At 60.2% G+C, this 113,620-nt stretch carries 107 protein-coding genes and 1 pseudogene (2 of these 108 running past the window's edge); 41 read left to right on the top strand and 67 right to left on the bottom strand.

What is annotated here, in order from left to right; genetic code table 11:
• The 3 genes in view from HV782_RS23315 to HV782_RS23305 are tightly spaced (each overlapping or abutting the next) and all read right to left on the bottom strand, a layout consistent with a single transcriptional unit that may run on beyond the window.
• Positions 1-665 carry the 5' portion of an alpha/beta hydrolase gene (locus HV782_RS23315; protein WP_123466176.1) on the bottom strand. The gene continues 214 nt to the left of window position 1, outside the view, so only the first 665 of its 879 coding nucleotides appear in the window; the start codon lies at positions 663-665; its stop codon lies beyond the left edge, outside the window.
• Positions 662-2,056, bottom strand: a complete 1,395-nt coding sequence (locus HV782_RS23310; RefSeq protein WP_186748552.1) for an aspartate aminotransferase family protein — start codon at positions 2,054-2,056, stop codon at positions 662-664. The genes HV782_RS23315 and HV782_RS23310 overlap by 4 nt, the downstream gene beginning before the upstream one ends.
• Positions 2,049-2,759, bottom strand: a complete 711-nt coding sequence (locus HV782_RS23305) for an HAD-IB family phosphatase (protein WP_128615904.1) — start codon at positions 2,757-2,759, stop codon at positions 2,049-2,051. The genes HV782_RS23310 and HV782_RS23305 overlap by 8 nt, the downstream gene beginning before the upstream one ends.
• Before the next feature lie 230 nt (positions 2,760-2,989).
• Here HV782_RS23305 and HV782_RS23300 point away from each other — a divergent pair, with 230 nt between their 5' ends.
• Together HV782_RS23300 and HV782_RS23295 are read left to right on the top strand one after the other, a co-directional pair.
• Entirely contained in the window at positions 2,990-3,751 is a 762-nt protein-coding gene (locus tag HV782_RS23300; RefSeq protein WP_186748551.1) for a MipA/OmpV family protein, read from the top strand.
• Positions 3,752-3,823: 72 nt separating this feature from the next.
• A complete protein-coding gene (locus HV782_RS23295) occupies positions 3,824-4,696 on the top strand; it encodes a fatty acid desaturase family protein (RefSeq protein WP_186748550.1) in 873 nt (290 codons plus the stop codon).
• A gap of 64 nt (positions 4,697-4,760) precedes the next feature.
• On the opposite strand, the gene HV782_RS23290 is transcribed toward HV782_RS23295, so the two are convergent.
• The 18 genes from HV782_RS23290 to HV782_RS23205 all read right to left on the bottom strand — a co-directional run bounded on the left by HV782_RS23290 (position 4,761) and on the right by HV782_RS23205 (position 22,869).
• Positions 4,761-5,144 carry a DMT family transporter gene (locus HV782_RS23290; protein WP_128614624.1) on the bottom strand — a complete coding sequence of 128 codons (384 nt, stop codon included), beginning with the start codon at positions 5,142-5,144 and terminating at the stop codon, positions 4,761-4,763.
• A 31-nt stretch (positions 5,145-5,175) separates the two neighbouring features.
• The gene (locus HV782_RS23285; RefSeq protein WP_186748549.1) at positions 5,176-5,550 is read right to left on the bottom strand and encodes a DMT family transporter; all 375 of its coding nucleotides are present in this window, start codon (positions 5,548-5,550) and stop codon (positions 5,176-5,178) included.
• Complete coding sequence (locus HV782_RS23280) at positions 5,547-6,467, bottom strand: arginase family protein (protein ID WP_128614623.1); 921 nt, start codon at positions 6,465-6,467, stop codon at positions 5,547-5,549. Before HV782_RS23280 ends, HV782_RS23285 begins: the two co-directional genes overlap by 4 nt.
• A gap of 109 nt (positions 6,468-6,576) precedes the next feature.
• Complete coding sequence (locus HV782_RS23275) at positions 6,577-6,906, bottom strand: GlpM family protein (RefSeq protein ID WP_185015804.1); 330 nt, start codon at positions 6,904-6,906, stop codon at positions 6,577-6,579.
• Positions 6,907-6,914: 8 nt separating this feature from the next.
• Positions 6,915-8,243, bottom strand: a complete 1,329-nt coding sequence (gene aauR / locus HV782_RS23270) for a two-component response regulator AauR (protein WP_123466194.1) — start codon at positions 8,241-8,243, stop codon at positions 6,915-6,917.
• Entirely contained in the window at positions 8,240-10,141 is a 1,902-nt protein-coding gene (gene aauS / locus HV782_RS23265) for a two-component sensor histidine kinase AauS (RefSeq protein WP_123466196.1), read from the bottom strand. The genes aauR and aauS overlap by 4 nt, the downstream gene beginning before the upstream one ends.
• A 217-nt stretch (positions 10,142-10,358) precedes the next feature.
• Complete coding sequence (locus tag HV782_RS23260) at positions 10,359-11,093, bottom strand: amino acid ABC transporter ATP-binding protein (RefSeq protein ID WP_042560754.1); 735 nt, start codon at positions 11,091-11,093, stop codon at positions 10,359-10,361.
• A complete protein-coding gene (locus HV782_RS23255) occupies positions 11,090-11,761 on the bottom strand; it encodes an amino acid ABC transporter permease (protein ID WP_003227756.1) in 672 nt (223 codons plus the stop codon). Before HV782_RS23255 ends, HV782_RS23260 begins: the two co-directional genes overlap by 4 nt.
• Positions 11,761-12,507, bottom strand: coding sequence for an amino acid ABC transporter permease (locus HV782_RS23250; protein ID WP_016986630.1), 747 nt, complete (start codon positions 12,505-12,507; stop codon positions 11,761-11,763). Before HV782_RS23250 ends, HV782_RS23255 begins: the two co-directional genes overlap by 1 nt.
• 193 nt (positions 12,508-12,700) lie before the next feature.
• Positions 12,701-13,627: a glutamate/aspartate ABC transporter substrate-binding protein gene (locus HV782_RS23245; RefSeq protein WP_122606850.1), complete on the bottom strand. Its 927-nt coding sequence runs from the start codon at positions 13,625-13,627 to the stop codon at positions 12,701-12,703.
• A 261-nt stretch (positions 13,628-13,888) separates the two neighbouring features.
• Entirely contained in the window at positions 13,889-15,148 is a 1,260-nt protein-coding gene (gene mtr, locus HV782_RS23240; RefSeq protein WP_123466200.1) for a tryptophan permease, read from the bottom strand.
• A gap of 162 nt (positions 15,149-15,310) precedes the next feature.
• A complete protein-coding gene (locus tag HV782_RS23235; RefSeq protein ID WP_186746700.1) occupies positions 15,311-16,639 on the bottom strand; it encodes an amidase family protein in 1,329 nt (442 codons plus the stop codon).
• A gap of 29 nt (positions 16,640-16,668) precedes the next feature.
• Positions 16,669-18,378 (bottom strand): NAD(P)/FAD-dependent oxidoreductase, encoded by a 1,710-nt coding sequence (locus HV782_RS23230; RefSeq protein WP_186746702.1) that lies wholly within the window; start codon positions 18,376-18,378, stop codon positions 16,669-16,671.
• Positions 18,379-18,397: 19 nt separating this feature from the next.
• Positions 18,398-18,883 carry an aromatic-ring-hydroxylating dioxygenase subunit beta gene (locus tag HV782_RS23225; protein ID WP_123466355.1) on the bottom strand — a complete coding sequence of 162 codons (486 nt, stop codon included), beginning with the start codon at positions 18,881-18,883 and terminating at the stop codon, positions 18,398-18,400.
• Positions 18,864-20,162, bottom strand: a complete 1,299-nt coding sequence (locus tag HV782_RS23220; RefSeq protein ID WP_186746712.1) for a Rieske 2Fe-2S domain-containing protein — start codon at positions 20,160-20,162, stop codon at positions 18,864-18,866. Before HV782_RS23220 ends, HV782_RS23225 begins: the two co-directional genes overlap by 20 nt.
• Before the next feature lie 13 nt (positions 20,163-20,175).
• On the bottom strand, positions 20,176-21,108 hold the full coding sequence (locus HV782_RS23215; protein ID WP_123466208.1) for a flavin reductase family protein: 933 nt from the start codon (positions 21,106-21,108) through the stop codon (positions 20,176-20,178).
• Positions 21,105-21,521, bottom strand: coding sequence for a DUF4440 domain-containing protein (locus tag HV782_RS23210; RefSeq protein ID WP_123466210.1), 417 nt, complete (start codon positions 21,519-21,521; stop codon positions 21,105-21,107). Before HV782_RS23210 ends, HV782_RS23215 begins: the two co-directional genes overlap by 4 nt.
• Positions 21,502-22,869, bottom strand: coding sequence for an MFS transporter (locus tag HV782_RS23205; protein WP_186746714.1), 1,368 nt, complete (start codon positions 22,867-22,869; stop codon positions 21,502-21,504). Before HV782_RS23205 ends, HV782_RS23210 begins: the two co-directional genes overlap by 20 nt.
• A 105-nt stretch (positions 22,870-22,974) precedes the next feature.
• On the opposite strand from HV782_RS23205, the gene HV782_RS23200 reads away from it, so the two are divergent.
• Positions 22,975-23,862: a LysR family transcriptional regulator gene (locus HV782_RS23200; protein WP_123466214.1), complete on the top strand. Its 888-nt coding sequence runs from the start codon at positions 22,975-22,977 to the stop codon at positions 23,860-23,862.
• A 114-nt stretch (positions 23,863-23,976) separates the two neighbouring features.
• On the opposite strand, the gene glpD is transcribed toward HV782_RS23200, so the two are convergent.
• The 4 genes from glpD to HV782_RS23180 form a co-directional block, all read right to left on the bottom strand.
• Entirely contained in the window at positions 23,977-25,512 is a 1,536-nt protein-coding gene (gene glpD / locus HV782_RS23195; protein WP_186746716.1) for a glycerol-3-phosphate dehydrogenase, read from the bottom strand.
• 313 nt (positions 25,513-25,825) lie between these two features.
• Positions 25,826-26,581, bottom strand: a complete 756-nt coding sequence (locus HV782_RS23190) for a DeoR/GlpR family transcriptional regulator (protein ID WP_007916700.1) — start codon at positions 26,579-26,581, stop codon at positions 25,826-25,828.
• A gap of 95 nt (positions 26,582-26,676) precedes the next feature.
• Positions 26,677-28,179: a glycerol kinase GlpK gene (glpK, locus tag HV782_RS23185; RefSeq protein WP_016986644.1), complete on the bottom strand. Its 1,503-nt coding sequence runs from the start codon at positions 28,177-28,179 to the stop codon at positions 26,677-26,679.
• Between the two features lie 78 nt (positions 28,180-28,257).
• Entirely contained in the window at positions 28,258-29,109 is an 852-nt protein-coding gene (locus tag HV782_RS23180; RefSeq protein ID WP_128616320.1) for an MIP/aquaporin family protein, read from the bottom strand.
• 362 nt (positions 29,110-29,471) lie between these two features.
• Between HV782_RS23180 and ybaK the strand changes: the two genes are divergently transcribed.
• Together ybaK and HV782_RS23170 are read left to right on the top strand one after the other, a co-directional pair.
• Positions 29,472-29,942, top strand: a complete 471-nt coding sequence (ybaK, locus tag HV782_RS23175; RefSeq protein ID WP_186746726.1) for a Cys-tRNA(Pro) deacylase — start codon at positions 29,472-29,474, stop codon at positions 29,940-29,942.
• 96 nt (positions 29,943-30,038) lie between these two features.
• On the top strand, positions 30,039-30,821 hold the full coding sequence (locus HV782_RS23170) for a PhzF family phenazine biosynthesis protein (protein WP_123466224.1): 783 nt from the start codon (positions 30,039-30,041) through the stop codon (positions 30,819-30,821).
• A gap of 85 nt (positions 30,822-30,906) precedes the next feature.
• Here HV782_RS23170 and HV782_RS23165 read toward each other — a convergent pair whose 3' ends face one another.
• Together HV782_RS23165 and argF are read right to left on the bottom strand one after the other, a co-directional pair.
• Positions 30,907-32,016 carry an ABC transporter ATP-binding protein gene (locus HV782_RS23165; protein WP_123466226.1) on the bottom strand — a complete coding sequence of 370 codons (1,110 nt, stop codon included), beginning with the start codon at positions 32,014-32,016 and terminating at the stop codon, positions 30,907-30,909.
• Complete coding sequence (gene argF / locus HV782_RS23160) at positions 32,013-32,933, bottom strand: ornithine carbamoyltransferase (protein WP_042704963.1); 921 nt, start codon at positions 32,931-32,933, stop codon at positions 32,013-32,015. The genes HV782_RS23165 and argF overlap by 4 nt, the downstream gene beginning before the upstream one ends.
• 404 nt (positions 32,934-33,337) lie before the next feature.
• Between argF and plzR the strand changes: the two genes are divergently transcribed.
• From plzR to grxD, 3 genes are all read left to right on the top strand, one after another.
• A complete protein-coding gene (gene plzR / locus HV782_RS23155) occupies positions 33,338-33,628 on the top strand; it encodes a PlzR type 4 pili assembly inhibitor (RefSeq protein ID WP_042607370.1) in 291 nt (96 codons plus the stop codon).
• Between the two features lie 132 nt (positions 33,629-33,760).
• The gene (locus tag HV782_RS23150; protein ID WP_186746728.1) at positions 33,761-35,866 is read left to right on the top strand and encodes a molybdopterin oxidoreductase family protein; all 2,106 of its coding nucleotides are present in this window, start codon (positions 33,761-33,763) and stop codon (positions 35,864-35,866) included.
• A 97-nt stretch (positions 35,867-35,963) separates the two neighbouring features.
• Positions 35,964-36,305 (top strand): Grx4 family monothiol glutaredoxin, encoded by a 342-nt coding sequence (gene grxD, locus HV782_RS23145; RefSeq protein ID WP_016773402.1) that lies wholly within the window; start codon positions 35,964-35,966, stop codon positions 36,303-36,305.
• A gap of 200 nt (positions 36,306-36,505) precedes the next feature.
• Here grxD and bfr read toward each other — a convergent pair whose 3' ends face one another.
• Together bfr and HV782_RS23135 are read right to left on the bottom strand one after the other, a co-directional pair.
• Positions 36,506-36,979 (bottom strand): bacterioferritin, encoded by a 474-nt coding sequence (gene bfr / locus HV782_RS23140; RefSeq protein WP_123466230.1) that lies wholly within the window; start codon positions 36,977-36,979, stop codon positions 36,506-36,508.
• 202 nt (positions 36,980-37,181) lie between these two features.
• Positions 37,182-37,400, bottom strand: coding sequence for a bacterioferritin-associated ferredoxin (locus HV782_RS23135; RefSeq protein WP_093430580.1), 219 nt, complete (start codon positions 37,398-37,400; stop codon positions 37,182-37,184).
• A gap of 313 nt (positions 37,401-37,713) precedes the next feature.
• On the opposite strand from HV782_RS23135, the gene HV782_RS23130 reads away from it, so the two are divergent.
• Complete coding sequence (locus HV782_RS23130; protein WP_007953195.1) at positions 37,714-38,316, top strand: peroxiredoxin; 603 nt, start codon at positions 37,714-37,716, stop codon at positions 38,314-38,316.
• 74 nt (positions 38,317-38,390) lie between these two features.
• Here the strand turns inward: HV782_RS23130 and rnt are convergent, their stop codons facing one another.
• Positions 38,391-39,065 (bottom strand): ribonuclease T, encoded by a 675-nt coding sequence (rnt, locus tag HV782_RS23125; protein WP_095136951.1) that lies wholly within the window; start codon positions 39,063-39,065, stop codon positions 38,391-38,393.
• A complete protein-coding gene (pyrC, locus tag HV782_RS23120) occupies positions 39,062-40,108 on the bottom strand; it encodes a dihydroorotase (RefSeq protein ID WP_123466234.1) in 1,047 nt (348 codons plus the stop codon). Before pyrC ends, rnt begins: the two co-directional genes overlap by 4 nt.
• A gap of 160 nt (positions 40,109-40,268) precedes the next feature.
• On the opposite strand from pyrC, the gene HV782_RS23115 reads away from it, so the two are divergent.
• Together HV782_RS23115 and HV782_RS23110 are read left to right on the top strand one after the other, a co-directional pair.
• Complete coding sequence (locus HV782_RS23115) at positions 40,269-41,177, top strand: flagellar protein MotY (RefSeq protein ID WP_186746730.1); 909 nt, start codon at positions 40,269-40,271, stop codon at positions 41,175-41,177.
• Between the two features lie 129 nt (positions 41,178-41,306).
• Positions 41,307-42,524, top strand: coding sequence for an argininosuccinate synthase (locus HV782_RS23110; RefSeq protein WP_027612065.1), 1,218 nt, complete (start codon positions 41,307-41,309; stop codon positions 42,522-42,524).
• A 131-nt stretch (positions 42,525-42,655) separates the two neighbouring features.
• Here the strand turns inward: HV782_RS23110 and HV782_RS23105 are convergent, their stop codons facing one another.
• Entirely contained in the window at positions 42,656-43,372 is a 717-nt protein-coding gene (locus HV782_RS23105) for a hypothetical protein (protein WP_186746733.1), read from the bottom strand.
• Positions 43,373-43,841: 469 nt separating this feature from the next.
• Between HV782_RS23105 and HV782_RS23100 the strand changes: the two genes are divergently transcribed.
• The gene (locus tag HV782_RS23100) at positions 43,842-44,468 is read left to right on the top strand and encodes a response regulator transcription factor (RefSeq protein WP_123466240.1); all 627 of its coding nucleotides are present in this window, start codon (positions 43,842-43,844) and stop codon (positions 44,466-44,468) included.
• Between the two features lie 86 nt (positions 44,469-44,554).
• Here the strand turns inward: HV782_RS23100 and HV782_RS23095 are convergent, their stop codons facing one another.
• From HV782_RS23095 to metG, 8 genes are all read right to left on the bottom strand, one after another.
• On the bottom strand, positions 44,555-44,734 hold the full coding sequence (locus HV782_RS23095) for a PA3496 family putative envelope integrity protein (RefSeq protein WP_123466242.1): 180 nt from the start codon (positions 44,732-44,734) through the stop codon (positions 44,555-44,557).
• A 107-nt stretch (positions 44,735-44,841) separates the two neighbouring features.
• A complete protein-coding gene (gene nth / locus HV782_RS23090; RefSeq protein WP_123466244.1) occupies positions 44,842-45,480 on the bottom strand; it encodes an endonuclease III in 639 nt (212 codons plus the stop codon).
• On the bottom strand, positions 45,477-46,058 hold the full coding sequence (locus tag HV782_RS23085) for an Rnf-Nqr domain containing protein (protein WP_186746735.1): 582 nt from the start codon (positions 46,056-46,058) through the stop codon (positions 45,477-45,479). Before HV782_RS23085 ends, nth begins: the two co-directional genes overlap by 4 nt.
• Positions 46,055-46,660: an RnfABCDGE type electron transport complex subunit G gene (locus tag HV782_RS23080; RefSeq protein WP_128616324.1), complete on the bottom strand. Its 606-nt coding sequence runs from the start codon at positions 46,658-46,660 to the stop codon at positions 46,055-46,057. Before HV782_RS23080 ends, HV782_RS23085 begins: the two co-directional genes overlap by 4 nt.
• On the bottom strand, positions 46,657-47,640 hold the full coding sequence (locus HV782_RS23075) for an RnfABCDGE type electron transport complex subunit D (RefSeq protein WP_186746737.1): 984 nt from the start codon (positions 47,638-47,640) through the stop codon (positions 46,657-46,659). Before HV782_RS23075 ends, HV782_RS23080 begins: the two co-directional genes overlap by 4 nt.
• On the bottom strand, positions 47,627-48,841 hold the full coding sequence (gene rsxB / locus HV782_RS23070) for an electron transport complex subunit RsxB (protein WP_186746740.1): 1,215 nt from the start codon (positions 48,839-48,841) through the stop codon (positions 47,627-47,629). The genes HV782_RS23075 and rsxB overlap by 14 nt, the downstream gene beginning before the upstream one ends.
• Positions 48,838-49,407, bottom strand: a complete 570-nt coding sequence (locus HV782_RS23065; protein ID WP_123466254.1) for an Rnf-Nqr domain containing protein — start codon at positions 49,405-49,407, stop codon at positions 48,838-48,840. The genes rsxB and HV782_RS23065 overlap by 4 nt, the downstream gene beginning before the upstream one ends.
• A gap of 132 nt (positions 49,408-49,539) precedes the next feature.
• Positions 49,540-51,591, bottom strand: a complete 2,052-nt coding sequence (gene metG / locus HV782_RS23060; protein ID WP_123466256.1) for a methionine--tRNA ligase — start codon at positions 51,589-51,591, stop codon at positions 49,540-49,542.
• Positions 51,592-51,971: 380 nt separating this feature from the next.
• Here metG and apbC point away from each other — a divergent pair, with 380 nt between their 5' ends.
• Positions 51,972-53,066, top strand: a complete 1,095-nt coding sequence (gene apbC / locus HV782_RS23055) for an iron-sulfur cluster carrier protein ApbC (protein ID WP_123466258.1) — start codon at positions 51,972-51,974, stop codon at positions 53,064-53,066.
• A 130-nt stretch (positions 53,067-53,196) separates the two neighbouring features.
• On the opposite strand, the gene HV782_RS23050 is transcribed toward apbC, so the two are convergent.
• Positions 53,197-53,955, bottom strand: a complete 759-nt coding sequence (locus HV782_RS23050) for an SDR family oxidoreductase (RefSeq protein ID WP_123466357.1) — start codon at positions 53,953-53,955, stop codon at positions 53,197-53,199.
• 162 nt (positions 53,956-54,117) lie between these two features.
• Between HV782_RS23050 and HV782_RS23045 the strand changes: the two genes are divergently transcribed.
• The 4 genes from HV782_RS23045 (at position 54,118) to groL (ending at position 57,629) form a co-directional block, all read left to right on the top strand.
• A complete protein-coding gene (locus HV782_RS23045; RefSeq protein ID WP_123466260.1) occupies positions 54,118-54,849 on the top strand; it encodes a HugZ family pyridoxamine 5'-phosphate oxidase in 732 nt (243 codons plus the stop codon).
• Between the two features lie 65 nt (positions 54,850-54,914).
• Positions 54,915-55,391 (top strand): FxsA family protein, encoded by a 477-nt coding sequence (locus tag HV782_RS23040; protein ID WP_186746742.1) that lies wholly within the window; start codon positions 54,915-54,917, stop codon positions 55,389-55,391.
• Positions 55,392-55,638: 247 nt separating this feature from the next.
• Complete coding sequence (locus tag HV782_RS23035; RefSeq protein ID WP_003227685.1) at positions 55,639-55,932, top strand: co-chaperone GroES; 294 nt, start codon at positions 55,639-55,641, stop codon at positions 55,930-55,932.
• A gap of 50 nt (positions 55,933-55,982) precedes the next feature.
• On the top strand, positions 55,983-57,629 hold the full coding sequence (gene groL, locus HV782_RS23030) for a chaperonin GroEL (protein WP_123453761.1): 1,647 nt from the start codon (positions 55,983-55,985) through the stop codon (positions 57,627-57,629).
• 198 nt (positions 57,630-57,827) lie between these two features.
• Here the strand turns inward: groL and HV782_RS23025 are convergent, their stop codons facing one another.
• Positions 57,828-58,571 (bottom strand): phosphatase PAP2 family protein, encoded by a 744-nt coding sequence (locus HV782_RS23025; RefSeq protein WP_128616211.1) that lies wholly within the window; start codon positions 58,569-58,571, stop codon positions 57,828-57,830.
• 52 nt (positions 58,572-58,623) lie between these two features.
• Complete coding sequence (locus tag HV782_RS23020; protein WP_128616210.1) at positions 58,624-60,573, bottom strand: LTA synthase family protein; 1,950 nt, start codon at positions 60,571-60,573, stop codon at positions 58,624-58,626.
• A 200-nt stretch (positions 60,574-60,773) separates the two neighbouring features.
• Between HV782_RS23020 and colR the strand changes: the two genes are divergently transcribed.
• From colR to HV782_RS22995, 5 genes are all read left to right on the top strand, one after another.
• The gene (gene colR / locus HV782_RS23015) at positions 60,774-61,457 is read left to right on the top strand and encodes a two-component system response regulator ColR (RefSeq protein WP_186746745.1); all 684 of its coding nucleotides are present in this window, start codon (positions 60,774-60,776) and stop codon (positions 61,455-61,457) included.
• Positions 61,447-62,730 (top strand): sensor histidine kinase, encoded by a 1,284-nt coding sequence (locus HV782_RS23010; protein ID WP_186746747.1) that lies wholly within the window; start codon positions 61,447-61,449, stop codon positions 62,728-62,730. Before colR ends, HV782_RS23010 begins: the two co-directional genes overlap by 11 nt.
• Before the next feature lie 152 nt (positions 62,731-62,882).
• The gene (locus HV782_RS23005) at positions 62,883-63,551 is read left to right on the top strand and encodes a class I SAM-dependent methyltransferase (protein ID WP_123466270.1); all 669 of its coding nucleotides are present in this window, start codon (positions 62,883-62,885) and stop codon (positions 63,549-63,551) included.
• A 4-nt stretch (positions 63,552-63,555) separates the two neighbouring features.
• Entirely contained in the window at positions 63,556-64,272 is a 717-nt protein-coding gene (locus HV782_RS23000) for a lipopolysaccharide kinase InaA family protein (protein WP_128616209.1), read from the top strand.
• A 2-nt stretch (positions 64,273-64,274) separates the two neighbouring features.
• Complete coding sequence (locus HV782_RS22995; RefSeq protein WP_128616208.1) at positions 64,275-64,502, top strand: hypothetical protein; 228 nt, start codon at positions 64,275-64,277, stop codon at positions 64,500-64,502.
• 166 nt (positions 64,503-64,668) lie between these two features.
• On the opposite strand, the gene HV782_RS22990 is transcribed toward HV782_RS22995, so the two are convergent.
• The 7 genes from HV782_RS22990 to HV782_RS22960 all read right to left on the bottom strand — a co-directional run bounded on the left by HV782_RS22990 (position 64,669) and on the right by HV782_RS22960 (position 76,620).
• The gene (locus HV782_RS22990) at positions 64,669-67,704 is read right to left on the bottom strand and encodes a multidrug efflux RND transporter permease subunit (RefSeq protein ID WP_123466276.1); all 3,036 of its coding nucleotides are present in this window, start codon (positions 67,702-67,704) and stop codon (positions 64,669-64,671) included.
• Between the two features lie 13 nt (positions 67,705-67,717).
• Positions 67,718-68,866 (bottom strand): efflux RND transporter periplasmic adaptor subunit, encoded by a 1,149-nt coding sequence (locus HV782_RS22985; RefSeq protein ID WP_186746749.1) that lies wholly within the window; start codon positions 68,864-68,866, stop codon positions 67,718-67,720.
• A gap of 248 nt (positions 68,867-69,114) precedes the next feature.
• Entirely contained in the window at positions 69,115-70,215 is a 1,101-nt protein-coding gene (locus HV782_RS22980; RefSeq protein WP_186746752.1) for a DUF1513 domain-containing protein, read from the bottom strand.
• A 14-nt stretch (positions 70,216-70,229) separates the two neighbouring features.
• Positions 70,230-71,294: an imelysin family protein gene (locus HV782_RS22975; RefSeq protein WP_186746754.1), complete on the bottom strand. Its 1,065-nt coding sequence runs from the start codon at positions 71,292-71,294 to the stop codon at positions 70,230-70,232.
• Positions 71,295-71,320: 26 nt separating this feature from the next.
• Positions 71,321-72,748, bottom strand: a complete 1,428-nt coding sequence (locus HV782_RS22970) for a di-heme oxidoreductase family protein (RefSeq protein ID WP_186746756.1) — start codon at positions 72,746-72,748, stop codon at positions 71,321-71,323.
• Between the two features lie 294 nt (positions 72,749-73,042).
• The gene (locus HV782_RS22965; RefSeq protein ID WP_186746758.1) at positions 73,043-74,380 is read right to left on the bottom strand and encodes an imelysin family protein; all 1,338 of its coding nucleotides are present in this window, start codon (positions 74,378-74,380) and stop codon (positions 73,043-73,045) included.
• A 188-nt stretch (positions 74,381-74,568) separates the two neighbouring features.
• Positions 74,569-76,620: a putative bifunctional diguanylate cyclase/phosphodiesterase gene (locus HV782_RS22960; protein WP_123466288.1), complete on the bottom strand. Its 2,052-nt coding sequence runs from the start codon at positions 76,618-76,620 to the stop codon at positions 74,569-74,571.
• Positions 76,621-76,970: 350 nt separating this feature from the next.
• Between HV782_RS22960 and HV782_RS22955 the strand changes: the two genes are divergently transcribed.
• The 3 genes from HV782_RS22955 to HV782_RS22945 all read left to right on the top strand — a co-directional run bounded on the left by HV782_RS22955 (position 76,971) and on the right by HV782_RS22945 (position 78,674).
• On the top strand, positions 76,971-77,417 hold the full coding sequence (locus HV782_RS22955; RefSeq protein WP_186746760.1) for a hypothetical protein: 447 nt from the start codon (positions 76,971-76,973) through the stop codon (positions 77,415-77,417).
• Between the two features lie 88 nt (positions 77,418-77,505).
• A complete protein-coding gene (locus HV782_RS22950; RefSeq protein WP_186746762.1) occupies positions 77,506-78,297 on the top strand; it encodes a hypothetical protein in 792 nt (263 codons plus the stop codon).
• Positions 78,297-78,674 carry a hypothetical protein gene (locus HV782_RS22945; protein WP_123466292.1) on the top strand — a complete coding sequence of 126 codons (378 nt, stop codon included), beginning with the start codon at positions 78,297-78,299 and terminating at the stop codon, positions 78,672-78,674. Before HV782_RS22950 ends, HV782_RS22945 begins: the two co-directional genes overlap by 1 nt.
• 140 nt (positions 78,675-78,814) lie before the next feature.
• Here HV782_RS22945 and HV782_RS29070 read toward each other — a convergent pair.
• The 4 genes and pseudogenes from HV782_RS29070 to HV782_RS22930 all read right to left on the bottom strand — a co-directional run.
• Positions 78,815-78,979: pseudogene (locus HV782_RS29070) on the bottom strand (DUF6124 family protein); the annotation flags it as partial.
• Positions 78,980-79,124: 145 nt separating this feature from the next.
• Positions 79,125-79,721 carry a superoxide dismutase gene (locus HV782_RS22940; protein WP_003227660.1) on the bottom strand — a complete coding sequence of 199 codons (597 nt, stop codon included), beginning with the start codon at positions 79,719-79,721 and terminating at the stop codon, positions 79,125-79,127.
• 176 nt (positions 79,722-79,897) lie between these two features.
• On the bottom strand, positions 79,898-80,500 hold the full coding sequence (locus tag HV782_RS22935; protein WP_186746764.1) for a LysE/ArgO family amino acid transporter: 603 nt from the start codon (positions 80,498-80,500) through the stop codon (positions 79,898-79,900).
• Between the two features lie 5 nt (positions 80,501-80,505).
• Positions 80,506-80,907, bottom strand: coding sequence for an ACT domain-containing protein (locus HV782_RS22930; protein ID WP_186746767.1), 402 nt, complete (start codon positions 80,905-80,907; stop codon positions 80,506-80,508).
• Positions 80,908-81,003: 96 nt separating this feature from the next.
• On the opposite strand from HV782_RS22930, the gene HV782_RS22925 reads away from it, so the two are divergent.
• The 4 genes from HV782_RS22925 to HV782_RS22910 all read left to right on the top strand — a co-directional run bounded on the left by HV782_RS22925 (position 81,004) and on the right by HV782_RS22910 (position 84,930).
• Positions 81,004-81,891, top strand: coding sequence for a LysR family transcriptional regulator ArgP (locus HV782_RS22925; RefSeq protein WP_186746769.1), 888 nt, complete (start codon positions 81,004-81,006; stop codon positions 81,889-81,891).
• A 107-nt stretch (positions 81,892-81,998) separates the two neighbouring features.
• On the top strand, positions 81,999-82,991 hold the full coding sequence (locus HV782_RS22920) for an NAD-dependent epimerase/dehydratase family protein (RefSeq protein WP_186746771.1): 993 nt from the start codon (positions 81,999-82,001) through the stop codon (positions 82,989-82,991).
• Between the two features lie 126 nt (positions 82,992-83,117).
• The gene (locus tag HV782_RS22915) at positions 83,118-83,972 is read left to right on the top strand and encodes an ATPase (RefSeq protein ID WP_128616301.1); all 855 of its coding nucleotides are present in this window, start codon (positions 83,118-83,120) and stop codon (positions 83,970-83,972) included.
• 109 nt (positions 83,973-84,081) lie between these two features.
• Positions 84,082-84,930 carry a cache domain-containing protein gene (locus tag HV782_RS22910; protein ID WP_128616300.1) on the top strand — a complete coding sequence of 283 codons (849 nt, stop codon included), beginning with the start codon at positions 84,082-84,084 and terminating at the stop codon, positions 84,928-84,930.
• A gap of 122 nt (positions 84,931-85,052) precedes the next feature.
• On the opposite strand, the gene HV782_RS22905 is transcribed toward HV782_RS22910, so the two are convergent.
• Together HV782_RS22905 and pobA are read right to left on the bottom strand one after the other, a co-directional pair.
• Positions 85,053-86,570 carry an MDR family MFS transporter gene (locus tag HV782_RS22905; RefSeq protein ID WP_123466306.1) on the bottom strand — a complete coding sequence of 506 codons (1,518 nt, stop codon included), beginning with the start codon at positions 86,568-86,570 and terminating at the stop codon, positions 85,053-85,055.
• A gap of 80 nt (positions 86,571-86,650) precedes the next feature.
• Positions 86,651-87,844: a 4-hydroxybenzoate 3-monooxygenase gene (gene pobA / locus HV782_RS22900; protein ID WP_186746773.1), complete on the bottom strand. Its 1,194-nt coding sequence runs from the start codon at positions 87,842-87,844 to the stop codon at positions 86,651-86,653.
• A gap of 177 nt (positions 87,845-88,021) precedes the next feature.
• Between pobA and HV782_RS22895 the strand changes: the two genes are divergently transcribed.
• Entirely contained in the window at positions 88,022-88,906 is an 885-nt protein-coding gene (locus HV782_RS22895; protein ID WP_186746776.1) for a helix-turn-helix domain-containing protein, read from the top strand.
• A gap of 133 nt (positions 88,907-89,039) precedes the next feature.
• Here the strand turns inward: HV782_RS22895 and HV782_RS22890 are convergent, their stop codons facing one another.
• Together HV782_RS22890 and HV782_RS22885 are read right to left on the bottom strand one after the other, a co-directional pair.
• Positions 89,040-89,216 (bottom strand): hypothetical protein, encoded by a 177-nt coding sequence (locus HV782_RS22890; protein WP_177490692.1) that lies wholly within the window; start codon positions 89,214-89,216, stop codon positions 89,040-89,042.
• A gap of 106 nt (positions 89,217-89,322) precedes the next feature.
• A complete protein-coding gene (locus HV782_RS22885) occupies positions 89,323-90,255 on the bottom strand; it encodes a LysR family transcriptional regulator (RefSeq protein WP_123466312.1) in 933 nt (310 codons plus the stop codon).
• 114 nt (positions 90,256-90,369) lie between these two features.
• Here HV782_RS22885 and HV782_RS22880 point away from each other — a divergent pair, with 114 nt between their 5' ends.
• Together HV782_RS22880 and HV782_RS22875 are read left to right on the top strand one after the other, a co-directional pair.
• Complete coding sequence (locus HV782_RS22880) at positions 90,370-91,248, top strand: MBL fold metallo-hydrolase (RefSeq protein WP_186746781.1); 879 nt, start codon at positions 90,370-90,372, stop codon at positions 91,246-91,248.
• A gap of 45 nt (positions 91,249-91,293) precedes the next feature.
• Positions 91,294-91,908, top strand: a complete 615-nt coding sequence (locus HV782_RS22875; RefSeq protein WP_128616297.1) for an NAD(P)-dependent oxidoreductase — start codon at positions 91,294-91,296, stop codon at positions 91,906-91,908.
• Between the two features lie 122 nt (positions 91,909-92,030).
• Here the strand turns inward: HV782_RS22875 and HV782_RS22870 are convergent, their stop codons facing one another.
• Entirely contained in the window at positions 92,031-92,912 is an 882-nt protein-coding gene (locus tag HV782_RS22870) for a LysR substrate-binding domain-containing protein (protein WP_186746783.1), read from the bottom strand.
• Between the two features lie 229 nt (positions 92,913-93,141).
• Here HV782_RS22870 and HV782_RS22865 point away from each other — a divergent pair, with 229 nt between their 5' ends.
• The 6 genes from HV782_RS22865 (at position 93,142) to HV782_RS22840 (ending at position 100,557) form a co-directional block, all read left to right on the top strand.
• Positions 93,142-94,779 carry a 5-guanidino-2-oxopentanoate decarboxylase gene (locus HV782_RS22865; protein WP_186746785.1) on the top strand — a complete coding sequence of 546 codons (1,638 nt, stop codon included), beginning with the start codon at positions 93,142-93,144 and terminating at the stop codon, positions 94,777-94,779.
• Entirely contained in the window at positions 94,776-96,227 is a 1,452-nt protein-coding gene (locus HV782_RS22860; protein WP_186746787.1) for an aldehyde dehydrogenase family protein, read from the top strand. Before HV782_RS22865 ends, HV782_RS22860 begins: the two co-directional genes overlap by 4 nt.
• Before the next feature lie 217 nt (positions 96,228-96,444).
• The gene (locus HV782_RS22855) at positions 96,445-97,548 is read left to right on the top strand and encodes an ABC transporter substrate-binding protein (protein WP_186746789.1); all 1,104 of its coding nucleotides are present in this window, start codon (positions 96,445-96,447) and stop codon (positions 97,546-97,548) included.
• 186 nt (positions 97,549-97,734) lie between these two features.
• Positions 97,735-98,643, top strand: coding sequence for an ABC transporter permease (locus HV782_RS22850; RefSeq protein WP_123466326.1), 909 nt, complete (start codon positions 97,735-97,737; stop codon positions 98,641-98,643).
• Positions 98,640-99,488 (top strand): ABC transporter permease, encoded by an 849-nt coding sequence (locus tag HV782_RS22845; RefSeq protein ID WP_123466328.1) that lies wholly within the window; start codon positions 98,640-98,642, stop codon positions 99,486-99,488. Before HV782_RS22850 ends, HV782_RS22845 begins: the two co-directional genes overlap by 4 nt.
• 13 nt (positions 99,489-99,501) lie before the next feature.
• Entirely contained in the window at positions 99,502-100,557 is a 1,056-nt protein-coding gene (locus HV782_RS22840; protein WP_128614825.1) for an ABC transporter ATP-binding protein, read from the top strand.
• An 860-nt stretch (positions 100,558-101,417) separates the two neighbouring features.
• Here HV782_RS22840 and HV782_RS22835 read toward each other — a convergent pair.
• Positions 101,418-102,347, bottom strand: a complete 930-nt coding sequence (locus HV782_RS22835; protein WP_123466332.1) for an AraC family transcriptional regulator — start codon at positions 102,345-102,347, stop codon at positions 101,418-101,420.
• A 338-nt stretch (positions 102,348-102,685) separates the two neighbouring features.
• Between HV782_RS22835 and HV782_RS22830 the strand changes: the two genes are divergently transcribed.
• The gene (locus HV782_RS22830) at positions 102,686-103,039 is read left to right on the top strand and encodes a putative quinol monooxygenase (RefSeq protein ID WP_123466335.1); all 354 of its coding nucleotides are present in this window, start codon (positions 102,686-102,688) and stop codon (positions 103,037-103,039) included.
• 43 nt (positions 103,040-103,082) lie between these two features.
• Positions 103,083-103,325 carry a hypothetical protein gene (locus HV782_RS22825; RefSeq protein ID WP_123466359.1) on the top strand — a complete coding sequence of 81 codons (243 nt, stop codon included), beginning with the start codon at positions 103,083-103,085 and terminating at the stop codon, positions 103,323-103,325.
• Positions 103,326-103,329: 4 nt separating this feature from the next.
• On the opposite strand, the gene HV782_RS22820 is transcribed toward HV782_RS22825, so the two are convergent.
• Both HV782_RS22820 and HV782_RS22815 read right to left on the bottom strand, forming a co-directional pair.
• Positions 103,330-103,959, bottom strand: a complete 630-nt coding sequence (locus tag HV782_RS22820) for a flavin reductase family protein (RefSeq protein WP_186746791.1) — start codon at positions 103,957-103,959, stop codon at positions 103,330-103,332.
• Between the two features lie 171 nt (positions 103,960-104,130).
• Positions 104,131-104,532 (bottom strand): hypothetical protein, encoded by a 402-nt coding sequence (locus HV782_RS22815; RefSeq protein WP_217890331.1) that lies wholly within the window; start codon positions 104,530-104,532, stop codon positions 104,131-104,133.
• 342 nt (positions 104,533-104,874) lie between these two features.
• Between HV782_RS22815 and HV782_RS22810 the strand changes: the two genes are divergently transcribed.
• Entirely contained in the window at positions 104,875-105,630 is a 756-nt protein-coding gene (locus HV782_RS22810; protein WP_186746795.1) for a COG4705 family protein, read from the top strand.
• 150 nt (positions 105,631-105,780) lie between these two features.
• Here HV782_RS22810 and HV782_RS22805 read toward each other — a convergent pair whose 3' ends face one another.
• From HV782_RS22805 to HV782_RS22785, 5 genes are all read right to left on the bottom strand, one after another.
• Positions 105,781-107,100, bottom strand: a complete 1,320-nt coding sequence (locus HV782_RS22805) for an MFS transporter (RefSeq protein ID WP_123466343.1) — start codon at positions 107,098-107,100, stop codon at positions 105,781-105,783.
• A 383-nt stretch (positions 107,101-107,483) separates the two neighbouring features.
• Entirely contained in the window at positions 107,484-108,812 is a 1,329-nt protein-coding gene (locus tag HV782_RS22800; protein WP_186746797.1) for a sigma-54-dependent transcriptional regulator, read from the bottom strand.
• The gene (locus HV782_RS22795; protein WP_186746799.1) at positions 108,812-110,572 is read right to left on the bottom strand and encodes a sensor histidine kinase; all 1,761 of its coding nucleotides are present in this window, start codon (positions 110,570-110,572) and stop codon (positions 108,812-108,814) included. Before HV782_RS22795 ends, HV782_RS22800 begins: the two co-directional genes overlap by 1 nt.
• An 84-nt stretch (positions 110,573-110,656) precedes the next feature.
• Positions 110,657-113,305 (bottom strand): RHS repeat domain-containing protein, encoded by a 2,649-nt coding sequence (locus HV782_RS22790; protein WP_217890330.1) that lies wholly within the window; start codon positions 113,303-113,305, stop codon positions 110,657-110,659.
• Positions 113,306-113,374: 69 nt separating this feature from the next.
• On the bottom strand, positions 113,375-113,620 hold the end of the coding sequence (locus HV782_RS22785) for an RHS repeat-associated core domain-containing protein (RefSeq protein WP_217890329.1). It continues 2,475 nt past the right edge of the window; the window shows 246 of its 2,721 coding nt (coding positions 2,476-2,721); its start codon lies beyond the right edge, outside the window; it ends in the stop codon at positions 113,375-113,377.

Genomic DNA, 113,620 nt, shown 5'->3' with positions numbered 1-113,620 from the left:
TCCTCGATGGAGTGCAGCACCAGTGCCGGCGTGGTGATCGACGGCATGCTTTTCTTCACCACGGCATTGAGCCGGTGCAGTTCCCGCACGGTGATGCCTTCCATGGTCAGCAACCCGGCCTGACTGCTCTGGCCCTCTTTCATCTGCCGTTCGACGATGGCCCGCAGGCGCTCGTTCTTGATGCCGTAGGGCGGCTTTTCTTCGAAACTGCACAGGTGCACGCCGAACGGGATTTTCATCAGCAGCGGGGTGAGGAACGCCAGTTTGTTGATGCTCCAGCCGTCGTAGCGCAGCGTGGTCGAATACAGCAGCAAGCCTTCGATCTGTCCCGGGTGTTCGGCGGCCAGGTACATCGACAGCACCGCGCCCATGGACAAGCCACCGACGTACACCTTGCGGTGCTTGCGGCGCACGCCGACGAAGGTGTTGCGCGCGCTTTCGTACCAGTCACGCCAGCCGGTGGCCTGCAGGTCGGCATTACCGCCGCAGTGCCCGGCCAGGGTCGGCACATAGACCGTGTGCCCGGCTTTCGCCAGGCCCACGGCCACCCGACGCAGTTCCGTCGGGGTGCCGGTGAGGCCGTGGATCAACACCACCGCGACCTCGCCGTTGCCGAGAACGAAACCGGCGTTGCCTTCGCCCATGTCGATCTCTGGTTCGATCATCGTTTCATTGCCCGATGCAGGAGGCGGTCGAGCAGGGCCAGGCCCAGATCGATTTCCGCATAGCTGATTTCCAGCGACGGTGCCAGGGTGATGACGTTCTTGTAGTAGCCGCCCACGTCAAGGATCAGGCCCAGACGACGGCCGTCGATTTCAATGTCGCCCTTCATGCCTTCTTCGACCATGAAGTCGAGGGTGGCCTTGTCCGGGGTGAAACCGTCAGCGGTGCAGATCTCGCAGCGCAGCGCCAGACCGAGGCCGTCGACATCGCCGATGATCGGGTAGCGCTTTTGCAGATCCTGCAGGCCTTCGAGGAAGTATTTGCCCTTGGCCATGACCCTTGCGCCGTAATCGACTTCGCTGGTCATCTTGAACATTTCCAGACCCACCGCAGTGCCCAGCGGGTTGGAGGCGAAGGTGGAGTGGGTCGAGCCTGGCGGGAAGACTTTCGGGTTGATCAGCTCTTCGCGGGCCCAGATGCCGCCCAGCGGGTTGAGGCCATTGGTCAGCGCCTTGCCGAAGACGATCACGTCGGGTTTGACGTCAAAGTGTTCGATCGACCACAGCTTGCCGGTGCGGTAGAAACCCATCTGGATTTCGTCAACGACCATCAGGATGCCGTGCTGATCCAGCACGTGCTTGAGTTCGCTGTAGAAGTTCATCGGCGGGATCACGTAGCCGCCGGTGCCCTGGATCGGCTCGACGTAGAACGCAGCATATTCGCTCTGGCCGACTTTCGGGTCCCAGACGCCGTTGTATTCAGTCTCGAACAACCGCGCGAATTGCTGCACGCAGTGGCTGCCGTACTCTTCCTTGGTCATGCCTTTCGGGCCACGGAAGTGGTACGGAAACGGGATGAACTGCGCACGCTCACCGAAGTGACCGTAGCGGCGGCGATAACGGTAGCTGGAGGTGATCGACGATGCACCGAGGGTGCGGCCGTGATAACCGCCCTCGAAGGCGAACATCAGGCTCTTGCCGTTGGTGGCGTTGCGCACCACTTTCAGCGAGTCCTCGATCGACTGCGAACCGCCGACGTTGAAATGCACACGGCCGTCGAGGCCGAATTTTTTCTTGGCGTCGACCGCGATCATTTCCGACAGCTCGATCTTGCCCTTGTGCAGGTACTGGCTGGCGATTTGCGGCAGGGTGTCGATCTGTTGTTTCAGTGCATTGTTCAGACGCGGGTTGGCGTAACCGAAGTTGACCGCCGAGTACCACATCTGCAGGTCGAGATAGGCCTGATCTTCGGTGTCCCAGACGTAGGAGCCTTCGCAGCGGCTGAAGATGCGCGGCGGTTCGATGTAGTGAACGGTGTCGCCGTAGGAGCAGTATTTGGCTTCTTTTTCCAGAAGGACCTGGTCTTCGGCTGTCGCGATGCGGATATCAGACATGGTGCAGGGTTTCCTGTGCTTCAGAAGGGGTTTCGGTGCTGAAAGTGACGGCGTTGGCGGCCGGGGCCAGAGGCAGGCGGGCCAGCAGGTGTGGCAGTTCGGCGAAGCTGTCGAAGCGCGCGTAGGCGATGCCGTTGCGCTCGCAGTGCTCGGCCAGGCGATCCCTGGCGAAAACGAAGTCGGCGGTGGACGCCACGCACATGTCGGACTGGCCGTCGCCGATCACCAGCACGCGTTTGCTGTTCGGCGTGGACTTGCATTTGCAGTTGCCGGACGCGGCGCGGCAGGCATCGCTGGCGTAAGGGAAATCAATGCGCCACTTGTCGTGGTCGATCTGGCGCAGGCGATTGGCGAGGATCGGCAGGAGCGTCACGTAGTTGCGCGCAAGAATTCGCGCGATGCCTTGTTCGATACCGTCGCTGACCACTTCCAGCGAAGCGCCGAGGCCGATCACGTGGTCGACGAAGTCGGGGAAGTCGGGATCAATGTCGATGCTGTCGAAGAACTCGAGCAGTTGCGCAGGCGTGGCCTTGATCAGCGCCAGCTGACGGCTGAGGCATTCGCGGGAACCGATCTTGCCCTCCAGCCATTCGTTTTCGATGGCTTCCCAGCTCGGGTCGGCGAAGCGTTCAAGGATGCTGTCGATCACGTCGGTACGGGTGATGGTCCCGTCGAAATCACACACGATGTGCCAGTCAATCATCTGCAGTACCTGTTGGGTCGAGGCAGTTGTCAGGGTGCGCGGTCTGCGCCTGGCAAGGGAGAGAGCAGGGACTGTGCCAAATGGCCCAGGCCCCGTAGTGGCGGGGGTGATACGGTTTTGTCGCCATGCGCGGCTACAATTTTTGTAGCTTGCTACAAACAACATGAGTGCTTGCGCCGGGGACGGTATCCGGGGATTGATGCGCGCAAGTTCAGAAAAGGAATGACCTCATGCAGAGGAAGACACTGGCGTTATTGGCCGCACTGGCCAGCTTTTCCGGGGCCGCGCTGGCGGATGGCATTACAGGCGAAGCAGGACTCGGGGCGGGGTATCAACCGCATGATCCGACCGGCAGCCGTTACGAAACCCGACCGATCCCGTATCTGGATCTGGACTGGGGCGATGTCAGCCTCGGTACCGACGACGGCCTGACCTGGAGCGCCTTGAAAACCAACGGTTTCAGCGCCGGGCCGTACATCAACTACCTCTCCGGGCGCACCGCCAATGGTGAGTTGCGTGGCCTGCGTGATGTGCCCGACATGGCCGAGGCTGGCGGCTTCGTGCAATACGCTCCGGCCGATTTCTGGCGCGTGTTCGCCTTCGTTGGCCAGGCCGCCGGCGGTGGCAGCGGGCAGGGCGGCGTGTTTGGCAAAGTGGGCGGTGAAATCGGCTATCCACTGGGCGGCGGGGTGATTGGCAGCAGCAACCTGACCGCGCATTTTACCGATGCGCAGGGCACCCAGACCTTCTTCGGTGTCAGTGATCGCGAAGCGCAGGCCTCGGGCATCCGCGCGTACAACGCCGGCGGTGGTTTACAGAACGTGGCGCTGACCCAGAGCTTCGAGTTTGCGCTGGCGCCGCACTGGTCGCTGGTCACCAGCGCGAGCTGGATTCACCTGACCCGCTCGGCGGCCGACAGCAGCATCGTCAAAGCGGTAGGGGATACCAATCAGGGTGAAGTGCAGGCGGCCATCGCCTACAAGTTCGACTGATTGCGCACGCGGGCGAATTGGTCTGCGGTTTGCAGACAGCCATGTCGAATCCATTCCTTCAGGATGTTCTTCATGGCTCGCCCTGCTTATCGTCTGTTGGCCCATTCGTTGTGGGACTTGATCCCCATTGCATTGGGCATTGCCCACTTCGCCTGTGTCCTGTGGCTGGTCTCAGCCTTTCCTCAGCTGTCCTGGTGGGCCTTTGTGCCGCTGGCGCTGGGCTATGCGATCAGCCTGTCGTGGAGCATCAACAGCATTTCCCACAACCAGATCCACAACGCCTACTTCACCCCGGCGTGGCTGAACCGGGCGTTCGATCTGCTGTTGTCGGTGACCATCGGTTTTTCACAAACTCTCTATCGTGATATCCACAACCGGCATCACCGTGGCAACTCGGACCGGCCGGGAGCGGACGGCAAGACGATTGATCCGCTGTCGATTTATCTGCGCGGCAAAAACGGTCAGCCAGAAAATCCCTGGGCCTATACGTTTCTGAGTTTTTTCCGCGACGATCCCACGCCGATCTACGAAGAAATGCGCCGCAAACGGCCGAAGGACGCGCGTTGGGTCAAGGTGGAAATCTATGTGACGCTGGCGTTCTATCTGCTGCTGGCGGTGTACGACTGGCAAGCGGTGCTGGTGCTGCTGCCGTTCTGGTACCTGGGGCAGGCGTTGTCGTCGCTCAACGGTTATTACGAGCATTTTGGCGGCAACCCGGACTTGCCCATCGCGTGGGGCGTGAGCGCCTACAGCCCGCTGTACAACCTGTTGTGGATGAACAACGGCTATCACGCCGAGCACCACTATCGGCCGAAAATGCACTGGACTCAGGTCAAGGCCTATCACCGGCAGATCGCCCGGCAGCAGCAGGAAGCGGGGGTGAAGGAGATTGCATTGGCGCATGGTCTGGGGTTCTTGCTGAACCACCAGAAGCCCGACGCCTGAGCGCTTTGTGCAGGCTGCGATCTTGGTTTTTCAAGATCAAAAAACGCAGCCTGCACGGTCGATTTCAGTGTTCTTCGCCCTCGGCAAGCAGGGCAATCCCGCCCATGATCACCGCCACGCCGACCCAGTGCAGCAGGCTGATCTGCTCGCCCAGCCCCAGCCACGATCCCAGCAGCACGCCGACAAACACCAGCGAACTCAGGGGAAACGCCAGTGACAGGCTGCTGCGGCGCAGAATCAGCATCCAGACAAAAAACGCGCCGATGTAGCAGGCAATCGCCACCCACACGCCGGGCGTCATGACGATGCCTTGCAGCCATTGCAGGCTGAAGTCCATCTGCCCCAACTGATCGCCGCCGACCTTGCTCGCGATCTGTCCGCCACTTTCCAGAATGATCAACAGCGCCCACAGCACGATGGTGCCCAGGCGCCCGTGGAGCCAATGCATTGCGTCGTTCCTTTGCAGTTCCAGGCGCGCTTCAGACATGGCCGGCACACACGAGCATCACGCCCGCCGTAATCACCAGCGTACCCAGCCAGCGGCGCCGGCTGACGGTTTCACCGAGCACCACTTTGCCCGTCAGTACCACGCCGCAATAAGCCAGCGCGGCCGCCGGAAACAGCAGGCTCAGCGGCGCCCGCGACAGGGCTCCGAGCCAGACGAAGAACTCGATCGCATAAGCCCCGATCCCGGCCCACAGCAGCGGCGCGTTGAACACCTGGCCCCAGAACACCTGCAGGCGAAAACCACCCTCCAGCGCCGGCAGGCGGTCCAGGCCCAGTTTGAAACAGAGCTGGCCGATCACATCCAGAACAATCGACAAGGCCACCAGCACAATCACGGTAAACGTCATGGAAACAACTCCTCGAACAGCTCGATCAAGGCTTGATTGGTCGCCGAATTGCGCAGGATATCGGCGTCGCTCCAGCGCTCGGCCGGGGGCTGGTCGGTCTTCGCTTCCCAGCGTTTGAGCAGGTTACTGAAGGCCGGGCGTGCGTATTCGCCGCAGATGTCGATGCCGAGGACCCGCTTGCTCGCCGCCAGAGCGCGCAGGGCCTGGAGCATGTGGCTCAGGCGCATGCCGCCCTGATCCCAGTTGGTGGCGGCGTCTTCGCTGGCAAGCACGTCCTTGTCGATGGTGATCCACACTGCCTCGGTCGGCAGACTGGCGATCATCTTGTCGAGGAACTGGCGCCAGTCGAGTTCCGACAAGTTGTGCCAGTGCAGCATGTTTTCCTGTTGTGCATGCCCGGCGCCGTCGCCGACCCGTCCCCAGACTCTGGAGGGCGCGTGCTGCCACGGAAACAGCTGCAGCACCCCGCGTCTGAGGGCCGCGAGATTGCCGCCCTTCAACTGCGGGTTTTGCAGGTCATCGCTGCACGGGCCGAGCGTGACGATGCGGTGGATGTTCGGCAGTTTCAGCGCCTGATTGACCCACGAGCCGCAGTGCCGACGCGGCGCGAAACGCACCCAGTCGGGGTGATTGTCGAAGTGGATCAGGCTGACCGGCTCGGGCAGGTCGGTGAGAAACGCCGGGGTCAGGTGGTGATAATCACCGGAACCGACGAAGAAGATTTCCGGCGCCGGGCCGCTGTGGCGCGGCCGTTGCTGCAAGCGTTCGGCGAAGCGCCGCCAGGTGCGTTCGCTGGACCAGAGCCGGAGTTTCGGGCCGAGGTCGAGCAGGTCCAGGCGTCTGGCGCGGCCACTGTCGAGCAGTCGCGCAATCGGTGCCTGGGCCGTCAGGCTGTGGTCGAGATCTAAAATGTTCAAGGTTGCTATTCACCCTTGGCAGACCCTGCCAGACACCGGCCTCATCCATCATGAGCACCAGCCGGGCGGGGCTTTGGGGGTAAATGCAAGGGGCGGGCCAGCGTTTGGCTCAGGCGTGCAGGCGCACCCAGACTGTGACCAGCACCGTCGCCGCGATCAGCCACGCCACAACCGCCACCGCGAGCGACGCTTCCAGGCGCATGCGGTCAACCATCACGTACAGCGTCGCCAGATAAATGAAGTACGGAATGATCGACCACATGCCGAACACGATGGTCGCCTTCAGATCGTCGATTGAACGGCCTTTGCCGACGATGTAGTGGGCGATCAGGGCAAAGGTCGGAAACAGCGGTACCAGCCCGGCGATGTAGTAGTTTCTGGTTTTCGACAGGGCGGCGAGGATCACCACCACTGCCGCACCGAGCGCTGCTTTGAGAATCAGATCCATCAGTGGCTCAACCCGTACTTTTTCACTTTGTCGAACAGCGTGGTCTTGGCCATGCCCAGTTCCAGGCTGGCCTGGGTCAGGTTGCCGCCGCTGCGTTGCAAGGCATCGCTGAGCAGGTTGCGCTCGAACGCTTCCACCGCTTCGGCAAACGCCAGGCCCTGGCCCGCGCTGCCGGCGCCGGACTTCTTGAACGCCGGCAGGCCGAGGGCGAAGCGTTCGGCGACGTTGCGCAGCTCCCGCACGTTGCCCGGCCAGTCGTGGCTCATCAGGTTCGACAGGGTCTGGTTGTCCAGCTCCGGCAGGGCGCGGTCAAAGCGCAGCGCCGATTGCTGGGTGAAGTGTTCGAACAGTTGCAGGATGTCTTCGCGACGCTCGCGCAGGGGCGGCAATTCAAGGGTCACGACGTTGAGGCGGTAGTACAGGTCGCTACGGAATTCGCCAGCCTTGCTCGCTTCATCGAGGTCGGACTTGGTCGCGGCAATCACCCGGCAATCCACCGCCACGCTCTGGTTTGAACCGAGGCGTTCGAGGGTGCGTTCCTGCAAGACGCGCAGCAGTTTGATCTGCAACGGCAGCGGCATGCTTTCCACTTCGTCGAGGAACAGCGTGCCGCCGTCGGCGTGTTCGATCTTGCCGATGCGCCGTTTGCCGGCGCCGGTAAAGGCGTTGGCCTCGTGGCCGAATATCTCGCTTTCGAAGAGGTTCTCCGGCAGGCCGCCGCAGTTCAGTGCGACGAACTGCTTGCTGTGGCGGCGGCTGAAGTCGTGCAGGCAGCGGGCGACCAGTTCCTTGCCGGTACCGGTTTCGCCTTCGATCAAGACGTTGGCCGATGTGTCGGCGACGTTGGCGATCAGTTCGCGCAGGTTCTGCATCGCCGGCGAGCGGCCGATGATCCGGCCTTCGAGCGAATCGCGTTCGGCCAGTTGCCGACGCAGCGACGACACTTCCCGCGCCAGGCTGCGTTGCTCCAGGGCGCGCCGCGCCACATCGACCAGGCGCTCCGGCGAGAACGGCTTCTCCATGAAGTCATAGGCGCCTTTCTGCATCGCACCGACCGCCATGGAGATGTCGCCGTGACCGGTGATCAGCACCACTGGCAGGCTGCGATCACGTTGTTTCAGGCGGGTCAGCAACTCCAGGCCGTCGATACCCGGCAAGCGGATATCGCTGATGACGATGCCGGCAAAATTGTCGCCGACCTGCTCCAGTGCTTCTTCGGCGCTGCCCACACCAATGCAGGGAATGTCTTCGAGGGTCAGCGCCTGTTGGCAACCGAGCAGGACATGGGGGTCGTCTTCGACGATCAGCACACTAAGGTCGTGGTTCATATTGGCTCGGCAGGAGTAGGGCTTACCAACGGTAAACTGAGGACGAAGGTGGTGCCACCGCTGGCCGGGTGTTCGACACCCAGATGCCCGCCGGTGGCGGCCGCGAGGCTGGCGGACAGGGTCAGGCCGAGGCCCAGGCCTTGTTCACCGGGTTTGGTGGTGAAGAACGGTTCGAACAGATGCTTGCGTGCTTCGGCGTCGATGCCATGACCGTTGTCGCGCACGCGCAGGCGATATTTACCGTTGAACTCTTCACCTTCCAGCCACAGCTGCGGCAGCGGTTGCGCCTGCATGGCATCGAGGGCGTTGCCGATCAGATTGACCAGAATCTGTTCGAGGCGAGTCTGGTCGATCAGCAATTGCACGTCGGCGAATTGCCGGTGCAGCACCAGCGCCGAGTGTTCCACCCGCGCGCCGAGCAATTGCAACGCCGCCTCCACCGCTTTGCCGAGGCTGGCCTGACCGTGGCTGTCGCCGCGACGGGCGAACGAGCGCAGGCTTGCGGTGATGCGGCCCATGCGGTCGATCAGGTCGTTGATGGTCTTGAGGTTGGTGCTGGCGACATCGAGCTGACCGCGCTCGAGAAACCGTACGGTATTGCCCGAGAGGGTGCGCATCGCCGCCAGCGGCTGATTCAGTTCGTGGGCGATGCTGGTGGACATCTGGCCGATGGCCGCAAGTTTGCCTGCCTGCACCAGTTCATCCTGGGCACGGCGCAAGGTTTCTTCTGCCTGACGGCGTTCGCGGATCTGGCTCTTGAGGCGCTCGTTGCTGGCGCGCAGGTCCGAGGTGCGTTCGGTAATCCGACGCTCCAGCTGATTGTTGGCTTCCTGCAAGGCTTCGCGGGCGGCGAGCCGGGTGGCGATGACTTTGCGCCGCTCGTTCCAGGCGATCAGCAGGAACGCCACCAAGGCAAAGGCGACCGCGACCAGAATGCCTTGGTTGATCGCTTCGCGACGCAAATCCTGCAAAGGCGTGAGCAAGGTGAAATTCCAGGGCGTGTCACTCAGCGGGCGGGTCTGCGCCAGATAGCTGATGTCATCCTCGCCAGACGGCACTTCGCTGTTGGCGGGGAAGGTGAGTTTTTCCACGCCTTCGGACAGGGTTTCGCGAGCCAAAGGTTGCAGTTCGTTGAGCGGGTACCAGTAGTACTGCAGGCTTCGGGCAAGTTTTTCCTTGGTGTCTTCACTCAAGGGAATGACAGCTTTCAGACGTCGGGCCGGATCACTGGAAAGAATGATGATGCCGTTTTCATCGCTGACGAAGGCTTCCAGACGCGCGCGCTGCCAACGTTCTTCCATGGCTTCCAGCCGCACTTTGACCACGGCGACGCCGATGATCTTGCCATGCTCTTCGAGACCGTGAGCGAGGTAATAACCGGGCTCGCCATTGGTGCTGCCGATGCCGTAGAAGCGGCCAGGTTCGCCGCGTACGGCTTTCTGGAAATAGGCGCGGAAGGACAGGTCTTCACCCAGATAGCTGTCGACATCGCGCCAGTTGCTGGTGGCCATCACGCGGCCGGTGGTGTCCATGACGTAGATGGCCCGACTGCGGCTGCGCCGGTTCAGACCTTCAAGGTAAGCATTGACCGTTTGCCGGTGTTCCGGGGTCGGGTCGGCCAGCAGTTGCGGGACACTGGTTTCCAGTTCCAGCAGGCTGGGCAGGTATGTGTATTTGCTGATCTCGCTTTCGACTGCGCGGGCGTGCAGTTCCAGCTGACGCTGGCCGTTCTCGCCAAGGCTGCGGATGCCGAAATGTTCGCTGGTCCAGAAGCCGGCAAAACCCAATCCGATCATCAGGGCGATGATCAGCGGCGGCAGGAACAAATGACGGATCAGGCGAGGTTTCACGGCAAGTGATGGCGGCGCGGCGCGATAGAGAGTGGGGTCGCATTTCATCACAGATGCCTTGGGTCAACCAGCATGGCTAACAGCATGCTGGTTTGTTCGAGCGCGGAACCTGTGGCGAGGGGATTTATCCCCGATCGGCTGCGAAGCAGTCGTCAAACCGGCAGATGCGGTTTGATTTTGAAATGCTGGGGGTCGCTTCGCGGCCCATCGGGGATAAATCCCCTCGCCACAAAGCTCCCTCGCCACAGAGTTCGGTGTGTCGCTTTTAGTGCTGCAGGATTTTCTCGAGGAAATGCTGCGCGCGTTCGGAGCGGGCGCTGATGTCGCCGAAGAACTCTTCTTTCGGGCAGTCTTCGATGATCTTGCCGGCATCCATGAAAATCACCCGGTCGGCGACTTTACGGGCGAAGCCCATTTCGTGGGTCACGCACATCATGGTCATGCCTTCCTGGGCCAGTTGCACCATCACGTCGAGTACTTCGTTGACCATTTCCGGGTCGAGCGCCGAGGTCGGTTCGTCGAACAGCATGACGATCGGGTCCATCGCCAGCGCACGGGCAATCGCCACGCGCTGTTGCTGACCGCCGGACAGTTGCCCCGGATGCTTGTGGGCGTGGGCCGACAGACCGACGCGCTCGAGCAGTTGCAGACCTTTCTTGGTCGCCTCTTCCTTGCTGCGGCCCAACACCTTGATCTGCGCGATGGTCAGGTTTTCGGTGATGGTCAGGTGCGGGAACAGTTCGAAATGCTGGAACACCATGCCCACGCGTGAGCGCAGTTTTGGCAGGTTGGTCTTCGGGTCGGCAATCGAGGTGCCGTCGACGACGATGTCGCCTTTCTGGAACGGCTCCAGGGCGTTGACGCATTTGATCAGGGTCGATTTGCCGGAACCCGACGGGCCGCAGACCACGATCACTTCGCCTTTTTTGACCTCGGTGCTGCAATCAGTCAGCACCTGGAAGTCGCCATACCACTTGTTGATGTTTTTGATAGAGATCATACGGCGAACCTTTTTTGCAGACGCTTGACCAGCAGCGAGGCGGAAAAGCTGATGATGAAGTAGACGACACCGGCGAAGATCAGGAACTCGTTGGAACGACCGATGATGTCGCCGCTGGAGCGGGCGGAGTTGAGGAAGTCCACCAGGCCCACGGTGTACACCAGCGAGGTGTCCTGGAACAGGATGATCGACTGTTGCAGCAGCAACGGGGTCATCTTGCGGAACGCCTGGGGCAGGATGATCAGACGCATGGTCTGGCCATAGGTCATGCCCATCGCCTGGGCGGCGGCCATCTGGCCTTTGGGGATCGACTGCACGCCGGCCCGGACGATTTCGCAGAAGTACGCGGCTTCGAACATCATGAAGGCCACGACGCAGGAGGTGAACGCGCCGATCGGCGTGTCTTCACCGGTGATCCAGCGCAGCACGAACGGCACCGCCAGGTAGAACCAGGTGATCACCAGCAGCAGCGGGATCGAACGGAAGTAGTTCACATAAGCGCCGGCCACGCGCGACAGCAGTTTGCTGGACGACAGGCGCATCAGGGCGAGGATGGTCCCCAGCACGATGCCGCCGACCACGCCCATGACCATCAACTGCAAGGTCATGACCATGCCGTTCCACAGGCCCGGGATCGCGGGGATGATGCCGCTGAAATCGAAGTCCATTATTTACCCCCCACGGAGATCAGGCCAGGCACCGCGACTTTCTTCTCGACCATGCGCATCAGCAACATCAGGCTCATGTTCAGGGTGAAGTAGATCAGCGTGGCCAGGGTGAAGGCTTCAAACAGGTTGGCCGAGAATTCGGCGGTCTGTTTGGTTTGCGCCAGCAATTCCATCAGGCCGATCAAGGACGCCACGGAGGAGTTCTTGAACACGTTGAGGAATTCCGAGGTGAGCGGCGGAATGATGATCCGGTAGGCCTGGGGCAGCAGCACGTTCCAGTAGATCTGCGGCAGCTTGAAACCCATGGCGCGGGCGGCGGATTCCTGGCCGCGTGGCAGCGCCTGGATGCCGGTACGCACTTGCTCGCAGACACGGGCTGCAGTGAACAGGCCCAGGCACACGACAACGCTCAGGTAGGCCGAGGTGGTCGGGTTCAAGTCCTGTTTGTACCAGTCCTGCAGGTTCTGCGGCAGCAGGTCAGGTACCAGGAAGTACCAGATGAACAGCTGAACCAGCAGCGGCACGTTGCGAAACAGTTCGACGTAGCAGGTCGCGATGCCCGATACGATGCGGTTCGGCACCGTGCGCATGACCCCCAGAATGGAGCCCAGCAGCAAGGCGATGATCCATGCCACGATGGCGATGGCAATGGTCCAGCCCAAACCGGTGACGTACCAGTCGAGATACGTCTCGCTGCCAACGCCGGTGGACTTGAAGAACACGCCCCAGTCCCAGTTGTAATTCATTAGGGTCTCCCCTCGAGATCGATCGATGTACAAGCACCCGCTTGGGGAAGGTCCTTTCCCGTCCGACGGTGAACGTCGGACACACGCGATCGGCTCGGAAACCGCCAGGTCGAGTGTTCCACAGTAAAGCCAGCAGGTAGTAACAGACGCCTGAGGGAAGGTGGCTCCCTCAGGCGATAAGGTTAGTCAGGTATCAGATTTTTACGTCAGGCGCCGGCTTGTCGCTCGGGTTGGCGATCAGATCTTTTACCTTGTCGCTCATCGGGAAGTTCAGGTTCAGGCCTTTTGGCGGGATCGGGCTTTCAAACCACTTGCTGTAGATCTTGTTGATCTCGCCGGATTTGTACAGGCCAACGATGGCGGCATCGACAGCCTTCTTGAAGGCCGGGTCGTCTTTACGAACCATGCACGCGTAGGCTTCGAAGGACTGTGGCGTACCGGTGATGATCCAGTCGGCCGGCTTCTTGGCCTTGGCTTCTTCGCCGGCCAGCAGGGCATCGTCCATCATGAAGGCTACGGCGCGGCCGCTTTCCAGCATGTTGAAGGACTCGCCGTGGTCTTTGGCGGAGATGATGTTCATGCCCATCTGCTTGTCGGCGTTCATCGCTTTGATGATGCGCTCGGACGTGGTGCCGGCGGTGGTCACGACGTTTTTGCCTTTCAGGTCGGCAAAGTCAGCGTAGGACGGCTTGCCATCCTTGTCTTTCTTGACCAGCAGACGGGTGCCGATTTCGAAGATGTTGACGGTGAAGTCGACTTGCTGGGCGCGTTCGGCGTTGTTGGTGGTGGAGCCGCACTCGATATCCGCGGTGCCGTTCTGGATCAGCGGGATACGGGTTTGCGAGGTCACCAGGTTGTACTTGACCTGCAGGTCTGGCTTGTTCAGGTCTTTTTTCAGGGCTTCAACGATGGCCACTTGAATGTCGTGGGAGTAGCCCACGGGTTTGCCGGAAGCGTCCGCGATGTAGGAAAACGGAATGGAGCTGTCACGGTGAGCGAGCGTGATGGTGCCCGAATCGTTGATTTTCTTCAGGGTGCCGGTGAGTTCGGCGGCGAAAACTGGTGTGCTGATCAGAGCGGCAGCAATGGCTGCGCCCAGGATATGGGGAACGATGCGCATCAAATTTTCCTCGAATTGTTTTTTTTATGGAGCCAGTTCGTCGGCCCTTTTGTGCTTCGAATGCCTGACGGCTCCTGAAGTGTTGGCACTGCAGGCATTCGTCGAGAGAGTGTAGAGCATGAGTCGTGCCAGACCAGTCGTCGATGGTTAACTGGTTGTTTTATAACGTTATTAAACTTTTGTGGCGGTGTTTTTCAGCGTATCTGATCCGGTTTACCGAATCGACCGCAAAGTCGCGTTCGGAAAACCGAACGCTTTGCCTCAGCGCCAGACCGGGAGCCAGCCAAACACGAACAACAGGTGCGAGACCGCGCAGAGGGCCCCGAACAACAGCACCAGGCCAATCATCGGTGTACCGCCCCACACCCGATAGCGCGGGCTGCCGAAGCGTTTGCGCGAAGCCCGCGCCAACAGGGCAGGGGTGATCACCGCCCATAACGTCGCCGCCAGCCCGGCGAAACCGATGGCATGGATAAAACCTTCCGGCCAGAGCACTCCGCAGAGCATTGGCGGAGCAAAGGTCACGGTGGCGGTCTTGAAGCGCCCGGCGGGGCTGTCGTCGAAGCCGAGGACATCGGCCAGGTAATCGAACAACCCCAGGGTCACCCCGAGAAACGAACAGGCCACGGCGAAGTTGGAGAAAAACGTCAGCAACAGGTCGATGTTGGCGCTGTTGAGCCGCGAACCCAAGGCGCCAATCAATACATCAATGTTGCCGCCGCGCTGGGCGATGTCCTTGAACGCGTCCCGGGGAATATTGCCCATGCTGCACAACATCCACACCAGATACAGACCGAGTGCGAGCAAGGTGCCGCTGACCAGACAGGCGCGGATCCGCTGTGGGTCCTTGCCGTAATGCTTCATCAGGCTGGGCACGTTGCCGTGAAAGCCGAACGAGGTCAGGCAGAAGGGCAGGGTCACTAGCAAGTAGGGCCAATAGTGGTTGTCGCCGTGGTCGAGGTTGAGCAGCGTGGCGCTTTGCACATGCCCGAGCAAACCACCGAACGTCAGGAAGAACGCGAGGATTTTGGCGCCGAACACCAGCGTGGTCATCCGGCTCACCGCCGTGGTACTGAGCCAGACGATAAACGCCACCAGCAGGGTGAACCCCAGGCCGCCGGCCCGTGACGACAGCGTCCAGCCCAGCGATTGCGCGGTGTGATGAATCACCGAACCGCTGGCGGAAATATAGGCGTAGGTCAGGGTGTAGAGCACAAACACGATGCTCAAGCCGTTCAAACGGCTCCAGCCACGCCCGAGCAGATCGCGGGTGATGGTGGAAAAGCTCGCGCCTTCGCGGTAGTTGAGATTGGCCTCGAGGATCATCAGGCCCGAGTGCAAGGTGCAGAACCAGGCCAGCAACAGCACGGCGACCGAGCCGTAGAACCACAGCCCGGACATGACCACCGGCAAGGAGAACATGCCCGCACCGACGATGGTGCCGCCAATGATCATGGCGCCGCCGATGATCGACGGCGAGCGTTCGACAGCAGGAACGGAAGAGATTGAGGTGACGCGCATGGCAAGGCCCGCAATTTGAATTGTTATATGGCAGTGGTTGACACGGTTGCTGTGGGAGCGGGCTTGCCCGCGATGGCGCTCGGTCTGTCAACAGTGATGTTGAAGCCGCTGGCCTCTTCGCGGGCAAGCCCGCTCCCACAGGGTTCTGTGCAGGATGGTTATTCAGCGGATGTCGAGCAGGTACGTCAGATGCCGCACATTCGCCAACAAAAAGCTGTCCTGCCCCGGCAACGCATCGAACGACAACCCCACCGGCAACCCGCCCGCAGCCGCGACCGGAATGCTGATGCTCGGTGCCGCCAGGTTGCTCGCCGGATCGGTATTGCGCACGAAGGCTTCGAAGTTGCTTTCGTCCGAGCAATCGCTGAGCAGCGGCGCGCTGCACGTGACGGTCGGGTAAGCGATCAGATCCAGTCGGTGATTGCCCAGCAGCGCACGGTATTCCTGCTCCAGACGCAGTTTGCTCATCAACGCCTGCACGTAATCGGTGTAGGAAATCGCCGGACTTTCCAGTTGGGCGTTGAGGATTTTCTTGATCGCCGGATCGCGGATCTGCGCAAGGATATCGAGGAACTGCGCACCACGTCCTTGCCCCATCAGGAACCGCGGGAAGTCGATGAAAAACTCGTAGATCGGCAACGGAAACTGGATGCTTTCGTTGATCTCGCCGATCACGGCGTCGTCGACCGGCACGATGATCGCCCCGCGATCGGCCAGGGTGTCGATCGCCGCACGGCAATCGCGCTGCACATTGTCGGCGAGGTCGGCCCAGAGAAAGCGCTCGGGGATGCCGATGCGCAAGGGTCGGTCTGCGGCCTGTTGCGCGCTGCCGGTCAGGTGCCCGTGAACGAACTGGCAGTCTTCCACGGTGCGGGTCAGCAGGCCCGGAGTGTCCTTGGTCTGCGACACCGGAACGATGCCATCGGCGGGGTAGAGGCCCGTGGTCGGACGCATGCCGACGATGCCGCAGAACGCCGCCGGAATCCGTACCGAACCGCCGGTGTCCGTGCCGACTGCGCACGGTACCAGGCCGGCGGCGACGGCGGCGGCACAACCGCCGCTGCTGCCGCCGGCACTGTGCCGTTGATTGGCCGGGTTGAGCACGGCGCCATAGGTGTGATTGGCCGACGTCACGCCGAACGACAGTTCGTGCATGTTGTTCTTGCCCACCACCCGCGCGCCGAGGTGTTTGAAGCGCTGGACAATACCGGCGTCCGCCTGCGGTACATAGTCGGCCAGGCCGGGTGTGCCGGCGGTGGTCGGCATGCCGCTGACGTTGATGTTGTCTTTGAACGACACGGGCAAACCGTACAGCGCGCTGTCGCGTGCGATACCGTCGGCCTTGAGCGCTGCCGGGTCGTACGTGATGAAACTGTTGAGGTGCTGCACCTGGGCATGACGCTCGCGCAGGGCCTGCTGCCAGGTGTCCGGGCAGTGCTGGCCGCTGCGAAATCCGTTGACGAGCTGTTCAATGGAAAGCTGGCTGTACATGGAAAATTCTCGGGTTGAAAGGGCCGGGATCAGCAGTAGCGGTACTGCGAGTGCAAGTCGTCGAGCGGGTTACCGGCAATCAGGTCGCCGCCCAGACTGCTGATCACCGCACAGGCGCCGTTGAGTGCGGTTTGAATCGCGCCTTCGGCCCAGCCACCGGTGAACGAGGCGCCGCAACCGGCCAGGTACAGGCCGGTGTCCTGGTTCGGATCGAGCGCAGTGCGGAACTGATAGAACAGGCGCTCGGAGTAAATGTCGTCGCCAGGGAAATTCAGTTTGAAGGCGCCCAGCGCGTGTTTGTCGGTCAGCCAGTCGTATTCCAGAACGTAGCGCTGGTAGTCGCCGTCCAGCGGCAGCAGGTGGCTGGCAAACTCCGGCGCGCTCATCGCCAGTTCGTCGACCAGACGCAGGCAGCGCTGCACCTTGTCGGTCATCGACACCATCTTGTGCGAGTCGTCTTCCCAGGTGTAACTGATCAGCACCACGCCCCACGAGTCTGGATCGTGCGGCGCGTAGTCGAGGCAATAGACGCCCTTGACCAGGGTGTCGGTCTGGATGTTTTGCGCCAGGCCGTGTTTGAGCCAGAACTTGTCCTTGGTCAGGATGAACAGTTTGGACGAGCCGACCATGTGGGTTTCGTTGATCGCCCGCGCCACGTCGCGATTGACGAAGGCCTGGTTCTGCGTGAGCTTGAGGTTCACTTGCAGGGCACGGGTCGTGGTGGTGGTGATCACCCGGTCGCAGGCGTAGGTTTCGCCGTTGCTGCCGGCCAGCAGGATTTCGCCGTTGGCGCCCTTGTTGATCGACTCGATGCGCGTGCGGCAGATCATGTCGCGCAGCTCAATGCCATTGAACGCGGTGTCGGCAATCCGCTCGGCCAGCGAGGAAATGCCGTTGGGCACCAGCCGCTGATTGACCTCCAGGGCATTGACCACCAGCCGCAGGATCTCGGTGAACGAGGCGCGGTACACCGACTGGAAACCGCCGGAGCCAATCCCCAGCGAACCGAACAGGTGGAAGTCCTCGGGCTTGCGCCATGCCTTGCCACCCGGAGGGTTGTTGCCGGTGAAGATGCGCACCATCGCCGAGTAAAACGAGCTGTCGCCGAAGCAGTCCAGGTAGCGTTGCCACTCGGGCTGCACTTCGCAGTAGTTGTGCTGTTTGAGCAGTTCGGTCAGCAGCAGTGGCGGTGCCAGGCACGTGCCGTCATCGAGGGTCACGCCTTCGCGAAGAAACGCCACCCAGCCCTGGTGCACGGTGCTGAACAGCGCCGGCGGTGGCTGCATCGCCGCCCAGTGATGGGCCTCGCCACGGTAGTGGATTTCGGTGTCGACGACGCCCGGGTCGGGAAACGCTTCGGTGGTCTGGATACCGAAACGATTGAGGTAATGAAACAACCCGACTTCACTGGGCGGAAAGCGCATCGCGCCCATTTCGGCGATGAATTGTGGCTGTTCTTCGTCAAAGCACTGGGTCAGCAAGCGCCCGCCGACGTGTTCCGGCTCGGCTTCGAACAGGGTGACGCGGCGCGCACCGGCGCGCAGCAATTCGTAGGCCGCGACCAGCCCGCTGAGGCCGGCACCGACGATGCCGATGTGCTTCTCGGCGGATTCGGCCGGCAGGTAGCCGATCGCTTCATCGGCATTGCGCAGGAACTGGCCATAGTCATAGAGCAGATCGACGTAGGGAAAAGACAGGCACGCGGACGCCTGGTTGGAGCCGTTGGGAATAGGGTTCACAGGGGGAATTCTCGGTCGATCAGATAATGAGTTGCAGGCTTTCAAGGGCGCGTGCGGGGTTGAGCAAGAGAATCTTCTTGCCATGGATTTTCCACGTGCCGTCGATATTGATCAGTCGGTGCTCGACGGTGACCGGGTAGTGCCATTCACTGTCGCTGCGGGCCTCGCAATAGAGCATGTTGGAACTGGCGAAGGCGCTGAACGAGGCCTCGTCAACCGTGATCCGCGGACGCTGCGCGATGTGCAGGCAGCGGCTCTTGGGCTGCTGGGAAAAGTTGCGCGCATTGGCCAGCCGGTTGATGCGCAGCGTGGTCAGGAAGCGGTCCTCATACACCAGCGAGGACTCGTGCAACGGGCTGCGCTGTTCGCGGGTCATCGGAATCCAGTAGGTGTAATCGTCGCTGAGCAGTTGTTGCCAGGCGTCGAAATCCTGTTGGTCGAGCAAGTGCAGTTCGGTGTCGATCAGTTGCTCGATGGCGTGCTGATTAGATTGATCGTGTTGCATGGTCATCCCGCATCAAGTGCTGCCAGCTGTTATAGAAATTGCGCATCGCCACTTCGCTGGTGCCGGACACCACCTGGGTCTGCGCATAGGCTTCGTGCGGGGTGAACAGCCGGGCGACGTTGACCCATTCGTTGGCGTCGCTGCCCAGCCCTTCCATTGCCCGCTCGTACATTTCCACGTCATCGTGGGCAACCATCGAACACGGTGAGTTGATCAGGTTGTTGTACTGCACGGTTCTTTCCAGCAACTGCACCGGGGCGCCTTGCAGCTCGAAGATCCACGACTCGACGATGGTTTCCCGGGCACTGACCGGTTTGATCACGCGCAGCGTCTGGATCGGCCCCTTGACCATCAGGTTGGGGAAATACACGGTGTTGTGGCGGGTGTCGTCGAGGATCGCCCGGGCCTGGTCTTCGCCGTAGCTTTCCACCATCAGTTCCCAGTACCCCGGGATGTCGGTGTAGGCCTTGTGGATCGAGTTGCTGACCCCGGTGTGCCCGTGGCCGTTGGGCCAGACCCGAATGCCCATACCGGCGAAAAACTCGTAGGACGCCATGAACGGCGAGAACAGTTCGACCGCCATCGGCGGCTTGCCCTGGTCGCCGGTGTCTTTCCACAAGCGAATCGCTTCGCCGGCCGAGGACTCGTGGGCGATCATCGGGTGGCAGGTGTCGGTCTGGTTGTCGACGACCATCTTCCAGTTGCAGCGATGGCGGTGCAGCAACGGCTGGCCGATGACCTTCAACTGGCCCTGGGGCGAGCGCATGACCATGTTGTCCAGGGTCGACAGCGACTCACCGAAGAACTCGTCGAAGCCGACGCCTTCTTCCGTCAGGCGCACGAACACGAAGCCGCGATAGTTGCGCACCGCCGTCACCGCCCGCATGCCTTTGTGCGCCGAACAACTGCTCAGGTCGCAGTCGTCGTATTCCTTTTTCACCGGGATGCTCAGCAATTCGCCGTCGGTCTTGAACGTCCAGGCGTGGTACGGGCAACGCATGAAGCGCCCGACATTGCCGCGTGCTTCGGCCAGCACCTTCACGCCTTTGTGCGGGCAGCGATTGTGCAGGACTTTGATCTCACCACTCTTCTGTCGAATCATCGCCAGCGGCTGTTGGGCCAGGGTGGTGGTGAAGTAGTCACCGGTCTCGGGGATCAGGCTGTCGTGGCCCAGGTAACACCAGCTCGCGGCGAAAACCCGCTGCTGTTCCTGTTCGAATAGAGACTGATCAAGGAACAGAGATTTATGCACTTCTCTGCCATTGAAATAGTTGTCCAACGGGGTGTCCTCTTCAGATCGCCAGCTTCAGGCGGGGGCTTTTCGCGCGAGACACGCAGGGATAGATCCGCGCACTGCAGGCCGCTTCCTGTTCGCTCATGATGAAGTCGCGGTGATCGACTTCGCCTTCCAGTACATCCAGTGCACAGACGCCGCATTCGCCGCGACGGCAGTCGTAAAGCGGATCGAGCCCGGCAGCTTCCAGGGCTTCGAGCAACGACTGCTGCGGGCCGACCTCGACGCTGACGCCGGAGTCCGCCGCGTCGATGACGCAACCTTGCGCGGCGCTGTCGCGGGCGACGTTGAACACCTCCAGATGGATCTGGTCGCGGGCCAGACCCGCACGTTCGGCATGGCTGAGCACCTCGCCGAGCATTGCCGCCGGGCCGCAGACATACAGACGGTCGTCGGCGCGCAGGTCGGCGAGCACGTCAGCGATCGCCGGACGATGGCCCGACAGGTGCAGTTGCATGCGTTCCTGAAGGTGTTCTTGCAGGTGGCTGGCGTAGACCGCGTCGTCAACGCTCTTGGCGAAGTAATGCAGGTGCGCTGGACGCTGCAGCGCAGCCAGGTGACGCAGGATGCCGGTCAACGGCGTGATGCCGATGCCGCCGGCAATCGCGATGTCGCGACCGCTGGTGACGCTCAGCGGGTAGTTGAAGGTGTTTAACGGGCCTTCCAGTTCCACGCTGTCATCGACGGCCAGGGCGCGGATGTACTGGCTGCTGACGGAGTCCGGCGAGAGGCGGATGGCGAAGGTGAACCGGCCGTCCCCGGCCTCGTCCAGATGCACGGTCGAGTAATGCCGAGGATCATTCAGCCCCGGGATCAGCCATTTGAAATGCGCACCGGCGTGGCTCATCGCGATCAGCGAAGCCGGGCCGCTGACGGTGACTTCCTTGATTGACGCCGAGAGCATCCGGCAATGTGTGACGGTGAACTTCATGCAGGCGTTTCCTGGCTCAGCGGTGTTTCGTGCAGGTACAGCCACTGAACGTCGTGGTGCTGGACCCGCAGGATCGCCACCGAAATGCGCGAGGTTTCGCGCTGGTTCAGGCGATGGGTTTCCTTGTAGCGCAGCGCCACGGTCGCGCCTTCGTGCCAGACCGTGTGCAGATCGCTGATCAGGATTTCCAGACCTTTGCGGGCACCGACCGCGCCGGTGAACAGTTGCTCGACCTGCGCGCGGCCGACGATGGCGGCCGCGGTGGTGACCATGCTGAAGTGCTCGGCGAACACCGCCATCAGCGGCGCGACGGTGGCGGCTCCGGTGCCGTCGGCATCGGTGAAGACGCGGTGAATCAGGTCATGCACGTGGTGAATACTGTGTTGCGCTCGTTCAACCAGGTTGTTGTTCATGGCATTCCTTTGGAGGGTTCAATTGACTCATCTGAAACAGCGGGAACAGTCCGACCAGCGCCGCAATCGCGAACGTCGCGTGGTAGGCCGCCGTGGTATCGAACTGCTTGAGCAGCACATTGAAGATCATCAGAAACAGCGCGGCACCGAGGCTGAAGGACATCTGTCGGTTGATGTTCCAGATCACGCTGGCCTTGTGCGTGTCGCCGCCGGCAAAGTCCATCAGCGAGGTGGTCTGCGCGGTGTTGGCGCCGATGCCGCCGCCGATGCCCATCAGGCTGTAGGCGATCACGATCACCCACAGGTCCGTCGGCGCATTGACCAGCATCAGCGTGGCGATGCCGGCGCTGTGCAACAGCATGCCGAGGGTGAACAGGCGTTTGGCGCCGACCCGGTTGTAGACCCGACCGCAAATCGTCATCGCGATGAAGGCGCCGATGGCGTAGAGGATCATGAACATCCCCGTCAGCCGGGCGCTGAAGTGCAGGGTGTTCTGCAGAAAGAAAATGCTCATCAGATTGACCCCGGTGAACACGCCGGGAATCGCGTAATAGATGAAGATCGAGGTGCTGAGCTTTTTGCTTTTGAGCAGATTCAGTTCGATGATCGCGTTGTTGCAGCGCCGGTAGTGCAGCAGGTACAGAGCGATGAACAGCAGGCCCGCCGCCACGCAGATCAGCGCGGCCATTGCCGGGTAATCGCCGCCATACAGCGACATGCCCATCAATAGACTGGCAAGCGCGGCGCTGACCAGCAACAACCCTCGGATGTCCGGACGCGGCAGGCTGGCGGGCTTGGCTTCCTTGATCCAGAACCACGACAGCCCGGCGGCGATCAGCGAGAACGGGATGTTGCTGTAGAACACCCAGCGCCACGAACTGCTGTCGACGATGATGCCGCCGACCGTCGGCGAAATGGCCGGTGCAATCAGCGCGACGGCCATCACCAGCGTGGAAATCTTCGCCCGTTGCTCACCCTGGAACAGGTTGAAGGTCAGCGCCTGGCCCACCGGAATCAGCAGACCACCACCGATGCCCTGGAGGAAACGCCAGATCACCAGTTCATGGAAACTGTCGGCCATCCCGCACATCCACACTGCACCGCTGAAGACCAGCATCGACAGCGTGAGAATTTCGCGGCTGCCAAAGCGCCCCGCCAGCCAGGTGCTCACCGGAATAATCAGGGTCAGGCCGAGAATATAAGCATTGGCGACCCACGCCACCGACGAAGTACTGACTTGCAAAGTTGCCGATATACTCGGCAATGCCACAGCCGACATAAAGATGTTTATACAGTCAATAAAAAAGCCGATCAGAAAGATCAGCGAGATCTTATAGCGATAGTTCATGTTGTATCCCCTTTGCCGCGCAGCATAGGGGCGATGGACTTGAAGTGTCGATACGACTATGCTTAAAACAATGTTTGACGGGATTTAACAGTGAGCCATAGCGCGATGCACTCTCATCTTAATCGGGTCCAGACGTTTCTTGCGGTGGTGGATTTTGGTTCTTACACCAAAGCCGCGAATTACCTGAGTATCAGCAAAGCCATGGCCAGCCTGCATGTCAAGGCGCTGGAAGAAGTCTTGTCGGCCACGCTATTGATCCGCAATACCCGCAATATATCGCTGACCGAAATAGGGCAGGAGTTTTATGAGGAGTTCAAGGGTATTGTCGCGGATATTGATAATGCCTTTGATAATGTCCTGAAAGGTAATAACCGGGTCTCCGGAAAGTTGCGGATAAGTTCAACCAGCGAGTACGGTGAAAAATATATCCTGCCGTTGATTCCGCTGTTCTCCGAGCGTTATCCGGAAATTCGCCTGTGCTATAACTTCAACTCTTCGTTGAACGATCTGGTCGCGGAAAAGCTCGATCTGGTGATTCGCCTGGGCAACTTGGCGGACTCCGCGTTCAAAAGCCGCAAGCTCGCGGATTATGAAATCGTGCTGGTGGCCACTGAGGCATTTCTCGCCCGCCATCCGGTAAACGAACCGCAGGACCTGAATAACGTGTCGTGGATTGCCAACAGCAATTTGCAGGCGCCGACCCAATGGACGTTGCGCGATAGCCAGGGGCAGGGGGTCGAGGTCAGCGGCACCAGCCACTTCGAATCGAACTCCTCGACGGCGATTCGTTCGATGACCCTGTCGTCACTCGGCGTTTCAGTGCTGCCGGCCTGGGTGGTCGCCGACGACATTGCCAGCGGGCGTTTGCGGCGCTTGCTGCCTTCGTATTCGCTGCCGTCGCAATCGATCAACGTGGTGTTCCCCAACAGCCCGCATCTGCCGCACAAGTCGCGGGCGTTCATTGATTTTCTGCTGTTGCATCTGGCCCAGTGACTCAGTGATGCATGGTGGCGAGGGGATAAATCCCCACGCCACGGCTCTGCAGATGTGAAAAAGCCCCTGAATCTCACGATTAAGGGGCTTGTCATGCAAGCGATGTCTTGGGAATCAGGCCGCTTCGATCTTGCGATTCAGCTCGACCTTGCCCAGATACGCCGCCAGTTTTTCCTGTTCGGCCGGGGTGGTGAACAGCCCCAGCTTGCTGCGACGCCACAGGATGTCATGGGCCGTGGTCGCCCACTCTTCGCTGCACAGATAATCGACTTCACGGGTGTAGAGCCCGCCGCCCAGGTGTTCGCCCATGTCGGCGAGGCTGTCCACGCCTTCAAGCATGCGCCAGGTGCGGCTGCCGTAGGTGGTGGACCAGCGGCGGGCGATCTCGGTCGGAACGAAGTCGAACTTGTCGCGAATCTGCGCGCACAAGGCCTGCGGGGTGCTCATGTCTTCGCCGCCGGGCAGGGTCGCCGTGGCGGTCCAGCTCGGGCGCATCTGGGTGAAGAACGGCAGCAGTTGCGCCATCGCCGATTCAGCCAGTTTGCGGTAAGTGGTCAGCTTGCCGCCGAACACCGACAGCAGCGGCGCCTCTTCGCCGCCACCGGACAACGCCAGGGTGTAATCGCGGGTCACGGCCGACGGGTTGTCGGATTCGTCGTTGCACAGCGGACGGACGCCCGAGTAGCTGTGCTGGATGTCGTCGCGGCTGAGCTGCTTTTTGAAGTGGGCGTTGACCACTTGCAGCAGGTAGTCGGTTTCACCGTCGGTGATCGCCACTTTCGCCGGGTCGCCGGTGTATTCGCGGTCGGTGGTGCCGATCAGGGTGAAGTGGTTCAGGTACGGAATGGTGAAGACGATGCGCTGATCTTCGTTTTGCAGAATGTGCGCGTGCTCACCTTCGTACAGTTTCGGCACGATGATGTGGCTGCCCTGAATCAGACGGATGCCGTACGGCGATTCCATTTTCAGGTCGTCACGGATGAACTTGGCAACCCACGGACCGGCCGCGTTCACCAGCGCTTTGGCGGTGATCGAAAACAGGCTGCCGTCGGCACGTTCCAGGTTCAGGTGCCACAGGCCCTTGGCGCGACGGGCGCTGACGCAACGAGTCTGGGTATGAACGTGGGCGCCTTTTTCCCGCGCGGCCATCGCATTGAGTACGACGAGGCGGGCGTCATCGACCCAGCAGTCGGAGTATTCGAAGCCTTTTTTGATTTCGCTTTTCAGCGCACTGTCGGCGCCGAACTTCAGGCTTTTCGAGCCTGGCAGTTTTTCGCGCTTGCCGAGGTTGTCATACAGGAACAGGCCCGCGCGAATCATCCACGCCGGACGCAGGTGCGGACGGTGCGGCAGTACAAAGCGCATCGGCTTGACGATGTGCGGCGCCTTGGCCAGCAGCACTTCGCGCTCGGCCAGTGCTTCACGCACCAGACGGAATTCGTAATGTTCGAGGTAACGCAAGCCACCGTGGATCAGCTTGCTGCTGGCCGACGAGGTGTGGCTGGCGAGGTCGTCCTTTTCGCAAAGGAACACCGAGAGACCGCGACCGGCGGCATCCGCTGCGATCCCCACGCCATTGATCCCGCCGCCGATCACGGCAATGTCGTAGATCTCGGAGAGAGGGGGCGTACGCAAGGTAGATGTGGACATCGGCTGGCCTCGGGCTCTTTTGATTTTCTGTTTGGAAATCGAACATTAATGTTCATTTGCGAAAATGGTAGCCGATAAACACGCGCACAGCCAGTCGACTTCGATTGAAAAAACTCATCGAAGGGCGGTTAAAAGAAAATTTTCGAACATTAACAGGCGGAGAAAAACCGTTGTGGCGAGGGGATTTATCCCCGAAGGACTGCGAAGCAGTCCCAGAACCATGCAATGAGGTTCGACTTTGACAGGGTGAGGGGGGCCGCTTCGCAGCCCAACGGGGATAAATCCCCTCACCACAGGGGAATGCTGAGGGGGGTTAAACCACTTCCAGACGAATCTTGTGCTGACTCAACAACTGCGCCAGAGCCGGCACCGGCTGCTGATCAGTGACCAGGCAATCGATCAGGCTGATCGGCCCGAGACGAATCATCGCGTTGCGTCCGAACTTGCTCGAGTCCGCCGCGAGAATCACCTGCCGTGCATTGGCGATGATCGCCTGGGAAACTCGCACTTCCTGATAGTCGAAGTCGAGCAGGCTGCCGTCTTCGTCGATCCCGCTGATGCCGACCAGGGCGAAATCGACCTTGAACTGATTGATGAAATCGACGCTCGCCTGACCCACCACACCGCCGTCACGGCGCACGTTGCCGCCGGTCAGCAGCACATCAAAATCATCCTTGGCACTGAGCATCGACGCTACGTGCAGATTGTTGGTGATGATTTTCAGATGGTTGTGATTGAGCAGGGCACGGGCAATCGACTCGGTCGTTGTGCCGATATTGATGAACAGCGAGGCGTGATCGGGAATCTGTGCGGCGATGGCTTCACCGATGCGTTGTTTTTCATCGCGCATCTGATCGGCGCGCATCGCGTAAGCGGTGTTTTCGACGCTGGAATCATAGGCCGCGCCGCCATGGTAGCGACGCAACAGATTGGCTTCCGCGAGCTGATTGATGTCGCGGCGGATGGTTTGCGGGGTAACAACGAACAGCGTGGCCATTTCCTCGATGCTCACATAGCCGCGTTCGCGGACCAGCTCGAGGATTTGCTGCTGACGGGGAGGCAGATTCATGGGGCTTCCTTTGGGCTGCCGTGCAAAATTTGCCCATGATGCCGCAGGAATCTCCTCCCGACCAGTTACATACAGATACGAGTACTCAGGTTGGCTTATTCAGCGTCCTCACGCGCCCAGTCACGGGTACGGCTGACGGCTTTTTTCCAGCCTTTGTAGAGTTTCTCTTTCTCGACTTCGTCCAGGCTTGGTTCGAACTCGCGCTCGATCACCGCTTTGCCACGCAGTTCGTCCAGGCTGCCCCAGAAACCGCACGCCAGACCGGCCAGATACGCGGCGCCGAGTGCCGTGGTTTCGCGCATTTGCGGGCGCTCGACCTGGGTGCCGAGGATGTCGGCCTGGAACTGCATGAGGAAGTTGTTCGCCACCGCGCCGCCGTCCACACGCAGGGCCTTGAGGCGTTCGCCGGAGTCCTGTTGCATGGCGTCAAGCACGTCGCGGGTCTGGTAGGCGATCGACTCCAGCGCGGCGCGGATGATGTGATCCACACGTACGCCACGGGTCAGGCCGAACAATGCGCCACGGGCATACGGGTCCCAGTACGGCGCGCCCAGACCGGTAAAGGCCGGCACCAGGTACACGCCGTTGCTGTCCTTGACCTTGTTGGCGAAGTATTCGGTGTCGTGGGCGTCGTTGATGATCTTCAGTTCATCGCGCAGCCACTGCACGGTCGAACCGCCGTTGAACACCGCGCCTTCCAGTGCGTAAGCAACTTCGCCACGCGGGCCGCAAGCGATGGTGGTGAGCATGCCGTGCTGGGATTTCACCGCTTTGTCGCCGGTGTTCATCAGCAGGAAGCAACCGGTGCCGTAGGTGTTTTTCGCCTGGCCCGGTTCTACGCACATCTGGCCGAACAGTGCCGCTTGCTGGTCACCGGCGATACCGCCGATGGCGATGCCGCTCTTGGTGCGACCGTAGATTTCCGAAGACGCCTTCACTTCCGGAAGCATCTCGCGCGGGATGTCGAGAATCTCCAGCATCTTCGAATCCCACTCCAGCGAGTGAATGTTGAAGAGCATGGTGCGCGAGGCGTTGGTGTAGTCGGTGACGTGTACCTTGCCGCCAGTGAATTTCCAGATCAGCCAGCTATCGACGGTGCCGAACAGCAGTTCGCCGTTGCGCGCACGCTCGCGGCTGCCTTCGACGTTGTCGAGGATCCACTTCAATTTGGTGCCGGAGAAGTACGGGTCGGTGACCAGGCCAGTGTTGTCACGGATGTAGTCTTCGTGACCGTCGCGTTTGAGCTGCTGGCAGATCTCGGTGCTGCGGCGGCATTGCCAGACGATGGCGTTGTACACCGGGCGGCCGGTGGTCTTGTCCCAGACCACGGTGGTTTCACGCTGGTTGGTGATGCCGATGGCGGCGACCTGGTCGTGATGCAGACCGGCCTGGGCCAGCGCTTCAACCATCACCGCACTCTGGGTGGCGAAGATTTCCATCGGGTCGTGTTCGACCCAGCCGGCTTGCGGGTAATGCTGGGCAAATTCGCGCTGCGCGGTGCAGACCACGTTCGCGTCGCGGTCGAAAATGATCGCGCGGGAGCTGGTCGTACCCTGATCGAGGGCAATGATGTAGTTCTTATTCTGAATGTCGGTCATGTCGATTGCCTTGGACGAAATAAGGGAGAGTGGGCCGGGGCGCGGGCTCTAAATGGGCAGGAACCCGCGCCGACTGTTTCAAGAAGTTCTTGGTTTGCCGTCAATGGCCGGTTCTGCATCCTTTGTAGCAGGTGTGGCGCCGGTCAGGTGACGGGCAATGAGCCCGCGGTACCCGGCAGCGCCGAGGCAGGCACCGACAATCGGTGCAAAAATCGGAATCAGGAAGTACGGAATATCGCGGCCGCCCGTGAAGGAAATTTCACCCCAGCCAGCGAAGAAAGTCATCAGTTTAGGACCGAAGTCACGGGCCGGGTTCATCGCGAAGCCGGTCAGCGGGCCCATCGAGCTGCCGATCACCGCGATCAGCAAACCGATCAGCAGCGGCGCCAGCGGGCCTTTCGGCAGGCCGTTGTTGTCATCAGTCAGGGACATGATCACGCCCATCAGGATCGCGGTGATGATCACCTCGACCAGAAATGCCTGGGCGGTGGACAGCACAGGATTAGGGAAAGTCGAGAATACCGAAGCCAGCTCCAGGCTCGCCGCCGAGCCGCGAACCATGTGGTGGGTTTGTTCGTAATCGAAAAACAGGTTGCTGTACAGCGTGTAGACCAGCAGCGCGCCGCAGAAGGCGCCGGCAATTTGCGCGAGGATATAGAACGGCAGTTTGCGCTTTTCGAAGTCAGCGAAAATGCTCAGGGCGATGCTCACGGCGGGGTTCAGGTGCGCGCCGGAAACGCCGGCGGTCAAGTAGATCGCCATGCTCACGCCGACGCCCCAGATGATGCTGATTTCCCACAGACCGAAGCTGGCACCTGCGACTTTGAGCGCGGCGACACAACCGGTGCCGAAAAAGATCAGCAGTGCAGTCCCCAGAAACTCGGCCATGCATTGGCTTGAAAGCGATGGTTGCTGTAAAGCAGTTGTCATTGAAAACCTCGTTTTTTGTTGTTGTCTGGCGCGTTTGCCGTCAGGGCAGAGCGCGATTTTCCCCGGGGCAGGATCCCCATCCTGTTCCCGGTTTACTGCTGGATGCTGCGGAGATGATAATTCTTACATTATTCAGATTCGAAAAAATATAGACAAGAAACAAACCTGTCAAAGGTCGAAAGTGAACCGTCGGTCACAATTAAACTATTGGCCGTGTGAATGATCCTTCGCCGACATCTCTCAACCCGCCCCCAGAAAAGCTGGAGGCCACGGGAAACGTGGCTTGGAATAGAGCCTTTTGTGAGCCGATCGCCTAGAATCCGGCGCAGGATTTTTCTCTGTCTGCCAAGCCTGGAGCTGCCATGACCCCTGCGTTGGACTTGTTGAAAAAAGTTCGTGCCGAACATCGCGTGCACAGTTACGAACATGACCCGAAGGCCGCGTCCTATGGGCTGGAGGCCGCGGAAAAACTGGCGCTGGCGCCGGCGCAGGTGTTCAAGACGCTGCTGGCGGCCAGTGAAAAGGGGGAATTGCTGGTGGCGGTGGTGCCGGTCGTCGGAAGCCTCGACCTCAAGGGCCTGGCCCACGCTGCCGGGGTAAAAAAAGTCGAGATGGCTGACCCGGCTGCCGCACAGCGTTCCACCGGTTATCTGTTGGGCGGTATCAGTCCGCTGGGGCAGAAGAAACGCCTGCGCACCTTTATCGATAACTCGGCTCAAGGCTTTTCGACTATCTATGTCAGCGCCGGCCGGCGTGGGTTGGAAGTCGAACTGGCACCTGCCGTTCTCGCTGAGCACACCCGGGCCACCTTCGCCGATATCGGCCGCGCCTAGTCTTGACCGCTGTATGAAGAAAATTCGCCGGTTCTGTGACTGGCGCTGATCCGGCCGGGACTGCATGCTCTGCCGACGAACTTCAGGGAGTAGGTTATGCAGCTCGAGTTTCATCAGGTCGACGCATTCAGCGATCGGCCATTCAGTGGCAACCCGGCCATGGTTTATCGGCTCGATACCTGGCTGGCGGACGAGTTGATGCAAAAAATCGCCGCGGAGCACAACCTGGCGGAAACGGCATTCGTTGTGCGCGAAGGCGCTGCGTGGCACATCCGCTGGTTTACCCCGACCACCGAAGTACCCTTGTGCGGGCATGCGACGCTGGCCAGCGCTTATGTGTTGTTCGAGATCTACCAGGAAAACGCCGAACGTCTGGACTTCATCTGCAAGTCCGGACCGTTGAGTGTGACCCGCGAAGGCGATCGCCTGTGGCTGGATTTCCCCTCCATCGTGCCGTCAGAGATTGGCGTGACACTGGATGTCGAACGCGCGCTGGGCGTCGAGGCGGTGGACGTGCTCGGTTCCAACGAGCTGTTCGTGGTGCTGGAGTCGGAGCAAGCGGTGCTCGACTGCACACCGGACATGGTTGCACTGGCCAAACTGCCGTGGCTCGGCGCGATCGTCACCGCGCGGGGCAATCAGCATGATTTCGTCTCGCGCTACTTCGCCCCGGCGATCGGCATCAATGAAGACCCGGTGACCGGTTCGACCCATTGCAGCCTGATTCCCTACTGGTCTGCACGTCTGGGCAAGTCGAGCCTGACCGCGTGCCAGCGCTCGGCGCGGGGCGGGGAACTGTTCTGTCGGCTGGAAGGGGAGCGGGTGAAGATTGGCGGCAATGCGACGCTCGTTGCGAGCGGCACCTTGATGCTGGGCTAACCCAAAACAACTGTAGGAGTGAGCCTGCTCGCGATAGCGGTCGCTATCGCGAGCAGGCTCACTCCTACAGGGGGATGGTGCTGGATCAGAGGGCGGTGCTGTAGCGGCGCACGCCGTTTTCCACGGCTGGAATTTGTGCGGCAGTGCTGCCCGAAGCCTGGAACAACACCAGATGTTCGGCGGATACGCGAATCCCCACCTCAGCACCCACCTGATGGTCGGCATGGCTCGGGAAGATCGACTCCAGCTGCGCGCCGGTCGGCAGTTGCAGGCGATACAGGGTCGACGCGCCGAGGAACGTCTTGCCGACGATGCGCGCTTTCAGCGCACTGTCCGGCGCATAAACGATGTCATCCGGACGCAACAGCACATCCACCGCGCCGCCCACCGGCCAGGTGTAGGCCCGGTTGCCACGCAGTTCGCCGAGCTCGGTGTGCACCGACTCCGGGCTGCCGAGCTGGCCGCGAATGAAGTAACCCTGGCCAATGAAACTGGCCACAAACGGCGTCGCCGGTTCGTGATACAGATTGTAGGGCGTGTCCCACTGTTCCAGCCGACCTTCCTTGAAGACGCCGACGTGATCGCTCACGGCGAAGGCTTCTTCCTGGTCGTGGGTCACCAGAATCGCACTGGTGCCACGGGCCTTGAGGATGTCGCGGACTTCGTGGCTGAGCTTGCGCCGCAGCTCGCCGTCGAGGTTGGAGAACGGCTCGTCGAGCAACAGCAGTTGCGGCTCCGGCGCGAGGGCGCGGGCCAGGGCGACGCGCTGCTGCTGACCACCGGACAACTCGTGGGGGAAGCGTTTGCCGAGGTTCTTCAGGTTGACCAGTTCCAGCAACTCTTCGGTGACACGCTCCTTGTTCGGGTGCTTGCGAATGCCGAAGGCGATGTTGTCGGCGACACTCAGGTGCGGGAACAGCGCGTAATCCTGGAACACCATGCCGATCCGGCGTTTCTCCGGAGCCAGGGTGTACCCAGCACTGGAGATGGTTTCGCCACCGAGGGTGATTTCCCCTTCGTGCACCGGTTCGAATCCGGCGATGGCGCGCAGGGTGGTGGTCTTGCCGCAGCCGGACGAGCCGAGCAGGCAGCCGATATCACCGGCGTTGAGGTGCAGATTGAGGTTCTGCACCACACGTTGATCTTGATAGCCGCAAGCGAGGTTGCGCAGGTTCAGCAGTAATTCATGGCTCATGCGTGGTGGTATGCCGGTTCGACGAGGAACTCGAGCAGGGCCTTCTGTGCGTGGAGACGGTTTTCTGCCTGATCCCAGGCGACGGAGCGCGGGTCATCAAGCAGGTCGAGGCTGATTTCTTCGCCACGGTGCGCAGGCAAGCAGTGCATGAACAGCACGTCCTCGGCAGCGAGGTCGAGCAGGGCACGGTTGACCTGGAACGGCGCGAACAGCTTGAGGCGCTTGGCAGTTTCCTCTTCCTGACCCATCGAAGTCCAGACGTCGGTGCTCACCAGATGCGCACCGCGCACGGCGTCGGCTGGATCGCGCACGATGGTCACGCGATCGCCGGCCTTGGCCACGAATTCAGGGTTCGGCTCATAACCTTCCGGGCAGGCAACGCGCAACTGGAAGTCGAACTGGATCGCCGCTTCTATATAGCTGTTGCACATGTTGTTGCCGTCGCCGATCCAGGCCACGGTCTTGCCCTGGATCGAGCCACGGTGTTCGAGGAAGGTCTGCATGTCGGCCAGCAACTGGCACGGGTGCAGGTCATCGGACAGGCCGTTGATCACCGGCACGCGCGAGTTGGCGGCGAATTCGGTCAGGGTGCTGTGGGCAAAGGTACGGATCATCACGGCATCGAGCATGCTCGACATGACGATGGCGCAGTCGCCGATTGGCTCGCCGCGGCCCAGTTGGGTGTCACGCGGGGACAGGAAGATCGCCTGGCCGCCGAGCTGGATCATGCCGGCCTCGAACGAGATGCGGGTGCGGGTCGAGGATTTCTCGAAGATCATCCCCAGTACGCGGTTTTTCAGAGGCTCGAACAGTACGCCGCGGTTACGCAGGTCCTTGAGCTCAACGCCTCGACGGATCACGCTGACCAGCTCTTCGGGCGTGCAATCCATCAGGGAGAGAAAGTGCCTTGCGCTCATCATTGACTACCTTTTGCTACTAACCGCAGATGCTCAAAGCCTTGTTTAACGGAACAACGGGCGAGACCTGCGGCGTAAGCCGCACGGGGGCGACGAAATAGGGGAAGGCGCGATATTGACACTAAATGTCGCGTTATGCCAATAGGCTACGGTTTTTGCGGGATTCGGAGAACGGGCCGCCGTGGGCGGTCGCGCATTTGAAGCCGGGTTCAGTACTGCAGCGAACCACTTTGTACACTGGCCTCGCGGGGCTTGGCAATGCGCCGTGGCGGGGAGAGTGCCGTTCGGGTCGGTTCGGGACCGGGTGGTTGCGGATCCGCTTGGTCGGATGATCGGGCTGAAACATTTGCTAAAGCAAAGTGCTGGGTTATAAATAAGTTTCGAGCGACGCAGGAAGCCTCCGCATGGAATCGAAAGAACAACTGTTAATGGAATTGCTGGGCCACACGGCTCGCTCACTGACCCATCTCACCGCCTCTGTCACTTCAATGTCCTTCGAACTGCTGCGCAGCGAAGACGAAGTGGTCAAGTCTGCGGGGCGCCACATGATTGATCGCATGGCGACCATCAGCGCCGGGCTCGATGAACACTGGCGCCTGATCGGCGAACTCACCGGCGTGCACGTCGCCCACGAGCAGATCGAAACCATTCAGGAAATCCAGCTCGCCGCACCGCCCCAATTGCCGTCGAACTGACGCGACGGGCTATCGGCGCCCCTGATAAGCGTCAATTCACAAGACGAACGTCGCTGGCGCGGGGGCTGCGCACGGGCCATAGTTTTGTTCCCGCAGGCCTGTTGCCCGCCCAGAACAAGACAGAGACTGGCCATGACCAAGACTCTCCATCACCGTGCCTGCCACCTGTGCGAAGCCATTTGCGGCCTGACCATCGAAACCACCGAAACCGATGGCAGCGTCGCGATCACCTCGATCAAGGGCGATGCCCTTGACACGTTCAGCCGCGGCCATATCTGCCCCAAGGCTGTGGCCCTGCAAGATATTCAGAATGACCCCGACCGTTTGCGCCAGCCGATGCGCCGGGTCGGCAGCGAATGGCTGCCGATCGAGTGGGACGAGGCTTTTGCGCTGGTGGCCGAGCGCCTGGCGGCAATTCAGGCGCGTCACGGGCAAAACGCCGTGGCGGTTTATCAGGGCAACCCGAGCGTGCACAACTACGGGCTGATGACCCACAGCAACTACTTTCTCGGCCTGCTGAAGACGCGCAATCGCTTCTCCGCGACCTCGGTCGATCAGTTGCCCCATCACCTGAGCAGTTACCTGATGTACGGCCACGGCTTGTTGCTGCCGATTCCGGACATCGACCACACCGATTTCATGCTGATCCTGGGCGGCAATCCGCTGGCGTCCAATGGCAGCATCATGACCGTGCCGGATGTCGAGAAGCGCCTGAAAGCGATTCAGGCGCGTGGCGGCAAGGTGGTGGTGGTCGATCCACGGCGCAGCGAGACGGCGGCGATCGCGGATCAGCATTTGTTCGTGCGCCCGGGGGGCGATGCGGCGTTGTTGTTCGGGGTGCTCAACACGCTGTTCAGCGAAGGCCTGACTCGCGACAGCCATTTGCCGGTTGACGGGCTGGACGACGTGCGCGCGGCAGTGGCGACCTTCACGGCTGAGGCCATGAGCCCGTTGTGCGCGGTGCCTGCTGAACAGATCCGCCAACTGGCCCGCGACTTTGCCGCTGCACCGAGTGCGGTGTGCTACGGGCGGATGGGCGTCTCGACCCAGGCCTTTGGCACCTTGTGTCACTGGGTGGTGCAATTGATCAATCTGGTCACCGGCAACCTCGATCGTGTTGGCGGCGCGCTGTGCACCGAACCGGCAGTGGATCTGGTGGCGTCGACTTCGGGTGGGCATTTCAACAAATGGCAAAGTCGTGTGTCCGGGCGCCCGGAATACGGCGGCGAATTGCCGGTGTCGGCGCTGGCCGAAGAGATGCTCACCGAAGGCGACGGGCAAATTCGCGCATTGATCACCGTGGCGGGCAATCCGGTGCTGTCGACGCCCAACGGCCGACAACTGGAACAGGCACTCGACGGCCTGGAGTTCATGGTCAGTATCGACCTGTACATCAACGAAACCACGCGTTACGCCGACCTGATCCTGCCGTCGACCTCGGCGCTGGAGAACGATCACTACGACACCACGTTCAACCTGTTCGCGGTGCGCAACGTCACCCGCTTCAATCGGGCGATTCTCGCCAAGCCCGAGGGCGCACTGCATGACTGGGAAATCTTTGTCGGCCTGGCCAAGGCCTTTGCCGAGAAGACCGGCAAGGAGCTCAAACCAACGATGCCGCCGGCGAAGATGATCGACATGGGCTTGCGCATGGGCCTGTACGGTGATGCGTCCGAGCAAAAACTCTCGTTGGCGACGCTGTTCGATCATCCGCATGGCATTGATCTGGGCGCGTTGAAACCGAATCTGGCATCGCGCCTGAAAACGCCGAATCAGCGGGTGCAGGCTGCTCCGCCGGAGATCCTCGCCGACCTCGTGCGCTTCGCTGCGTTGCGAGCACCGGCCGCTGATGAGTTGCTGATGATTGGCCGTCGGCATGTGCGCAGCAACAATTCGTGGATGCACAACTACCATCGGCTGGTGAAGGGCAAGCCGCGTCATCAGTTGCTGATGCACCCGGAGGATCTGGCCAGTCGCGGGCTCTGCGATGGGCAGCGAGTACGTGTCAGTTCGCGGGTCGGGCAGATCGAGGTCGAAGTGCTCGGCAGCCTCGACATGATGAAGGGCGTGGTGAGCCTGCCGCATGGCTGGGGTCATGCGCGTCCGGGCGTGCAGATGACGATTGCCAGCGGTCAGCCGGGGTCGAGTGCCAACGACCTGACCGATGAGTGCCAACTGGATGAGCTGTCGGGCAATGCGGCGCTCAATGGTGTGCCGGTGACGGTGGCAGCAGCCTGAGCATGTCTGTCGGGGAGACCGAGCATGGCGCTCGGGATTCCGTTACAATGCGCCACCGTGCCGACCCATGAGTCGGAAAGTTCAGCCGAGGTGCTCCATGGATATCATCGAAACGATTAAAGAGCAGATTGCCAACAACACCATTCTGCTTTACATGAAAGGCTCGCCGAATGCCCCGCAGTGCGGCTTCTCCGCAAAAGCTGCGCAGGCTGTGATGGCGTGTGGCGAAAAGTTTGCGTACGTGGACATCCTGCAGAACCCGGAAATCCGCGCCAATCTGCCGAAGTACGCCAACTGGCCGACTTTCCCGCAACTGTGGGTCGGCGGTGAACTGGTCGGCGGTAGCGACATCATGACCGAGATGGCTGCAGACGGTTCGCTGCAAAGCACCATCAAGGCAGCTGTTGAAGCAGCCGCTGCGAACAAGTCCGAAGCCTGATTCGCTTTTGTGTAGGAGTGAGCCTGTTCGCGATAGTGTTCTGTCAGTTATTGAAGTATCGGCTGACACACCGCCATCGCGAGCAGGCTCACTCCTCCATGTGATTCGTGGTGTTGCCTGCATCGCATCAGGCATAAAAAAGCCCCGCGCCTCGAAAGAGGGCGGGGCTTTTTAGTGTCGCGAGTTCAGCGGACGCTGACTTACTCTTCGCCCATCTGCGATTGCAGATAGTTCTCAAGACCGACTTTATCGATCAGGCCCAGTTGGGTTTCCAGCCAGTCGATATGTTCTTCTTCGGACTCAAGAATGTCTTCGAGCAGTTCACGGCTGCCGAAGTCGCCAACGGTTTCGCAATGCGCGATGGCGGCTTTCAGATCGGCGTGGCCGGTCTTTTCGATACGCAGATCGCATTCCAGCATTTCCTTGGTGTGCTCGCCGATATGCAGCTTGCCCAGGTCCTGCACGTTCGGCAGGCCTTCCAGGAACAGAATGCGCTTGATCAGCTTGTCCGCGTGTTTCATCTCGTCGATGGACTCGTGGTACTCGTGTTTGCCCAGCTTGTTCAGGCCCCAATCTTCATACATGCGCGCATGCAGGAAGTACTGATTGATCGCGACCAGTTCATTGGCAAGGATCTTGTTGAGATGCTGGATGACTGTAATGTCGCCTTTCATGATGGGAGTCCTGCCCTGTAATAGCTGTATATAAGGCGGAGTTTGAGCTTGGTATTTATAAGTGTCAAACCTAAGTTATTGAATAATAAATGAAATTAAATCTGAATAAGAATGTTTGTGTTCCGCGTCTAGCGCCTAACCGATTGATTTGCAGGCATAAAAAAACCGGACATATGTCCGGTTTTTCGAAATAGGGGAGTAATCACGCCGCTGTAAATTCAACAGGGTAGGGGATCGCAGCCTGGGCTGTTTGCAGCTTGGTCAGGGTTTCGCGAACGACTTCCTTGGCAAGGCACGCACATTTGCCGCATTGGCTGGCGACGCCAGTGGCCTGGCGGACTTCTTTGTAGCTGCAGCAACCTTCATAGATCGCATCGCGGATCTGTCCGTCGGTGACGCCAGTGCAGAGGCAAACATACATAAGTGAGAACCGTCGCTGGTTGTGACTCAATTGCGATGGATCTTAATGTTAACGAGAATGATTGTCAAAGTGCTTTCTGAATGGTTTTCACTGGAAATGCGGATGACTGACGAACGGTGATTAATGGCGATTTGCCTGGCCCCGGAAATGCAGCGCCATTATCCGCTTTCGCTAAAAACCGTTGAGGACAGGCCAAAAACGCAGTGTATGATGGTCGGCCCTTGCGAAGGGGGTTCGTGTCACAGGGCTGTCGCCTGAGGGTGGCAGGCTGGCCCGGACCCTGAACTTCAAGTCTTTACACCAGGAGATATCAATGAGCGTACTCGTAGGCAAACAAGCCCCTGACTTTACCGTCCCGGCCGTACTCGGCAATGGCGAGATCGTTGACAGCTTCACCCTGTCCTCGGCCATCAAAGGCAAATACGGCCTGGTGTTCTTCTACCCACTGGACTTCACCTTCGTCTGCCCGTCCGAGCTGATCGCTCTGGACAACCGCATGGCTGACTTCAAGGCACGCAACGTTGAAGTGATCGCTGTGTCGATCGACTCGCACTTCACCCACAACGCCTGGCGTAACACCCCGGTTAACAATGGCGGCATCGGCCAGGTGAAATACACCATGGCTGCCGACATGAAGCACGACATCGCTAAAGCCTACGACGTTGAATCCGAAGGCGGCGTGGCTTTCCGTGGCGCGTTCCTGATCGACGACAAGGGCGTTGTCCGCTCGCAGATCGTCAACGACCTGCCGCTGGGCCGTAACATGGAAGAGCTGATCCGTCTGGTTGACGCTCTGCAATTCCACGAAGAGCACGGCGAAGTCTGCCCTGCCAACTGGAAGAAAGGCGACAAAGGCATGAACGCTTCGCCAGAAGGCGTTGCGGCTTACCTGACCGAGAACGCTGCTGCCCTGTAAGGCGCAACGTTCAGGTACAAAAAAACCGGCCTGCGTGGCCGGTTTTTTTATGTGCGGGATTTGCCCGACGAGGATCAGTCGTCGAAGTCCTCCCAGCCGCCCATCTGTTTCCAGCGGTTGACGATCCCGCAGAACAGTTCAGCGGTTTTCTCGGTGTCGTAACGCGCCGAGTGCGCTTCACGACCGTCGAAGTCGATATCGGCCGCCTGACAGGCCTTGGCCAATACGGTTTGACCGTAAGCCAGACCGGCCAGTGTTGCCGTGTCGAAACTGGAGAACGGATGAAACGGGTTGCGCTTCATGTCCAGGCGCGCAACGGCCGCATTCAGGAAGCCAAGGTCGAAGCTGCTGTTGTGGCCGACCAGGATCGCCCGCTTGCAGCCATTGGCCTTCAATGCCTTGCGAATGCCACGGAAGATGTCGGTCAGCGCGGTTTCTTCGCTGACGGCCATGCGCAACGGGTGATCGAGCTTGATCCCGGTGAACTCCAGCGCCGCCGCTTCGATGTTGGCGCCTTCGAATGGCTCGACACGAAAGAAGTAGGTGTGATCCGGATAAACGAAACCCTTTTCATCCATGGCGATGGTGGTCGCGGCAATCTCCAGCAACGCATCGGTGGCCGAGTTGAAGCCACCGGTTTCTACGTCGACGACAACCGGCAGGTAACCGCGAAAGCGTGCTGCCATCGGGTGACGGGAACCGCCGCCACCTTGACCGTCCAGTTCATCGTCGAAATGGTCTTCACTCACGCGTGTTCCTCCAGCAGGCGCCAGCGCAGTTTTTCACCGGCGCGCAGCGGGATAACGTTCAGCTCGCCAAACGGCAGGCTGGTCGGGGCGGTCCATTCTTCGCGAACCAGGGTGATGCGGTCGGTGTTCGCCGGCAGGCCGTAGAAGCGCGGGCCGTTGAGGCTGGCGAAGGCTTCGAGCTTGTCCAGCGCATTGCGCTGTTCGAAGGCTTCAGCATACAACTCGATGGCGGCGTACGCGGTGTAGCAGCCAGCGCAGCCGCAGGCGGCTTCCTTGGCGTGCTGGGCGTGCGGCGCCGAGTCGGTGCCGAGGAAGAACTTTGCGCTGCCGCTGGTGGCGGCGTCGAGCAGGGCTTCCTGGTGCGTATTGCGCTTGAGGATCGGCAGGCAATAGAAGTGCGGCCGAATTCCGCCCACCAGCATGTGGTTGCGGTTGTACAGCAGGTGATGCGCGGTGATGGTCGCGCCGACGTTGGCCGAAGCCTCGTTGACGAACTGCACGGCGTCGCCGGTGGTGATGTGTTCGAACACCACTTTGAGCGTCGGGAAACGCTCGACCACACGGCGCATGTGCTCATCAATGAAAATCTTTTCGCGGTCGAAGACGTCGACATCGCCACGCGTGACTTCACCGTGGATCAGCAACGGCATGCCGACTTCAGCCATCGCTTCCAGCACTGGGAAGATCTTGTCGATGCTGGTTACGCCGGAATCGGAGTTGGTGGTCGCGCCGGCCGGGTACAGTTTGGCGGCATGCACGAAACCGCTGGCCTTGGCTTCACGAATTTCTTCGGGCTGGGTGCGGTCGGTGAGGTACAGCACCATCAGCGGTTCGAAGCGACTGCCGGCCGGGCGGGCGGCGAGAATCCGCTGGCGATAGCCGTCGGCTTCAGCGGCGTTGCGCACCGGTGGTACCAGGTTGGGCATGATGATTGCGCGGCCAAAGGTGCGCGCAACATCGGCAACGGTATTGGTCAACACGGCACCATCGCGAAGATGAATGTGCCAGTCGTCGGGACGCAGCAGGGTCAGGCGGTCGGACATGAGGGAATTCCAGGCGGGTCAAACTGAGGGGAATGCTACCGGAAAAGACTCTTGCAGGCACTCGCTATCAAGTTTTGCCGGAACCTTCCGATATCCCGAAGGTATGCCGTAAACATAGTGTGAATCGGTCTTTGTGTTACAGAAGCCAATGGAGCCTCCCGTGCGCCAGCGATATTTAGCCTTGCTCAGTGTGTTTGCCAGCCTCCCCGCGATGGCGCTCACCTACCAGACGCGTCTGGAGAACATTGAGTGGACGGTCGAGGGTGACAAGTTCGAGTGCCGTCTGACCCAGCCGATCACCGATTTCGGCTCGGGCCAGTTCGTGCGCAAGGCCGGCGAGCAGGCGATTTTTCGTCTGAATGCCTACAACGCCATGCTCGGCGGCGGTTCGGCGACCTTGCTCGCGGCGGCCGCGCCGTGGCAGCCGGGGCGTAACGACATCTATCTGGGCAGCGTCCGGATCGGAACTGGCAACGTGCTGTTCAACAGTTCGCAGTCTCAGGCCGGCGGGCTGATCAACGGTTTGCTCGACGGTCGCAGCCCGGTGGTGCGCCGTGCGTCCGGCGATGGCCGGGTGTCTGAAGTGCGCCTGCTGCCCGTCAAGTTCAGCAAGGCGTTCAACGACTACCAGACCTGTGTGGCGAAGTTGCTGCCGCAGAATTTCGATCAGATCAAGCAGTCGCAGATCGGCTTCCCCGGCGAAGGCACGGATCTGGACGCTGCTGCCAAGGCCAAGCTGCAAGTGATGCTGGAGTACATGAAGGCTGATCCGACGGTCAATCACATCGAACTCGATGGCCATTCGGACAACAGCGGCAACCGCCTGACCAATCGCGAGTTGTCGCGTCGACGCGCATTGGCGGTGGTCGATTTCTTCAAGGCCAACGGCATCGCCGAATCGCAGATCACTGTGCGGTTCCACGGTGAGCAATACCCGCTGGTGCCCAACACCAATGCGGCCAACCGGGCGAAGAATCGTCGGGTAGCGGTGAAACTGGCCCGGGTGGCAACGCCCCCCGTACCGGCGCCCCAGGCCAGTACGCCAGCCAGCACTGCAGCAACTTCCTGACCCGCCGGTCATCGTCGCGCTCTCGACAGAATCTGTCGCTTTGTCGTCTTAAGCTGTCGCGCCTCTGTAAATTATCGCGTTTGAGCGGTAGACTCCTCGGCTTTCCGTAGAACCCCGTGGAGTGATGGCATGGCGGACGTAAACAAGGTCGTTCTGGCGTATTCCGGCGGCCTGGACACTTCGGTGATCCTCAAGTGGCTGCAGGATACTTATAACTGTGAAGTGGTGACGTTCACCGCTGATCTCGGTCAAGGCGAAGAGGTCGAGCCGGCCCGCGCCAAGGCTCAGGCCATGGGCGTCAAAGAAATCTACATCGACGATCTGCGCGAAGAATTCGTGCGTGATTTCGTGTTCCCGATGTTCCGCGCCAATACCGTTTACGAAGGCGAGTACCTGCTGGGTACTTCCATCGCACGCCCGCTGATCGCCAAACGTCTGATCGAAATCGCCAACGAAACCGGCGCCGACGCCATTTCCCATGGCGCTACCGGCAAGGGTAACGACCAGGTGCGTTTCGAACTGGGTGCCTACGCACTCAAGCCAGGCGTGAAAGTGATTGCTCCTTGGCGTGAGTGGGACCTGTTGTCCCGCGAGAAACTGATGGACTACGCCGAGAAGCACGCGATCCCGATCGAGCGTCACGGCAAGAAAAAATCCCCGTACTCGATGGATGCCAACCTGCTGCACATCTCCTATGAAGGCGGCGTGCTGGAAGACACCTGGACCGAGCACGAAGAAGACATGTGGCGCTGGACCGTCTCCCCGGAGAAGGCTCCCGACACCCCGCAATACCTGGAACTGACCTACCGTAACGGCGACATCGTTGCGCTGGACGGCGTCGAAATGACCCCGGCCACCGTATTGGCAACGCTGAACAAGATCGGTGGCGCTCACGGTATCGGTCGTCTCGACATCGTCGAGAACCGCTACGTCGGCATGAAGTCCCGTGGTTGCTACGAAACCCCGGGCGGCACCATCATGCTGCGCGCTCACCGCGCCATCGAGTCGATCACCCTGGACCGCGAAGTCGCTCACCTCAAAGACGAGCTGATGCCGAAATACGCCAGTCTGATCTACACCGGCTACTGGTGGAGCCCTGAGCGTCTGATGCTGCAACAGATGATCGACGCTTCGCAGGTCAACGTGAACGGTGTGGTTCGTCTGAAGCTGTACAAGGGCAACGTCATCGTGACTGGCCGCAAGTCCGACGATTCGCTGTTCGATGCCAACATCGCGACCTTCGAAGAAGACGGCGGTGCTTACAACCAGGCCGACGCGGCGGGCTTCATCAAGCTCAACGCGCTGCGCATGCGCATTGCGGCCAACAAGGGTCGCAAGTTGTTCTGATTCTTTCAGAACGCTGTGCAATGAAAAGGCGGGCTTGTCGTTAAGACAGGCCCGCCTTTTTTATTGAATGCTGTGTCTTGCGCGTATCGGGCGATCTCTGGCGCACTCTCGCAATGGACGTGCTCCATCCTTCAAACCCGCCCCAACAGCGTGATCGCTTGTGAGCACACGTTGTAAACAATATAGGGCGTCGCGCCCGTGTCCTTCTTCGCCGGTTTGATCGGCAGTAACGCGTTTTGTGTCAGGAAAACATCCGACACATGATTGCTGATAAGGACGATGACCCGGTCGGTTTTTTTGTCGGTGTGGTGGATTTTTTCCAGAATCGCCGTGATTTCTTTCGTCGTGTCGAGATTCCGTATGTCGATCATGTGCAGGCTGCGCAGGGCCGTGGTCAGCTGAATGATGTGCTGAACAACAGGTCCCGAGGATACGCTGTCACCTGACGGCGGATCGGCCACGTTGTGGGCCCTGCACTTGTCCTTGCATGGGCTGGTTTGAGGGGGGCCGGACAGTATGCAACTTGAAAACCCTGAAATACCTTGGGCACGCAGTTCTCGCGAAGATGGATTTCGTCTGGAGTTGCGCTCGCTGTTTTCTATGGCTTTTAAAAAGCTTTCATCTTTATTGAAGTCGGATGGGGAATACAGTGAGCGGTGGTTGAAGTTTAAAGTCAGAAAGAAAAGAAATAACAAGTAGAACGGGAATATGACGAGAAACCACACGTAAAACTCACGATCTTCATTGCCAAGAAATGGCAGGGACACGGCGGCCGATGTTTCCGAAATGGCTGCGAATATAGCGATGACTGTCATCGGGTTGGTAATTCTGCTCTTGATTTTTAACATGATCGTGCTCTTGTGGTTGTAGGTTTTCATTGTTTTGTGAGTTGTTGGCGGCTTTTTTGTTGCAAGGGCTTGCTCTTGGTTATAACAAAATTATTTTCCGAAGTATAAATACCCGCGCTCCGAATGTTTGTAAGTTATTGACGATGCGCGGCTGTTTTAAGTGGCGAGCGCCATAACTTTTTATTTCTATATGCTGCGATACGGCGTGTGATGCCTGCCACGACAGACGCTCGCGTTGCCAGCGCAGCGCTGGCTGGCAAACAGCGCACGCCGTTACAGATTCAAGCCGAGAGTGTCCGTTGAGGCGTCGGATTTTTAGATGAGGAAAGGATTTTTGTGGGATTTATCCTCATTGGCTGTAGGGAATGTCTCTGGATGCAAGTGCGTGTGAAACTTGGCATGCCACGGGACAAGTGGCTGGGATATTGTGCGTGTTCAAAAAATTCGAACAGCGAAACTGGACTTGCCCATGAATAAAGTGCTGATCGTGGATGATCACCCCGTCATTCGTCTTGCGGTACGTATGCTGATGGAACGTCATGGCTATGAAGTCATCGCGGAAACTGATAACGGTGTGGATGCATTGCAACTTGCTCGCGACCAGATGCCGGATATTGTCATTCTGGATATTGGTATTCCGAAACTTGATGGCCTGGAAGTTATCGCGCGCCTGACTTCAACGGCCATGCCTGTCAAGGTTCTCGTATTGACGTCACAGGCACCCGGACACTTTTCAATGCGCTGCATGCAATCGGGGGCGGCGGGTTATGTGTGTAAACAGCAGGACCTCACCGAGTTGCTCAGTGCAATCAAGGCGGTGTTGTCGGGCTACAGTTATTTCCCCAATCAGGCGCTGCACACCGTGCGTACCAGTCTGGGCAACGCCAGTGAAGCCGATATGGTGGATCGCCTGTCCGGTCGGGAAATGATGGTCTTGCAACAGTTGGCGCGGGGAAAGACCAACAAGGAAATTGCCGATGGCATGTTTTTAAGCAACAAGACGGTGAGCACTTACAAGACCCGCCTGTTGCTCAAGCTCAATGCCCGCTCACTGGTCGATCTGATCGAGTTGGCGCAGCGTAACGGACTTGTCTGAGTGGCGTCACTGACGTGATCATGGGCCGATCGAATTCAGCGAGTCGCAGAAAATGAAAAGCCTCCGTATCGGGAGGCTCTCAAATGTCAGAGATCAAAATCGTAATCAGCCAATTGCTTTTGCAGTCGGCGCTCCTCAAGCAGGTTGTCGATAGTGCGGCGTTTGCTCAGATTGGTTTTGGCGACCTCGACCACCGGTTCGGTGTCGTCGGTTTCCGCAGCAGTAAATTCGTCATCTACATCCAGTTGTTCTTTACTGTCAGTCATAAGGTTAACTCCAGGCTAAGACTGCCTTTGGCGCTCCTTATATCGACATTCCTGCTGTGGGTAAAAAAGATTTTTTCAATCGGTGAATCAGTAAAACCAATAGCCACTCAATCGTCCGAGGTTTTGTGTTTGTACTCGCACAGATCTTCGATCCGGCAACTGCCACAGCGCGGCTTGCGGGCGAGACACACGTAGCGACCGTGCAAAATCAGCCAGTGGTGAGAATCCAGCAGGTAGTCTTTGGGTACAAACTTCATCAGCTTCTTTTCCACCTCAACCACATTTTTCCCCGGAGCGATGCCGGTGCGATTGCTGACACGAAAAATGTGCGTGTCGACCGCCATGGTCAATTGTCGAAAAGCGGTATTGAGCACCACGTTGGCGGTCTTGCGGCCCACGCCGGGCAGGGCTTCCAGCTCTTCACGGGTTTGCGGGACTTCACCATTGTGCAGTTCGACCAGCATGCGGCAGGTCTCGATCACGTTCTTGGCTTTGCTGTTGTAGAGGCCGATGGTCTTGATGTATTCGGACAGCCCTTCGACACCCAGGGCGTGGATCGCTGCCGGGGTATTGGCAACGGGGAAGAGCCTGGCCGTGGCCTTGTTCACGCCAACGTCCGTCGACTGCGCCGACAGAATCACCGCAATCAGCAATTCGAAGGGCGAGGAGTAGGCCAGTTCGGTTTTCGGCTCGGGATTGTCTTCATGCAGTCGACGAAAAATCTCAAGGCGTTTTGCGGCATTCATGGGTGATGTGTTTCCTTGGAGAGAGCGTTCGAGCGAGTCAAAGCCTGGCGGGCAGCCAACAGCAGCCCCAGCAATATGAAAGCGCCGGGAACCAGGGTGAACAGGTGCAGCCCTTCGTTGAACAGAACCAGGCCTTGCCAGCGTTCTGAGAGACCACGACCGAGATGGCCCTGACCGAGCAGCTCACGCAGTACCGCCAGCGTCAGTAGCAGCCCGCTCGACAGGCCAAAAAACGTCAGGCGTTCGGTGCGCGCCTGACGAAAGAAACCATCGTATTCCAGCACTACGCATTGCAAGGCGATCAGCCCGCTATAGAACCCGAGTGCCTGGTGCCACTGCAACGCCCAGCGCTGCCCAAGGATATTGGCGCAACTGGTCAGGGTGGCGGCCAGCAGCAGGCTGGCCAGCAACAGGCCGCTGTCAGACAGTCGAGCGCGCAATGGAGCAATGCACACTGCGTAAGCCGTCGTGACAACGCTCGACATCAACAACATGCCCAGCGCGCCGGCCAGTGTAGCGCTGGTACCCAGCAGCAGCGCCAGCAGCAAGGCGTTGCTCAGCTTCGTCGGCCGGTTCATGGTGCGCCCCCCAGCAAGGTTGCCCGGTGCTCATCAAAGTAGCGCAGGGCGTCATGGATGGCATGGACGGTGGCGCGGGAGGTGATAGTCGCGCCCGCCAGTTGATCGAACTGCCCCTGATCCTTTTTCAAGGCCCAGCCTGTGTCATCGGGGGCGCTGCGTGATTTCCCGGAAAACCCTGCCAGCCAGTTGTTCGGCCAGTCGCCGACATGCCCGCCCAACGCCGGCGTTTCATGTTGCCGCAGGGTTTTAACACCCAGCAGTCTGCCATTGGCATCAATCGCGATGAGCAATTCGATGGCGCCGGCATAGCCCTCGGTTTGCGTGCGCAACAGCACCGCCACCGGCTGCCCGGCTTTGCTTGCCCGGTAACCCGTCAACAGCGTGCTGTGGCTCAACGTCGTATCCGCCAACGCCAGTGGCTGTTCCAGAGGCTGATTGTCGTAGGCATCCGCGGCGAGCACATCCAACAGTTTGCGACTGTCGAGCAGACGTTGTTCGATGGCAATCTGCGGTGCACTGCTGCGTTGCACCTCATAAGTCAGGCCGAGACCAACACTGGCGATCAGCACCAGTGTGATGACAGAGGCCGCGCGGTTCATGAATGCACCTGCGCCTGGCGAGTGGCGGCAAAACGCTCTAGCGCCGGCACACAGAGATTCATCAGCAACACCGCAAACGCGACGCCATCCGGGTAGCCGCCCCAAGTGCGGATCAGGTAGGTCAGCAGTCCGACACCGACGCCGAACAACAGCCGGGCCAGCGGACTTTTTGGCCCGGACACCGGTTCGGTGATGATGAAAAATGCACCGAGCATGGTCGCGCCGCTCAGCAGATGAAACAGCGGCGAGCCGTGGGAGTCGGAGCCCGAACCGTTCCAGCACAGCAGGCTGATGACAAACAGGCTGACCAGCATGCCGGCCGGTGCTTGCCAGCCGATCACCCTACGTTGCAATAGCAGCAGCCCCCCGGCAAGAAACGCCAGATTGACCCACTCCACGCCGCGCCCGCCGAAATGGCCGAACGCCGGGTTGGCGGCGAATAGCTCATCCATGGTCAGGCTTTTGTTGATACGCAGACTGTCCAGCGCGGTGGCCTGAACCCAGGCGTCCGGCGCCTGACCCGTATTGAAGACCTGTTCAAACGTTGCCAGCAGATTCATCCCGTGCGCCGGCCAGTGGGTCATCGGCTGCGGGAACAGCACCATCGCCAGCGCAAAGCCGAGCATGGCCGGATTGAACGGATTCTTGCCGATGCCACCGTACAGGTGCTTGCCGAACAGCAAGCCGCCAGCAATCGCCGTCACGGTCAGCCACCACGGGCAATAAGGCGGCAGGGCCAGCGCCAGCAATGTCGCGCTGACCCATGCGCTACCGTCGCTCAGCGTCGGGTGCAGCGGTTGTCGGCGCAGGCGGCTGACGCTTGCCTCGACCAGTGATGCGGTGGCTACCGCCAGCAGCAGATTGATCAGCACGCCCCAGCCGTACAGCCAGAACAATGCCAGCAGCCCCGGCAGCGTGGCGAGCAGCACCAGCTTCATCGCCTGTTGCAGGCGATCATCCGGTGCTTCACGGGGCGACATGATCGTGTACCTGACGCTCGGCGTCCTGCAGACGGGCGCGGGCCTTGTCGAGGGCGTCGCTGGGCGTGTCGGCGCGGCGTTCGAGCTTGCTCAAGTCGGCGCGGGCGTAGGCCAGTTCGGTTTTCAACTGGCGCAACTGGCTGTCGATCGGACGTTTTTCCACGCGCACGAGATCAGGCAGCGGTTGCTCGCTGGCGGCTTCGGCAGCGTGAAGCGCTAGCTCTGCGTCACGCAAGGCCTGTTCCAGCGTGGCGAGTCGCTCCGGCGGCGCTTCGGCAGTCTGGGCCTTTTTCAGTTCGGCGCGGTGCATGGCCAACTGGATTTTCGCCCGTTTCAGGTCTGCGTCTTTCGCCGGGGCCGGGGCCACCGCTGTTGGCGCGCCGGGAGCGTTGCTTTCGAGTTTCGCCAGCGCCTGCTCGGCGGCTTCGAACTGCTGTTGCAACACGATCAGTTGTGACTGCTGCTCGAACGTCGGTGGATGGCCGAAGGCTTTCAGCGATTTGTGCAATTGCGCGCGGCTCATGGCGACGTCGATCTTGGCTTTTTTCAGCGCGGCGTCGGCGGTCGCGGCTTTCTGCGCGCGCACCCGTTCCAGAGCCGCCTGCACCGGATCGAGGGTAGCCACCGCCGGTTGCGTCGCCCGTTGCGCACGGGCCTCGCGCTCAGCCTGTTTCTGTTGTTCTTCGCGTTGCAGGCGGGCGTTGCGTCGTTCGAAACGCTGGCGCGCATGATCGCGTTTGGCCGCGCGTGCGCGTTGTTCTTCCAGGCTGAGGGCCAGGCCGCCCACCACCGGCAGCGTGCCTGGCGGCAGCGGATGCATTTCGATGCAATCCACCGGGCACGGCGCCACGCACAGGTCGCAACCGGTGCATTCGTCGATCAGCACGGTGTGCATCAGTTTCGCGGCGCCGACGATGGCGTCGATCGGGCAGGCCTGAATGCACTTGGTGCAGCCGATGCACTCGGCTTCGCGGATGAACGCCACTTGGGGCGGTGCCGAACCACGGCTGACGTCCAGCTCCAGCGCCGGCACCTTCAGCAGTTCGGCCAGCGCCGCGATGGTTTCGTCGCCGCCCGGTGGACACTTGTTGATCGGTTCGCCCTCGACGATGCCTTGCGCATAGGGCTTGCAGCCGGGGTGGCCGCATTTGCCGCACTGGGTCTGCGGCAGGAGGGCATCAATGAGTTGAATCAGACTCATGTTTTAATCAGTCCACTGAATCCGAGAAAAATCACTGCGATCAATCCGGCGCCGATCAGGTCGATCGGCAGGCCGCGAAAGGGCAGGGGAATGTCGTTGTCGGCGGTGCGTTCACGCAAGTCGCTGAACAGACTCAGCACCAGCCAGAAACCCAACCCGGCGCCAAGGCTCAGCGCCGTTGCCTGCAGCAGGCCGCGATCCTGTTGCGCATTGAGCAAGGCCAGCCCGAGCACGCCGGCATTGCCCAGCAACAACGGCCAGAGTCCGTCGAACGGCCAGTCGGGCAGCGCACGCGCCAACAGTTTCAGCAGCGGTGCGATCAGCAGCACGCTGAGCGGCAAGCACACGAACAGGTGCAGGGCCTGCAGTTGCAGCGGCACCAGCAGCCAGTGCCAGATCCCGTAACCGATGACGCCGACGCTCAGCATCAGGCAGAACGTCGCCAGCCCTAGCGCATGCAGCTGGCGCCGACTGCCCGCCAGCAACGGATCGACGCCCAGCGGCCAGTGCAACACGAAGTTGTTGAGCAGGGCGGCACTGATCAGCGTAAGCGCAAGTTCGGTCATGGTTCTGCCGGTAGCAACGGGCGGGTGTCACTTAAGGTTAGGCATTATCCGGCACCCGCGAAGGGTGGGCCAGATATGAAAAATCCCACAGGCTTGCAGAACATGCCTGTGGGATCGTTTTACCGCTGGGCCTTACTTGATGCGTTGACCCGGCTTGGCGCCGCTGTCCGGGCTCAGCAGGTAGATTTCTTCACCGCCGGGACCTGCCGCCATCACCATGCCTTCGGAGATGCCGAACTTCATTTTCCGTGGCTTGAGGTTGGCGATCATCATGGTCAGGCGACCGTCGAGTTTCGACGGGTCCGGGTAGGCGCTCTTGATTCCGGAGAACACGTTGCGCTGCTCGTCGCCGATGTCCAGCGTCAGGCGCAGCAGCTTGTCCGCGCCTTCGACGTGTTCAGCCTTGACGATCAGGGCGACGCGCAGGTCTACGGCGGCAAAAGTGTCGAAGTCGATTTCCGGCGACAGCGGATCCTTGGCCAGCTCGCCGTTGCCCGCCGATGCGGCGGCACCGGTGTCGGTCTGGCTGGCGGTCAGGTCTTCTTTCGAGGCGTCGGTCATGGCTTGTACTTTTACCGGGTCGATGCGGGTCATCAACGGTTTGAATTCGTTCAGCTGATGATTGGCCAGCAGGGTGGTGTGGTCGTTCCAGGTCAGCGGGGCGACGTTGAGGAACGCCTCGGCATCGGCGGCCAGCAGCGGCAGCACCGGTTTGAGGAAGATCACCAGTTGGCGGAACAGGTTGATGCCGGTGGCGCAGATCGCCTGGACTTCATCCTGCTTGCCTTCCTGCTTGTTCAGCGACCACGGGGCCTTGTCGGCGATCCACGCATTGGCGCGGTCGGCCAGGGCCATGGTTTCACGCATGGCGCGGGCGAAGTCGCGGGCTTCATAGGCGTCGGCAATGCTTGGCGCAGCAGCGAGGAACGCCTCGGTCAGCTCTGGCGCGGCATTGTTGTCGACCAGCAGGCCGCCGTTGCCTTTATGAATGAAACCGGCGCAACGGCTGGCGATGTTGACCACTTTGCCGACCAGGTCGGAGTTGACCTTCTGCACGAAGTCTTCGAGGTTCAGGTCGAGGTCATCGACGCCACGGCCCAGTTTGGCCGCGTAGTAGTAGCGCAGGTATTCCGGCGACAGGTGATCCAGGTAGGTCCGGGCCTTGATGAAGGTGCCGCGGGACTTGGACATCTTCTGGCCGTTGACGGTCAGGTAGCCGTGCACGTTGATTCCGGTCGGTTTACGGAAACCGGCGCCTTCGAGCATGGCGGGCCAGAACAGCGCGTGGAAGTTGACGATGTCCTTGCCGATGAAGTGGTAGAGCTCGGCGGTGGAGTCCTTGCCCCAGAACGCGTCGAAGTCCAGCTCAGGCGTACGGTTGCAGAGGTTCTTGAAGCTCGCCATGTAGCCGATCGGCGCGTCCAGCCACACGTAGAAGTACTTGCCCGGCTCGTCGGGGATCTCGAAACCGAAATACGGCGCATCGCGGGAGATGTCCCACTGTTGCAGGCCGGCGTCCAGCCATTCGGCGATCTTGTTGGCGACGGCGTCCTGCAGGGTGCCGCTGCGCGTCCAGGTCTGCAGCATCTGCTGGAAGTCTGGCAGTTTGAAGAAGAAGTGCTGGGAATCCTTGAGCACCGGGGTGGCGCCGGAGATCGCCGACTTCGGATCCTTCAGGTCAGTCGGGGCGTAGGTCGCACCGCATTTTTCGCAGTTGTCGCCGTACTGGTCTTCAGTGCCGCATTTCGGGCAGGTGCCCTTGATGAAGCGGTCGGCCAGGAACATTTTCTTTTCCGGGTCGAAATACTGGGTGATCGAACGTTGGGCGATGTGCCCGGCGTCACGCAGTTTCAGGTAGATCTGGCTCGACAGCTCACGGTTTTCTTCGGCGTGAGTGGAGTGGAAGTTGTCGAAGTCGACCAGGAACTCGGCAAAGTCGGCGCTGTGTTCAGCCTGCACGTTGGCGATCAGTTGTTCCGGGGTGATGCCTTCCTTTTCCGCGCGCAGCATGATCGCCGAACCGTGGGCGTCGTCGGCGCAGACATAAATGCATTGATTGCCGCGATGCTTCTGGAAGCGCACCCACATATCGGTCTGGATATATTCCAGCATGTGGCCAAGGTGGATCGAACCGTTGGCGTAGGGCAGGGCGCTGGTGACGAGGATCTTGCGTGGTTCGGACATGTGGGGCTTCGCTACTTGATGAAACGGAGGTCGGCCACTATAAAGCGCTGGCGCATATTTTTCACCCTGTGCGCCTGTTTCCGGATACACCAATCACTTAATCCCAGCCTATGAAACCTTTTGATGGGAGTGGGGCGCTGTGGCGAGGGGATTTATCCCCGATGGGTGGCGAAGCCACCCCAAAACCAGACAACTCGGTCAATCAGGTAAACCGCGTTCAATGGTTTCACGACTGCTGCGTAACCGGTCGGGGATAAATCCCCTCACCACAGTGCTTTCCGGCTCAAGTAATGCGTCTGGCTATAAATCGCCTGACCAGAAACGAACCCGCAGGGTAGGATACCCGCCATCTATTCCCAGTCTTGTTATCGGAGTTGCCCATGAGTGCCGTCACTCGCGCAGCGGTGGAAGCCGTCCTCAGCCAATACACCGACCCTTACCTGAACCAGGACCCGGTCAGCGCCGGTTGCGTGAAGCACATCGAGATTGATGGCGAGCGCGTCAGGGTTGAGCTGGAAATCGGCTATGCCGCCGGTCTGTTCAAAAGTGGCTGGGCGCAAATGCTGCAACTGGCCATCGAAAACCTCGACGGCGTCGTCTCGGCCAAGGTCGAGGTCAACAGTGTGATCGCCGCGCACAAGGCCCAGGCGCAGATTCCGGGGCTGGCCAATGTCAAGAACGTCGTCGCCGTGGCCTCCGGCAAGGGCGGCGTGGGCAAGTCGACCACCGCTGCCAATCTTGCGCTGGCACTGGCCCGCGAAGGCGCCAAGGTCGGGATTCTCGACGCCGACATCTATGGCCCGAGCCAAGGGATCATGTTTGGCATCCCCGAGCGCACCCGTCCTGAAATCAAGGATCAGAAGTGGTTCGTGCCGCTCAAGGCCCACGGTGTCGAAGTCATGTCGATGGCGTTCCTGACCGACGACAACACGCCGATGGTCTGGCGTGGACCGATGGTCTCGGGCGCACTGCTGCAACTGGTCACGCAAACCGCGTGGGGCGATCTGGATTATCTGGTCATCGACATGCCGCCAGGCACCGGCGACATCCAGTTGACCCTGGCGCAGAAGGTCCCGGTGGCTGGCGCGGTGATTGTCACCACGCCACAGGATCTGGCACTGCTCGACGCGCGCAAAGGCGTGGAAATGTTCCGCAAGGTCAACATTCCGGTGCTGGGCGTGGTGGAAAACATGGCGGTGCACATCTGCTCGAACTGCGGTCATGCCGAGCATCTGTTCGGTGAGGGCGGCGGTGAGAAGCTGGCGAGTCAATACGGCGTCGAGTTGCTGGCCTCGCTGCCGCTGTCGATGCTGATCCGCGAGCAGGCCGATGGCGGCAAGCCGACGGTGATCGCCGAGCCGGACAGCCAGATCGCCATGGTCTATCAGGAACTGGCTCGCCACGTCGGTGCGCGGATTGTGTTGCAGGAAGCGGCGACACCGGCGATGCCGAACATCACCATCAGCGACGATTGATGGCCTGAAACACGATCAACTGTGGGAGCTGGCCTGCCAGCGATAGCGGATTCACATTCAACGAATAGGTTGACTGAACTACCGCATTCGCGAGCAGGCTCGCTCCCACATTGTTTTTTGTGTTCGGCGGTTAGATGCGCAAGCCGCCATCCATCTCCAGAATCCGTCCGGTGTAGTAGTCGTTCTCGAAGATGTACGCCGCCGAATGGGCGATCTCTTCCGGTTTGCCCATGCGCTTGAGCGGAATCCCCGAAGTCATTTTCTCCAGTGCTTCCGGCTTCATGCCCAGGGTCATCTCGGTTTCGATGAAGCCGGGGGCAATGCCCGCGACGCGAATGCCGTAACGCGCCAGTTCCTTGGCCCAGGTCACGGTGGCTGCTGCCACGCCGGCCTTGGCGGCGGAATAGTTGGTCTGGCCGACGTTGCCGGCGCGCGAAATCGACGAGATGTTGATGATTGCGCCACTGTTTTTCAGCTCGACCATTTTCGCCGCGACTTCACGGGTGCACAGGAACACGCCGGTCAGGTTGACGTCGATCACTGCCTGCCACTGGGCCAGGCTCATCTTGGTCATTTCGCCGTCCTTGACCTTGAGCAGCAGGCCATCACGGAGGATCCCGGCGTTGTTGATCAGGCCGTGGATTGCACCGAAATCGGCGGCCACTTGCGCGACCATGTGCTCGACCTGTTCTTCATTGGCCACGTTGCACAGATAGCTGCGGGCCTCGACGCCCTTGGCCTTGCAGGCCGCGACCGCAGCATCGAGTTTTTCCTGGTTCAAATCGACCAGTGCGAGCTTCGCGCCCTTGGCGGCGAAATACTCGGCCATGGAACGGCCCAAACCCTGGCAACCGCCGGTGATAATGATTACTTTGTCGTTGAGTTGCATGCGCATGCCCCGATGCCGGTCTGAGTGGTTTTTATTATTGGCGCCGCTCGATCTGTACCGGCCGTGGCCGGTTGCACATGAGCATAGCCCGATGGCGTGACCGGGACTTATCTCCGGGCGCCTGTCCGTTTTTTCGACGGATTATATATAAGGAGTCATAAATTGAGCGTTGAAGCGGCCAAGAATGCCCGAGAATTGCTTCTCAAGGAATACCGTGGCGTATTGTCCACCCACTCCAAATCAATGCCCGGTTTCCCGTTCGGCTCCGTGGTTCCCTATTGCCTGGATGAACAGGGTCGCCCGCTGATCCTGATCAGCCGCATCGCCCAGCACACCCACAACCTGCAAAAAGACCCGAAATGCTCGTTGTTGGTGGGCGAGCGTGAGGCCGACGACGTGCAGGCCGTCGGTCGCCTGACCTATCTGGCCGAGGCGCAAAAGCTCGAAGAGCCAGCCGCCATCGAAGCCGCCGCCGAGCGTTACTACCGCTATTTCCCCGATTCGCAGAACTACCACAAGGCCCACGATTTCGACTTCTGGGTGCTTAATCCTGTGCGTCATCGCTACATTGGCGGTTTCGGCGCGATCCACTGGGTCGAGCAACTGACCCTGGCCAACCCCTTCGCCGGCAAGGCTGAAATCAGCATGGTCGAGCACATGAACAGCGATCACGCCAAGGCCATCGCCCACTACGTGGAGCTCGCAGGCCTGCCGCAGACGGTGCCGGCGCAACTGGCCGGGATCGACAGCGAAGGCATGCACTTGCGCATCGGTCAGGCGTTGCACTGGTTGCCGTTTCAAGCGCCTTGTCACACGCCGATACAAGTGCGCGAGGCCTTGGTTTCTCTGGCTCACGCCGAGGTCTGGCCAAAAAATGCTGAGGCCGATGCTTGAATTCACGAAAGGGCGACGTCATCTAAGGCTTACTGCAAGGCATTTCTTGCGTTGAGGAATCTTTGATGCGCCCTTTTTTGTTGCTCTTTCTGCTGTTTCCGGTGCTGGAGCTGTTCGTATTCGTCAAAGTGGCAGGGGCTATCGGGTTTTTCCCGGCCCTGCTGCTGATCATTCTTGGCTCGATGTTCGGCGTGTTCGTGCTGCGTATCGCCGGTCTGGCCACCGCCCTGCGTGCCCGTGAAAGCCTGAACCGCGGCGAACTGCCTGCGCAAACCATGCTTGAAGGCCTGATGCTCGCCCTGGCCGGTGGCCTGTTGATCCTGCCGGGCTTCATCAGCGACGTGGTCGGTCTGGTGATGCTGCTGCCGTTCACCCGTTGTCTGCTGGCGAACAAAATGCGTCAACGCGCCGAAGACCAGGCCATGCGCCAGCGTGCCTTTGCCGATGACCTGCAACCCCGTGGCGGGCCTGCTCCACGCGAACCTTTGGGGCGTGAGCCGAATGTCATCGAAGGCGAGTACGAACACCGCGACAGCAAGTAACGTCTGCATCGACACGGCACCTTCGGGTGCCGTGTTCGTTTATGGGGTCTGATCGTGAAAAAAATTCTGACCTCGCCCTTGTAATAACCTTATGCGCCCTTATGTATCGGTCACCGAAAGGTTTCCGGCATTGAGTCGGACAGACTTCCGCGGTTCGCTCGACGAATCGCAACCGGCGCAGGCCGGATTTGTTAAACCCGCCGGGACTACACCGGCCGATGAAAACCACAATTAGGAGAGATCGACAATGAAGCTTCGTCCTCTGCATGACCGCGTCGTTATCCGTCGCAGCGAAGAAGAAAAGAAAACCGCTGGCGGTATCGTCCTGCCAGGTTCGGCTGCTGAAAAAGCCAACCACGGTGTGATTGTCGCTGCAGGCCCAGGCAAGACTCTGGAAAACGGTGAAGTGCGTGCGCTGGCCGTTAAAGTCGGTGACAAGGTTGTGTTCGGTCCTTACTCCGGCAGCAACACTGTGAAAGTCGACGGCGAAGACCTGCTGGTAATGGCTGAGAACGAGATTCTCGCTGTACTGGAAGGCTGATTTCCCCGCTCATTTTCCCGCTACTACAAAGTATTTAAGGAATATCGATCATGGCTGCTAAAGAAGTTAAATTCGGCGATGCCGCCCGCTCCAAGATGCTCAAAGGCGTCAACGTTCTGGCTGACGCGGTAAAAGCGACCCTGGGCCCGAAAGGCCGTAACGTGATCCTCGAGAAGAGCTTCGGCGCTCCGACCATCACCAAGGACGGCGTTTCCGTCGCCAAGGAAATCGAGCTCGAAGATCGCTTCGAAAACATGGGCGCGCAGCTGGTCAAAGACGTTGCCTCCCGTGCCAACGATGACGCCGGTGACGGTACTACCACCGCTACCGTTCTGGCTCAGTCGATCGTCAACGAAGGCCTGAAAGCCGTCGCTGCCGGCATGAACCCGATGGACCTCAAGCGCGGTATCGACAAAGCGACCATCGCGATCGTCAAAGAGCTGAAAGCCCTGTCCAAGCCATGCGCTGACACCAAGGCGATCGCTCAGGTCGGCACCATCTCCGCCAACTCCGACAACTCCATCGGCGACATCATTGCCGAAGCCATGGAAAAAGTCGGTAAAGAAGGCGTGATCACCGTTGAAGAAGGCTCGGGCCTGGAAAACGAACTGTCGGTTGTAGAAGGCATGCAGTTCGACCGTGGCTACCTGTCCCCGTACTTCGTCAACAAGCCAGACACCATGGTGGCCGAGCTCGACGGCCCGCTGATCCTGCTGGTCGACAAGAAGATCTCGAACATCCGCGAAATGCTGCCAGTGCTGGAAGCCGTTGCCAAAGCCGGTCGCCCACTGCTGATCGTGGCCGAAGACGTTGAAGGCGAAGCCCTGGCGACTCTGGTTGTGAACAACATGCGTGGCATCGTTAAAGTCGCAGCCGTCAAGGCTCCAGGCTTCGGCGACCGTCGCAAGGCCATGCTGCAGGACATCGCCGTTCTGACCGGCGGTACCGTGATCTCCGAAGAAATCGGCCTGAGCCTGGAAAGCACCACTCTGGAGCACCTGGGTAACGCCAAGCGTGTCACCCTGTCCAAGGAAAACACCATCATCGTTGACGGTGCTGGCGTTGAAGGCGACATCCAGGCGCGTATCGCTCAGATCCGTGCTCAGGTTGCCGAGACTTCCTCGGACTACGACCGTGAAAAACTGCAAGAGCGTCTGGCCAAGCTGTCCGGCGGCGTTGCGGTGATCAAGGTTGGCGCGGGTTCCGAAGTTGAAATGAAAGAGAAGAAGGCCCGCGTTGAAGACGCTCTGCACGCAACCCGTGCAGCCGTTGAAGAAGGCGTGGTACCTGGCGGTGGCGTTGCGCTGATCCGCGCTCTGGAAGCCCTGACCGAACTGACCGGCGACAACGCTGACCAGAACGTCGGTATCGCTGTGCTGCGTCGCGCTGTTGAAGCGCCGCTGCGTCAGATCGCTGCCAACTCCGGTGACGAGCCAAGTGTAGTCGTCAACGAAGTGAAGAACGGCAAAGGTAACTTCGGTTACAACGCTGCTTCCGGCGAATACGGCGACATGATCGAAATGGGCATCCTGGACCCAACCAAGGTAACCCGTTCCGCTCTGCAAGCTGCAGCCTCGATCGGCGGTCTGATCCTGACCACCGAAGCCGCTGTTGCTGATGCACCGAAGAAAGAAGGCTCGGCTGGCGGCGGTATGCCAGACATGGGCGGCATGGGTGGCATGGGCGGCATGATGTAAGCCAGCCTTACCCCTGTAACGCAAAACCCCGCTGGCGAAAGCCAGCGGGGTTTTTTATTGCCTTCGATTTAGTGTTGGCTTGAGACCGAGGTGCGGCCATCGCTGGCAAGCCAGCTCCCACAAGGATCTATGGTGTTCACCCAATACGTGTTTCACCTTGGACATTGTGGGAGCTGGCTTGCCAGCGATAGCGTCAGATCAGGCGCTGACCGGTTGTGCCTTGACGACGGCTTCAGCCTTCACCGCCGGGCGATACAGCACCCAGTAATACGACCCCAGGCAAATCAGCCAACAGAAAATCGCCGTCCACACGTTGTGCGAAAAGAAGTGCGCACCCTGCATCATCCGGCTGATCGAGAACACCGAGCCCAGGGCAAAGGCAAAGATGAACGCCTGTCGGGCGAGACGCGGACGTCGGTCACGCAGCACAAAGAACAGCGCAAACAGGGTGAAACCGGTAGCCGCATGACCACCGGGCCAGCAACGGCCGGGATTGTCGGTGGGCGGGCGATGGTCGAGCAGTTTGCTGTAGGTTTCGTGGCCGCCGAATTGCTCCAGGCTCCATGGGCATTGCACCGCCGTCACCGCTTTCATCGGTGTGACGAATGACGTGGCCAGGCCGAGTGAGAGCACCAGGCAACCCAGTTCGCGCCTGAACGGCTTGAGCCGGCCGATGAGAAACGCGCCGATAAAACCCAGTATGGCAAACACCGAAAATCCGATCACGACCTGTTTGGCGCGGTCGTGCAGGATGTTTTCAAGGAAGAAGCTGTGCCGGCCGATGAACTTTCCCGCCACCGGGTCGTAGAACATTTGCGCCAGGACCATGTCCAGGTCGGTGGTTTCCAGCAAGATCAGCATGAGCGCTGCAGCAGCGGGAATGCCCAGATAAAGCCACGGATTCAACGGGCGAGGGGTGGGGCGCACAACGTTTGATGACATGTTGGATCCTGAGCAAAAAAACGCCCCGGTGCATCGGCCCGGGGCGCTTCGATTAACGTTCGCTGACTTGCGGCGCACCCTCCTTGGATGCTTTCCAGCCAAGCAGCTGATGTTTGAAGCCATAACTGGCGGTTTGGTAGTAGGTGATGGCGCGGCTGATCAGCGGGTCATCGCTGGTCGCCCGGGATTCACGGCTTTCAGTCAGCGCATCGTCGTGTCGGCGCAAGCCCTGGCGCGGGCTGAGAATGGCCAGATCCTTGCCGTCGAACAGCCCCAGATGCTGGTAGTTGCCAACCACCACGCGTGGCGGCAAGGGATTGTCCTGCAGCAGGTTGCGCCCGAAGAACGTCGACTGGTAATCCATGTTCAGCAAGCCCAGCAGGGTCGGCGCGAGGTCGATCTGGCTGGCCAGTTGGCCGTTTTCGCGTGGTTCGATCAGCTTCGGTGCATAAATGAACAGCGGAATCTGATAGTTGGCGATCGGCAGGTCTTCCTTGCCGGCGCTACCGGCGGTGTGGTCGGCGACGAAGATGAAGATCGTGTTGTCGAACCACGGTTTCTGGCGCGCCTGCTCAAGGAACTGGCCGATGGCGTAGTCGGTGTACTTCACCGCGCCGTCGCGACCGTTGCCGGACTTGATGTCGATGCGGTTGTCCGGGTAGGTGTACGGGCGATGGTTGGAGGTGGTCATCAACTGCAACAGAAACGGCTGGCCCTTGGCGAAATCGGCATCGGCCAGTTTCAGGGTTTGCGTGTACAGGTCCTCGTCGGCCATGCCCCAGGCGTTCTTGAAGTGGATTTCGGCCTCGTCGACGCTGCTCTGATCGACCACGCGATAACCGTTACCGCTGAAGAACGCGTTCATGTTGTCGAAGTAACCGCGCCCGCCGTAGACGAATACGCTGTCATAGCCTACCGCACTCAATTGCTGACCCAGGCTGGCGAACCCGCTTTCGCGGCCGATGCGTTTGACGATCGAGCGGCCCGGCGTCGGTGGAATGGCCAGGGTGATGGCTTCCAGGCCACGGTCGGTACGGGTGCCGGTGGCGTAGAAATTATTGAAATACAGGCTCTGTTTGCGCAGCGCATCGAGGTGCGGGGTCAGATCGCGCTTGTCACCGTTGCTGCCCAGGTACTTGGCGCTGAGGCTTTCGATGGTCACCAGCACGATGTTGGGCGTGCGTGCCGTGCCGGGGTTGTCGATCACCCGGCGAATATCCTGCGGATCCTGACCGATGAAGCGGGCGTTGGGCTCGTTCAGTTCAGCGCGAATCTGCCGGGCCACCTCTTCTGACGAGCGGCTGCTGTAGAACTGGCTGTAATCCAGCTCATTGTTACGAAAGGCCGCGAAGAACTGATAAGGGCCGTTGCTCGCCAGTTCGTTCTGGTAGGCATTGCCGCCCTGGGCGCGCGGTGCGTCCTGGCTGAGCAGTTGCAGACTGAGACCGGTCACCAGCAGCAGCGCCAGCGCATTGAGCAGGCGTTTGCGCAACGGCGGCAGTGGCGCATTCAGCGCCGCATTGAACGGCTTGCGCAACGCGAAGCTGATGCCAATGGCCAGCAGCGCCAGAATGCTCAGCAGGGTGCCGATCGGGTACGACTCGAGCACGTTGTTCAGCACTTCATCGGAGTACACCAGGTAGTCCACGGCGATGAAGTTGAAGCGCACGCCGAACTCGTCCCAGAACAGCCATTCGGCCACCGACACGAACAGCATGACGAACAGGCTGACGGTCAGCAGCCCTCGCAGGAACCAGCGATGACCGCGGCGGCGCCACAAGGCCGGTGGGCACAGCAACAGATACAGGCCCAACGGCAGCGCCGCATAGGCAAGGAAACCCAGGTCATACAGCAAACCAATGCCGAACACCGACAGGGCAACGCCACCGGCCTCATCCAGATGAGTCAGGAGCAGAATGGTCCGGGTCAGAAAAAAAATCAGCAGCCAGGCGCCGGTAATCAACAGCAGCAGGCGCAGGGGCGCCGTCTTGAAAAAATCCATAGTCTGCTTCCTTTTACGATGGCGCGGGAGTGTCGCGGCGTCACTGTCGCCAGGTTGTGAACCTATAGTGAAAAATTTGTTAAGACTTGAATATGCTCGAGAGAGTTGAGTCGCGAAACGCTCAACCCTAGCTCTGGGGAGAATCTGGCCTTAAGCTGCGCGGGCCATGACGGCCGTTACTGTGTACGGAGGAGGTGCCCATGCGAATTCTATTGGTCGAAGACAACCGCGACATCCTGGCCAATCTGGCCGATTATCTGGGGCTCAAAGGCTACACAGTCGATTGTGCCCAGGACGGTCTGTCGGGCCTGCATCTGGCTGCCACCGAACATTACGACCTGATCGTGCTCGATATCATGCTGCCGGGCATTGATGGCTACACCCTGTGCAAGCGCCTGCGTGAAGACGCCCGTCGTGACACGCCGGTGATCATGCTCACCGCTCGCGATCAACTCGACGACCGCTTGCAGGGTTTCAAGTCCGGCGCCGACGATTACCTGGTCAAACCGTTCGCCCTGTCCGAACTGGCGGCACGGGTCGAGGCGGTGATGCGCCGCACCCAGGGCGGTGGTCGCCGGGCGTTGCAGGTCGGCGATCTGAACTACGACCTCGACACCCTGGAAGTGACCCGCGAAGGCAAACTGCTCAAGCTCAACCCGGTCGGCCTCAAGTTGCTGGCGGTGTTGATGCAGAAGAGCCCGCACGTGCTGCGGCGGGAAATTCTCGAAGAAGCGCTGTGGGGCGATGATTGCCCGGACAGCGACAGCCTGCGCAGCCACGTCCACCAATTGCGTCAGGTGATCGACAAACCGTTCGAAAAACCATTGCTGCATACCGTGCACGGCGTGGGTTACCGCTTGGCCGAGGGGCGTGATGGAGTTTAAGCAAAGCCTTTCCCAGCGGATCATCATTGCCTTTGCGTTGATGAGCGCGCTGGTAGCCGGCGCCTTTGCCATGGGCATCGTGGCGACGGTGCATCTGGTGGAGGAGAAACTGATTTCGGCAGGGTTGGGTGGCGATCTGCAGCGCCTGTTGCTGATGGACAACGTCTCGGACTGGAGCCATCGGCCCGAGCCGGACCAGTTGTTCTATTTCAGCGGCGGGCCAGGTGATTTCGAGTTACCCAAGGATTTGCGTCACCTGGATGCGGGCTTCCATGAAGTCTTCCGCGAACAGTTGTCGTATCACGCCATGGTCGAAATCGTCGACGGCCGGCGATATGTGCTGCTGCAGGATCAGAGCGATTTCGAAGAGCGCGAGCGTGTGCTGTTTGCCGTCGTGCTGGTGGGCTTTGTGCTCAGTCTGGCGTTGGCGGTATTCCTCGGCTGGGTGCTTGCGCGCAAAGTGATGGCGCCGGTGGTGCGTCTGGCGCGTCAGGTTCGCCACCGCGATCAGTTGCTCGGGCTGGCGCCGCCGCTCGCCCCCGACTACGCGGCTGACGAAGTCGGCGAACTGGCGGTGGCGTTCGACGCCACCCTCGGTCGCCTGCGTCAGGCCCTGACCCGTGAAAGATTATTCACCAGCGACGTCAGTCACGAACTGCGCACCCCCTTGATGGTGCTGGCCAGCTCTTGCGAACTGCTGCTGGAGAATCCGGCCATTGATCAACGCGGTCGTTCTCAGGTGGAACGTATCGCCCGGGCCAGCGAGGAAATGCGCGAGTTGGTGCAGACCTTCCTGATGCTCGCCCGTGCCCAGCGCGAAAACGCCGGGGTGGCGCTGCAGCAGAATATTGCGCAAGTGGCTGACAGCCTGTTGTGCGTATGGCGCGAGCCGATTGAAAGCAAGGGGCTGAGGTTGCAGTTCGAACCCGGCAACCCGCCGGACACCTGTTACAACGCAACGTTGCTGACCGCGGTGATGGGCAACCTGTTGCGCAACGCTTGCCATTACACCGATCAGGGCTTTATTCGCCTGACCCTTACCGCCAACGGGTTTGTGGTGGAAGACTCCGGTGTGGGCATTCCGGAAGAAAAACGCGAAGCCATGTTCCAGCCTTTCGTGCGTGGCACGGAAAACCGTGGTGAAGGCCTTGGGCTCGGCCTGTCTCTGGTGCAACGGATCTGTGAAAACCAGGGCTGGACGGTCAATTTGAGCACGATGACGCCCAATGGCTGCCGCTTCGAGGTGGATCTTGGGGCGCCTCGACGCACGTAGTGGCTCGAGGCTACTCCCTCGAAGCTGTCTAAATCCTGTATAACTCTGTAATACTTTGCCGGTAGCCCCGACGTTTTTTTCACAAAGGGATGACCTGACGCTGACACGCCGCTGCCTATGGTGGTGGCATCAGTAACTCAGGAGTCCTGGTGATGGCCGGCCCGATCAAGCTCGATTTTTCCGAAAAATATGACGATCAGCATGCCCAGAAATATCTGCGCAAGCACAAGGAAAGCCTTGGTCGTCGTCTTTCTCACTGGCGTGACGAACAGCTGGCCCGCAAGGCGCTGGCGTTGGTCGGCGAGCCAGGACTGGTGCTGGACCTGCCTTGTGGGGCGGGGCGTTTCTGGCCATTGCTGGGTGAAAAAACCAATCGGGTGATCATCGGCGCGGACAATTCCGAGTCGATGATCAAGACGGCCATGGCGTCGCAACCGGCTGACGTGGTGAAACGGGTACAACCCTTGCACACGTCTGCGTTCGACATCGCCTTGCCGGATAACGCCGTCGACAGCATTTTTTGCATGCGACTGCTGCATCACATCGGTGAGGCCGAGCATCGGCGCACGATTCTGCGTGAATTTGAGCGCGTGACCCGCGACAGCGTGATTGTTTCGCTGTGGGTCGACGGCAATTTCAAGGCGTGGAAGCGTCAACGCGCCGAGCAGAAGCGTGACAAACGGCAATACCAGAATCGCTTTGTGTTACCGGCCGCTACGGTCGAAAAGGAATTCGAGGAAGCAGGGTTTCGAATTCAGGAACAACTGGACTTTATTCCGCTCTACGCCATGTGGCGAGTTTACGTATTACGCAAGAGGTAACAGGATGGCAGTGCAATTTGCAGCAGAAACGGACGTCGCTCCGCAAGATCGCTTTGACTTTTACTGGAACCAGCGCGGTGAGTGGGTGGAAGAACCCAACGTGCGGCGCGGTGGCGAAAGTGGAGTCCAGCGGGTCGTTGGACGCGATGGTCAACTGCTGTATGCCAAGCGCCAGACCGGTCATATCTATCGCAGCTGGTTGCACCCGTTCGGACGGCCGACGGTATTGCGTGAGCTGGATGCCCTGACCGGCGTGAGCAAGCTTGGCGTGCGCGTGCCGCAAATCGTTTTCTGTGGTACCCAGCCCGACCCGCAGCACAAGTGGCGTGCGTTGCTGGTGACCAAGTCCCTGGACGGTTTCCAGGAGCTGGAACACTGGCTGGCTTCTGCCGGCGGGCGTGATCAGTGCGGCGACGTCGTTTATGAGCGTGTGCTCAAGGACCTCGCCGAGAATCTGGCGCGCATGCACAAGGGCCGTTGGCAGCACAGCTGCATCTACATCAAACATGTGTTCGTGCGGGTCACCGGCGAAGGCGAATCGGCCAAGGTTGAAGTAGCCCTGATCGACCTGGAGAAATGTCGCCAGCGTCTGACTGCCTATCGCGCTGCCTCTCACGACATGAAGCAATTACGCCGCCACTCGTCGTTCCGCGACGCGGACTGGAAAAAACTCGTCTACTTTTATGAGACGGCGTTTGGCAGCGCTATCAAAGGTTTATAGCGATGAAACTCGAAATTGCACGAGGTTTGTTTTTGGTTGGAGCCTTGGCAGTTGCATCACTGGCGGTGGCTGCCTGGGAGCAGCCACGCATGCAGGTCATTGGGGCGTCTACCAGCGACGCCCATTGTTCGATCCCACGGGTGGCCAAAGCCTCCGTGGCGACCAAGCCCGACCATGATTTGTTGTTGTTCATGTTCGGACTTTCCCAAGGAATGAGGCCGCAGAGTTGAACCGATTGAAGCCCACCTGAAAGGCCTCGCAGATGCGAGGCCTTTTTTATGCCCGACACGACACAGATCTCTTGTAGGAGTGAGCCTGATCGCGATAGCGGTGTGTCATTCAAATCATTATTAACTGACAGACCGCTATCGCGAGCAGGCACACTCCTACAGGGGGTTATGCGGTTGGTGTGGGATCGGGTTTCGCCAGCAGGGTGTAAACGCATGGCAAGACGAACAGCGTAAACAACGTGCCGATCGACATCCCCGTGGCAATCACCATGCCGATATCAAAGCGGCTGACCGCGCCGGCACCGGTGGCGAGAATCAACGGCACCATGCCAAACACCATCGCTGCAGTGGTCATCAACACCGGCCGTAAACGAATCGCTGCCGCTTCCTCAACGGCTTCACGCACTGTCAGGCCTTTGTCCTTGCGCAACTGGTTGGCGAATTCGACGATCAGGATGCCGTGTTTACTGATCAGGCCGATCAGCGTCACCAGCCCCACCTGGGTGTAGATGTTCATGCTCGACCAGCCCAGGAACAGCGGAATCAGCGCCCCGCAGATCGACAACGGCACCGTCACCAGAATCACCAGCGGATCGCGGAAACTCTCGAACTGCGCCGCCAGCACCAGAAAAATGATCGCCAGCGCGAGTGCAAACGTCACCCACAACGCGCTGCCTTCCTGAACGAACTGGCGTGACGCACCGCCATAGTCGAAGGCAAAACCGGCCGGTGCTTCCTCCCGGGCGATCTGCAGAACGGTGTCGATGGCTTCACCCATGCTCACCAGCGGAAAACCGGAGATCTTCGCCGCATTGAGTTGCTGGAACTGATTGAGCTGGCGCGGTCGTGCGCGGTCGCTGACCTTGATCAGAGTCGACAGCGGCAGTAACTCGCCCTGGGTGTTTTTCACGTAGTAATTATTCAGCCAGTCCGGGTTGTCGCGGAAGGGGCGTTCAACCTGAGCAATGACCTTGTAACTGCGCCCCTCGATGGTGAACCGGTTGATTTCCGCTTCACCCAGCAACGTCGCCAGCGTGCCCCCCAGATCCTGCATCGACACGCCCATTTGTGCGGCTTTGGCGCGGTCGATATCGACCACCACCTCGGGTTTGTCGAACGCCAGATCGAGGTCGACGAAGGCGAACTTGCCCGACTCCATCGCGCGCTTCTTGATCCGGTCGGCCACTTGCAGCAGCAATTCGTAGTCGTTGGCGGTGTTGACCACAAACTCGAACGGCAAGCCTTCACCGGTGCCAGGCAGGGAGGGCAGGTTGAAGCCGAAAATCTGCAGGCCCGGGATGCCTTCCAGTTTGCCCTGCACCTCAGGGAGGATTTGCATCTGTGTGCGGCTGCGTTCGTTCCATGGCTTGAGCAGGAACCCGCCAATGCCCGCCTGCACGCCGTTGTAGCCGTTGATCTGGAACGAGGAATAGTACTCGGGGAATTCCTTGAAGATCTTGATGAACTCGTCGGTGTAGGTGCTCAGGTAATCGAGGTTGGTCGGCTGCGGCGCGGTGGCCATCATGAAAATGATGCCCTGGTCTTCGTCCGGCGCCAGTTCCGACTTGGCGAACTTGAGAAATACCGGAATCAGGCACAGCACGATCACCGCGAACACCAGCACCACCGGCCGCGTGTTCAGCGTGCCATGCAGCATGCTTTGATAGCGGCGCTTGAGACGGTCGAAAATGCGGTCGAGACGGTGGGCGAGGCCACTGGGGTTTTCTTCGTGACGCAGCAGAAGTGCGCACATCATCGGCGACAGGGTCAGGGCGACGATCCCGGAGATCACCACCGCCCCGGCGAGGGTCAGCGCAAACTCCTTGAACAGCGCGCCGGTCAGACCGGTGAGGAAGCCGATCGGCGCGTACACCGCGGCCAGGGTGATGGTCATCGACACCACCGGCATGGCGATTTCCCGCGCACCTTCCAGGGCCGCATCAAACGGCGTCTTGCCTTCCTCGATGTGCCGGTGGATGTTTTCCACCACGACAATCGCATCGTCCACCACCAGACCGATGGCCAGCACCATTGCCAGCAGCGTCAGCAGGTTCATCGAGTAGCCCATCATCTGCATGAAGAACATCACGCCGATCATCGACAACGGAATGGTCACCACCGGAATCACCACCGAACGCAACGCGCCGAGGAACAGAAACACTACGACAATCACGATCAGTACCGCTTCGAACAGGGTTTTCACTACCTCGTCGATGGAGGCCTGAATGAACAGGGTGGCGTCGTAGGCAATCTCGCTCTTGAGGTTCGGCGGCAGCTGCGCTTCCAGCTCGGGCATCAGCTTGCGCACTTCCTTGATCACGTCCAGCGGGTTGGCGCCGGGCGTGGCCTTGATGCCGATGTACACCGACGGCGTGCCGCCGAACGAACTGATCGAGTCGTAGTTTTCCGCGCCCATCTCCACCCGCGCGACATCGCCGAGCAGCACGCGGCTGTCGCCACTGACCTTGAGCGGAATCGCCGCAAAAGCCTCGGCGGATTTCAGTTCGGTGTTGGCGTTGATGCTGGTGACCACGTACTCGCCTTTCACCTCGCCGGCGGCGGAGAGGAAGTTGTACTGGCGCACCGCATTGGTCACGTCGCTGGCGCTGAGGCCGAAACCGGCGAGCTTCACCGGGTCGAGCCACAGGCGCATGGCGAACACCTGATTGCCGAGAATCTCTGCTTCGGCCATGCCCGGCAGGGTCGCGAGTTTCGGCTGGATCACCCGTGACAGGTAGTCGGTGATCTGCGGGTTGCTCAAGTCCTTGCTGAAGAAGCTGATGTACATCAGCGCCGAGGCGTCGGCGGACTCCTTGCTCAGCACCGGGTCTTCAGCGTCCTGCGGCAGTTTGTTTTTCACCTCGTTGGCCTTGGCCAGCAACTCGGTAAAGAGGCGATCGGTGTTGGAGCCGATACGTGCGTAGATCGAAATCACCGAGAAGTTCTGCCGGCTGACCGACGTCATGTAGTCGATGCCCTCGGCGCTGGCCAGGCTTTGCTGCATCGGTTGGGTGATGTAACCCTGAATGGTTTCGGCGTTGGCCCCGGGGTAGGCCGTGGTCACCGTGATCAGGGCGTTTTCCATTTGCGGGTATTGGCGCAGGGGCAACTTGCTCCAGGCCTGAAAGCCGAGCAGCACAATCAACAGGCTGACCACGGTGGCGAGCACCGGGCGGCGGATGAACGGATCAGTAAAAGCCATGGGAATTCCTTGATCAGTCGGCGCGAGGCGGACTGTTCTGCTCGCCGAGGGTCTTGTCTTCGCTGATGGCAATATGGGCGCCGTTGTCCAGTTTGATCTGGCCGGCCGTCACCACTTGTTCGCCGCTCTGCACGCCCTTGTTGATCATCACCAGGCCCTCGCGGCGTTCACCGGTTTCGATGAAGCGTCGCTCGGCAATCAGCACCGGTTGGCCCTTGTCGTCCTTTTCGACGCTGCCGTCTGCGGCTTTCTTCTGGCCGACCACGTAGACCGAGTTGCCGTAGAGGGTGTAGGTGATCGCGCTTTCCGGCACCACGATGTGCTTCTGCGGATCGGGCAGCAGCACATCGAGGCTGGCGAACATGCCCGGCAGCAGTTTGCCGTCGGGGTTGGCCAGGGTGGCGCGCACCAGAATGTTACGCGTCGAGCTTTCGACGATCGGGTTGATCGCGCTGATCTTGCCCGGGAAGACCTGGCCGGGGTAAGCGGCGGCCGAGATATTCACCGGTTGGCCGATGGCCAGTTTCGGTACCGATTGCTCGGGCACATAGAAGTCGGCGTAGAGGCTGCTCAGGTCCTGCAGGGTGGCGATTTTGGTGCCGCTGGCGAGGTAATCGCCGACGTCGACCTGACGAATGCCGATGGTGCCGCTGAACGGCGCGAGGATGCGTTTTTTCGCCAGGGAGGCATTGAGCTGGTTGACCGTGGCCTTGTTCTTTTGCAGAACCGCCGAAAGCCGGTCGTACTCGCCTTTGGAGATGGCCCGGCTGTCGACCAGTTGGCTGCCGCGGCCGAAGTCCAGTTGCGCCAGACCGAGGTCGGCCCTGGCGGTTTCCAGCAGGGCGGTTTCGACGGCGCTGTCGAGTTGCAGCAGCGGTTGCCCGGCCTTGACCTTCTGCCCGGATTCGAATTTGAGTTCGGTGACGGTGCCGGCGACTTCCAGGCTCAGCTCGACGCCTTGCAGCGCTTTCAGTGTGCCGACCGTGGGCAGACGCATCTGCCACGGCCGCTCGTAAGCCGTGGCCACCGCGACGCTGATGGGCGGTTTCGGCTTGGAAAAGCCCTGGATCATTGTGTAGATCGAAAAGGCCTTGTACCCGCCCAGGACCAGGACGATCAACAAGACAACACCCAACATGATCAGCATGCGGCGACGCAGCATATTTCCAGTTCCTTGGATAAATCAGGTGAGACAGGCGGGCACATTACTCCGAGTCAGGTGCGGATTCCAACTGGCAGTTTTCACAGGTGAGGGCGAGTGGAAAACCTGTGGCGAGGGGATTTATCCCCGTTGGATGGCATAGCCGCCCCAAAACCTGCAACCGCGTCCTGTCGGTTGCTCCGTATCGGATGGTTTTACGGCTGCTGCGCAGCCGAACGGGGATAAATCTCCTCGCCACCAATACGGGGTCAGGCCATCAAATGCAGATGGTTGTCCCAGAGCCCCGCCGGCAGCTCCAGCGGTTTGGCCAGCAGTTCATTCTGGCGGCAATCGTAGTAGCGGCAACGCCCTTGCCCTGAGGTCACGACAAACCCGTCCTTCACCGCGCCGACACCGGCGCAATCAGGCAAGGGCGCGTCGAGGCGCACTTCGCCGCTGTCCAGATCCCAGATGAAGAACCGGTTGCCACGCGGCGCCGTCAGCGCCACCAGACGTAAATCGCTGTGCACGGCGACGCTGGCGGTGTAATGCCCCATTGACTGCAACTGGTGATCCGGCACCGGGAACGCCACGAACGGTTGCCCTGGACGCTTGATTGCCAGCAGTTCGGAACGCTCGTGGGACGCGCCCATGAATTGCTGACCGGCGACGATGGTGCCGTCGCTGGCGATGCCCAGGTGACGTACGCTGTTCATCTGCTGGGCGAGGGTTTCCTTGCTCAGCAGGGTGCCGTCGCGCTGCATCAGTACCAGGCTCGGTTCCATGGCATTGAGGTTCATGTCGACGCGGCTTTCCGCTTCGGTCCGAATCCCGCCGTTGGCCACCACCAGGGTTTCCCCATCCGGCATCCACGACACCTGATGCGGGCCCAGGCCATGGGTGGAAATCTCGCCGCTGTGCACCAGCCGCTCGCCTTCGAACCGGTACACCCCGAGCAGGCCGCGGCCCGGATCGGTCGTATCGTTTTCGGTGGCGTACAGGTATTCGCCGTCCTTGTGCACCACCGCATGGCCGTAGAAGTGCCGGTTCGGCTGCGACGTCACGGTCTGCAGCAAGGCCCCGTCGCGCAGGTCGATCAGGTAGCTCTCGGTGCCCGGCCGGCGGGCAACGAACAGCGCGATCGGCAGCGTCGGGTGATTGATGATGTCGTGACAGCGCTGGCCGACGTGCGTGGCGAACACGCGAGTGCCGTCCAGCCGATAGCCGACGGCGTAGTGCTTGCCATCGGTGTCATCGCGCGCCGAGAGCAACAACGGGCTCTGATCCTTGCGCTTGAACAGCGTCCAGCCGCCCAGAGTCACTGCTCCCAGCAGCACACTACCTAAAGTCAGAGCCTGGCGTCGCAGCATGGCACTTGTCCTCATCAGTCACCGTCGTTGGCGTTGAAGCCCAGTTGAATGCCCAACGCCTTGGCCAGTTCGCCTTCGTGCAGGCGATGGACGACGTTGAGGCTGTCGTAGAGGTCGTTGAGCTGCTGGCGACCGGCGTCGTCCTGGAGCATTTCGGTCAGCGAACGCTGCGTGCTGCCGAACAGTTCCAGCGACGCGGCGTAGGCGGCGTCGATCTTGTCCGCCAACGGTTTCTGTTCGGTCGGCAGCAGACCGCGCAAGCCTTTGTTGTCGACGCCTTCCCAGACGGTTTTGGCGGCGGCAAGGCTGGCTTCCAGTGCGGTCAGCGACGCCTGGCTGCGCCATGCATCGGCCTGGAACGGCTGTGGCACACCCTTGCTCTGGCGGCCCATCGGCGTGCCGAGCTTTTTCTTCAGCGTGTCGAGGGCGGTGACCTGCACGCGCAGCAGATCGGCGATCGCTTCGTGGGAGTCGGCGTAGCGCTGGTTCGGGAATTTGCTCATCTGCGCCAGCATGCCGTCGCTGTTGTTCCAGCTCTGCAGAATCTCCTCGGCCAATTGCTTCTGACGTTCGCCGATGGCGATCAACAGCGGGCAGTACTTGGCTTTCTGTTCAGCATTGGCAACGTCAGGCTTTTCATCGAACAGGATGTACTCGTAAGCCGACAGGCCTTGCACCACCACGCTCGATTTGGCCAGGGCAGCGGCGTCGATCTGTGGCTGGGCGACGACCAGTTGCTCGACCTGACGACCGACGAGGTTTTTCTTGTCCGGCCAGAACTGCACCTGCCACGAACGGTTGCCCTCGGCCAGCGGCCCGATCAGCAACGGTTGCAGCTCGGCCCAGGCTTTCTGCGCGTGGAGAAAGTCGGCGCGGGCGGTTTCCAGGGTTTCCTTGTCCTGGCAGTAGGCGAGGGCGCTGACTGCCAGTTGCCTGTCGGCTTCGACCCAACGGGTGTAGGTCGGCAGGATCACCGATTTGGCGATGGCCGCCGACGTGACCGCTTGCGGATCCTGCGGCGAGCAGGCACCGAGGGCGAGCGCGGCAAGGCTGGTGAACAGTAGCTTGGGACGGAACATGTCGGGCTCCCGATTCTTTTCAGTGTTTAAAGTGAGTTCAAAAACGCCAGCAGCGCGGCACGCTGCTCGGCATTGAAAGACAAAACCTGTTGCTGCGCGGCTTGCGCTTCGCCGCCATGCCAAAGCACCGCTTCGAGCAGATTGCGCGCGCGACCGTCATGCAAAAACTGTGTGTGGCCGCTGACGGCTTGCGTCAGGCCGATCCCCCACAACGGCGGCGTGCGCCAGTCGCGGCCAGAGGCCTGGAATTCCGTACGGTTGTCGGCCAGGCCGTCGCCCATGTCATGCAGCAACAGATCGCTGTACGGACGAATCACCTGATTGGCCAGTTCAGGTTCGGCCGCGTTGGCGGCGGTGGTGTATTTCGGGGTGTGGCACGACTGGCAACCGGCTTGGAAGAACAGGTTCTTGCCGGCCAGCACTTCGGGATCATTGACGCCACGGCGCGCCGGCACCGCGAGGTTGCGGCTGTAGAACAGTACCAGCCGCAGGATGTTGTCGCTGACTTCCGGCTCGCCGTCCGGGCCATTGCCGTTCGGTGCCTGTTTGCAGGTGGTTTGCGCGTCGGTGCAGTCATCGAAGGGGCGCAGGCTGGTCGTGAGGCCCATGTCCCCGGAAAACGCGTGAACATTCTGCTGATTGAGATTCGGTTGCCCGGCTTTCCAGCCGAACCGGCCCATGACGGTCTTCTGCTGCGCGTCATCCCAGACCTGATTCGGCCGGCCATTGATGCCGTTGTTCGCTTTCGCCTGCGCGGCGGCGTTGGCGAGAATCGCCTCTTGCGGGATTGCTTCGAGCAAACCGAGGCCGATCATCGGCGGCGCGATCCGGGCGGAGAAACGCGTGTCCGGGTGCATCGGGCCGTAGCCCAGCTGAGTGAACTGCAGCACCGGTTTGCGCAGTTCCACTTCAGTGCCGTCCTTGAAGCGGACCGGCACCGGGGTGTACTCGACGCGCACCTTGCCTTCGGGGACGACGCCGGGCACCGCCATGTCCTGGAACTGGCCGCCGTAGACCGGCTCCGGCACTACGCCGACCTGCTCGATGAGTTTGGCAAATTCAGGCGCGTCAGGAATCGACAGGCGTACCAGCATGGACACCGCATTGGCTGCGTCCGGCGTCGGTGGATGGCCGCGACCGTCCTTGATGTGGCAGTTCTGGCAGGCGTTGGTGTTGAACAGCGGACCGAGGCCGTCCCGCGCAGTGGTGGTCGACGGTGCGATCACCCACGGGCTGCGGAAGAAACTGTTGCCGACACTGAAATCGACCCGGCGCGACGGCGGCAGGTTGGCCGAGGGCAGGGAGAAGGCGTTCTGATCGGTCTTGCGCACGGTCGCTGCACCGCCTGAACGCGCTTCACCAGGCTCAGCCTTGGTAAAGCGCGGAGCGTCATCACAGGCACTCAGGCCCAGGGCCAGAAGCAGTGCGGACAAGCGAAGCGACAGCGAAGGCATCGGACATCCTGCAGACGGGCGAAATTAAAGGCGCAAAGTCTAACAGGGCGAGGGGGTTTGAATAAGAGGAATTATCGTTTACTTGATTTACGGCAGGGTTTCACTTGAGACCGAGGTGCCCCTATCGCTGGCAAGCCAGCTCCCACAGGATTTGAGGTGTTTGCAGAATCCGTGTAAGTCACCATTCCCTGTGGGAGCTGGCTTGCCAGCGATGAGGTCATCAGCATTACAGCAAAAAGCAGGCATGAAAAAAGGCGACCCGCAGGTCGCCTTTTTTTGACGCAGACGCTGTGATCAGAACTCGTGATCAGCATTGTCCGGGTTCAGGTCGCTGATGCCCAGTTTGCCAGCAGCGGCTTCGATCGAACCGGTCTGCTTGACCAGGGATGCGATGGCATCACGCACGATCTGGTTGCCCGCAGTGTTGCCGGCAGCGATCAACTGGTCGTAGTGCTCACCCTTGTTGGCGTGATCGACCATGACCTGGATCTTGGCTTCGGTGGCGGCCAGATCGGCTTTCAGCGCGTTGTCGGCAGCCGGGTCGGCCTTGGCCACCAGCGACGACAGGCTGGCGCCGGTCATTTTGGTGCCGTCGGTACGGGGGTACTCGCCCAGGTACACGTTACGAATGCCTTTGGCATCGTAGAAGTGCGAGTTGTGGGTGTTGTCGCTGAAGCAGTCCTGCTCGTCTTCAGGGGAGTTGGCTTCCAGGGAAACCTTCATGCGCTCACCCGCCAGTTCGCCCAGCGACAGGCTGCCCATGCCGAAGAGCATTTTGCGCAGACCGGTTTCAGCCGGCTCGGCTTCCAGGGTGGCGCGGTAGTTGTCGGCCACGTTCGGTTTCCAGTTGCCAACCATTTCTTCCAGGTCGCTGACCAGCAGTTGGGTCACGGCTTTCAGGTACGCACGGCGACGATCGTTGTGACCGCCGGTGGCGCCGGCGCCTTCCAGGTAGTCCGACGCCGGGCGGTTGCCTGCGCCCGGGCCGGTGCCGTTCAGGTCCTGGCCCCAGAGCAGGAATTCGATGGCGTGGTAGCCGGTGGCGACGTTCGCCTCGGAACCGCCCAGCTCGTTGAGGCTGGCGAGTTTTTCCGGGGTGATGTCTTTTACATCGACCTTGTCTTCGCCGACCTGCACTTCAGTGTTGGCGATGATGTTGGCCGTGGCGCCCGGGTTACCCAGCGCGTGTTCGTAGGATTTGTCGACGTAGTCGATCAGGCCTTCGTCCAGTGGCCAGGCATTCACCTGACCTTCCCAGTCGTCGATGATGGTGTTGCCGAAGCGGAACACTTCGCTCTGCAGGTAAGGCACGCGCGCGGCAACCCAGGCAGCCTTGGCGGCTTTCAGGGTATCGGCGTTCGGCTTGGCGAGAAACGCGTCGACGGCGGTTTGCAGGGTTTTCGCGGTGGATTCGGCATCGCTGTAAACGGCGAAGACCATGTCGGCGTAGTGCGCGACCACAGCCTTGGCGGCCGCTTCGTCGACTTTACCGGCAGCGGCAGGCGCAGCCGCTGGCGCGGTAGTGCTGGCAGCTGGCGTCGGCGCGGCGGCTTTGTCTTTGCCTTCGCCGCAACCGGCGAGGGAAATAGCGATGGCCAGCAGACTGGCGGTAGCCAGAGGCATACGAATCATGGCGAACATCCTGCTTCGGTAGTTGAATGGATAGGCGCTGGGGGCGCAAAACTGCGACATAATGCAAATCTTTCGCATTATGTGTAAAGGGCTGTGGCTGGAAATATTTCTTATTTACGAAACGCAAAAGATCGTCCGAACGCGGTCCGAGCCTTCGGCTGCATCTGCTGGGCTGCGATCTTCTGAGGTTACAAAATGGCTGCGTTGCTGCGTTGCGCCTGTTTGAGGTAGGCACCCAGCTCACGGGCCGGCAGCGGTTTGCTGTAGTGGTAGCCCTGACCTTCGTGGCAGCCTTCGGAAATGATGTACGTCTCCTGCTCGGCGGTTTCCACGCCCTCGGCAATCACCTGCATGCCAAGGCTCTTGCCCAGTTGAATGATCGCGCGAACGATGGTCGCATCGTCGTCGTCATCCAGCAGATCCTGGACGAAGCTCTTGTCGATCTTGATCTTGTCCAGCGGCAGGCTTTTCAGATAACTCAGCGATGAATAACCGGTGCCGAAGTCGTCGATGGCGATCAGCGCCCCGGAGCGGCGCAGGCTGAGCAAGTGCTGGGCGGCGGTGCTGATGTCTTCCATCAGGCCGGTTTCGGTGACTTCCAGCTCCAGGCTGCGGGGAGGCAGGCGATACATCTGCAATAGATTGTTGACCACCCGCGGCAGCTCGGCGTGGTGCAGTTGCACGGTGGACAGGTTGACGGCCATGCGCAGGTCGACGAAACCCTGATCGTGCCATTCGCGCAGTTGTTTGCAGGCCTGATCGAGCACCCATTCGCCAATGGCGATGATCGTGCCGTTCTGTTCGGCCAACGGAATGAACAGATCCGGCGGCACCAGACCGTGTTCCGGATGCTGCCAGCGAATCAACGCTTCGACCCCGACCACGCGATGATCGCGATAGCTGATCTGTGGCTGGTAGACGAGGTAGAACTGATCGCGCAGCAGTGCATCACGCAGGTCTTTTTCCAGTTCGCGCCGGCGGCGCATCTCGCTGTCGACGCTGGCGATGTAGAACTGATAGCGATTGCGCGAGCGGGTCTTGGCCAGGGTCATGGTCTGCTCGGCTTTCTGCAACAGCTTTTCCGTGCTGTCGCCGTCTTCGGGGAACAAGGTGATGCCGATGGTGGCGCGCAGGCGGATTTCCTGATGGTCGAGGGCGAACGCCGCTTCCAGATCGTCGAGGATGCTTTGCGCCAGTTCCGCGGCTTCATAAGGCTGTTCGATATCGGCCTGCACCAGCGCGAACTGATCGCCGCCGAGGCGGGCGAGTGCGCCAAGCCGACCGCTGTGGGCGCGCAGCCGATCGGCAAGTGCCAGCAATAACTGGTCGCCGGTCTGGTAGCTGAACTGCTCGTTGATGCCCTTGAAATCATCCAGCCCCACGCACAACACCGCGACCCGCCGTTGCAGCTTGCCGGCGTCGACCAGAATCTTGTCCAGTTGCTGCTGTAATTGCTGGCGGTTCGGCAGGCCGGTCAGAAAGTCGTACTGGGCCATGCGTAGCAGACTGTTTTCCGCTTCGTGGCGCAGGTGGGTGTTGCGTTCGATGGATTCGAGCAACTGGTTGGCGGTGTTGATCCAGATGCCCAGCTCGTTTTTCTCGTGACCCTTGAGTTGCGGAATCTTGTGTTCGCTGGGGCGGTCCGGGTTGATTTCGGTGAGGTGCTCGATGATCCGCGACAGCGGTTTGGTCAGCAGCCAGTGATAAACCAGATACAGCACCAGGCCCATGGCCAGCGCGCGCAGCACGCCGGAAATGAAGATGATCACCGAGCTGACGATGAAACTCTCGCCATAAGTGGCGGTGTCGAGGGTGATGCTCAGGTCGCCGTAATACTCGCTGTAGGGACCGCGACCGACCAATTGCGTGGTAAAGGTGCGCTCCTGGCCGAGAATCAGGTCGGTCAGCCAGCGGCTGTTGGAATGCTGCAACTCACGGGACTTCTGCGCGAGCATGGCTTCGTTGGGATGGCCGATTGACGCCTGGCGCACCGCCTCGTCCTGGAACAGGCCTTCGATTACCTGCATGCCCATTTCCCGGTCCAGGCTGTAAACCGCCTGGGTGGAGGGATCGCGGAACATGTCGAGGATCCGCTCGGCGTCGCTGGCTACGGCCTGACGGGTTTTGTAGGCATCGAACACAATCTGCGCGCAGCTCAAGACCACGCCGACGATCAATGCTGACAGGAGCACGACCCGGAGCAACTTCACCGACAAGCTGTTCTTGAGTTCCAGCTTCAAAGGGTTATTCCTTGTTCCGTGCGGGTAGCGTCAAGTTGCCATGAGTATTGGCAATCCCGTGATGGCAGTCAAAGGGACAATCAAGCCCAGGGTTATTTGCCTGTGGCGGTGGCCGAAATGCAGCTGCCTGGAGTATTAGCCCTAATCTGTACTGTGTCGGTAGTTTCGACCCTCAACTTGAGCGGTTTGCAGCATTTTTTCCTCTTTTTGATGGTAGCCCGCTGTGGCATGGCAGCAAGCAGCGCGCCACAGAGAAGTCGGATTCCCCCTACACGCAAAACAGAAACACCCGGCATTCAAGTTTGAGTTCGCTCGCCAAAGTCCTCCGTTTTGCAGAGCGGGGCACGGACGTGACCAGACTTATCCCTCAACGTGAACTCCACGGCCAACAGGCGCTCGACACCCACCAGGCCATGGACACCTTTCGAGAGGCACTCAACCGTCCGGATGAACTGCCGGGATTCGACAACCTGCTCAATGCAATGGGCCTCAATCACTCCAACTATCTGCAAGGCGCCAACCAGCGAAAACTCGTAGAAGCCATCAATAACGGTGACTGGGTCATAGTGAAACCGCGGGTTGTTACTGATAGCGGCGGCGCTTCGTGGAACGCCTTCAGCCCCCAACCCGAACCACCACTGGCCGAGCAACTGGTGGAAGACCACGCCTACACCTTGCCGAAACCGGCTGAGTCAGGCTTTCACATTGTCCAGACATCTATGAGCCGCGAAGCGCTGGAGCGCGCTGTACCAAACGACGCCTGGCGAAGCACTGCGCCGCGAGTTCCGTTCGCTTAACCGTCATTTGGGTGAACAGGTCAAAGCGGGGCAGATGGTCCTCTTCAGCGACTCGCGCAACTACATGTGCCGACGCGAAGAGGCGCAAATGATGGCGGCAGCGGAGAAAGTGAATGAAGCGCTGAAAGACCTGACGGATGAAGAGGCTTCTTTCATGGTTGAGCATCATGAGGTGATTGAACCGTTTTTGGGTGTTTCTTCCGGAGCGTTGGGTGTTGCATCGTTTATGGTGGGGCAGCACATGGAAACGCTTAAGGGCACGCTTAAAGAACTGGAACGCTTACATATCGAGCAGTACCGCCAGAACGGTAATCTCCATTCCCCGCAGTTTTTTGCGCAGCGCAAGCGGTTGATGTCGAAGCTTGATACCGGTTTGGGGCTCTTGGTTCGCAAGATGACGGGCATCCCGGATCACCCCAAACTTAAACGGGCTTTAGGATTATCTTCGCGAAGGACTGTGCACAACTGGAACAAGGCAGGCGCACCGAATCAATTGCCGGGATATGCGACACATATTGAGGGCGTGGCGCGATCTTCTAAGTACATAAAGGCCGGCGGTTATTTGGCAATTGGATTGGGCGCGAGCTCGGCGGCGATGAAAATTCACGAAGCATGCCGTACCGGACGCGAAGAGGAATGCCGTCAGGCGAAATTTGTCGAAGGTTCTAAGCTGTCAGGAAATGTTGTGGGCGGAATGATGGCAACCAGACTGGCGCCAATCGCACCAATGACATGTGTTGCTCTTGGAGTGGGCACGGCGGGTACAGGAGGTCTGGTTTGCATGTTGGTTGTAAGTGGCATGCTTGCCGCACAAATGGGAGATAGCGGTGGTCAGTTTGGTGAGTTCGTCGGTGAAAAGTTGTATGAGGTGAGTCAATAATGAGCCTTGATCAGTTTGTTGGCTTATCTGGAATACCCCTTTTTGTATTGTTTTTTCTGAACTATTGCTTTTCAGCTTATGTAGCGACCCACAAGCTGGAGGAAATTCAGAGCCATTTATCGAACTCTCGTTTCGTCGCATCACATCGGGGCGACAAAAGTACGCCGATCGTCTTCAAAGTGGGTAGTCTTGAAGTTGTATATGCCCTTTTGGTTCTAAAGGTCCTGCGAAATTTAGACCCGGAGTCCATTGAGGAAGTAAATAATTTTCCAAAGCAATTGCGCCCTTGGGTGATCATCCCCGGTCACATCAATACAGTCTGCGTTTTATGGTTTTCCGCGATTTTGGTATGGATCAATATCAAGCAATATCTGTGATCGCACAGTACCCGCGGACTGCTACAGTCGCTTGTCCCAAAATTTGGTCATGCGTTTGTCTGATGGCAGAGCAGTGGGGCGCCGATAAAATCAAAACACGGCCACAAGGGGCTGTGTATGTTGTCAGTCCGTCGTGACAACTAAGCAACCGGTTGCACGTTATCCAGCGCGGTCTTGCGGTGCGAGACATCAGGCACAGCGGCGAAGTTGTTGAGTATCTCTGTGAACGATCCCAGTGTTTCGCTGGCATTTGCCAGCGGGGATTCGGTGTCGTACTTCGGATTGGCGAGGTGCATAGGCAGAGGCACAAGATTGTGTAGCTTGAGTCGGTATCAGGACATGTTTGTTAAACATGTATGTTTAAATCTATCCGAGTCTTCGGCAGCTCCACAGGGATACGCAAGCATAAAAAAACCCGGCAATAGCCGGGTTTTTTGACTGGCGCGCAGCTTAAGCGGTGAAGGTTTTACCTTCGAACTGCTCAGCAACGAACTTCCAGTTGACCAGGTTCCAGAACGCTTCAACGTACTTCGGACGCAGGTTGCGGTAGTCGATGTAGTAAGCGTGTTCCCAGACGTCGCAGGTCAGCAGCGGGGTGTCGCCGCTGGTCAGCGGGTTGCCGGCGCCGATGGTGCTGGCCAGGGCCAGGGAACCGTCAGCCTTTTTCACCAGCCAGCCCCAGCCGGAACCGAAGGTGCCGATCGAGGTTTTGCTGAACTCTTCCTTGAACTTGTCGAACGAACCGAAGGCTGCGTTGATGGCTTCAGCCAGTGCGCCGGTTGGTTGACCGCCGGCGTTTGGCGCCAGGCAGTTCCAGTAGAAAGTGTGGTTCCAGACCTGAGCGGCGTTGTTGAAGATACCGCCCGAGGAAGTCTTGACGATCTCTTCCAGGGTCTTGCCTTCGAACTCGGTGCCTGGCACCAGGTTGTTCAGGTTCACGACATAGGTGTTGTGGTGCTTGTCGTGGTGAAATTCCAGGGTTTCCTTGGAAATGTGCGGCTGCAGGGCATCGTGTGCGTAAGGCAGCGGCGGCAATTCGAAAGCCATGATGATTCTCCTAATCAGGTCTGTTGCGGTGAGCGCAAGGCCGATCACGGGCGGCCAGAAATGCACCGACGAGTTTTTACTCTTTGCGGCGCAGGGTTCGGATCATAGCACCGGGGTCAAGGCTTAACCACGCAACAACTGTGTGGGATAGAGGTTCCAGAGCTGTTTGGAATAAATCAGTTGGCGATAATCAGTTGGCCAGCCACCGTAAACATCATCAATGCCACCACCAGATCAAGAATCCGCCAGGTACTCGGCCTTGCCAGCCACGGCGCCAGCCATGCGGCACCGAGGGCGAGGGTGAAAAACCACAGCAGCGACGCACTCGCCGCGCCGACGACATAAGCCCCCGGCACCGACTGCTGCGCACCAAGCGAGCCGATCAGCAATACCGTGTCGAGATACACGTGCGGGTTGAGCAGCGTCACTGCCAGCGCGCTGAGCATCACCGCGCGCAACGAGCGCACGGTGGGGTTTTCGCCCTGATCCAGACTCTGTGTCGAGAACGCCCGGCGCAGCGCCTGGCTGCCATACCAGATCAGAAAGGCTGCGCCGCCCCAGCGCGCCACCGCGAGCAATGTCGGGTTCTGCGCCAACACGGTGGCCAGACCAAACACCCCGGCCGCCACCAGCAGCGCATCGCACGCCACACACAACGCCGCCACCGGCAGGTGATGTTCACGCCGCAGGCTCTGGGCCAAGACAAAAGCATTCTGGGTGCCGATCGCCATGATCAACCCCAAGGCCACCAACAGGCCGTTTACATAGCTTTGCCACATAACGATTACTCCGCGTTGGCTGCGAGATCGCGCAGCACTTGCATGGCGCGTTCGGCATCGGCCTGACCGACAAACAAATGATCGTGGTAGTAACCGGCGATTACGTTGCAACTGATCCCGGCCTTGCCCAGTGCGCTGGCGAACGCCGCAGTGAGGCCGACCGCTTCCAGTGCCGAATGCACATTGAGGGTGATCCACGCCGCCACATAATCGAAACCGAACCCGGACCGTACAGCCTGGGAGCGCTCGAGAATCAAGGTCAGGCCTTCCTGCTCGCGGAAGCTGCCGACAATCTCCAGACCCTCGGGAAACTGGCCATCGACCAAGGTGCAGAACACGTATTCGCCAGCATTGAGCTGCGGGCTCATGCTGCGCAGCAACGTCGTGAGTGAGGTTTCGCCAGCCATTGCAGTGTTCCTTGATGAAGAGTGCTTGCTGGCTATTCTCCGGTCGAAAGTTGTATAAGAAAAACCAATAGTGCTGATCGCTCATTAGGAAAACTGATGTTCGACTACAAATTGCTGTCTGCGCTGGCCGCCGTGGTCGAGCAGGCCGGATTCGAGCGCGCCGCGCAGGTGCTGGGCCTTTCGCAATCGGCGATTTCCCAGCGGATCAAGTTGCTGGAGGCGCGGGTCGGCCAACCGGTGCTGGTGCGCGGCACGCCGCCGTCGCCGACCGAAATTGGCCGACGTCTGCTCAACCATGTGCAGCAGGTACGACTGCTCGAGCGCGATTTGCAGACGCTGGTGCCAGCGCTCGACGAAGAAGGCCTGCCCGAGCGTTTGCGCATCGCCATTAATGCCGACAGCCTCGCCACCTGGTGGGCCGAAGCCGTGGGTGATTTTTGTGCCGAGCAGCATTTATTGCTGGATCTGGTGGTGGAGGATCAAACCGTCGGCCTCAAGCGCATGCGTGCCGGCGAGGTCGCGGCCTGTGTCTGTGCCAGCGAACGCCCGGTTGCCGGCGCCCGTAGCGTATTGCTCGGGGCGATGCGTTACCGGGCGCTGGCCAGCCCGGCGTTCATCGCGCGGCATTTTCCTGATGGCGTGCGCGCCGAGCAGTTGCCGCGCACCCCGGCGCTGGTGTTCGGCCCGGACGATTTCCTGCAGCATCGCTACCTGGCCTCGCTCGGCGTCGATGGCGGATTCGAGCACCATTTGTGCCCGTCTTCCGAAGGTTTTGTGCGCCTGACCGAAGCCGGTTTCGGTTGGGGACTGGTGCCGGAACTGCAGGTGCGCGACCAGTTGCAACGCGGTGTGTTGCGCGAACTGTTGCCAGATAAACCGATCGACGTGCCGTTGTACTGGCATCATTGGCGCAATGGTGGTCAGCTGCTGGGTTTGCTGACCGAACAATTGGTACGTTCTTCACCACAATGGCTGGTGGCTTAAAAGCAGTTGCGAGCGTCAAGCTGCAAGCGGCAAGTCAAGCGCTGAGCATTGTTTTTACCCTGCAGCTCGAAGCTTGAAGCTCGCAGCTGGTTTCATTGGAGCTTTACATGAAAATTCTGGTCACCGGCGCAAGCGGCTTCATTGGCGGACGCTTTGCGCGTTTCGCCCTGGAGCAGGGCCTGGACGTGCGGGTCAACGGTCGCGGGGCCGAGAGCGTCGAGCATCTGGTACGCCGCGGTGCCGAATTCATCCCCGGCGACCTGACCGATCCCGAATTGGTGCGTGAACTGTGTGCCGACGTCGAAGCGGTGGTGCACTGCGCCGGCGCCGTCGGCCTGTGGGGGCGTTATCAGGACTTTCATCAGGGCAACGTGCAGGTCACGGAAAACGTCGTCGAAGCCTGTCTGAAGCAGCGCGTGCGGCGGCTGGTGCACCTGTCGTCGCCGTCGATCTATTTCGATGGGCGCGACCACTTCAACCTCACCGAAGAACAGGTGCCCAAACGTTTCAAGCATCCCTACGCGGCGACCAAGTATCTCGCCGAGCAAAAGGTCTTTGGCGCGCAGGAATTCGGTCTGGAAACCCTTGCGCTGCGTCCGCGTTTCGTTACCGGGGCCGGCGACATGAGTATTTTCCCGCGCCTGCTGAACATGCAGCGCAAGGGCCGGCTGGCGATTATCGGCAATGGCCTGAACAAGGTCGATTTCACCAGTGTGCAGAACCTCAACGAGGCCATGCTCAGCAGTTTGCTGGCGGCCGGCTCGGCGCTGGGCAAGGCCTACAACATCAGCAACGGCGCGCCGGTGCCGTTGTGGGATGTGGTCAATTATGTGATGCGCAAGATGGAAGTCCCGCAGGTCACCAAGTACCGGTCCTACGGCCTGGCGTACAGTGTCGCGGCCCTCAACGAAGGCGCCTGCCGGCTCTGGCCGGGGCGACCGGAACCGACGCTGTCGCGCCTGGGCATGCAAGTGATGAAAAAAAATTTCACCCTCGACATCAGTCGCGCCCGGCATTATCTCGACTACGATCCGAAAGTCAGCCTGTGGTCGGCGCTCGACGAGTTCTGCGGCTGGTGGAAAGCGCAGGACATTCGCTGAAACGCGTTGCAACGATTCGGCCGGCCGGCAATGAACCGCACCGCAGGTTGGGGGTCAATCCCTGCGGCTGCGGCGGTTATACTTCGCAGCATTTAGCCATCACCGCGTTTCACAAAGGTTGCCTCAATGTCCATGCGTAATGATGCCCACGACGATTTCGACGATGTCCCGAGCCTGCGCGCCGACACGTTCGACGACGATGACATTCCGACCACTGCCCGCACGTCCGTGCACTCGCGCACGCCACCGGCGGTCAAGGTCCGGGCGGCCAGCACCGGGCCATTGTGGGCGCTGGTCGGCGCGCTGTTTTTTGCCTTCATGGGCCTGGCGTGGTGGAGCTTTCAGCAGATCTCGCTGATGGAACAGCAACTGGTCGCGACCCAGGAAAGCTTCGCGCGCATCAGTGAGGAAGCCGCGGGGCGCTTGCAGGATATTTCCGGCAAGGTGGTCGCCAGCCAGACCAACGTCAACACCGACAGCGAAGCCCTGAAGCTGCAGATCAAGGCGCTTGAAGGCAAGTTGCTCGATCAGGGCAAACAGCAGCAGGGTGTGGCCGGTCAGGCCAGCGATCTGGACAAGCGCCTGGCGCAGATGACCGCGCAGACCACCGAACAACAGAACGCCAACACCCAGTTGCAGGCCCAGGTCAAAGCCCTGAGTGCAGAACTGGCGACCCTGAAAAGTGCGCCGGCCGACACCAGCAAGGTCGATGCCCTGCTCAAGAGTTATGACACCCAGCTGAAAAGCCTCGGCGCGGATATCACTGCGCTGAAAAAGCAGGGCAACTCGAACGCTGCGATCGAGCGCCTGGAGCAGGAAATCGTTGTCCTCAAAAGCGAGCAGGACAACCGTCCGGCAGCGCCACAGGGCGGTGGCAATACCGCCGAGTTCGATGCGTTCCGTGGCCAGATGACCCGCAACCTCAATACCTTGCAGGCACAGATCCAGAACCTGCAGCAACAGATCAATGCCCGGCCCTAGGGGCTGAGCTGAGGGGCTCTCGCCTGTAATCTCTGGATTCAAGTTCAACTTCCATATGACCCCAAGCCGTCTACGCTCTTGAAACACCAACAAGAACGAGGGATGCGTTATGGGGTTTTTGCATAAAGTGGCGTGGCTCGGGCTGATGCTGCTTGTGGGGGCAGGGCAGGCCAATGCCGTCTCCACGCAAAAGGACGACAGCAAGGCCGCCATCGCCCTGCTGGAAAAGGCACTGGCCTACTACCACGACAACGGCGACAAGGCCTTCGCCGCGTTCAGCCGTCAGGGCGAGTTCGTCGATAAGGATCGTTATGTGTTCGTGGTCGATACCAAGGGCGTGATGCTCGCCAGCGGCGGGCCATCCTCTGCCTTGATCGGTCGTGATGTCAGCGAAGTGCTCGGGCCGGACCTGCAAAAGACCTTCAAGGACGCGTTGCTGGTGCCTGAAGGCAACGGCATCCAGCAAGCCGAATACCGCTGGCAGAACTGGGCGGACGGCAAAGTCGAGCGCAAGCATGTGTATTACCAGCGCATCGGCCAGCGAATTCTGGCAGTGGGTTATTACTTGCCGCGAGCCTCTGCGGAGCAAGCCAAGGCACTGCTTGATAAAGCAGCCACCGATCTGGGCAAAGACGAAAAGGGCACGCTGACGGCGATCAACTCGCTCAAGGGCGGCTATCTGCAGGATGACCTGTATGTGTTTGTGGTCGACCTCGACACCCAGCGCTATGTCGCCCACGGCACTAACCTGCGGCTGATCAACACCGATTTCAGCAAGATCAAGGACCCGGACGGCAAACCGGTGGGCGAACCGATTCTGGCGCTGATCGGCAAGCAGGACAGTGGCGAATACGAATACCGCTGGAAAAACCCGGTGACCGGCAAGGTCGAGGATAAGCATGCCTACCTGAAGAAGGTCGGGCATTTCCTGGTGGCGGTGGGTTACTACAGCCCTTGAGTGAACGGCCTTTTGCAGGAGTGAGCCTGCTCGCGATCAGCGTGTTTCATTCAACAGTGATGTCGACTGACATACCCTGATCGCGAGCAGGCTCACTCCTACAGGGGATAGTGGTGTTTGTTCTATCTGGCGCCGTGCTCACGCCCGCGCAACAGGTTATTGGGCATCGCAATCGCTGCCGCCAGCCCCAGCAGCGACACCGCCGTGCTCACCCACAACAAATGCCGGAACGTCACCGAAAGCTCCGCACGCAAGGCGTTCTGTGCATCCCCTGGCGCCGCGTTCAAGCCATCGAGCAACACGTTGCCCGAATGCCCCTCGCTCATCAGCGAACTGCTTGCCAGATGGGCAAAACTCGAATCCTGCAAGAAGGCCAGCAACAGTGCCGACATCAACGCCACCCCCACCGCGCCGCCCAGCGAGCGAAACAGGTTGGTGGTGCTGGTGGCGACACCGATGTCACGTTGCTCCACCGAGTTTTGGGTGCCGACCAGCGACGTGGGGAATTGCATACCCCCGGCAATGCCGCTGAGCAGCATGAACAGACCACTGAGCAGCGTTGCTTCTGGCGGACTGAATGCCATGCCGAGAATCGAGATCGGCATCAGGATCGCACCGGTGAGGATCTGCGGTTTGTAGCGCCCGGTGATCGACGTGCGCCGCCCGGCGAAGTAGGCACCGATTGGCAGGCCCATTGCCAAAGGCAACAGATGCAACGCCGCACTGTCAGCACCGGCGCCGGTGACACTCTGAAAGCGCAACGGCATCAGCACGATCAACGAAATCGCCTGGAAACTGGTAAAGAAAATCGTGCACCAGCACAGCAGGGCATTGCGGTTGGCGAACAGGTGCATCGGTAGCAGCGGTTCCCGCGCCCGGCGTTCATGCCAGACGAACACTGCCAGCACCACGACGGCGCAGGCGAACAAGCCAAGCACTTCACTGCTGCGCCACGAATGACCCTGACCGACCTGGGTGATGCCCAGCAACAGCGCGGTCAGACCGATGATCATCAGCAGCGTGCCGAGGTAATCAATGATCGGTTTGCGCTGCGGAACCGGCAATCCGCGCAGGTTGCGCCGCGCCACCCACCAGGCACCGAGGCCCAGCGGCAGGTTGATCAGAAACACCCAGCGCCACGACAGGTATTCGGTCATGTAACCGCCCAGCACCGGACCGGCGACGCTGGCCACCGCGTACATGCTGCTGAAATAACCCTGATAACGCCCGCGCTCACGCGGTGGCACGATGTCGCCGATGATCGCCTGACTCACCGAAATCATGCCGCCGGCGCCGATGCCCTGAAGAATCCGCGCCAGCACCAGTTGTTCCATGCTTTGCGCCATGCCGCAGAACAGCGAGGCGAGGGTGAACAGGCCCATGCCGAACAGCATCAGTTTGCGCCGCCCGTACAGATCGCCGAGCTTGCCGTAGATCGGCACGGCCACGGTCATCGCCACCATGTAGCCAGAAATTACCCAGGCCAGCAGGCTGACGTCCTTGAACTGGGCGGAGATGGCCGGCATCGACACGGCGACGATGGTCTGGTCCAGCGCGCCAAGAAAGATCGCCATCATCAGCGCGACCAGCACGCTGCGAATGGCCGGTTTGGGTGTTTCAGGCTGGTGAAGATTGGTCACGGGCGGAACCTGCGGGCAGTGAGAATCCCGCAGGTCGCAAGGCGAGCGGGGGATGCTCGCCAGTGTAAGTCGATAGCAGGCTATTCGATAGCCTCATATGGAAGTCCGACGTAATTTTCTGCAATGGTTTTTCTGCCGGCTTCGGAGCTGACGAAATAGTCGAGTTCCGAGGCGCTGATCCGCTGGCTGAAGTCATCATGTTCGTCGAACCGGTGCAGCATCGAGGTCATCCACCAGGAAAACCGTTCGGCTTTCCATACCCGGCGCAGGCAGATTTCCGAGTATTTCTCCAGCAGGTCGGTGCGGCCGTCGCGATAAACCTTCAGCAGAATATTGAACAGGGTGCTGACATCGCTGGCGGCCAGGTTCAAGCCCTTGGCGCCGGTAGGCGGAACGATATGGGCGGCATCGCCGACGAGGAACATCCGCCCGTACTGCATCGGTTCGACGACAAAGCTGCGCAGTGGCGCAATACTTTTTTCAATCGACGGACCGGTGACAAGTTTCTCGGCAAGCTCGGCGGGCAGGCGGGTTTTGAGTTCGTCCCAGAAACGCTGATCGCTCCAGTCATCGACCTGTTCTTCGGCAGGCACTTGCAGGTAATAACGGGTGCGAGTCGCCGAGCGCATGCTACACAGGGCGAAACCGCGCTCATGGCGGGCGTAGACCAATTCGTCATGCACTGGAGGGGTGTCGGCGAGAATGCCCAGCCAGCCAAACGGATAGACCCGTTCGAAGACCTTCAGGCAATCGGCCGGAATCGACTGTCGAGCGACCCCGTGGAAGCCGTCGCATCCGGCGATGTAATCGCAATCGACGCGCCAGGTTTCACCGTCCTTTTCGAAAGTGACGAAGGCTTCGTCGCTTTTCATGCCGTGGGGAACGACATGGCTGGCCTCGTAAAGGGTCGGCGCGCCGGCCTCCCGACGAGCGGCCATCAGGTCGCGGGTGACTTCGGTCTGACCGTAGATCATCACGGTCTGGCCACCGGTCAACCCGTGCAGGTCGATGTGCACCTGACGCCCGTCCAGGGCCAGATCGAAGCCGCCGTGCACCAGCCCTTCGGCGTCCATCCGCTGACTTACACCGGCCTGACGCAACAGCTCTACCATGCCTTGTTCAAGCACGCCGGCGCGGATGCGACCGAGGACATAGTCGGGTGTCTGACGTTCGAGAATGAGGGTGTCGATGCCGGCGTTGTGCAGCAACTGGCCGAGGAGCAAACCGGACGGACCGGCACCAATGATGGCAACTTGGGTTTTCAGCGTTTTCATTGTTTTTATGACTCGCAAGCTTCACGCGGCCAAAGCCGGTGAATGATTTTTATGGATCGAGTGCTTGCATTTTTCCCTTGCGGGTCTGTCAATTGAAGGTGAAAACTGAGCCGATATCTGTACATTCTGCCAATCGGTGCGATTATCGCCCAAAAACCTGAGGCCTGGATTGAAGTGATGAACACGCCTGACCTGCCTTCGATTCCGGTGTTCAAGCTCTACGGTGAAAGCCTGGACTGGCCGACCCCTGACTTGCTGCACTGTGAAACCATTTCTTCCCGCAGCCGCGAACACCAATGGGAAATCAAACCCCACCGCCACGCCGATCTGTGCCAGTTACTCTTCGTCTTCAAAGGTCAGGCAGAGCTTGAAATCGAAGGTCAGCGCACGCAACTCGAAACCCCGGCGATTCAAGTCCTGCCGCCGCTGTCGGTGCATGGCTTCCGTTTTTCCGAGGACGTGGAAGGCTTCATCGTTACCCTCGCCACGCCGCTGATCAACCATCTGCAGGCGCAGCTGGGCGATTCGGTGCACGCCCTGGCCCAGACGCAAAGCTATCCGGCGGGCAAGGACGGTGAGTACCTGAACAGTCTGTTTTCAGCGTTGCAGGCCGAGTACAACGGCCATCAGCCGGCGCGGGAAATGCTCATGCATTCGCTGGTCAGCGTGATTATGGTCTGGGTCAGCCGTCAGGCTATCGTGCGACACAACGCCAGTCAGCGGCCGCAACGCCAGCGCGAATACCTCAATGGCTTTATTCAATTGGTGGAAGAGACCTACCGCCAGCATGTGAAGGTCGAGGATCTGGCCCATCGTCTGGGCATTTCCGTCTCGCATCTCAACGGCACCTGCCGGGAACTGGCCGGGCAACCGGCGCTGCAGATCATGCACGAACGCCAGTTGCTGGAAGCCAAGCGCTTGCTCACCTACACCAGCATGACCATTTACGAGATGTCGGAGTTGCTGGGATTTTCCGATCCGACCAACTTCACGCGCCTGTTCCGGCGCCGGGTGGGAATCTCGCCAAAGGCGTTTCGCGACCGTCTGAAGGCCGAGCAATAAACGCCTGAACGCCACGAACCCTGTGGGAGCTGGCTGGCCAGCGATAGGGGTGGTTCAGCCGTCTCAATGCTGAATGTCAATCCGCAATCGCTGGCCAGCCAGCTCCCACCGGATTGACTCCAGCTCAGATCAATCAGCGCAACGCATTGAGCGTCGCGTTATGCGGAATGCAGCGTTCGAAATTACAGCTCGCGTAATCACGGGGCAGCTGCCGCATTTGCTCGACCCGCCAGGCCGCAGTGCCGTACAGCGCCAGCGTGGCGGCGCAGGTGATGAAAATCGCGAAGTACCTTCTTGTTTTGATGTTCATGGCAATGACCTCTGAACGCATACCCTGCGGTATTACTTTCAGCATAGGTCAGGTAGAAGCAGCTGCAAGCGTCGAGCGGCACGCGCCAACATGAATGGCGGCGCAGCTAGCGTGTAGCTTGTGGCTTGACGCTGGAAACCGCTTCATCCCAAGCCGGGTTTTCGGGGAATCGCTGCACCAGAAAATCCAGCATGCTGCGCAGCGCCGCCGGCATGTGCTTGCGCGAGGCGTACACCGCGTAAATGTTCATCTGCCGTGGTTCGGCATGGGGCAACAGGCGCACCAGCTCACCGCTGTGAATATGCACCCCGGCCTGATAGGTCGGCAGCATCGCCACCCCCGCACCGGCCAGTGTTGCGCGCAGTAACGTGCTGGCTTCGTTGGCGCTGATATTGCCCTGTACCGGCACCGAAACCGGTTCCCCGTCTTCCTCGAAATGCCAAAGGCTCTTGCCGAAATACGAGTGCGTCAGGCAATTGTGCCGGCTCAGCGCTTCGACGCGCTGCGGCGCCGGTTGTTCTTGCAGATAGGCCGGCGCGGCGCAGACTACCGAGCGACACACGGTCAGGCGTCGGGCAATCAGGTTCGGATCGAGATCATTGCTGGTGCGGATTGCCAGATCAATGCGCTCGTCCACCAGGTTCACCGTGCGGTCGAGCATTTGCAGGTCGATGCTCACCCCCGGATAGCGTTTGACGTAGGCGGCCACGGCATCGGCCAGTTGTGCCTGGCCGAACGAGGTGCTGACACTGATGCGCAGCAGCCCGCGCGGTGCGTCGTGGGGTTCGCTGACGGCGGCCTGCATGTCGCTCGACAGTTCGAGCATCTGCCGGCAGCGCGGGAGGATTTCGCTGCCCGCCGTGGTCAGGCTCAACTTGCGCGTGGTGCGGTGCATCAGGCGCGCGCCGACCCAGTCTTCCAGCTCCGCCAGATAACGCGACACCACCGGCCGCGACAGGTCCAGATGATCGGCCGCCGCCGACTGACTGCCCAGGTCCACTACCGTGACAAACACCCGCATTGCTTGAAGACGATCCATGATTTGCCCGCTTTCAGAAACAAACTATGTTCAAGCATCGCATTTTTTGTACCGAGTCAGGCAACTAAGCTCTGTCCCATCGCCAAACACGGCATTCGGACCACGGAGCAACAGATGATCGGCTTCACTACCCTCAAGCGCGTTTTGCTGGCCACCGCCACCCTCGGTTTCGCGGCGCATGCCGCTGCCGCCAACCTGACACTGGATGTCTACAACCCAGGCACCAAGGCGATTTTCCCGGTGACCTCGGTGCTGGTCAGCGGCGAGAAAGACGCGATTCTGGTCGATGCGCAATTCGGCAAGGCCCAGGCCGAACAGGTCGTGGAAAAGATCCGCGCCAGCGGCAAGCACCTGACCACCATTTACATCAGCCACGGTGACCCGGATTACTATTTCGGCCTCGACACCCTGACCCAGGCCTTCCCCGATGCAGAGGTTCTGGCTTCGCAGCCGACCGTCGATCACATCAACAAAACCGTCGCCGGCAAGCTCGCCTTCTGGGGCCCGAAAATGGGCGCCGACGTGCCGGCCAAAACCATCGTGCCGGGCGTGCTCAAGGGCGACAGCCTGATGCTTGAAGGGCAGAAACTGCAGGTGGTCGGCCTTGACGGCAAACAACCGGATCGCAGCTTCGTATGGATTCCGTCGCTCAAGGCCGTGGTCGGTGGCGTCGTGGTGGCCGAGAACATCCATGTGTGGATGGCCGACACCCAGACCGCGCAATCCCACGCCGACTGGCTGCAAACCCTGCACTCGATCGAAACCCTGAAGCCGAAAACCGTGGTGCCGGGTCATTACCTGGGCGAGAGCAGCCGTTCGTTGGCCAGCGTGAAATTCACCGCCGACTACATTAAGGCGTTCGACGCCGAAACCGCCAAGGCCAAGGACTCCGCCGCACTGATCAAGGCCATGCAGAAGCGCTACCCGAAACTCGGCGAAGAAAGCTCGCTGGAGCTGAGCGCCAAAGTCGCCAAGGGCGAAATGCAGTGGTAACCCGATTCTGAAAACGCAGCACTCTCAAGCCAACTGGAGAATGTCATGAGCAAGATCGCAATCATTGGTGCCACCGGCCGTGCCGGTAGCCAACTGCTGGAAGAAGCCCTGCGTCGCGGCCATAGCGTTACGGCTATCGCCCGCGACACCTCGAAGATCGGCAGCCGTGCCGGCGTGGTCAGCAAGAATGTCGACGTGCTGGACTCGGTAGCGCTGCAAGCCGCCGTGGCCGGTCACGACGTGGTGATCAGCGCCGCGCATTTCGCCACCGTGCCCGCCAGTGCCGTGGTCGGCCCGGTGAAGCAGGCAGGCGTGAAGCGTCTGTTGGTGGTCGGCGGTGCCGGTTCGCTGTTGCTGCCGGACGACACCCGGGTGATCGACAGCGCCGGTTTCCCCGCCGAGTACAAAGCCGAGGCCAGCGCTGGCGCGGCGTTTCTCGATGCGTTGCGTTCGGAGAACGAGCTGGACTGGACCTTTCTGTCGCCGTCGGCCGAGTTCGTCGAAGGCGAGCGCACCGGCAGCTTCCGAGTCGGCAAGGATCACTTGCTGTTCAGTGCCGAAGGTCGCAGCTGGATCACCTTCGCGGATTACGCGATTGCGCTGATCGACGAAGTGGAAACGCCGAAGCATTCGCGTCAAAGGTTTACGGTCGGCTACTGATGCTTCCCACGTCCCAATCGTAGGCCTTCGCCTGCTCGCGATAGCAGTGTGTCAGTCGACGTAAATGTCACTGACCCACCGCCATCGCGAGCAGGCGAAGGCCTGCAGGGGAATGTGGTGCTTCAGCGGGTATGCGCCTGCTCCACCAGCCAGATCATCAACTCCTCCAACTGCGGCGACGCTTCCCCACCCTGCGGCATCACCACGTAGTAGCCCAGCCCCGTCTTCACCTTCAATTCAAACGGCATCACCAGCCGCCCGGCGCGCAGGTCGTCGCCGATCAACGACCAGTCGCCAATCGCTACCCCTGTCCCATGCGACGCCATCGACATTGCCTGATCCAGCGTCTCGAAATGCTGGCCCATGTTGACGTTGCTCAGCTGCAATTGGGCAGCGTTCAGCCACACCGTCCAGTCCTGTGTGTCGCGGGTCGGGTGCAGCAGCAGATGCTGTTGCAGATCGGTCGGTTCGGTCAGCGCCGCAGAGCCCTTCAGTAACGCGGGTGAACAGACCGGTGTCAGTTGCTCATCGAACAGGTGCAGGGCGGTCGATGAATTGTCCGGCGGGGTGCCGTAGATCACCGCGGCATCGAACTGCTCGCGCTGAAAGTCCACGCCGTGGGCCAGGGTGGTGGTCAGTTTGACCGGCACGTCCGGGCGTTCCTTTTGCCATTGCAGCAGGCGCGGCACCAACCAGCGCATCACGCAGCTGGGGGCCTTGAGCTGCAGGGTTTCGCGCTTCAGACCAATCTGCTCGGTGGCTTCGCTGATCAGGCCGAAGATCTTCTCCACCCGTGGCAGCCATTCACGCCCTTCGGCGGTCAGCTCCAGGCCCCGGGCCAGGCGAATGAATAACGCATAACCCAGATGCTCTTCCAGACCGGCGATCTGCCGGCTCACTGCCCCTTGGGTGATGTGCAACTGCTCGGCCGCCCGCGTGAAGTTGCAGCACTGCGCGGTGATCAGAAACGTGTGCAGGGCGGGCAGGGGAGGCAGTCGTTTCATGTGGATCCAAGGTATGACGTGAGGACATGGCTAGTATGACTTTTAATCGATTGTTGCCGCTACCTGCCGCCCGTTCAATGAGCCCATTCCACCCGGATCAATGTGGGAGCGAGCTTGCTCGCGAATACGGTTTTCTATTCAGCATCAATGTGGCTGATACACCGCTTTCGCGAGCACGCTCGCTCCCACACTGGCACGGCGTATTGAACAAACAAGAAGGGCAATCGACATGGCGACGTGTGGCGAAGTACTGGTCAAGTTACTCGAAAATTATGGGGTCGAGCAGGTGTTCGGCATTCCCGGGGTGCACACCGTGGAGTTGTATCGCGGGCTGGCCCGTTCGAGCATCAACCATGTCACTCCACGGCATGAGCAGGGCGCCGGTTTCATGGCCGACGGCTATGCGCGGACCCGCGGCAAACCGGGGGTGTGCTTCATCATCACCGGTCCGGGCATGACCAACATCACCACCGCGATGGGCCAGGCCTACGCCGACTCGATCCCGATGCTGGTGATCTCCAGCGTGCAGACGCGCAGCCAGTTGGGCGGCGGTCGCGGCAAGCTGCACGAGCTGCCGAACCAGAGTGCGTTGGTCGGTGGCGTCGCTGCGTTCTCTCATACCTTGATGTCCGCAGCGGAATTGCCGGGCGTACTGGCCCGTGCGTTTGCGCTGTTCCAGGCCGGGCGTCCACGTCCGGTGCACATCGAGATTCCGCTGGACGTGCTGGTGGAAGAGGCCGATGAATTGCTCGCCAGCGTTCCGGTCAACATCGACCGCGCCGGTGCCGCCCCAGCCGCCGTGAGCCGCATGAGCGAGCTGCTGGCCGGCGCACAACGACCATTGATTCTCGCGGGCGGCGGTGCGATCGACGCCGCCGCCGAACTCATCGAACTGGCCGAATTGCTCGACGCTCCGGTGGCGCTGACCATCAACGCCAAAGGCATGCTGCCGTCCAGCCATCCGCTGCTGATCGGCTCGACACAAAGCCTGGTCGCGACCCGTGCACTGGTGGCCGATGCCGACGTGGTGTTGGCGATCGGCACTGAACTGGCCGAAACCGATTATGACGTGACCTTCGCCGGCGGCTTCGAGATTCCCGGCAAACTGCTGCGCATCGACATCGACGCCGATCAGACCGTGCGCAACTATCCGCCACACGTGGCGCTGGTCGCCGACTCGCGCAACGCTGCACAGGCATTGCTCAGTGCTTTGTCGCACAAACCTCTGGCCGAGCGTCGCAACGATTGGGGCCAGGTGCGCGCCGCGCGTTTGCGCGACGATCTGGCCGCGAGCTGGGATGCGCCAACCCTGGCGCAGACGCGCTTCCTCGAAACCGTCCTGCACGAGTTGCCGGATGCAGTGTTCGTCGGCGATTCCACGCAACCGGTGTACACCGGCAACCTGACCTTCAACCCGGAACGACCACGGCGCTGGTTCAACTCGTCCACCGGATACGGCACCCTCGGTTACGCCTTGCCGGCGGCCATTGGCGCGTGGCTCGGCGGCAGCATTGAGGATGGCGCCCGTGCGCCGGTGGTGTGCCTGATCGGTGACGGCGGCTTGCAGTTCACCCTGCCGGAACTGGCCAGCGCGGTCGAAGCGCGCACTCCGGTGATCGTCCTGCTGTGGAATAACCAGGGTTACGAAGAGATCAAGAAGTACATGGTCAACCGCGCCATCGAGCCGGTCGGCGTCGACATCTACACCCCGGACTTCATCGGCGTCGCCAAGGCCCTGGGTTGCGCTGCCGAGGCAATCGGCTCGGTGGAACAACTGCGCGGCGCGCTGCGCGCCGCCACCGATCGTCAGGGCCCGACCCTGATCGAAATCGACCAGACCCAATGGATGCAGGCGGTGGCCAAATGATCAATTTCCCGACCACACTCGATGGCCTGTTCATCAATGGCCAATGGTCAGCCGGTTGCGAGCATCTGCGGGTGATCAACCCGGCCACCGAAGCGCTGCTGACCACGGTCAATGGCGGTGACGAACAAGCGGTCGATCTGGCGGTCGCTGCTGCCACGGAAGCGTTCAAGGACTGGTCGAAAACCAGCGGTGCCGAGCGTGGCGCGATCCTGCGCAACATCGCCAGCGGCGTGCGCAACGGTCGCGACCACCTGATGAAGCTGCAGTCGAGCAACAACGGCAAGCCGCAATTCGAAGCGGCCATCGACGTCGACGACGTGATCGCCACCTTCGAGTATTACGCCGAACTCGCCGAAGGCCTCGACGCACAACTGGACAGTCACGTGGCGCTGCCCCGCGACGATTTCAGCGCCCGTCTGCGCCGGGAACCGTGCGGTGTGGTCGGGCTGATCGTGCCGTGGAATTTCCCGATGGTCACCACCGCGTGGAAACTCGCACCAGCGCTGGCCGCTGGCTGCTGCGTGGTGCTCAAACCGTCGGAAGTCACGCCGCTGCCGGAGCTGGAACTGGCGGCGATCATCGCCGAATCCGGCCTGCCCAAAGGCGTATTCAACCTGGTCTGCGGCACCGGCCTGGCGGTCGGTGCGCCACTCTCGGCTGATCCACGCATTGCGAAGATTTCCTTCACCGGCAGCAACGCTGTCGGCGTTCAGGTGATGCAACGCGCTGCGGAAACCGTGAAAGGCGTGAGCCTGGAACTGGGTGGCAAATCTTCGCTGCTGGTGCTTGAAGATGCCGATCTTGAACTGGCGGTGGAGTTGGCTTGCGGCGGCGGTTTTTTCAACGCCGGGCAGATGTGCTCGGCCACCAGTCGGGTGCTGGTCGCCGATGAGCTGGCCGATGAATTCCTCAACCGCTTGCAGGCCCGTGCAGAAAAAATCCGCGTAGCCGATCCGTTCGACCCGGACGTGGAGATGGGCGCACTGGTCAATCAGGCGCAATACCAGCGGGTGCTCGGCCACATTGACCGGGGTCTGAGTGCCGGAGCGAAGCTGGTGTGCGGCGGCAATCGTCCGGCGGATCTGCCGCGCGGCTATTTTTTGCAGCCGACGGTGTTCACCGAAGTGCCCCTCGACAGTGCGTTGTGGTGTGAAGAGATCTTTGGCCCGGTGCTCTGTGTGCGCAGTTTCAGCAGCGAAGCCGAGGCGATTGCCCTGGCCAACGACAGTCAGTTCGGGCTGGTCGCCAGTGTGGTAACGCGTAACGCCGAGACCGCCGACCGGGTCGCCAACGCCCTGCAGGCGGGGCTGGTGTGGCTCAACGCGCCACAAGTGATCTTCCCGCAGACGGCATGGGGCGGCTACAAGCAGAGCAGCATCGGTCGCGAATTGGGGCCGTGGGGCCTGGCTGCATTTCAGGAAATCAAACACGTGATCCGGGCGCTCTGAACGCCCGAAAACGGGGAGCGCATGCCTCGCAACGAGGCATGCGCCGGTGTCATGGCTTCGATGAGTTTTTATCGATAGTCAGGTGTATTGCACGACCTCAGGATGAACCCGTCGGCAGCGCTGCAGGCCTTTGAACACAAGGCCTGCAGCAGATCCGGCCGCGCGGATGCAACGGTTGCGACCAACCTCATACTTAAAAGAACAAAGGGAGTCCTTCATGGGCGAGCATGATCTGAACAGGCGTCAATTCATTAAAACCGTCGGCGTCGCCTCGGTAGCGGCGGCGGCCCTGAGCATGCCCTTCATCCGGGCCTCTGCCAGCGACACACGTTTCGCCGGCAAGACCCTGCGCTTGCTGACCTGGTCGGATGACACCGGCCTCGCCGCACTGCGCAATATCGCCGCCACGTTCGAGGCCAAGACCGGCGCCAAGGTCATCGCCGACCGCACCGGCAGCACCTCGGAGATGGTCGCCAAACTCAAGGCCGGCGGTGACCGTCCGCAGTACGACATCATCACCCTGGCCGGGGTCGGCGCCGAAGGTCTGGCCGCCGCCGGACTGCTGGAAAAACCCGACCTCAACCGCATTCCCAACCTGATCGACGTACCGGAACAATACCGCACGGGCGCCAACGGTCACGGCATCGGTTACCTGCTGTGGTGCAACAGCCTGGTCTACAGCACCCGCACGCTCAAAGAGGCGCCGAACAGTTACGCGGCATTGTGGGACGCCGATCTGGCGCCGAACATTTTCCTGCCGCCGCCGAACTGGACCGAGGCGATGGACCTGATCATCATCGCCGCCAAACTCGCCGGCGGTGACGAACACAACATCGAACCGGGCTTCAAGAAACTCGCCGAACTCAAGGATCGCGTGGTCACTCTTGGCGAGAACCCGAACCAGATCGCCGAGCTGTTCCGCACCGGTTCGCTGGACATGGGCGGCTTGTACGCCCCGGCCTTCTTCCCCAAGCAGATCCGCGATCCGAACTACGGCCTCGGCGCCACGTTCGGCATGAAGGAAGGTTTCTACACCGACCTGATGCTGTCGGTGATGCCGAAGAACCGTCCCGGCGACACCGATCTGGCCTACGCCTTCATCGACCACTCTCTCGACCCGCTGGTGCAGGGCAAGATGGCCGAAGACATCTTCAACGGCCCGGTCAACGCCAAGGCGATCATCTCCGCCGAAGCACGCAAGAGCCCGTACATCCTCACCCCGGAGCAGATTGCCGAGAAGGCGATCATGCACGACAACGCCTTTTTGGCGACCGTGCATGACCAATGGATTCGTCGTTACACGGAAATCTTTTCTTCCTGAGCCGAACACCAACCTTCAAAACACCACAAACCCCTTGTGGGAGCTGGCTTGCCAGCGATGACGGCCTACCTGTCGACAATGATGTCACTGACAGATTGCGATCGCTGGCAAGCCAGCTCCCACAGGGGCACGGTGGTTTGGAGAGCTGTGTTCGTCAGTTGTTCTTCCATTGACGAGATCATTGCTATGGAACATCAATCCCTGAGCCAACCGGTCGACGCCGGCAGCGTGCGCCCGGCGCGCGGTGTTTCGCCGACCGCCCGGGCGTGGTTTTTCCTCACGCCGTCGATGCTGTTTCTCGGCGTGCTGATCGCCGCCAGCCTGCTGGTGTTGCGCATGAGCGTCGGCACCAAAGGCGCGGAGTGGACGGGGTTCAGCCTGGCCAGTTACGCCCAGTTGCTCGAACCCTATTACCTGAAATCCTTGCTGCTGACCTTGCGTCTGGCACTGATCAGCGCGGTGATTGCCGTGCTGCTGGCGATCCCGGTGGCGTACACCATGTCGCGGCTGACCTCGCCGTTCCTGCGGCGGATTTTTCTCGCGGCAGTGCTCCTGCCGCTGCTGGTCAACCTGCTGCTGCAAAGTTACGGCTGGCTGGTGATTCTCGGCCCGGGCGGGATGCTCAACCAGGCGCTGATGGGCCTGGGCCTGATCAAGCGCCCGATCATGTTGCTGTACAACCAGAACGGCGTGCTGATGGGGCTGGTACAGACCGCGTTTCCGCTGGCCGTGCTGCCGATTGCCAGCGCCATGCGCGGCGTCGCGCGCACCTACGAAGAAGCGGCAGCAACGCTGGGCGCCAGTCGTTTTCAGGTGTTCCGTCAGGTGGTGTTGCCGATGAGTCTGCCGGGGATCATTACCGGGGCGACGCTGGTGTTCGCCTACAACGCCAGCAGTTTTGTCGTGCCGTTGCTGCTCGGTGGTCGTCGTGTGCCGATGCTCGCGGTGATGGTGCATGACCAGATCGCGCCACTGATGAACTGGCCCGCCGCGTCGGCGGCCGGGGTGGTGCTGATCGTTACCACGCTGGCGATCATGACCCTGTCCGAATACATCACCGGCCGTCGTCGGCGTCTGCTGGAGGCTTCGCAATGAGTGCCCTGACCAAGAAGCGCATGGCACTGTTGCCCGGCGACACCGGCAAGTTCGCCGGCATCCTCTCCGGCTTCATTCTGCTGCTGGCGGTGTTGCCGATCCTGACCATGATCGTCATGTCGTTCAGCGGGGCGTCGAACCTCGATTTCCCGCCGAGCAGCTACAGCCTGCAATGGTACAAAGCGGCCTGGCACACCTTCGTGTCGCCGGATGCCAGTGATGTGTTGAGCCTCGGCCAGGCCATGGCCACCAGCCTGTTGGTGTCGTGCCTGACCATGGTCTTCGCCACGTTGATCGCGGTGCCTGCCGCCTATGCGCTGACCCGTTGCGAGTTCCGTGGCAAAGCCGTGGCGCTGCAACTGATGTCGCTGCCGCTGGTGTTCCCGATGGTGGTGTTGGGCCTGGCCTTGCTGCTGGTGTTCGACAGTCTGCCGTTCCACCTGACCACCTCGCGGCTGGTAATTGCCCACGTGATTCTGGCGCTGCCGTTCGTGGTGAAAAACTGCACCGCGGCGATGCTCTCCATCGGCAGTGAAGTCGAAGAGGCGGCGCGGATGCTCGGTGCTTCGCCATTGCGCGCAATTGTCGATGTGGTGGTGCCGTTGATGAAGTCGGGGATTCTGGCGGGGATGCTGCTGGCGTTCATCGTCTCGTTCAACGAATTCACCGTGACCTATTTCCTTTACACCATCGACGTCATGACCGTGCCGATCTGGATGTACAGCCGCACCGTGTCATCGCTCGACCCTACCGTGTTCTCGTTTGCCGTGCTGATCGTGCTGATCGACTTCGTCCTGATCTGGGCGCTGGAGAAGCTGGTGGGCGAGGGCGGCGTTTCCTTTTGATTTGAGGTGCAACATGACTGGTCTGATTCTGGAAAACGTCGAGAAATTCTACGGCTCGGCGTGCGCGGTACAAGACGTCAACCTGCATTTGCCGGAAGGCAAACTGGTGTGTTTTCTCGGCCCGTCGGGCTGCGGCAAAACCACTTTGCTGCGGATGATCGCCGGGCTGGAAACCCTCAGCGGCGGCGAAATTCGCCTGGACGGCGAGGACATCGGCCAGACCCCGGCGCACCTGCGCAACTTCGGCATGGTCTTTCAGTCGCTGGCGCTGTTCCCGCACATGACCGTCGGTGAAAACATCGCCTATCCGCTGAAATTGCGCGGCGTCAGCAAGGCTGATCAGCAGAAGCGGGTAGTGGAGTTGCTGGAGTTGATCCAGTTGCAAGCGATGATCAACCGTCCGGTGGCGAAGCTTTCCGGGGGGCAGCGGCAGCGGGTGGCGATTGCCCGGGCGATTGCCTCGCGGCCGAAAATTCTTTTGCTCGACGAACCGCTGTCGGCGCTGGATGCCAAGCTGCGTGAGTCGATGCAGGTGGAAATCCGCCAATTGCAACAGCGCCTGAACATCACCACGATCATGGTCACCCACGACCAGCGCGAGGCGATGACCATGGCAGATATCGTTGTGGTGCTGGGTGAACACAAGGTGCAGCAGGTCGGTACGCCGATTGAAATCTATCGGCATCCGGCCAACGAGTTTGTCGCTGACTTCATTGGCTCGGGCAACATCTTCCCGGCCACGGCATTGGGCGATGGCAAAGTCGGCCTGCCGGGTGGCGATGCACTGCAAGTGCCGATCTGCAGCAGCATCGTGGTGGGGCAGAAGGTGAAGATGCTGATTCGCCCCGAAGACCTGCAACTGTCTGCACCACAGGCGACGGCGGGCAATCGCCTGCTCGGCAAGGTGACGTTCGTGCGTGATATCGGCGCGACCATCGAGACCACGGTGGAGTGTTCCGGGGTGACGTTTACGGCATTGAGCACGCCGTGTCAGGGGATTGGTTTGGGGATCGGGCATCCGGTGTCGGTGACGTTGCCGGTGGAGGCTTGTCGGGTGTTGGGGGCTTAGAGCGAGGTCTGACTCCGAATCGCCCCTCACCCCAGCCCTCTCCCGGGGGGAGAGGGAGCCGACCGAGGTGTCTGGCGTTATCCATCGACCTGAAAAATCCAGTCGATTAAGGATTCGGCAAAGCATTTTCAGGTCGGTGTACTTGTTGAATATCCCCCATTCAGTCCTCTCCCTCTGGGAGAGGGAGCCGACCGAGGTGTCTGGCGTTATCCATCGACCTGGAAAATCCAGTCGATGATGGATTCGGCAAAACATTGTCAGGTCGGTGTACTTGTTGAATATCCCCCATTCAGTCCCTCTCCCTCTGGGAGAGGGAGCCGACCGAGGTGTCTGGCGTTATCCATCGACCTGAAAAATCCAGTCGATGATGGATTCGGCAAAATACTTTCAGGTCGGTGTACTTGTCGAATATCCCCCATTCAGTCCCCTCTCCCTCTGGGAGAGGGAGGCGACCGAGGTGTCTGGCGTTATCCATCGACCTGGAAAATCCAGTCGATTATGGATTCGGCAAAATACTTTCAGGTCGGTGTACTTGTTGAATATCCCCCATTCAGTCCCCTCTCCCTCTGGGAGAGGGAGGCGACCGAGGTGTCTGGCGTTATCCGTCGACCTGAAAAATCCAGTCGATTATGGATTCGGCAAAATACTTTCAGGTCGGTGTACTTGTTGAATATCCCCCATTCAGTCCTCTCCCTCTGGGAGAGGGAGCCGACCGAGGTGTCTGGCGTTATCCGTCGGCCTGAAAAATCCAGTCGATGATGGATTCGGCGAAATACTTTCAGGTCGGTGTACTTGTCGAATATCCCCCATTCAGTCCCCTCTCCCTCTGGGAGAGGGTTAGGGTGAGGGGCTTCTAACGGTCACACTGAAAGCCGCAACCGCGCCAGATCCCGCAACGGCGGCGCGCCAAACAAGCGGCTGTACTCGCGGCTGAACTGCGACGGGCTCTCGTAGCCCACGCGATATCCTGCCGCCGAGGCTTCCAGACCCTCGGCCAGCATCAGGCGCCGCGCTTCCTGCAGGCGCAACTGCTTCTGATACTGCAGCGGACTCATCGCCGTCATCGCCTTGAAGCGGTGATGCAGGGTCGAAACGCTGAGGTTCACTTCTTTTGCCAGATCATCAATGCGCAAAGGTTGCTCGAAATTGCCGTTGAGCCATTTGATCGCCTGGCTGATGCGGTGGCTCTGGCTGTTGGCAATCGCGATCTCATACAAACGATGACCCTGCGGACTGCGCAGCAGACGATAGAGAATCTCGCGGCGAATCAGCGGTGCAAGCATGGCGATGTCTTTCGGTGCATCGAGCAAGCGGGCCAGGCGCAGCACGGCGTCAAGCATCGCGCCGTCGATGCGTTCGACGTACAGACCGCGCCCGGTGGGCCGGGTCGGTACGCCCATCGGGCCGGCATCGGCGATCAGTGCGGTGATTTCCGCCGGGTCGATGTCCAGGCGCACGGCGAGGATCGGCTCTTCGGGTGAAACGTTGACCACGCGCCCGCTCAGTGGCATCGAGACCGAGACCACCAGATAATTCAGCGGGTCGTAATTGAAGTACTCGTCGGCCAGCCGCACCTCTTTGCGCCCCTGCGCCATGATGCACAGCGCCGGCTGCGCGAGCACCGGAGCGAAGTTGTGGGACTGGGTATGGCGCGACATGAACAGCGAGCCGACGGCGGTCTGGTAACTGCCATCGTCGGTGGTGTTGCGGCGGATGATCGCCGCCAGTTCTTCGCGCTGTTTCTCCATGTCGGCATCAGGCTGGGCTTGAAAACGATCGAATGACGTCATGCACGGCATCCTCGGCAAGGGAGATGGAATGGAGCAGAGCTTAAGTTTGTGCAAGCGCAAGCGGTAGACACATCCTGTCAAATGCTTGCCTGATTCTGCATTGGCTTGCCGGCATGCTCAGTCACAGCAGGATGCAGAGCGGCAAACTTGCTTGATACGCCGTATGACAACCGTGTGACGCGGTTTCACAGGTTGTTACAAGTCCTGTGTGCAGTCTCGCAGGATTGTGCAACAGGGCGGCAGGAATCGACTAACGGCGCGGTGTGTTCGGCGCTTAACCTTTGATCCTGTCGCAGCCCGTCCGCTGGCTGCCACGCGACTCCCTGGGAGGGTTGAACATGTCCAAGCAGATTCCCGTCAGTCACATGGCCTTCGTTCGAGCGCGCGCCGGACGCTCGGCGGAACTCGGTGTACGCCTGAGCGCGTTGATCGAGCCGTCTCGTGCCGCCCCCGGTTGCCTGAGCTTTGCCTTGCAGCATTCGCAATGTGATCCCGAGTTGTGGCTGGTCTCCGGTTTCTGGAGCAGCCAGCAAATGATGACCCGCTATTTCAACAGCCCGTCGATGGAAATCTTCGCCGAGCTGGTGCAGGACCTGGTGGTCAACAGTCTGGATTTCCATACCTTCAAGGACGTGTCGGCCGCGCAAGCCCTTGGCCAGTGCCCGGTGCCGGTACACAAACTCGCCGGTTGAGGGTTTAATGTCCGGCTTATTTGTCTGAGCCGGGATGTATGACATGGCACGTAAAGAGTTCGAACACTTCGAAGCAGTCTCCGCAGTCGTCCCCGTCGAGTTGGGCGGCAACAAGGGGTATCACGCGGCAATCGCGGTCAAGGCCCTGGTCGATGGCGGTGCACCACGCTTTCACAAACTGCTGGGTGATCAGGTGTTCCCCGGCGCCATCGCTGCCGACGAGGCGGCTATCAATGAGCTGGATAAACTCAAGGGCGTCACTGCTGACGCCGAGTTGGTCTGGTAACGCGTTACTGGGTGGCGCCTGGACGCCACATCTTGAACAGAGCCTCAGGCCCCAACTGAAAATAGTCCGCTGGTCCGCCGCCGCGCAGAATCGGTTCTGCCGCGGCGGTGTCGTAGATGCCGTCCTTCAACAGCCACTTGGCGATATGCACGGCGACCACTTCGCCAAGGATCAGCCAGCTCGGCACGGTTTCGCCGTCGGCGCGCTGCAATTGAATGATCTGCGTGACCTTGCACTCGAAGGACACTGGACTTTCGGCGACCCGTGGCACCGAAATCACTTTTGATGCCACCGTCGTCAGCCCCGCCAATTCAAACTCGTTGACCTGCGGCGCGACCATTGCGCAGCTCTGGTTCATCTGCTCGGCCAACGGGCGCGTGGCGAGGTTCCAGGCGAACTCGCCGGTCTGCTCGATGTTGTTCAGGCTGTCTTTGCGCCCGACGCTGGAAAAACCAATGATCGGCGGGATGTAGTTGAACGCGTTGAAAAAGCTGTACGGCGCCAGGTTCAAGTGGCCCTGAGCATCCTGCGAAGAAATCCAGCCGATGGGGCGCGGGCCGACGATGGCATTGAACGGATCGTGGGGCAGGCCGTGGCCGTTGGCGGGTTCGTAGAAGTGGATGTCATCGGACATGGCGAGGGTTCCTGAAGAGGGCATGCTTGAAGACGCCATAGTGTAAGAGCGCACCGCGTATTTCCAGTCAAACGCTGATCCTCTGTAGGCGTGAGCCTGCAGGGGATGTTTGTGATGCTTCAGAAATGACTAAGCCCGGCCGAAGCCGGGCTGTTGGAGGACTGCTGATATTCAGCTGATGGCTGCAGCAGTACCGGTTTTGTCGAAGCCATCGGCAGCGATGGCATTGGCGGTGCCGGTTTTGTCGAAACCATCGGCAGCGATGGCATTGGCGGTGCCGGTTTTGTCGAAACCATCGGCAGCGATGGCATTGGCGGTGCCGGTTTTGTCGAAACCATCGGCAGCGATGGCATTGGCGGTACCGGTTTTGTCGAAGCCGTCGGCAGCCACAGCTTTGCCAAGACTGGTTTTATCAGAACCGTCAGCGGCGTAGGTGCCCGAGTGGCTGGTTTCGATGGCGGCGCTGGCGCCGGAAATGAAATCGGCGGATTTGGTTTTGTCCGAACCGTCGGCAGCGAAGGTATTGGCGGCCAGTACGGACAGGGTCAGGGCGAGGATCAGTCGGGTTTTCATGTCGGTTACTCCAGATTCGTTGGCGGGTGTGTCTTGCATGGGTTTCATGCTACGCCAGTTAATTTGATTAAAAAGCGCAAATTAATGCTAAAAACAATCAATTAAGTTGATATTAAGGCCGGCGCATCGAAATCGCTTTCGCCGTCGAAGCGAGCGTCGCGCAGGTCATTGATCAGGTGTTTGCAGGATGCAGCGGCAGGATTAATCAGCGATTAATCGCTGTTTTTCCCTGTGTGACAGTTTTTTCATACTTTCCCGACCGCTTTTTCACCCCTGCAACGCCAGTCTGCCCCCGGCCAGAAAACCAAGAACCGGCCGTCATACACTGGAGCCTTACGTGCAATGAACAAACTTCCTCAAATCACCCTGGCCTTCTGGGTCATGAAAATCTGTGCGACGACCCTGGGGGAAACTGCGGGGGATTTGCTGTCGATGACCCTCAATGTCGGCTATGCCATCAGCTCGCTTATTCTGATCAGCGTGTTCGTCCTGACCCTGATTACGCAACTGATGGCCAAGACCTACAAGCCGTTGCTGTACTGGATCGTGATCCTGTCCACCAGCACCGCCGGCACCACCATGTCCGACTTCATGGACCGCACCCTCGAGTTGGGGTATGCCACCGGGTCGATGATCCTGATTGCGATCCTGCTGGCGATCTTCGCCGCGTGGCGCCTGAGCGGTGATTCGCTCAACGTCAGCAAGGTGCAGACCTTCCGTGGCGAGATGTTCTACTGGATGGCGATTTTGTTCTCCAACACCCTCGGCACTGCGCTCGGTGACTACCTGGCAGATGATTCGGGCCTGGGGTTTGCCGGTGGCGCGTTGCTGATCGGCTCGACGATTGCCGTGGTCGTGCTGCTGAAATACTTCACGAAGATTTCCACGGTGGTGCTGTTCTGGGTGGCGTTCGTGCTGACCCGGCCGTTCGGTGCGACCTTGGGTGACTTGATGACCAAGTCCCACGAGAAGGGCGGGCTGGACTTTGGCACCATCGGTTCGTCGGCGGTGCTGGCGGGGATTCTTCTGGTGATGATTGTCGGGGCGTCGTATGCGCAGAAGCGCTATGGCAAGCAGCAGGTTGCCGAGTTGACTTAATACCGAGTTGACCTCATTCGCGAGCAAGCTCGCTCCCACAGGGTAATGGGGTGCCCACAGAATATGTGAACACCACCGACCACTGTGGGAGCGAGCTTGCTCGCGAAGGGGCCAGAACAATCACCACAATGGTGACTGAATCTACACCGGTCAGTCAGTCACGATCCGCGAGTGCTTCTGGGTGTCTTTCATGGTGATGTACACCAGCAACGACACCGCGATGCACGCCGTCACGTACCAGTAGTAACCGGTCTCCATGCCGATGCTCTTGAACCACAGCGCGATGTATTCGGCGGTACCGCCGAAGATCGACACGGTCAGTGCGTACGGCAGGCCAACGCCCAGCGCGCGGATTTCGGTCGGGAACAATTCGGCTTTCACCACTGCGTTGATCGAGGTGTAGCCGCTGACGATGATCAGCGCCGCCATGATCAGGAAGAACGCGCCCCACCAGCTCTGAATCGTGTGCAAGGTCATCAGGATCGGCACGGTGAAGATCGTCCCCAACACGCCGAAGGCGATCAGGATCGGACGCCGACCGATTTTATCGGACAGGCCGCCAATGATCGGTTGCAGGCACATGAACAGGAACAGCGTGGCGGCAGAAATGGTGGTCGAGTCGGAGATGCTCATGCCGACGGTGTTCACCAGGTATTTCTGCATGTAGGTGGTGTAGGTGTAGAACGCCAGGGTGCCGCCCATGGTCAGGCCGACCACGGTCAACAGCTCTTTCGGGTGGCGCATCAAGGTGCGCATCGCGCTTTCCTTGGACTTTTCTTTCTTGGTGAACGACTCGGTTTCTTCCATGCCGCGACGCAGATACAGCGCCACGATGGCACACAGCGCGCCGATGGCGAACGGAATACGCCAGCCCCACGCGTACAGTTGCTCGGTGGTCAGCACGTTCTGCAGCACGATCAACACGCCCAGCGCGATGAGCTGGCCGGAGATCAGGGTCACGTACTGGAAACTGGAGAAGAAGCCGCGACGTTCCTTGGTCGCCATCTCCGAGAGATAGGTCGCCGAGGTGCCGTATTCGCCACCGACCGACAGGCCTTGCAGCAGACGGGCGAACACCAGCAGGATCGGCGCGCCGATACCGATGGTTTCGTAGTTCGGGCTGAGGGCGATCAGCAGCGAGCCGAAGCACATCAGGTAGACCGAGGCCATCAGGGCTTTCTTGCGGCCGACCTTGTCAGCGTACAGGCCCATCAGCCAGCCACCGATCGGACGCATCAGAAAACCCACGGCGAAGATCGCGGCGGTGTTCATCAGTTGCGCGGTGGAGGAACCGGCGGGGAAAAAGGTTTTGGCGAAGTACAGCGAGAAGGCGGCATACACATACCAGTCGTACCACTCGACCATGTTGCCGACAGAACCGCTGAAGATCGATTTGATCCGGCTGGCTGTGGTTTTTTCTTTGGCCGGCACGGCCGCCGACCCAAGAGGCAGGGCGTTGGAGTTATCCATTGAAGGATCCTTCGTTTAATTGTTTTTGTGGAGCGCGTCGAAACGCAGCCTGCGGGGGCTGTAGCAGGAGCTGTGCCAACGGGGGGAGGGCCGGTTTAGAGGGGGTGACGGGATTGAGTGAGCGGGATATCGCCGAAAGATTTGGTTTGATGAGCGGATTTCCGCTCATTGGGGCGAAGATCAGAAGCCCCTCACCCTGGCCCTCTCCCGGAGGGAGAGGGAACTGACCGAGTGGATTGTTCGAGGTGCACCGGCCTGAGATATCGAGTCGAACTCAGGTTTTGAATAGCACAAAGATCGGCTCCCTTTCCCTCTACCCCTTGGGGGAGAGGGCTGGGGTGAGGGGGATGGATCCCGGCCACACCAAAAATCCCGACCCAGCCTCATTCAGCCAAAAACATCTCCCGGCTCAACCCATGTCGCTGCATCTTTTCATTGAACGTGCGGCGCGGCAGTTGCAGTTCTTCGAGCACCGCTTTCACATCGCCCCTATGCCGGGTCAATGCCGCGCGCAGACACTGCGCTTCAAACGCTTCCTGCTGCGCGGCGAGGGACTGGCCCGGATCGATTCCTTGCACCGGCTCATCCAGCCCCAGCACCTGGCGTTCGGCAACGTTGGCCAGTTCGCGCACATTCCCCGGCCAGTCATGGCTGAGCAGGTGACTCAACTGCGCGCCGCTCAATGGCGCAAACGTTCGCCCCAGGCGCTGCGCGGCGCTTTGGGCGAAGTTGTCGAACAACAACGGAATGTCTTCGCGACGATCACGCAACGGCGGTAAACGCAGTTCGGCGACGTTCAGGCGATACGCCAGGTCTTCCCGAAAACGTCCGGCCCGGGCTTCGTCGAGCAGGTCGGGTTTGGTCGCCGCGACAATGCGCAGATCCACGCGAATGCTCTGGTTCGAGCCCAGGCGTTCGAGTTTCTGCTCCTGCAGCACCCGCAACAGTTTCACCTGTTGGGCCAGCGGCATGCTTTCGATTTCATCGAGGAACAGCGTGCCGCCATCGGCGTATTCGAGTTTGCCGATGCGCTTGCCCGATGCACCGGTGAAGGCACCGCTCTCGTGGCCGAACAGTTCGGCCTCGAACAACTGTTCAGGGATCGCCGCGCAATTGAGGGCGACGAAGGGTTTGTCCGCTCGGGAGCCAAAATCATGCAGGCAACGCGCAACCAGTTCCTTGCCGCTGCCAGTCTCGCCACGGATCAACACGTTGACCGGCAACGCGGCCAGCTCCAGCACTTGCCGACGCAAGGTCTGCAGGCCACGGGACACGCCGAGTAGTGTCGCGTCGAGTCGGGCGCGGTGATCGGCCAGCTCGTGCAGGGCGCGGTTTTCCAGCACCAGCCGACGTTTCTCCAAGGCGCGGCGCAGGCTGCCGAGCAGGGTTTCCGGGCTGAACGGTTTCTCCAGAAAGTCGTAGGCGCCATCGCGCATCGCTTCGACGGCCATGGGCACATCGCCGTGCCCCGTGAGCAGAATCACCGGCAGATCGGCATCGCGCTTCTGCACGTCGGCCAATAACGCCAGGCCGTCCATACCGGGCATGCGCACGTCGCTGAGGATCACCCCGGCAAAGTGCGCGGGCAGGGCGGCGAGGCATTCTTCGGCGCGGCTGAACAGCTGCACGTCGAATCCCGACAGGCTCAGCCACTGTTCGACGGCGTTGCGAATGCTGCTTTCGTCATCGACCACCATCACTGAGTTGAGCATCAGATATGCGCCTCCAGATCGATCGGCAAAGTCAGGGTGAACACCGCGCCACTGTCACCATTCTCGACGCTCAGGCGGCCGCCGGATTCATGCACGATGGCAAACGAGACCGCCAGTCCAAGCCCCAGTCCGTCGCCCACCGGTTTGGTGGTGAAGAACGGATCGAACACCTGGCTCAGGTGTTCTTCGGCAATCCCGCCGCCGTTGTCGATCACGCTCAAGCGCCACAACTGTTCATCGGCTTGCAGGCGGATTTCCAGGCGCTTGCACGGTTTGCCGTGCATTGCATCGAGGGCGTTGCGCAGCAGGTTGATCAGCACCTGTTCGAGACGGATGGCATCGCCGCGCATCCACGCCGGGCGGGTCAGGTGCAGCACCAGGCTGACCTGTTCGTCACGCAGCCGCGCATCGAGCAACTGCAGCGACTGATCGACCACCGTCGCCAGATCCAGCCGCTCGCGCAACCCGCTTGGGCTTTTGCGCGCGAAGGTTTTCAGGTGCCCGGTGAGGGCGGCCATGCGCGTGAGCATCTCGTCCACCGGTTTGAGCGCCTTGTAGGCGTCGTCGACGCGGCCATGATCGAGCAGCAGGCGCAGGGTCGCCAGTTGCATGCGCTGAGCGGTCAGCGGCTGATTGATCTCGTGGGCGAGGGCGGCGGACATTTGCCCGAGTGCGGCGAGTTTCGCCGATTGCACCAGCCCCTCTTGCGCGGTGCGCAGGTCTCGGGTGCGCTCTTCGACTAACTGTTCAAGCTCTTCACGGCTGCGCTGGCGCAACTTCGCCAGACGCCAGCGCTGGTTGAGGAACAGCAGCAGAAACACCAGCGCCAGCCACACTCCGGCGGCGGCCAGGCCGGCGTTGCGCAGGTCTTCGAATGCCACTTGCGGGCGTCGCAACAGATGCAGGGTCCAGCCTTCGGTGCTGAGCGGCAGCGATTCCCAGAGATAATCCGCAGTGCCTTGCGGACCTTCGACCCGGCGCAGATCGCTGTTGTCATCGAAGCGCCGCAGCGACAGATGCGTCAAGGGTACGAGCGCCTGTTTATCGTACTGACGGGTGGCCTTGATCTCGGCCAGATCGGCGCTGTTCAACGTCCGCAACGAGCGATAGCGCCAGCCGGGCTGGTTGGCGATAAAGACGATGCCGCGGGCATCGCTGACCAGCAGGGTGTCTGTGCCCTGACTCCATTCGCGCTCAAGTTCAGGGAATTCCAGCTTGACCACCATCGCCCCGAGGAACTCGTCCTTGTCGCCCAGCACGGCGCTGGAGAGGAAATAACCGGGAATGCCGCTGGTCACGCCTACCGCATAAAAGCGCCCGCTGCCCTGGGTGCGGGTCTGGTTGAAGTAAGGACGGAAACCGTAGTTGTGACCGACGTAACTGCTCGGCAGACGCCAGTTGCTGGCCGCTACGGCGAGGCCCGTGTGATCGAGCAGTTCAAGGGTCGAGGACTGCGCCGCGCCGTTGATCTTTTCCAGTTTCAGATTCAGCGCCGATTGTTCCTCGGCATCCACGGGACCGGCCAGCGCCGCACGCAACTGCGGATCCAGCGCCAGCACCGCAGGCAGGGCACGGTAGCGGTCGATCAGGGTGTGCAACGAGTTGGCGTAGAGCACCAGTTGCTGATTGGCGCGGGCGGCGTCTTCTTCCAGCGCCTGGCGCTCGGCGTGGCGGATGGCAAGCGTTGCGGCAATGGCCGCGCCGGCGATGATCAGCAGGGTATACAACGACAGACGCAAGGTACGGGAAGTCGGCAGCATGCTGGGCAGATGGATGGCAGGTCGGGCGGGCAAGATAGCATGGGCCGGACGGGTCCGGCGCGCTGTTCGCGCCGGCCATACGGGTCACACAAACGTTTCAAGCTGACTTTGCCGGCGTGGCAGATTCAACCGGGGTTTCGGGATGGGTCTGGGTCTCGGTTCGTCGGCGATCGAGCGCTCCAGTTGTTGCAGGCGTTCGCTCACGCCCACTGCCGCGCCGGGAGCGTCGAGTAGCGCCTGAGCGGTCTCCATGACCTTGTCGATGGCGTCGAACGGATCGAGACCGGTCCTCGCCAGCTTCAATACCTGACGTTGCTTTTCAGCGTCCAGTGCCCTCAGTTGCGCATAGAACAGATCCTGAACAGGTGCCGCGTAGGTGTTGAGGTTGTCGGTGAAATTCTTGATGCCGTCGATCAGGGCTGCCCCCCCGTTGATCAGGTCTTTTGCACCGTCGACCACGCTGGACACCGTCTCGCCTGCTGTATTGAGGCCATCCTTGAGTTCCTGCGTGTGCAGCGTTTGCGCCAGTTTCAAACCCTTCTTGAAAAAGTGGTAACGCAGCAACGGGAAAACGATTGCACCGACGATCGCTCCGACGCCTGTACCGATGGCATTGCCGATCCCAGGGACCGCAGTGCAGATGACGCTGCCAATGGCGATACCTTTGCCGACTCCATAAAAGACCGATTTGATGCCGGGCCTGGACTTGATGAACTTGCCGAACGTCATGCTCTTGCGCAGTTCTTCAATGTCGGCGCCTTCGGGAACCAGGCCATCGAATTCGCGGGTTAGATTGTGTAGCTGGTCTGCCGCCGTTTTGGCTTTATCGAATAGCCCGACGGCTTTCTTGACCAGGTTGAAAATGACTTTGGACGTGCCTGTCTGGTCGACATGGACAATCGGGTTGTTGCCGACGAATCCATACAGATTCAACCCGTCGACGGCTCCCGCCGGATCGGCACTGAGCCAGCGCTGCAGCCATGGCGCGTAGTAGCGCGCACCGTAGTAATACAAACCGCTGACATCCATCTCCTTGCCTGAGTAACGCACGGTTTTATAGTCGATCCCGTCTGCCGGGTACTTGAGCATCCAGGCGGTGGCGCCAAACGGGTAATACCCTTCGTGGCTGATGATCTGTGCCTGCTGATCGAGTTCCATCACGCAGGAGCCGAGGTGGTCGTCGAGGCTGTAGCGCAGTTGATCGTCGTCGACGCCCTTGGGTTTGTTCTGTGCCCAATGCAGGCAGCGTGCGTTACCGACGCTGATGACGTGCAGTTCTTCGCCATTGTCGCGGGTGCGGATTTCCAGTCCCGGCAGGTAGCGCACTTGATGAAAGTGTTCAGTGTTGGCCGTATAAGTCTGGTGGCGCTTGAACACGCGCAGGCCCTGGCTGTAGCGGTAATGCTCGGCGTCGTGGCGACCGTCCTCGCGGTGGATCAGGGTGACGCTGGTCAATTCATCGCGCGCGTTCCAGTGCAGGGCTTGCCCCGGTTGCACGGCTTGCTGATTGCCATGGCGGTCGAACAGTGTGTCGAAATCCGGAACCGGTTGCCCCTGCGCCCAGCGCACGCCGCGGTTGCTGTGTGGGTCAATGCTCAACTGTTGCGTGTGATTGGCGCCGGCCCGGACATGTTTGAGTTCGATGAGGTTGTTACCGGCGTCGTACCGGTAGCTCTGGGTGTAATTGAGGCGGTTGATCGGATCGGTCGGGGTTGGCAGGCCGGGAATGTCGGTGAGCGGGCCATCGTCGTAGCCGCTGGCGCTGGTCAGCCGATACAGCGAGTCGTAGCTGAAATGGCGACGGCCATCGACGCGCTGATTGGCGAAATGACTCGGGGTAAACGCGTGGTCGTCGATGCGGGTGATGTTACCCATGGCGTCGTAAACGTATTCGAAATCCTGCAGGGGCGCCTGCGCTTGTTTCTGCGCCGATTGTCTTCGCAGACGGCCATCGGCAGGATCGTAGCTCCACTGGCAAATGACATCATTGCCGCCCCGTTGCTCAACGATCTGTGCAGCCGCGTTGTATTGCGCAGCGAGCAGTACCGGCCGCCATGTGGTTTGATCTTTCAGTTGCAGCTGGACCTGTTTGAGTTGCCCCGAGAGGTCGTAGCGCCATTGTTGCCGGTGACCCGCGGCGTCGATTTGCTCCAATGCTGCGCCCAAGGGGCTGAAGGCGTGGCGCGTGGTGAATGCCTCGGCATCATGAAAGCGGCGGGTTTGCTCCAGTGCCTGACCGGACAAGCTGTAGCTGGGCAGGCGCAGTGTGCCTGACGGATCAGTCTGTTCCTGCCGTTGTCCGCGCAGATTGTGCCCGGGGTCAGCCGTGGAATCGGCGTAGGTAAATATTTCGACATCCACCTCGTCGTTTTCTGCGACCGCCACGACACGCAACTGACGGTCGTAGCGCATGCGCCAATGACTGCCGCGTGCATCCCAGCGATCCAGCACTTCACCGGCCATCCCGGCAAGGTGCAGACGCCATCCGGCGTCAACGCTGTCGATTTTCAAAGGTGTGCCGGGCAAGCTGTAATACGTGACGAGGCTAGCCCGCGGTAGCCGCGGATCCCACTGTTCGACTAACTGTCCCGCTGCATTGTGGTGCTGGCAGGTAACAAGACGTTCCACTACGCCATCCGCTACCTGACGAAAGTACGCTACACGCTTCACCGGCAAGGTCCGAGGATCATGGATGTACAGGTCGGGCGTACGAAAGTGCGGTGTTTTATTCATATGCTGGTTCCAGTAATCCCTTCGCCTGCCGTTGCTCCCGGATGTTGTGGGGGCTGCGATCCCCGTGTTCTAGGCTGCTCGTTGTGCGTTGTACTGGCGATACCTTCCAATCAGTTCAAGGTTGCGATTGGCTTGTGCGATTCGTACCGATATTTGCGCTTGAATCTCATCCCGACGGATCATCCCGCCCTGGCTGGTGCCAACATTTTTTGTGAGCATGTCGTAGGCGTAATTCAATGATCCGAGAACACCTTCGGAATAGAATTCGTTGAACTCCAATCGAGCGAACGCGGCGTTGACTTCAATTCGGTCCTG

Source organism: Pseudomonas monsensis (assembly GCF_014268495.2).
Classification (GTDB): domain Bacteria; phylum Pseudomonadota; class Gammaproteobacteria; order Pseudomonadales; family Pseudomonadaceae; genus Aquipseudomonas; species Aquipseudomonas monsensis.
This window is presented reverse-complemented; position numbering and strand designations above follow the sequence as displayed.

Excerpts from the sequence above, each read along its gene's own strand:
- HV782_RS23310 (WP_186748552.1), bottom strand. The coding sequence starts at position 2,056 with ATGTCTGATATCCGCATCGCGACAGCCGAAGACCAGGTCCTTCTGGAA.
- HV782_RS23305 (WP_128615904.1), bottom strand. The coding sequence starts at position 2,759 with ATGATTGACTGGCACATCGTGTGTGATTTCGACGGGACCATCACCCGT.
- HV782_RS23300 (WP_186748551.1), top strand. The coding sequence starts at position 2,990 with ATGCAGAGGAAGACACTGGCGTTATTGGCCGCACTGGCCAGCTTTTCC.
- HV782_RS23295 (WP_186748550.1), top strand. The coding sequence starts at position 3,824 with ATGGCTCGCCCTGCTTATCGTCTGTTGGCCCATTCGTTGTGGGACTTG.
- HV782_RS23290 (WP_128614624.1), bottom strand. The coding sequence starts at position 5,144 with ATGCATTGGCTCCACGGGCGCCTGGGCACCATCGTGCTGTGGGCGCTG.
- HV782_RS23285 (WP_186748549.1), bottom strand. The coding sequence starts at position 5,550 with ATGACGTTTACCGTGATTGTGCTGGTGGCCTTGTCGATTGTTCTGGAT.
- aauR (WP_123466194.1), bottom strand. The coding sequence starts at position 8,243 with ATGAACCACGACCTTAGTGTGCTGATCGTCGAAGACGACCCCCATGTC.
- aauS (WP_123466196.1), bottom strand. The coding sequence starts at position 10,141 with ATGAAATGCGACCCCACTCTCTATCGCGCCGCGCCGCCATCACTTGCC.
- HV782_RS23260 (WP_042560754.1), bottom strand. The coding sequence starts at position 11,093 with ATGATCTCTATCAAAAACATCAACAAGTGGTATGGCGACTTCCAGGTG.
- HV782_RS23255 (WP_003227756.1), bottom strand. The coding sequence starts at position 11,761 with ATGGACTTCGATTTCAGCGGCATCATCCCCGCGATCCCGGGCCTGTGG.
- HV782_RS23250 (WP_016986630.1), bottom strand. The coding sequence starts at position 12,507 with ATGAATTACAACTGGGACTGGGGCGTGTTCTTCAAGTCCACCGGCGTT.
- HV782_RS23245 (WP_122606850.1), bottom strand. The coding sequence starts at position 13,627 with ATGCGCATCGTTCCCCATATCCTGGGCGCAGCCATTGCTGCCGCTCTG.
- mtr (WP_123466200.1), bottom strand. The coding sequence starts at position 15,148 with ATGCGCGTCACCTCAATCTCTTCCGTTCCTGCTGTCGAACGCTCGCCG.
- HV782_RS23235 (WP_186746700.1), bottom strand. The coding sequence starts at position 16,639 with ATGTACAGCCAGCTTTCCATTGAACAGCTCGTCAACGGATTTCGCAGC.
- HV782_RS23225 (WP_123466355.1), bottom strand. The coding sequence starts at position 18,883 with ATGCAACACGATCAATCTAATCAGCACGCCATCGAGCAACTGATCGAC.
- HV782_RS23215 (WP_123466208.1), bottom strand. The coding sequence starts at position 21,108 with ATGAAGTTCACCGTCACACATTGCCGGATGCTCTCGGCGTCAATCAAG.
- HV782_RS23210 (WP_123466210.1), bottom strand. The coding sequence starts at position 21,521 with ATGAACAACAACCTGGTTGAACGAGCGCAACACAGTATTCACCACGTG.
- HV782_RS23205 (WP_186746714.1), bottom strand. The coding sequence starts at position 22,869 with ATGAACTATCGCTATAAGATCTCGCTGATCTTTCTGATCGGCTTTTTT.
- HV782_RS23200 (WP_123466214.1), top strand. The coding sequence starts at position 22,975 with ATGCACTCTCATCTTAATCGGGTCCAGACGTTTCTTGCGGTGGTGGAT.
- glpD (WP_186746716.1), bottom strand. The coding sequence starts at position 25,512 with ATGTCCACATCTACCTTGCGTACGCCCCCTCTCTCCGAGATCTACGAC.
- HV782_RS23190 (WP_007916700.1), bottom strand. The coding sequence starts at position 26,581 with ATGAATCTGCCTCCCCGTCAGCAGCAAATCCTCGAGCTGGTCCGCGAA.
- glpK (WP_016986644.1), bottom strand. The coding sequence starts at position 28,179 with ATGACCGACATTCAGAATAAGAACTACATCATTGCCCTCGATCAGGGT.
- HV782_RS23180 (WP_128616320.1), bottom strand. The coding sequence starts at position 29,109 with ATGACAACTGCTTTACAGCAACCATCGCTTTCAAGCCAATGCATGGCC.
- ybaK (WP_186746726.1), top strand. The coding sequence starts at position 29,472 with ATGACCCCTGCGTTGGACTTGTTGAAAAAAGTTCGTGCCGAACATCGC.
- HV782_RS23170 (WP_123466224.1), top strand. The coding sequence starts at position 30,039 with ATGCAGCTCGAGTTTCATCAGGTCGACGCATTCAGCGATCGGCCATTC.
- HV782_RS23165 (WP_123466226.1), bottom strand. The coding sequence starts at position 32,016 with ATGAGCCATGAATTACTGCTGAACCTGCGCAACCTCGCTTGCGGCTAT.
- argF (WP_042704963.1), bottom strand. The coding sequence starts at position 32,933 with ATGAGCGCAAGGCACTTTCTCTCCCTGATGGATTGCACGCCCGAAGAG.
- plzR (WP_042607370.1), top strand. The coding sequence starts at position 33,338 with ATGGAATCGAAAGAACAACTGTTAATGGAATTGCTGGGCCACACGGCT.
- HV782_RS23150 (WP_186746728.1), top strand. The coding sequence starts at position 33,761 with ATGACCAAGACTCTCCATCACCGTGCCTGCCACCTGTGCGAAGCCATT.
- grxD (WP_016773402.1), top strand. The coding sequence starts at position 35,964 with ATGGATATCATCGAAACGATTAAAGAGCAGATTGCCAACAACACCATT.
- bfr (WP_123466230.1), bottom strand. The coding sequence starts at position 36,979 with ATGAAAGGCGACATTACAGTCATCCAGCATCTCAACAAGATCCTTGCC.
- HV782_RS23135 (WP_093430580.1), bottom strand. The coding sequence starts at position 37,400 with ATGTATGTTTGCCTCTGCACTGGCGTCACCGACGGACAGATCCGCGAT.
- HV782_RS23130 (WP_007953195.1), top strand. The coding sequence starts at position 37,714 with ATGAGCGTACTCGTAGGCAAACAAGCCCCTGACTTTACCGTCCCGGCC.
- pyrC (WP_123466234.1), bottom strand. The coding sequence starts at position 40,108 with ATGTCCGACCGCCTGACCCTGCTGCGTCCCGACGACTGGCACATTCAT.
- HV782_RS23110 (WP_027612065.1), top strand. The coding sequence starts at position 41,307 with ATGGCGGACGTAAACAAGGTCGTTCTGGCGTATTCCGGCGGCCTGGAC.
- HV782_RS23105 (WP_186746733.1), bottom strand. The coding sequence starts at position 43,372 with ATGTTAAAAATCAAGAGCAGAATTACCAACCCGATGACAGTCATCGCT.
- HV782_RS23100 (WP_123466240.1), top strand. The coding sequence starts at position 43,842 with ATGAATAAAGTGCTGATCGTGGATGATCACCCCGTCATTCGTCTTGCG.
- HV782_RS23095 (WP_123466242.1), bottom strand. The coding sequence starts at position 44,734 with ATGACTGACAGTAAAGAACAACTGGATGTAGATGACGAATTTACTGCT.
- nth (WP_123466244.1), bottom strand. The coding sequence starts at position 45,480 with ATGAATGCCGCAAAACGCCTTGAGATTTTTCGTCGACTGCATGAAGAC.
- HV782_RS23085 (WP_186746735.1), bottom strand. The coding sequence starts at position 46,058 with ATGAACCGGCCGACGAAGCTGAGCAACGCCTTGCTGCTGGCGCTGCTG.
- HV782_RS23080 (WP_128616324.1), bottom strand. The coding sequence starts at position 46,660 with ATGAACCGCGCGGCCTCTGTCATCACACTGGTGCTGATCGCCAGTGTT.
- HV782_RS23075 (WP_186746737.1), bottom strand. The coding sequence starts at position 47,640 with ATGTCGCCCCGTGAAGCACCGGATGATCGCCTGCAACAGGCGATGAAG.
- rsxB (WP_186746740.1), bottom strand. The coding sequence starts at position 48,841 with ATGAGTCTGATTCAACTCATTGATGCCCTCCTGCCGCAGACCCAGTGC.
- HV782_RS23065 (WP_123466254.1), bottom strand. The coding sequence starts at position 49,407 with ATGACCGAACTTGCGCTTACGCTGATCAGTGCCGCCCTGCTCAACAAC.
- metG (WP_123466256.1), bottom strand. The coding sequence starts at position 51,591 with ATGTCCGAACCACGCAAGATCCTCGTCACCAGCGCCCTGCCCTACGCC.
- apbC (WP_123466258.1), top strand. The coding sequence starts at position 51,972 with ATGAGTGCCGTCACTCGCGCAGCGGTGGAAGCCGTCCTCAGCCAATAC.
- HV782_RS23050 (WP_123466357.1), bottom strand. The coding sequence starts at position 53,955 with ATGCAACTCAACGACAAAGTAATCATTATCACCGGCGGTTGCCAGGGT.
- HV782_RS23040 (WP_186746742.1), top strand. The coding sequence starts at position 54,915 with ATGCGCCCTTTTTTGTTGCTCTTTCTGCTGTTTCCGGTGCTGGAGCTG.
- HV782_RS23035 (WP_003227685.1), top strand. The coding sequence starts at position 55,639 with ATGAAGCTTCGTCCTCTGCATGACCGCGTCGTTATCCGTCGCAGCGAA.
- groL (WP_123453761.1), top strand. The coding sequence starts at position 55,983 with ATGGCTGCTAAAGAAGTTAAATTCGGCGATGCCGCCCGCTCCAAGATG.
- HV782_RS23025 (WP_128616211.1), bottom strand. The coding sequence starts at position 58,571 with ATGTCATCAAACGTTGTGCGCCCCACCCCTCGCCCGTTGAATCCGTGG.
- HV782_RS23020 (WP_128616210.1), bottom strand. The coding sequence starts at position 60,573 with ATGGATTTTTTCAAGACGGCGCCCCTGCGCCTGCTGCTGTTGATTACC.
- colR (WP_186746745.1), top strand. The coding sequence starts at position 60,774 with ATGCGAATTCTATTGGTCGAAGACAACCGCGACATCCTGGCCAATCTG.
- HV782_RS23010 (WP_186746747.1), top strand. The coding sequence starts at position 61,447 with ATGGAGTTTAAGCAAAGCCTTTCCCAGCGGATCATCATTGCCTTTGCG.
- HV782_RS23005 (WP_123466270.1), top strand. The coding sequence starts at position 62,883 with ATGGCCGGCCCGATCAAGCTCGATTTTTCCGAAAAATATGACGATCAG.
- HV782_RS23000 (WP_128616209.1), top strand. The coding sequence starts at position 63,556 with ATGGCAGTGCAATTTGCAGCAGAAACGGACGTCGCTCCGCAAGATCGC.
- HV782_RS22995 (WP_128616208.1), top strand. The coding sequence starts at position 64,275 with ATGAAACTCGAAATTGCACGAGGTTTGTTTTTGGTTGGAGCCTTGGCA.
- HV782_RS22990 (WP_123466276.1), bottom strand. The coding sequence starts at position 67,704 with ATGGCTTTTACTGATCCGTTCATCCGCCGCCCGGTGCTCGCCACCGTG.
- HV782_RS22985 (WP_186746749.1), bottom strand. The coding sequence starts at position 68,866 with ATGCTGCGTCGCCGCATGCTGATCATGTTGGGTGTTGTCTTGTTGATC.
- HV782_RS22980 (WP_186746752.1), bottom strand. The coding sequence starts at position 70,215 with ATGCTGCGACGCCAGGCTCTGACTTTAGGTAGTGTGCTGCTGGGAGCA.
- HV782_RS22975 (WP_186746754.1), bottom strand. The coding sequence starts at position 71,294 with ATGTTCCGTCCCAAGCTACTGTTCACCAGCCTTGCCGCGCTCGCCCTC.
- HV782_RS22970 (WP_186746756.1), bottom strand. The coding sequence starts at position 72,748 with ATGCCTTCGCTGTCGCTTCGCTTGTCCGCACTGCTTCTGGCCCTGGGC.
- HV782_RS22965 (WP_186746758.1), bottom strand. The coding sequence starts at position 74,380 with ATGATTCGTATGCCTCTGGCTACCGCCAGTCTGCTGGCCATCGCTATT.
- HV782_RS22950 (WP_186746762.1), top strand. The coding sequence starts at position 77,506 with ATGATGGCGGCAGCGGAGAAAGTGAATGAAGCGCTGAAAGACCTGACG.
- HV782_RS22945 (WP_123466292.1), top strand. The coding sequence starts at position 78,297 with ATGAGCCTTGATCAGTTTGTTGGCTTATCTGGAATACCCCTTTTTGTA.
- HV782_RS22940 (WP_003227660.1), bottom strand. The coding sequence starts at position 79,721 with ATGGCTTTCGAATTGCCGCCGCTGCCTTACGCACACGATGCCCTGCAG.
- HV782_RS22935 (WP_186746764.1), bottom strand. The coding sequence starts at position 80,500 with ATGTGGCAAAGCTATGTAAACGGCCTGTTGGTGGCCTTGGGGTTGATC.
- HV782_RS22930 (WP_186746767.1), bottom strand. The coding sequence starts at position 80,907 with ATGGCTGGCGAAACCTCACTCACGACGTTGCTGCGCAGCATGAGCCCG.
- HV782_RS22925 (WP_186746769.1), top strand. The coding sequence starts at position 81,004 with ATGTTCGACTACAAATTGCTGTCTGCGCTGGCCGCCGTGGTCGAGCAG.
- HV782_RS22920 (WP_186746771.1), top strand. The coding sequence starts at position 81,999 with ATGAAAATTCTGGTCACCGGCGCAAGCGGCTTCATTGGCGGACGCTTT.
- HV782_RS22915 (WP_128616301.1), top strand. The coding sequence starts at position 83,118 with ATGTCCATGCGTAATGATGCCCACGACGATTTCGACGATGTCCCGAGC.
- HV782_RS22910 (WP_128616300.1), top strand. The coding sequence starts at position 84,082 with ATGGGGTTTTTGCATAAAGTGGCGTGGCTCGGGCTGATGCTGCTTGTG.
- pobA (WP_186746773.1), bottom strand. The coding sequence starts at position 87,844 with ATGAAAACGCTGAAAACCCAAGTTGCCATCATTGGTGCCGGTCCGTCC.
- HV782_RS22895 (WP_186746776.1), top strand. The coding sequence starts at position 88,022 with ATGAACACGCCTGACCTGCCTTCGATTCCGGTGTTCAAGCTCTACGGT.
- HV782_RS22890 (WP_177490692.1), bottom strand. The coding sequence starts at position 89,216 with ATGAACATCAAAACAAGAAGGTACTTCGCGATTTTCATCACCTGCGCC.
- HV782_RS22885 (WP_123466312.1), bottom strand. The coding sequence starts at position 90,255 with ATGGATCGTCTTCAAGCAATGCGGGTGTTTGTCACGGTAGTGGACCTG.
- HV782_RS22880 (WP_186746781.1), top strand. The coding sequence starts at position 90,370 with ATGATCGGCTTCACTACCCTCAAGCGCGTTTTGCTGGCCACCGCCACC.
- HV782_RS22875 (WP_128616297.1), top strand. The coding sequence starts at position 91,294 with ATGAGCAAGATCGCAATCATTGGTGCCACCGGCCGTGCCGGTAGCCAA.
- HV782_RS22870 (WP_186746783.1), bottom strand. The coding sequence starts at position 92,912 with ATGAAACGACTGCCTCCCCTGCCCGCCCTGCACACGTTTCTGATCACC.
- HV782_RS22865 (WP_186746785.1), top strand. The coding sequence starts at position 93,142 with ATGGCGACGTGTGGCGAAGTACTGGTCAAGTTACTCGAAAATTATGGG.
- HV782_RS22860 (WP_186746787.1), top strand. The coding sequence starts at position 94,776 with ATGATCAATTTCCCGACCACACTCGATGGCCTGTTCATCAATGGCCAA.
- HV782_RS22855 (WP_186746789.1), top strand. The coding sequence starts at position 96,445 with ATGGGCGAGCATGATCTGAACAGGCGTCAATTCATTAAAACCGTCGGC.
- HV782_RS22850 (WP_123466326.1), top strand. The coding sequence starts at position 97,735 with ATGGAACATCAATCCCTGAGCCAACCGGTCGACGCCGGCAGCGTGCGC.
- HV782_RS22845 (WP_123466328.1), top strand. The coding sequence starts at position 98,640 with ATGAGTGCCCTGACCAAGAAGCGCATGGCACTGTTGCCCGGCGACACC.
- HV782_RS22840 (WP_128614825.1), top strand. The coding sequence starts at position 99,502 with ATGACTGGTCTGATTCTGGAAAACGTCGAGAAATTCTACGGCTCGGCG.
- HV782_RS22835 (WP_123466332.1), bottom strand. The coding sequence starts at position 102,347 with ATGACGTCATTCGATCGTTTTCAAGCCCAGCCTGATGCCGACATGGAG.
- HV782_RS22830 (WP_123466335.1), top strand. The coding sequence starts at position 102,686 with ATGTCCAAGCAGATTCCCGTCAGTCACATGGCCTTCGTTCGAGCGCGC.
- HV782_RS22825 (WP_123466359.1), top strand. The coding sequence starts at position 103,083 with ATGGCACGTAAAGAGTTCGAACACTTCGAAGCAGTCTCCGCAGTCGTC.
- HV782_RS22820 (WP_186746791.1), bottom strand. The coding sequence starts at position 103,959 with ATGTCCGATGACATCCACTTCTACGAACCCGCCAACGGCCACGGCCTG.
- HV782_RS22815 (WP_217890331.1), bottom strand. The coding sequence starts at position 104,532 with ATGAAAACCCGACTGATCCTCGCCCTGACCCTGTCCGTACTGGCCGCC.
- HV782_RS22810 (WP_186746795.1), top strand. The coding sequence starts at position 104,875 with ATGAACAAACTTCCTCAAATCACCCTGGCCTTCTGGGTCATGAAAATC.
- HV782_RS22805 (WP_123466343.1), bottom strand. The coding sequence starts at position 107,100 with ATGGATAACTCCAACGCCCTGCCTCTTGGGTCGGCGGCCGTGCCGGCC.
- HV782_RS22800 (WP_186746797.1), bottom strand. The coding sequence starts at position 108,812 with ATGCTCAACTCAGTGATGGTGGTCGATGACGAAAGCAGCATTCGCAAC.
- HV782_RS22795 (WP_186746799.1), bottom strand. The coding sequence starts at position 110,572 with ATGCTGCCGACTTCCCGTACCTTGCGTCTGTCGTTGTATACCCTGCTG.
- HV782_RS22790 (WP_217890330.1), bottom strand. The coding sequence starts at position 113,305 with ATGAATAAAACACCGCACTTTCGTACGCCCGACCTGTACATCCATGAT.